Consider the following 87,892-nt stretch of genomic DNA (forward strand, 5'->3'; position numbering starts at 1 on the left):
GTCATGCCATTGAAGCTCGTATTTATGCAGAGGATCCGAAAACATTCTTCCCATCACCTGGGAAAATTACAGATTTAACACTACCGTCAAATGTACGGATTGATCACTTCTTAGAAAATCATGTAACGATTACACCTTTCTATGATCCAATGATTGCGAAAGTCATTGCACATGGCGAGACTCGTGAAGAAGCAATTTCAAAATTACATGATGCTCTAGAGGAATTAAAAGTAGAAGGTATTAAAACGAACACACCAATGCTACTGCAAGTTTTGGAAGACGAAGTGTTCAAAGAGGGTATTTATACAACAGGCTTTGTAACGAAACAACTCGTTAAAAAATAAGATTTAACAATATTAAGGGGGAAAAAATGATGACGAAAGTATACGCATCGATGGCAGGAAACGTTTGGAAGATTGTTGTAGGAGTAGGAGATACAGTAGAGGAAGAGCAGGATGTCGTCATTTTGGAATCTATGAAAATGGAAATTCCAATCATTTCAGAAGAAGCTGGCACAGTTATGAAAATTAATGTGCAAGAAGGCGATTTTGTAAATGAAGGAGATGTATTATTAGAAATTGAATAGGGAGATATAGGGGGAAGCGAATTGAAACTACCTAATTTTGCTGTCATTAAAGAAGTCGGGCCACGTGATGGCTTACAAAATGAAAAAAAGATTGTTGGCACAAAAGATAAAGTAAAATGGATTCAACTACTTACAGAAGCGGGATTGTCGTATGTTGAAGTTTCCTCATTCGTTCACCCAAAATGGGTCCCTGCATTAGCGGATGCAAATGATGTATTTTCTGAGCTGAAAAGGGATCCCAATGTTACATATGCTGCGCTTGTTCCGAATCAAAATGGTTTGGAACGAGCTTTTTTGCAAAATGTAGATGAGGTGAATGTTTTTTTATCAGCAAGTGAATCTCATAATAAAAGTAATATTAATAAATCGATCAAAGAAGCATTAGTCGTAATTGAAGATATAACAAAACAGGCATTATTCGAAGGGAAAAAGGTAAGAGGCTATGTTTCTACTGTATTTGGATGTCCTTATGAAGGGAATATAAGTCTCGCAGCAGTTGACGAATTATGTAATCAACTATTTTCATACGGTATTTATGAAGTTTCTCTAGGGGATACAATCGGTGTAGCGAATCCATTACAAGTAGAACAAGTATTAGAACACCTATTAAAGAAGTATGATGCTTCGCAGTTTGCAATGCATTTTCATAATACGTATGGAATGGCTCTAGCGAATGTAGTTAAATCATTAGAATACGGTATTACAACGTTTGATAGTTCTTGTGGTGGACTCGGGGGCTGCCCTTATGCACCAGGAGCATCAGGTAATGTTGCTACTGATGACCTAGTACATATGCTCCATAAATTAGGAGTCCAAACGAATATAGACGAAGAAAAGTTATTGAGAGCTAGTCAATTTATTCAAAGTAAGTTAAATATCCAATTACCGAGTCATGTGTATAGAGCGCTTCAACATAAAACGATAAGTAGGTGAGAAGATGCTACAATTACAAAACATTTCAGTTGATTATGTAACACCTCACGTTGTAAAGATTTCGTTATATCGTGAAAGACAAGCAAACTCATTATCTTTAGCGTTATTAGAAGAGTTACAAAACATATTAACTCAAATAAGTGAAGAGTCCAATACGCGTGTAGTTATTCTAACAGGTGCTGGTGAAAAAGCGTTTTGTGCTGGTGCAGATTTAAAAGAGCGTGCCGATATGAATGAAGAACAAGTTCGCCATGCTGTTAGTATGATTCGCACTACTATGGAGATGGTTGAACAATTACCACAGCCAGTTATTGCTGCTATAAATGGAATCGCACTTGGTGGTGGTACGGAATTAAGTTTAGCTTGTGATTTTAGAATTGCTGCTGAATCTGCAAGTCTTGGTCTTACTGAAACGACACTTGCAATTATACCAGGAGCGGGTGGTACACAGCGCTTACCGAGATTAATTGGTGTTGGTAGAGCGAAAGAATTAATTTATACAGGTAGACGTATTTCAGCGCAAGAAGCAAAAGAATATGGTTTAGTAGAATTTGTTGTACCAGCTAATTTACTTGAAGAGAAAGCGATTGAAATAGCAGAGAAAATTGCTAGTAATGGACCTATTGCTGTTCGATTAGCAAAAGAGGCAATTTCAAATGGTATTCAAGTTGATTTACATACCGGATTACAAATGGAAAAACAAGCGTATGAAGGTGTAATCCATACGAAAGATCGAATAGAAGGATTACAGGCATTCAAAGAAAAACGCAAACCGATGTATAAGGGGGAGTAAATATGTTAGACCAAAAACAACAATCTAATTCATTTGAAGAACGAGTTGAAACAATTAAACAAGGCGGGGCACCGAAATATCATGAGCAAAATAAAGCAAAAGGAAAATTATTCGTTCGAGACCGTTTAGCGCTTCTATTTGATAATGGCGAATATGTAGAAGATGCATTATTTGCTAACTGTGAACAAACAGGCTTACCTGCGGATGGCGTTGTAACGGCAACGGGTAAAATACATGGTCGTACTGCGTGTGTAATGGCCAATGATTCTACTGTAAAAGCTGGATCATGGGGATCACGCACAGTTGAAAAGATTTTACGTATTCAAGAAACAGCTGAAAAACTACGTGTTCCGTTATTTTATTTAGTTGACTCTGCTGGAGCGCGTATTACAGATCAAGTAGAAATGTTCCCAGGGCGCCGCGGTGCAGGAAGAATCTTCTATAATCAAGTGAAGTTATCAGGTAAAGTTCCTCAAGTATGCTTGTTATTTGGACCTTCTGCAGCTGGTGGTGCGTATATTCCAGCCTTTTGTGACGTTGTAATGATGGTAGAGGGAAATGCATCTATGTATTTAGGATCTCCTCGTATGGCTGAGATGGTTATCGGTGAGAAGGTAACTTTAGAAGAGATGGGCGGAGCTCGTATGCATTGCTCTGTATCAGGATGCGGAGATGTTTTATGTAAGACAGAAGAAGATGCGATTACACAAGCAAGACAATACATTTCATATTTTCCAAACAACTATTTAGAAAAGACTCCATTGGTTACACCTCAAGAACCGAAACAATTCGATAAAACGTTAGAACAAATCATTCCAGAAAATCAAAATGCTCCTTTCAATATGAAAGATCTCATTAATAGAGTTATTGATGAGGGTTCATTCTATGAAGTAAAAAAATTATTTGCTCAAGAGCTAATTACAGGCTTAGCACGTATTGATGGTAAGCCAGTTGGTATTATTGCAAATCAGCCGCGTATGAAGGGTGGCGTATTATTCCACGATTCAGCTGATAAAGCTGCTAAGTTTATTAATTTATGCGATGCATATCATATTCCATTATTATTCCTTGCGGATGTACCAGGATTTATGATCGGTACAAAAGTAGAGCGTGCCGGTATTATTCGCCACGGTGCAAAAATGATTTCTGCAATGAGTGAAGCAACTGTACCGAAGATTTCTATCGTTGTTCGTAAAGCATATGGTGCTGGTTTATATGCGATGGCAGGTCCGGCATTTGAACCAGATTGCTGCCTGGCATTACCGACAGCCTCTATTGCGGTAATGGGTCCAGAAGCTGCGGTTAATGCTGTATATGCAAATAAAATTGCAGCTTTACCAGAAGAAGAGCGTGCTAGCTTCATTGCTGAAAAACGTGAAGAGTATAAGAAAGATATTGATATTTATCATTTAGCATCAGAGATGGTGATTGATGGTATTGTTCATCCAAACAATTTACGTGAAGAGTTAAAAGGACGTTTCGAAATGTATATGAGTAAATATCAAGTATTCACGGATCGTAAACATCCTGTATATCCAGTTTAAAAGCCCTATTTAGGGCTTTCTTGCTCAAAAAGTTAAGGAGGGGAAAACATTGAAACAAGCAGTTTGGTTTCCAACAGAAGAGTACAAGGAAAAAACACGTTTATATGGTTGGATGAAATCATTGGGATATGAAGATTATGAAACTTTTTATAATAAATCTATTGAGGAAACAGCTTGGTTTTGGGGAGAGGCAGAAAAAGCAGTTGGCTATCAATGGATGAAACCTTATACAGAAGTATTAGATTTAGAAAATGGTACACCGTTTGCACAGTGGTATAATGGCGGAACATGTAACGTTGTAGAATCAGCTTTATCCCGCTGGCTTGCGGATGAAGAGACGAGAATACAGCCAGCACTTCAGTATGAAGGGGAAAATGGAACTTCAAAATCATTTACATATGAAGAGCTTGATAACTGGGTAAGCCGTGTTGCCAATGGTTTGAAACACGCGGGTATTGAAAAAGGTGACCGTGTAACAATTTATATGCCAATGATTCCAGAAACAGTTGTTGCGATGCTAGCTGTAATGAAAATTGGAGCAATTATTTCACCAATATTCTCAGGCTTTGCGTCTGATGCAGTTATGACACGTGTGCAAGCGGCAGGTTCAAAAATGATTATTACCGCAGATGGATTTTCACGCCGAGGTAAAATTGTTTCTTTAAAAGATGAAGTAGATAAAGCTTGTGAACATTGCCCAACTGTTGAAAAAGTGGTAATCGTTCGTCATGCAGGAAATGATTTTACACCACATAACTATGACTTTTCGTGGAGTACGCTAGAAAAAGAAAAACCATTCATACATGCCGAAGAAATGCAAAGCGATGATCCATTAATGCTCATTTATACATCAGGAACGACTGGTAAGCCGAAAGGAACAGTACACACGCATGCAGGATTTCCTTTGAAAGCAGCCTTTGATGCAGGATTTGGAATGAATATTAAACAAGGTGATCGTGTATTATGGGTAACTGATATGGGCTGGATGATGGGGCCATTTCTATTATTCGGTTCACTCATTAATGGAGCAACGATGGTTATGTACGAAGGTGTTCCAGACTTCCCAGAAGCAGACCGGTTATGGGAGACAGTTGATAAATATGAAATTACTCATCTAGGTATTTCGCCAACGTTAATCCGAGCATTAATGGCAAAAGGTGATGAGTATGTCAATAAACATTCTTTAAAGAGTTTGGAAGTATTCGCATCAACAGGAGAACCTTGGAATCCTGATCCATGGATGTGGCTGTTTGAAACAGTTGGAAAAGGAAATGTTCCAATCTGTAACTACTCAGGTGGAACTGAAATCTCTGGTGGGATTTTCGGTAATGTTCTTATTAAGCCAATCGCACCGATTAGTTTTAACGCATCTTTACCAGGAATGGCAGCTGTCGTACTGGATGATCAAGGTAAACCAATTCGAGATGAAGTCGGAGAATTATGCTTAGAGAAACCTTGGGTAGGTATGACGAAAAGCTTCTGGGAAGATGATGAACGTTACGTGAACACATATTGGTCACGTTTTGAAAATAAATGGGTCCACGGTGACTGGGTCATTTACGATGGTGAACAATATATCATCACAGGGCGTTCAGACGATACGTTAAATATTGCAGGTAAACGTATTGGACCTGCTGAATATGAATCTATTCTTGTGAAACATAACGATGTAATTGAAGCTGCTGCAATTGGTGTACCTGACGAAGTAAAAGGTGAAGTTTGTCATTGTTTTGTAGTATTAAGAGATCATGTAACATTCACAGGAGAATTAAAGAAAGAATTAATGAGTTTAGTAAACTCTCATATTGGAAAAGCGTTGTGTCCTAAAGACATCCACGTTGTAGAAGATTTACCGAAAACACGTAATTCTAAAGTAATGCGCCGTGTTATTAAAGCAGCTTACTTAGGAAAAGAATTAGGTGATTTGTCTTCACTTGTAAATCCTGAAGTAGTTCCGTTTATTCAGGGGTTACAGTCTAGTAAATTATAAAGTTAGAAAGGATCTCTGTATAAATAGAGATCCTTTTTTATGTTTATAAAAAGAAAAGAAGTGAATTTGATGAAGAAGAAAAATTCTACTATTAGTGTTAAGTATGTCTGTTTTATAGTTTTTATTAAAATACGATACTGTGGCATGTTTATTCATTGGAGTAATTAAATTTTGTTAAGGATGAAATTCAATAAAAGCGTTATTTTAATAGGCTGTTACGAAATTTAATTTGAAAGGCACATCCAAATGATAAAAAAAGAGCGCTATAAAATCAGTGCTCTTTTTATTAGAAATTGCTTAGTTCTTAAAAATAAAATCATTACGGACAATTCACAATGGTAATAATGACGCTAGCCATTGTTCCAGGAGAATCAAGAAGAGAAGCAGTAACGGTTACTGTTCCAGGCCCATTAGCGGCTAGAAATACAGCGGTAAAGTTACCTGAGGCATTGGTAATGACAGCAAGAGGAACCATGAAAGCAAGAGATGGGTTACTAAACGAAAAACTGACCACTACCCCTGGAGTAGGAATACCGTTTACTAATACTTGACCCGAAAAAAATAAAGTATTATTTCCTTGAGTGGATACACATGCTGTGGTTTCGTTAGAAGTCAAGGTAATAGATGCAGGTCCAGCAGGAAGATTAAATCCAGTTGGTCCAGTTGGTCCAGTTGGTCCAGTTGATCCAGTTGGTCCAGTTGATCCAGTTGGTCCAGTTGGTCCAGTTGGTCCAGTTGATCCAGTTGATCCAGTTGATCCGGTTGGTCCAGTTGATCCAGTTGATCCAGTTGATCCGGTTGGTCCGGTTGGCCCAGTCGGTCCAGTTGATCCGGTTAATCCAGTAGCTCCTGTAGAACCGGTGGGACCGGTAGGGAATTGAAAAGGTTGAACAGTTGGAAGTGTAGGTCCAATAGAACCGGGATTAAGTGCAGCAAAAGATAAAAACTCGTCCATTATTTATCACCTCTAAAAATCGTATTACTAATAGTAAATGTAATGATAGAGCAAAGTGAAACGGACAAGCGGTTTTATTTTAACAAATTAAACAAAGTAGTTATATGATAGAAAGAGAGATTAGTATGATTCCTTTAGAAATTAAATATAAAAAGGCGATTATCTTCAAATCGCCTTTTAGGTAATGCCGTGTAATTTTATTCAGTTATTTGAAATATAGTTTCATTCGGTTTGGAAAATCCATACAGTTTCCTTGCGAATTTTAAAATTTCTTCTTCACTACTTGTTAAAGCCTTGACATCCTTGTTAAGGGAATGACCATCCTTCTTTACAGAAGATAATTTTTGTTGTTCCGTATTAAGTGTGATTTGTTTTTCTTTAATCATTTCTTGTTGGTTATTCAGAGAATATTGAAGGACAAAAATTATAGGTAATATAAAAGCCAAAGTAGTTATAATACGGCGTCTTGTTTTTTTTATACTACCTTGTTGGTTATTAGGATTCACTTGCTGTGAGGGTATATTAGGATTTGATTGGTGTGATGATACTTTTGGGATGTTTCCCATTAAAATGCCTCCATTACTGATTGTCGAATTTAAACCGTTTAATAGTATTATAAATGTTCAATAAGGATTTTAGAAGATATTTTAATATAGGTGAGTTTTGTAAAGTTTAAACAAAATCTTTATTTAAATAAAAGAAACCCCGCTTGTCTCTGGGGTTTCTGAAGGCAATGAAAGTACTCGACTAATTAAAGATTCCATGAATTTTTTGCTGAAAATACTGGTGAATTCGTCTGAAGTAATGAGGGCATCTAAAGCTTTATACGTACGTGAAGTAATTAAAAATCGATTTATAAGAGTTAGCTTGTTTTTTCTTAATAGCCCACCTAATCAGTAAATACATATGTCTGTTGAAATCTTTACGTGTTCATTGATAAAAAGCTGATTATATTCAGTCAGCTTTTTGTATAATACATTCTAGTATTTATCGGTTCCAAAAGACATATTCTTTCCTTTAAGTTGGCATCGAAAATATTACCAATTTTTCCTTTTACAATGGCAACAAATAAAGAAACATTTACAACGACACTTATTTCGTTTAGAACTCCAATCATCATCACGATGACACTTTTCTTTAGATTTCCACCAATCATCATTACAATGTTTTTCCTGAGAACTCCAATCGTCATCACAATGACACTTTTCTTTAGATTTCCACCAATCATCACAACAATGCTTTTTCTGAGAACTCCAGCAATCATTTTTCCAGGACATTTATTTCTACCTCCTTTCAATAGTGTTCATATTATTCTATGTTTTAATAAAAAAATTGCTTGTTTATTAACCTACTATTTTATCTTTATATGATAGAGTGTCTTCTACTCGATATAGAATTCATACAAACTATGCTAATTTTTAAGAGAAAGTGGAGAGAACTACTACTAGTTATGGTATTTTTCAATAAACACTTGTTGAAGAAAATGTTCTGATTACAAATAATATCTTATTTTCGAGTACGCTTTTTAAATGTATATTTCACAATGAAAAATGGGAAATCCACAAATAAAGTCTATGTATATGTGAGTTAATGGGAAAATCTAGTGTGTTTTTAAGGGGCGTCTTATTTAAAAGAAGAAAGGTTTGTTTTAGAAAGTGGTGTCTAAACATTAAATGGAGTAGGACTAAATTCACGGCCGCTCATTAAAAAGCTTTTAATTAGGAGAAGTCTGTTTTTATAATGAATAATGAAAAGAAAGTTTGGTACAATTGTTTGTTTTTTTCTTTTTATGTGTTTGCCTCGTACCCTTTTAAGCTAGTGGACATACTTTACTAATAGAAAGGATTAGGGGGTGAGGTATTGGGTTCTCGATTTAATAATTGTAAAAAGAAGTGTACATGTAAACAAGATGATTGTTGGGAAGTATTCGAAGAGTGTAAAAAAGAACAGCATGAGAAATGTGATAATTCTTGTGTACAAGGAATTAGAGATGAACTTAAGAAATTAATTAATCGAACAGTTCAAATTAATACAGAGGGACGTACTTATGTAGGTACTGTTTCGTCTGTAAGTTGTGATGTAGTTAGGCTTGCGGCTATTCCTGGATCGGTTGGAGTAATTATTTCCATTTGCAAAATTGAAGCAATTTTCCCACCGGTTACAACGGTTACTGCTGACTTTGATTTTAATGGTATTGATGTAGCAAACAAAGCATAATTATGCTGCTTTTTTGTAAAGCCATTCACATGAATGGCTTTATTTTAATTTTATATAAAAGGAGAATATATTCTTTATATAGAAATAAGTTTGAGGTTATAAAACATGATGTACGAAAGGAGCAAGGAAGTGATTAAACTAGAAAGCTTTAAGAAATCTGATTTTAAACAATTAATAAATTGGATTAATTCCGAAGAATTTCTAATACAATGGTCAGGAAATGCATTCACATTTCCTTTAGACGAACAGCAATTAGAGAAGTATATAGAAAGTGCAAATACACTCGCTTTCAAAGTGGTAGATGAAGAGACTTCAGACGTTATTGGACATATTTCGCTTGGGCAAATAGATAATATTAATAAGTCCGCTAGAATTGGAAAAGTATTAGTTGGTAATACGAAGATGAGAGGACGTTCTATAGGAAAACATATGATGAAAGCAGTACTTCATATTGCTTTTGACGAATTAAAACTACATAGAGTAACTCTTGGTGTGTATGATTTTAATACATCGGCTATTTCATGTTACGAAAAAATAGGGTTTGTAAAAGAAGGCTTATTAAGAGAGTCAAAAAGAGTAGGAGAAACGTATTGGAATTTATGGGAAATGAGTATGTTAGAATATGAATGGAAGAAGTAGCAACGATAGTAATTTATAATTATATTATGTTAACAAAGGGGTTTGGTGGGTATAGTGGATAATAAAACAAAAATAATTTCAATTGCAGCTGTTTCGGGGGGAGGTAAAACTACAATTACAGAAAGATTAAAGCATAAGTTTAAAAACTCAAAAGCTCTATATTTTGATAGTTACACATTTGATAAATCTCCTGCTGATATTTGTAAATGGATTGATGATGGGGCGAATTACGACGAGTGGGTATTAACACCATTAATTCATGATATTGAGCAACTTATACAAAATAATACCTTAGACTATATTATTGTAGATTATCCTTTTGCATACTTAAATAGTGAGATGCGAAAATTCATTGATGTAACTATATTTATTGATACGCCTTTAGATATTGCGATGGCTAGAAGGATTTTGCGAGATTTTAAGGAAGGTACAATAGATGAAATACATAATGATTTGGAACATTACATGACATATGCGAGAAAAGCTTATTTAGAGGCAATTCATACTGTTAAGCCGAATTCAGATATCATATTGGATGGTTCTTTATCTGTAAGTGAAATAATTAATCACGCTGTAGAGGAACTTGGCCGAAGAGAAGTGATTGTCAATGGTTAAATGTATAACAGATGCTGTTAGGTGGATAATTGAAGTAAGGGAGAGATAAATGTGTACACTTTATTTCAATATAATTGGCAAGTAAGAGATGATTGGTTTAAGTGGTGTGAACAACTTTCAGAGGAAGATTTACTTTGCAAACTGGTGGTATTTTAGAAACATTATTTCATATTGTAGATGTAGAGTATAGTTGGATTAGTGCTCTTCAAGGATAAGAAGATAGAGAACAGCAATTTAAAGATTATCAATCGATTCGAAAAGTGAAAGCGTTATTTAATTTATATAAACGAGAACTTGAAGTTTTTTTGCAGTCATAATTATCTAGCCTAGAATGCTAGCACACTTAAAATAAGCCGTATAAAAAGTTAATCATTGTGTGCTTTGATTATATAATGTCGGCGAAATAAATAGTGTGAAGGACAGCTATCTTAACAAGTGTTTCATGTAACGTTCATATACTTTAATTTTTTATAATTAATTAAATTTGAATTTTGTTTGTTGTTAAGAAAAGGTGAGAAGAAAATAAAAAAAGAGGGCTAATGCCCTCTTTTTCTTTTAATTTGGTAATTAATCACAGATTGGTATCCCAAGCACTCTTAGAGCTAATGCTACTTGAAGGGAAATCTCTAATCTAGCAATTTCAATACCAGCTACTGAAAGAACTAAAAAAGGTTGTCCGTTTACAAATACAACGCAACTATCCATAGTTAAACCTCCTTTCTAGTAATTTACTATAGTATATGAGTAGAACTTTAAAATGTAATAGTTCAATTGTTGGATTTAATAGAATTAATAGATTAACCCATTTAAACTAAACAAACGAACACAACGAAAGGAAACAGAGATGGATGTATGCCTCAAAAAACATAGGTTTTAAGACATGTAATGGGATATGAAATTCATCATATTGGTCAGCTGTCTGTATGGGCGAGGAAGTTAAACTTGCAACCAGTTTCAGCAAATTTGAAGAGGATGATAGAATTAAAAACCGACTTGCATCTTAAGCGCAAGTCGGTTTTATATATATAAGAAGATTTCTTAATTGAAATCCTCGGATTTTTTCTGACGTATATGTAAAAACATTAAGGTGGTAATGATTAAAAAAATCATTATAGTTTGTATAATTAAATTTTTAAACTGAAGCAATATTGTCCAAGATGTAAGGGCGTCTTTAAAAGCTTGGAGTGCAGAGTACGAGGAAGGATCAAAACCATACTGTAGCAACTTTTTTGTTTCAATAAATGAAATGTTTTCTTCATCTGCATCTAATATTACTGAAATTAGTCTAGTATCTCCAAGTTTTGCTGTACTGACAAAACTATAATTACCGTTAGTTGAAAAACTAGTTTGTAAGCCATCAACACCTTGAAGTTTAATGTTTTCATTAAGGGAATATATCATTTTATTCGTATTGAAAACCTGGGAATCTTTGAAGGTAAATTGGTAAGAGGTTAGTTTCGTAATATTCAATACATCTGGAAAATCTTTTACTAATTTTGCTGCTAGTTTAGCTGCGTCTATCGCTGTTGTAGTTGATTGTTTATCTGTATCATTATTAATTCCAGTAGAGTTTAGAAATGGAGATGGTTGTAATAACTTTAGTTCTTTTGCTTTTTTATTCATTAATACTGTAAAGTTATCTTCATTTCCAGCAATGTGTTCTGCTAGAGCGAGTGCAGAACGATTATTCCCTGCCAGTAGCAATGCATGAAGTAAATCACGAACCGTTGTTTTATCATTCGATGTTACTTGTATAGGGCTTGTTTCTACTCGGAAAACTTCGTTACTTATTTGTACTAAGTCATCTAACTGTATTTTTCTATCATTTAGTTGCTCCAATACGATATATTCTGTCATTAATTTAGATAAAGCAGCTGATTGTACCGGAGTTTCTTCATTTTTTTTATAAACAATTTCACCTGAATTAGCATTTATTAAAATAGCTGATTTAGCTTGAATAATCGGACCATTTACATAAAGATAAAAATATAAAACGATAAGTGCGGTAATAAAAAAAGATAATAATAAAATAGCGAATTTCTTTAAGAATTGCATAAGCGATCCTCCTATTATGACATCAATACTAGTATTGTAAAAAGGAATGCTTAATTAGGAAGAAAGAAAAGGTAAAGAATTTCTAAAGAATTATAAAGGATTATTAAATTTTGGTTATTAATGGAAAAAGTTCAATTTCTTATATGATAAGAAATTGAACTTTTTATTTATAATATTAACATTTGTATGGGAGTAGTTTTACAGTGAATGTTGTTTTTTCATCATCACTATATACTTCAATTGTTCCTTTATGCAATTCGACTATACTTTTTGCAATAGCTAATCCAAGTCCAGATCCACCAGTGTTTGTAGAGCGAGATTTCTCAACGCGATAAAAACGTTCAAAAATATGAGGTAAATCCGTACTAGGAATAGGTTGCCCGTAATTTGTTATATCAATTGTAATCATATTATTGCTTTCATAAGCAGTAAGGTCAATATAGCGACCTTCGCTTCCATAAGCGATAGCGTTTATAATAAGATTTTCAAACACACGCACTAATTTTTCACCATCAGCTAATACCATGAGCTTTTGAGATGGGAAAGAAGGTCGACATTCTATATTTGCTTCTTGAAATTGTATATGGAATTGAACAGTTAATTGCCCAAGTAACTCTACTATGTCAATAGGGACAGAATACAAGCTTAACTCTTTATTTTGAACACGTGTATATTCGAACAAGTCATTCATTAATGCATTAAGACGAGTTACTTTATCGTAAATGACTTGAATATAGTATCGCAATTCTACTTCATCTCTATAATTATCATGATGGATTAAATTTACGTATCCAACTATAGAAGTAAGGGGAGTGCGTAAGTCATGTGATACATTTGTAATAAGTTCACTTTTTGCTTGTTCCGCTTGTCTTTCTTCATCAATGGAGACTTTTAATTGTTCAACAATTTCATTGACCCCGATTGCTAATTCTTCTAGATAATTATGATTTACAATAGAAACTTTATGATTGAAGTTTCCATTTGCAATATAACGAATTTCTTCTATCATTTTTTTAATACAAGTTTCATAGTAAAGTTTTTTCTCGTGACGATAAAAAATGTAAAGATAGGATGAAAAAATAGAAAATAAAAACAAATAAGATACAATCATCATCCATAACGATTCTTTAATCCCTTTATACTTTTCATAACCAAAAATTCGAATGAATTCTTTACCGAGTTCAGTTAGAGTAAGTGAACTCTCAATTACACTCGTAACGAGGCGATAAATAATTAATTCAGTAATAGGCGTGAGTGTGATAGCCAATAAGAGCCAAAAAATAAGTTTCCATTTAGGGATATCTTTTAATATATCAAATGCTTCATTTCTCAATTTTATAGCCAACTCCCCAAACAGTGTGAATAAATTTTTCTCCATTTATTACTGTTTCAAGTTTATCCCGTAAGTTGCTAATATGGACCATTACAGTCTTATTTGAACCGTAACCATCTTCATTCCAAACGCGTTCAAAAATTTCTTCTGAACTAAATACTCTTCCTGTATTACTTGCAAGCAAATATAAAATATCGAATTCAATAGAGGTTAGTTTAATATACTCTCCATTTACTTTAACAGTATGATTATGTTTGTGTATTTCAACAGAGCGAATACGAATAATACCATCTTCATTCTTTTGCGAAGTAGCGTTTTGGAAAGATGATCTTCGTAATAAAGCTTTCACTCTTGCTACTAATTCTAATGGATTGAATGGCTTGATCATATAATCATCGGCACCTGTCATAAGACCTAATATTTTATCCATATCTTCTGCTTTTGCACTAAGCATTAGAATTGGTACAGTATTATTTTCACGCACTTCCTGACAAACTTCTAAACCGTTTCGCTTTGGCATCATAATATCCAAAATCATAAGGTCAACTTCATATGTAGAAACCTTTTGCAATGCTTCATCACCATCATAAGCTTTATAAATGTTATAGCCTTCATTTCGCAAATAAACAGCAAGTAATTCAACAATTTCTTTATCATCATCAATAATTAATATGTTTTTATTCATTGTGTAGTTCCTTTCCTTACAAATCATCAACATTACTATAATATCAAACATTTATGTACTTGTAGCGATGATTCTGTATAAAATTTCATGTAACGTATTAAAAAGGAGTAAAAAGATTAATAACGAATATAAAATAACGAGGATATTTAGATTCTACATTATAATGAAAGTTAGTTATAAGGGGGATTTTCTATGTTATGTAATGATATATATTCATTTACTCCAACTGGAAAAATAGAAAATGATATTAAAGCTTTTCTACTAAAATATAATAAAGAGTTTACATATAAACATTCAATTCGTGTGGCAAATGAGGCAAAAAAGATTGCAGAAAAGTTTCACGTAGATAAAGAAAAAGCAGCAATTGCAGGATATTTACATGATATTAGTGGCATTTTTCCGAACGAGGAGCGGATTGCAGTTGCTGAAGAATTTGGTGTAGAAATAGTGGAAGCAGAAAGAAAGTTTCCTATGATCATTCATCAAAAACTATCGAGAGTAATCGCAAAAGAAATATTTAAAGTAGAAGATGAAGAGATTTTAAATGCAATTTGTTGCCACACAACGTTGCGTAAACATGCAACGAAGATGGATTTAGTATTATTTGTTGCAGATAAAATAGAATGGGATCAAAAAGGGACACCACCATATTTAATAGAAATAAAAAAAGGATTGGAAAAATCTTTGGAAAAAGCAGCTTTTGTATATATTTCATATTTGTGGGAAAGGAAAGATACATTGAAAGTTATACATCCATGGCTAGAACAAGCATACTGGGATTTAAAAGGAATTGTACAGTAGAAAGGACAAGGAAATGCAATTAAAAGAATATGTGAATCAAACATTTCCAGGAGTTACATTAGTACCCTACTTATATTCTTAGTGGGAAAATCATTTACATTTTGATTTTGGAAAAGATAAATATCAAATTGTAGAAGGAACCGACGATTTAAATATGGAATACTTTTCTCAACTATATACATATAATAAATTCTTATTTGAAGACATATTTTCAAAAGAAGATGTAGTGTTTGTAGTGACAAATGTTTATAGATTTAAAAAGGAAAATATAAAAACTCCACAGAAAATAAATGTATACAATAAATATATTAAGAAAAGAGATTTAAGATTTCATATAAGACAAGAAACGTTACCGTTTCTATTTGAAGATGAAGAAGCAGATTTATATTGTACATATCAATTTTCTTTAAAATGTCTTGCGGAAGATATTAAGTATAAATTGCTTATACAAGCTGCTAATTATGAGGATTTCTCTGCTCTGTATCCTCGATTTGGACGAAAAAAAGAAATTTCTTATCCAAATGTATTTCTCATAAATGCAACGAAAGATATTGTCATGTTTATGTATGATAATAGAGGAAGTGAAGTAATTGGGAAGAATAAAGAAATAATACGAGATTTATATAAGAAATATAAAGAATGGATTCTAGATTATGAATGAGAAAGTATAGATAACTCATTTAAATGACAATAGGGGAAGTGAAGCGTGTAATGAAACGTATTGCAATTGTCTCTGCATGGGAACCAGAACTGACGTATTTGCATCAACATTATCCAAGTGAACGTGTTGAAAAAAGAGCAGCTTGGGAATTTCATTTTCATACTATTAATGAGCTGGAAATTATATCAGTTGTTACTGGTGTCGGTAAAGTAAGCTGCGCTAGTTGTGTACAATTGTTAATTAGTGAGTTTCAGCCAGATGAGTTGTTTATGACAGGAATATGCGGAAGTTTATCAAACAAGGTGAAAAACGGTCATATTGTAGTCGCACTAAACGCAATACAACATGATGTTACTGCTGCTGGTTCAGGAGAAGATGTTTTTAATTTATATAACGGTAGAACAGCACCTATTGAAACAACAAAATCACTTGTAAGAAGAATAAAAAAAATACGATCGTATGATCCGATACATTTCGGTACATTTTTATCAGGAGATCAACGTATTCGTAGTTCAGAAATGAGATATTTACTCCATACCGTATATGGAGCATTGGCAGTTGATCAAGAAGTAGCAGCTTTCGCCTATGTATGCCAAATAAATAAAAAACCATTTCTCTGTTTAAAAGCTGCTTCAGATCAAGCAAATGATAAAACGAAAGAAGAACAAAAAATCTTTAAAATGCTAGCATGTGAAAGAGCATGTGAGCATTTAATTGCTTTTTTACGTGTTTATGAGGTTAATGTAGTAAATAATAGATAGTTTGTTATAAAACAAATCAATAGTGAGTTATATGTAGGGAAATGTCCGCTCATTTCAAATTAAGAGCTGAAATTTATAATAGATGGAATATATTATATGGGTACACGTTGAGTTTAATATAAGCAGTTGGAGGGCAATTTTATATGATTCAATATAAAAGGTGTAGTGAAGTAAATATTGATTTAGTATATGAAGCTTTTAAAGATGGATTTTCAGATTACATTATTAAGATGGAGGTTTCAAAAGAGGATTTTATACAACGTTTTTTGGGACCAGAAGGTAATTTGCTAGAACATTCTTTTCTTGCTTTAGAAGAAGGCAAATCTGTTGGCGTAATACTAGGTGGCATAAAGGATTATGAAAGTATAAAGACTATGCGCTGCGGAACATTAGCGGTTCATCCTAATTACCGCGGTATTGGTGTGAGTCAAAAATTATTTGAACTGCATAAAGAAGAGGCGATTCAACATGGATGTAAGCAACTTTTTCTCGAAGTCATTGTAGGAAACGACCGAGCGATTCATTTTTATAATAAGTTGGGCTATGAAAAAGTGTACGATCTTTCTTATTATAATTTAAATGATTTGACTAAAATAAAGAATAAAGTTTGTAAGGATATTGAAGTAAAACAATTAGAATTTCCAACTTTTAAAGATGAAATTCAGAAATGGTTAAACTTCCATATAAATTGGCAAAATGATATTGATTATATCAAAAAAACAAATAATGTATTTTATGGTGCATATGTTGATAATGACTTAAAAGGCTCTCTATGCGTAACTGAACAAGGTAAAATTAGTTTTATTTTCGTAGACAAAGGTTATAGAAATATTGGTGTTGGGATGAAATTATTACAAGTAGCAAGAGAAGAATTAAATTTATCAAGTTTATCAATTGGGTTTCCTAACAATAATTTATTAGAGGGTTTTTTTAAGAAATGTGGATTTGAAAAGAATTCTTTAGCGCAATATGAAATGTATTTATTACTCTAAGAGCGGAAAGATTTATTCTTTTCGTTTTTTATTTTGCTGTTATGTTGGTAAATGCTCCGCAATTATAATTTATAATGAGAGGGATTTTGTTTATCCTTAAGTTATTTTTTTAATTGTCAATTTCTTGCTAATAATTTTCTTTGTATAATATTCTAATTTTATGTAGAATAGATACGATGGGAGGGGATGAAAATGAATAATGGATTAAAGTTTAAGATTTTTGAATTGCATTGTCTCGTTCAAAAGACTTATTCTGATATTAAAATAGCATGTGATATTGCTATTTATCAAGAAAACACTTCTAAATATTTAATTTCATTAGGATTTTTAAATAAATCATATATGACTTATATAGAAGCAAAAAGATTCTATCGCGAAAATGAAGAGCTTGTAAGTGTAGAATTTGATAATTTTTTTGATATGTATGATAAATTAGAAAATGAATTAAAACAAGTTATTTCAACTGAAGATAAAAATCCTTCATCGCTACATAACAGATTTGATCAGTTTCAGCAGAAAGTTGAAAATATAAATGACCTAATAAAAGTATTGCAAAATGCTCGTTAACGAATGCTTTTTTCTTTTTTGTATAGAAATTATGTATTAAAAACATTTTAGGGATATTATATATTGAAGAGGTGGCTTTTGTAGATTACAAAAGTCATCTTTTTATGTTAGGAATAGATTGTATACATTTTAGCAGTTTCATATAAATAATAGAAATTTATACGAGGTAAATACCATGGGAAATAAAAAAGAAATAGCTATAGTTGCATTAACAACAGGATTTGTTTTAACAAGTGTAACACCATATGGAGTAGGTCATGCAGAGGAACCTGGTCAAATGCAAGTTGAAATTCAAGAGGATTCGTTCCGTACAGGTGATCTTACACAACCATCAAAAAAGGCGCCAGAGAATGTAGTGAAAGATGCACTTAAGGAAAATACGGAGCATGCTTTGTCTCCAAAACAAGTTAGTGCAGAAACAGGAGTAGATTACAAGGTTCTTCAAAAACGTGGTTCTTATGATGGAACTACACTTGTACGCATGCAACAAATATATGAAGGAAAAGAAGTGTATGGCCACCAGTTAACTGCTCACGTAGATAAAAAAGGTATTATTAAAAGCATTTCAGGAGCTAGCGCACAAAATTTAACACAAGAAGATTTAAAGAAACCTATTAATTTATCAAAAGAAGAAGCGAAACAATATATTTATAAAAAGTACGGAAACGACATTAAATTTATTTCTGAACCAGAAGTTAAGGCGGTTATTTTTGTTGATAAAAATCATGGGCAGGCTAGCAATGCATATCAAGTTACATTTGCTGCTACAACACCAAATTATGTATCTGGAACTTATTTAGTGAATGCTCATAATGGCGATATATTAAAAGATATGGTACAAGAATCAAGTTTGAAAATAAGTGAAGAGTATGTTGAATCCGTTAAGGAAAATAAAACTAGCAATTTCACATCATTAACTGGAACAGGAAAAGATGATTTAGGCGTAACTCGTACATTTGGTATTTCTAAACAGACTAGTGGGAATTATGCGCTTGCTGATTACACAAGAGGGCAAGGAATTGAGACATATGATGTAAATTATAGAGATATTACAAATGAAGAAAGTTATTATCCTGGCATACTAGCAACTAGCGCTTCAACAACATTTAATGATCCAAAGGCGGTAAGCGCTCATTTCTTAGCAACAAAGGTATATGATTTTTATAAAGAAAAATATAATCGTAATAGTTTTGATAATAAAGGAAAAAAAGTAGTTTCAGTTGTACATGCATGGGATTCTGGAGGAACAAATGATCCTGAAAATTGGGAGAATGCATTTAGTACTAATATTAATAACATCAGTATGCTTTTATATGGAGATCCTATGGTAAAAGCGTTCGATATAGCCGGTCATGAATTTACACACGCAGTTACATCAAGTGAATCTAACCTTGAATTCTCAGGAGAATCTGGGGCAATTAACGAGGCATTATCGGATATTATGGGAACGGCTATAGAGAAATACATAAATAATGGGGAATTTAACTGGACAATAGGAGAGCAAACTGGATCGACTTTTCGTAATATGAAAAATCCAACTGCAATTAATTTTTCAGAAGGACTACCGTATCCCGATGATTATAGTAAATATAATGATTTAAATGGAGAGGATTATGGAGGCGTTCATTTTAACTCAAGTATTATTAATAAAGTTGCGTATTTAATTGCACAAGGTGGTACTCATAACGGTGTAAATGTAAATGGTATTGGTGAAGATAAAATGTTTGATATTTTCTATTATGCAAATACTGATGAATTAAACATGACTTCTAATTTCTCTGAATTGAAATTGGCATGCCTTAAAGTGGCAACTAATAAATATGGAACGAGCTCAATTGAAGTTCAAGCAGTCCAAAATGCTTTTGATGCTGCAAAAATTACCGGAACAGTGAAAGAAAACGAAAAAACAGCAGAAAACCAAGCTCCAGAGTTAACTGTGCCGTTTACGATTACACTACGTGTAGGTGATACGTTTGATCCAATGAGAAATGTAAAAGCTGTTGATAAAGAAGCTGGTGATTTAACAAATAAAGTAAAGCATAAAGGCGATGTAGATACTTCAAAACCAGGTACATACATTGTGGAATACTTGGTCGTTGATTCCCAAGGGAGAACTACAACGGCTACACAGACTGTAATTGTAGAGGGAAATGGAGAAATATTAGATTTAGAACCTAAATTAACAGTGCCTGTTGGAGCGACAATTCATGTAGGAGATTCATTCGATCCAATGATAAAAGTAAAAGCTATTGATAAAGAAGACGGCGATCTTACTTCTAAAGTAAAAATTGCTGGTGGAGTAGATACATCTAAAGTCGGTACTTACGTATTAACGTACACGGTTACAGATTCTAAAGGTCATGAAGTAACGGCGAAACAAACTGTAACGGTTAAAGTTAGAGAAGAAGTTACAAATGAAAAACCAATACTAAAAGTACCTGCTACAACTTCAATTACTGAGGGTGATCAATTTGATCCGTTGGTAGGGGTATCAGCTACTGATAAAGAGGACGGTGACCTTACTTCTAAAATAGCGTATGAAGGAACTATAGATACAACTAAAGCTGGTACTTATGAAATAATATATAGTGTCAAAGATTCCATGGGTAATGACGTAAATACAATACAAAAAGTATTAGTGAAAGATAAGGAAACTAGCAAAGCTAATGGCCTTGCTAATAAGGCAAATAAGAGTAATATCTCTAACAACAGTAATAGCGATAAAAAAGAATATACATATAAGGAGCTTCCAAGGACGGGTGTAAGTACAACTAACAGTGCAGCAATCGGCATATTGATGATTATTACAGGCACAGTACTCACTTTTGTTCGCAAATTTAGAAAGATACAAAAATAATAGTAGGGATTATTCGTTTGAAGAAAAGAGTTCATTATTCAAAAGAAATAAAGTAGAAAGTAAGTAAAACAAAATATGGATTTTTTACTTAATAAGATTTTAGTAGTTAAGCGGTGCATTTGGCTTCTATAAAAATTTGTAGTTGGATCATGTTCTGTCTACAAAACTACATTACATAAAAAACACGTTACTATTCTCATTAAAATAAAAGAATAGTAACGTGTTTTTTGGTTTGGAAAAAGCATAAATCCTATAGTTCATGAATCTGGGAGTGCTTCTAATCTGCCATTGATGAGTTACTGAAAACATTTTGTTTTAATGGGAGTTTCACTCTAAATGACAACATGAGATTTTCGATATTTACCAGGTGTTTCATTGGTGAATTTTTTAAAAATTTTAGTGAAATAACTTTGATCGCTAAAATTAAGCGAAGCACATATGTCTGATAAAGGATAGGTGGTGAAAGTTAATAATTTCTTTGCTTCTTCGATTCGTTCACGTTGAATGTACTCAATTAATGAAATACCGACTTCTTTTTTAAATAATATAGATAAATAATCTGAATTCACATTTGCAAATTTAGCAAGTTGTTTAACAGATATTGGATTGTAAATATTTTTAAAAATGTAGTTTTTACAAATAGCAATAGTCTGTGAATATTGCTGCGTTTTTTGTGCCTTTACACGGTCTGCAAAGGTACAAAAAGCATTTTTTAATAAATCCCAAACAGATTCTTTGTCTTTTAAATCTTCTGTTCTTTGAATATGCAAATCATAAATTTTGTAAGCAATCCCAGATGGAAGTCCCCCTTTTATCGCATATCTAGTAGCGAGCGTGATGGATGAAATACAAATGTTTTTATGACGTCTTAATTGATGGAATGAAGATAAAGATGAAAGAGTCTCTTGTTGGAATTCGTAATAATATTTGAGTACGGTTTCTTTATCCCCGTCTTCTATAGAACTAAGTAGTTGCTGCTCTATATATAAATTATGATAAATGGATTCTTCTTTTTGCATTGAAATATATACATCTTCGTTTAAGATGCTGCTATGACTTATATGAAGTGAGTCACTGTTATTTGAAAAGGTGCTTACATCTGAATTTTTTTTATAGAGAATGTTATAGAACAATATCGCTATATTTACAAAGAAATTTTGATCTTTGACTGACAATGAAAAATAATGGTCTCTTGTTCTTTTATAATTTGGAATAAAATTAAGGTTACTATCCGCTTTACTTGTAGAAAAATTTACATGTGTCAAGGGCCCAATAATAACAGTACCGTTCACCATATAATCGCTCTTTATGTGAATTAAAATAAAGTGCCCTAGATATTCGTGAGTTCTGAAGATGGGGGAATTATATGTATCATTTCTCTGAAAAAGCATATGTAACTGTTCTATTTTTGATGTATATAACGAATGTGAATCATTTTTGGATTTAAATTCTAAAAGAATATTTTTGTTACAATCTAAAAAACAAACTGGAATTTCGAAAGATTGAAAAAACATATTGCAAATGTACTCTATCTCAACTAGACTGAGCTTTTTAGTCATATTCTTCCTCCTTACAGTTATGCGTAATAGTTAAATAAACATATATTCCTTTTTTCATAAGTAGAAACGGAAAACTTTTATTAATAAAAAAATATAAATAAAAGTTATAAACTTCTAAGAATAATACCATAATTTAACATGGATAGCACATATTATTTGAATATACAGGTAATAGTTTTGGACAGTAGCGTAAAATATGAATCGTCACACTTATTTGTTGGTTATTACTTATATGTATCAAAAAAGGATTAAGATTGGATTTTAAATAGGGATAGGAAGGGAGAAATGAATGGATTGACAGTAAGTGATTAGTCGAAATTAGCAGTGAAAGCTATTATGTAACAAATGTAATGATTCTTGAAATAGGGATATACGTGTAATTTAGGGGAGAAAATTACATATATCATGTGGAGAGACAACGTAATAATAGAAGATAAGAAAAGTGAATAAGTGATTGTAAACAATGGATTGTTGGACGGCTATGTTTTATGTTATTTGTTTAAATCTAATACTTGGCACACTATTGCTTTTAAGAAGGTAATAGTAATAAAGAAATTTTTAAAATGATAGAAGTGGTAAAGGGGATAAGAGAAATGAAAAAAATATTTAGTGTGCTTTTAGTGTTATTCTTAACATTTTCTACATGGTCTAGTGTATTAGTAAAGGCAGACTCACCATCTAAAGGTACTTTAACGATCCATAAGTATGAACAAGAAAAAGATGGAGCGCAGGGACTAGAAGGTAATGGTTCTGCAAATCAAGAGGTGCCAAAAGATGTGAAACCATTAAAAGGTGTAACGTTTGAAGTGAAAAGGGTTGCTTCTTTTGAAAAAATTTCAAACGATGGGAAAATCGTAAAAGAAGACGTGAAACCTGTAATGGGAGCCACTCCAAATCAAGTAGTAACAGATGATAACGGACAAGCTGTATTAAAAGATCTTCCGCTAGGACGTTATGAGGTGAAAGAAGTGGCAGGACCTCCACATGTTAATCTAAACCCCAATACGTATACAGTGGATATCCCATTAACGAATAAAGAGGGTAAGGTGCTAAACTATGATGTTCACATGTATCCCAAAAATGAGATTAAACGTGGTGCAGTGGATTTAGTAAAAACTGGTGTAAATGAAAAAGCATTAGCAGGTGCAGTATTCTCTTTATTTAAAAAAGATGGTACAGAAGTGAAAAAAGAGTTAGTAACAGATGCTAATGGTCATATTCGCGTACAAGGATTGGAGTATGGTGAATACTATTTCCAAGAAACAAAAGCTCCGAAAGGCTACGTAATAGATCCAACTAAACGTGAGTTTTTTGTTAAGAACTCCGGAACAATTAATGAAGATGGAACTATTACTTCTAGTACAGTAGTTAAAATAGAAGTGAAAAACAATGAAGAACCAACAATTGATAAAAAAATTAACGGAAAATTGGAAGCGTTACCGATAAATCCGTTAACTAATTATAATTATGATATTAAAACATTAATTCCAGAAGACATTAAGGAATACAAAAAATATGTGGTAACAGATACTTTGGATAATCGTTTAGTGATTCAAGGAAAGCCAATCGTGAAAATTGATGGAGCAGAAGTAAATGCAAACGTTGTTGAGGTAGCTATAGAAGGTCAAAAAGTAACAGCTACAGTAAAAGATTTCACAAAATTAGATGGTAAAAAAGAATTTCATTTGCAAATTAAATCCCAAGTAAAAGAAGGAGTACCATCTGGTTCGGAAATTTTAAATACAGCAAAAATACATTTTACAAATAAAAATGATGTAATTGGAGAAAAGGAATCTAAACCTGTAGTTGTTATTCCGACAACTGGAATAATTGAGTTAACAAAAATTGATAGTGCTAATAAGAATAAATTAAAAGGTGCAGAGTTTGTACTTAAAGATAATAATGGAAAAATAGTTGTCGTAGCAGGAAAAGAAGTAACAGGTGTATCAGATGAAAATGGTGTTATTAAATGGTCTAACATTCCATATGGAGACTATCAAATTTTTGAAACGAAAGCACCAACATATACAAAAGAAGATGGTACAAAAGCATCTTATCAATTATTAAAAGACCCCATTGATGTAAAGATTAGTGAAAATAATCAAACGGTTAAATTGACGATTGAAAATAATAAAAGTGGATGGATTCTTCCGGTAACGGGTGGCATAGGAACGACTCTTTTTACTGTAATAGGCCTTACGTTAATGCTTACAGCGGCATTTGTTTTCTTTAGAAAAAAGTTTGCTAGAAATTAAGATTTTAGGAACATGTAACTATGGGAAAAGGGGAGAAGCAAAATGCTTCCCTCTTTTCGATATTTAAGCATATACAGAGGTGGAAATATGAAACGAAATCTTGTTTTGGGGGGTATTTTTTTATTTGGATTAGGTATTTTTTTATATCCTACTATTAGTAATTGGTTGGCGACTCGTGCACATTATTCTGAGATTAGCTCTTACGATAAGAAGATTAAAGCATTACAAAAGAAAGAAGTCGAACGTAGGGAAAAAGAAGCAGCCGAATATAATAAACAAGTTCAAACTTCTGCGAAAACATTTACAGATCCATTTTCTGAAAAAAAAAGTAATCATCAAGCGTATGCTGATGTGTTAAATTTAGGAGATGTAATGGGGTATATTGAAATATCGAAAATTAATATAAAACTGCCAATCTATCAAGGGACCTCTGAGGAAGTATTGGGTCGCGGGATAGGTCATTTAGATTTTTCTTCGCTCCCGGTAGGTGGAGAAAGTACGCATACTATTTTAACAGGGCATCGTGGTTTACCATCAGCAAAATTATTTACAGATTTAGATAAGTTGAGCAAAGGAGATCTTTTTTATATTCATTCTTTAGACAAAGTTCTTGCTTATAAAGTAGATCAAATTAAAGTAGTGTTACCACATGAAACGGACGATCTACAAATTGTAGAAAATAAAGATTATACAACTTTAATTACGTGTACGCCTTATGGAGTAAACACCAATAGATTGCTAGTTCGAGGTGAGCGCGTGGAGTTAAACGAGAAAGAAAAACAAAAAGTGAGTACAGAGATATTTATATTTAATAAGTGGACTGTAATAGTTCCAATCCTATTGTTATGTGTGCTTCTAGTCGTAATTTATAAGAAAAAGTTAACTCGATAGAATGTATTTATCCTGCATTAATGGGAAGTGGGACCGGAAATTCAAAGATAAGTAAAGACGGTATATAGGGGATGAAGTAAATCATCATTAATAAAAATTCATTTTATTCGATTATAAAAAAATACGGTAAAGGTGGGAACAAAGGAATTGAGGCTACGATTAAAGCTGGTAAGTATTCATTTTATTGTTTTGTTAATGTTAAGTGTAAGTTTTGTCGTATATGTACCAAAAGAAGCATATGGATCCACGACTACCTTAGAAGGTCTAGGAGATATATCGCGTTATAATGCTGTTGTCTTTGGTAACCATAAAGCAATAGGTGGCGACATTGAAGGAGCAATTGCAGTTCAAGGTGATATGGATGCATCGGGGTATACGATTGTAGGTGCAGCAGCAGGAACATCTAATATAGTAGGTGAAAAATGGGTTGATGAGGGATATCCGTCCTTGTTATTGTCTGGAAAACTAAAAAAATCAAGAGAAGAATCTTTTATCATTCAAAACGGAATAGTCGTAATGACAAAAGAGAGTGATCCAGATCGCATCATACAATCTTCTTATGATCGTATCGTTTATAAAGAAAAACTAGAAATTGACGCGAAATTTAATGAATTTCGCAATATAGTGAACCAAGTTAGTAAAAATGCAGGTCAATATAAAACGAATACCCCAATTCCAAATATGAGTCATGGAATCGGAAAAGATATAAACAATCCTAATATTTATGTTTCATCAGAATTGACAGGGAAAATCAGTGTAGATATAAGAGATGTATTTTTGCCCAATGCTAAGGACAAAGATTTTATTGTAATGTATTCAGATGCAATAGAGGTTACATTTAAAAATGGGTCTATTCTATATGACACGAACAATATTGGAAAGGCTACAGATATAGTTCCTACATCACAACCATATTCGCCTAATTCCCCGTTTACTGAGCTATATGGGAAAATGATTTGGGTTTTTCCAAATGCGAAAAAAATTACAACAGAGGGATATGGTGTAGTTGGGAGTGTGTTTGCTCCCAATGCTGTATTAGAAACAAAAGGCGGTTCGATTAATGGACAAGCATTTGTTGGTGCGGTACAACAAACTGGTGGATTTGAGTTTCACAATTTCAAATTTAACTGGAAACATTGGAACAAGCCTAGTACAGGAAAAGTAAAAATAAAAAAGGTTGATAGTAATAATGATAATAAAAAATTGGTGGGAGCAAAGTTTAAAATTGAAGATTTAAATGGGAAAATAGTTGGAGAACTAGTAACAAATGAAGAAGGAGAAGCGATATCAAAAGACTTACCAATAGGAAACTATACTTTAGTGGAAAAAGAAGCACCTAAAGGTTACGAATTATCAAAAGATAAAATAGCTGTAAAAGTAGAGAAAGATGCAGAAGTAGAAATTAAAATAGGAAATAAGAAATTGCCAGATCCAATGGGAAAAATGAAGCTTGTGAAAGTAGACATAAGTGATAAAAATAAAAAGCTAGCAGGAGCAAAGTTTAAAATTGAAGATTTAAATGGGAAAATAGTTGGAGAACTAGTAACAAATGAAGAAGGAGAAGTAATATCAAAAGACTTACCAATAGGAAACTATACCTTAGTGGAAGTAGAAGCACCTAAAGGTTACGAATTATTAAAAGATAAAATAACTGTAAAAATAGAAAAAGATGCAGAAGTAGAAATTAAAATAGGAAATAAGAAATTGCCAGATCCAATGGGAAAAATGAAGCTTGTGAAAGTAGACATAAGTGATAAAAATAAAAAACTAGCAGGGGCAAAGTTTCATATAGAAGATGCAAAAGGAAAAGTAGTTGGAGAGTTAATAACAGATGAAAAAGGAGAAATGATATCAAAGGACTTACCAATAGGAAACTATACCCTAGTGGAAATAGAGGCACCTAAAGGTTATGAATTATTAAAAGATAAAATAGCTGTAAAAATAGAAAAAGATACAGTAGTAGAAATTAAAATAGAAAATAAGAAATTGCCAGATCCGACTGGGCAATTTGAAATTGAAAAAGTTGATGATAAGGATAGTGAATTAAAGCTAAAAGGCGCTGTATTTCAAGTGTTAGATAAAGAAGGGAAAGAACTTAGTAGATTAATAACGGATGAAAAAGGAAAGGTAATTTCCACCCAATTAGCAATTGGAAAGTATACGATTAAAGAAATAAAAGCACCGAACGGATACATGTTACTTAGAGATCCAATAGAAATAGAAATTACAGAAGCAGTAAAGACACAAAAAATAACAGTGAAAAATGCGAAGAATAATTGGGTAATTCCTAATACTGGTGGGAGCGGAACAACAATTTTTTACGTAATTGGTATTATGCTAATGTTTGGTGTGCTATATTTCTGTAAGAAAAATCGTATATTATGAACTAATTTTATAGAGTTAGACAGATTGTTGCGTTAGAGAGTTTTTAGGGCATGAGTTCGGTATTGTACTGGACTCATGTTACTACATTTGTTGAAGGAGGAAGGATAATAGTAAACATAGAATATATTAATGAATTAAAATGTTTAAGAGGTGAACATGGTGGCAATAAAACAAGACGAAATTAAAGTAGTTGTCGGAGCTGGAGTGTTTAATAATAATCCAGGCTGGATTCAAACGCAAGAAGATGAACTTAACTTACTAGATAAAGCTACGTGGGAAGAAAGATTTGAATACAACTCTATTTCAGCTATTTTGGCTGAGCATGTATGGGAACACCTTACTTTTGAAGAAGGTGTAAGAGCAGCTGAAATCTGTTATGAATTTTTAAAACCATCTGGTCATATTCGGTGCGGAGTCCCTGATGCATTCTTTCAGGATGAGGTATATCAAAATATAGTTCAAATAGGGGGACCCGGTCCGAAAGATCATCCAGCAACAAGTCATAAAATCGTTCATAATTATAAAACATTAACGAAAATGTTTGAAACTGCTGGATTCGAGGTAGTTTTACTTGAATATTGTGATGAAAATGGTCAGTTTTATTACAACGAATGGGATGCAAACGACGGTGTTATTTTCCGTTCGAAAAGGTATGATTCTAGAAATAAAGGCGATAAACTTGGTTTTCCATCGCTAATTGTCGATGCGATTAAGCGCTAATCATTTAACCAAAAAAGGAGTTAATCCCATGATTTCATAAGTCGCAAATGCGGCTTTTTTATTTGTACGTAAATCTATATTTAATTTTCAATACTATATAACTCGATTTAGAAAATATTTAAGTTTTTCTCAGCGTCATTCACTTTAAATTAACACTTCGTAGACATAAATATTTATTTTATATTTATATTCTTGTAAAATAAATGAGAACATATATTCTATATGAGGAGGCAATCAAAATGATAGCTGAAATTGGGAAACTAACTGGTGGATATATAGTAAAATTTGAACGCGAATTTCCATATACGGTAGAGGAAGTTTGGTCTGTATTAACAGAAAACAGTAAGCTGAAAAAATGGATGTCCAATTTACAGATTGAAAGCCTTAAAACTGGTGGAATAATAAAGTTCGACATGATGGACGGTTCATTCATAAACATTGATATTTTAGAGTGTCAACTAAACTCAGTACTTGAATTTACTTGGGATAAAGACCGTGTCCGATTTGAAATACATAAAGAGGAAAATAGTACTCTTTTATTCCTTAAAGAGTACATTAATGAATTAACAGATCATACACCGAGAGATATAGCTGGTTGGCATATTTGTTTAAATCTTTTTTCTTACGTTTTAGAAGGAGAAGAGAAAGAATTTTCTAAAGATGAATGGCAACAGTGGTTTGAAATATACAAGGATAAGATTCATGAAGTGAGAGGATAATTGCATAATAGGTAATATTCATTATGTAATTATTATATTGCAAATATGTTTTTAATGAGAAATAAGAATAGAGGTTCATATGAAGGTAAATCAATTGATTGCTAGTCGCGATCGAATCAATTAGTGAATTTTTATAACCTAAAGAAGGAAGAGGATATAAAAGTAAATAAAGAAATATAATTCAAACGTTATAAACAGTTGACTCTCACACAATGTCATTGTTTAAGATAAAGTTGAGCTTCAAAGTAGATGTAACTTATAGGAGGAAATCATGTTTAAAATAGGGGATTTTTCAAAACTATCTTCCATTAGTATACGAATGTTGAGACACTACGATAAAGTGGAATTACTACAACCAGTAAAAGTCGATGAGCAGAGTGGATATCGATTTTATTCAGCAGACCAATTAAAAAAAGTAAATCAAATTCAAACGTTAAAAGCTATGGGGTTTAATATTGCTACCATCAAAGAAATAATAGAATGCGATAATATAGATACCATAAAAGAGCAATTTTTAAATCGTAGTGCTCAAATTAAAGAAGACATGAATAACCTCCAAAAACAATTACGTTTCCTCGAAGACTCAATGAAAACGATGAGAGAGGATGTTGTTGAGATGAATTATCATGTTTCAATAAAAGAAATTCCAGAAAGAACTGTAGCTAGTGTTAGAAAGGTTATTCCATCGTATAATTGCGAAGGTGATTTATGGAGTGTATTAATGCAAGAAATTCAGATAGAAAATATTGGTATTTCCCAACCGAGTTATAGTATTGCGGTTTTCCATGATCGTGAATACAAAGAAAATGATGTAGATATAGAAATACAGCTAAGTATTCTAGGTAAGCACGAAAATACAAAAGACGTTACATTTAAAAATATGGAATCGACTAATGTAGCTTCTATAACAGTTAATGGAAGTTATGAACAGATGACAGCTGTAAATGAGGCTGCGGCAAAATGGATTGAGACAGAGGGTTACAAATTAGCAGGCCCGATGTTTAATATTTATCATGTGAGCCCAGCGATGGAATCCGATCCTAATAAGTGGGTTACAGAAGTTTGTTATCCAGTTAAATGAAGATAAAGAAAAAAGGCATTATTTATATGCCTTTTTTCTTTATAAACTTATCCATAAATATCAAGATAAATTACTTCTTGATTTGATTCGTCAACTACTAGCACAATTTTATTTGCAAATGTACAAAATGAGCGGATTATAATGGATTCCTTTAATGAATCTTCTAAAAACCAACCTGTTGGTAATAAAGAAACGCAACCATCTTTTTGGAAATTTCAGCAATGTTTACATTAGCAACAAAAGCCACCGTAATAAGGGGCTTTTGTCTTAAATAATTTAATGATATGTGTACCCTCCATCTGGAAATAATACATTACCCGTAGTAAAACTATTTTGCATTAAATATAGAACAGTATGTGCAATTTCATTATTATGGCCAGGCCTTTTTACAAGAGAAAGAGATTTATAAGATTCATAAGCAGCTAGTCTATTTTCGTTTTGTTCATTCTCTCTTTGTATCGTTCCAGGAGAAACAACATTAACTCTTATAGGAGCTAATTCAACAGCTAAAGCTTTCCCTAAGCTTTCAATAGCCCCATTACAAGCTCCGTAAGCAGGCGCACCTTTAATTGGTCTTTGACTAAAGGCACCGGACATTAACACGATCGATCCAGAGTTTGAAAGAAAAGGGATGGCATATTTTACGGCATAATATTGAGGCCAAAACTTTCCGATGAAGCTACTTTCAGCAATTTCCTCTGTAGAGGTAATTGGTCCAAGTGTGTAAGAGGCTCCGGGTGTGAATAAATGATCAAAGTTCCCAACTGTCTTGAAAAAATTTTGTAATTGCTCTTTATTTTGATTATCCAATACGTAAGTGTGGAGATGATTGCTATTTATTAATTTTTTAGCAATCCTTAATTTTTCTTCCGAACGCCCTGCAATAATAACATGTGCACCTTGTTTAATTGCTTGTGTTGCCGTTGCTAATCCAATACCAGAACTCCCGCCAATGATAACAATACGCTTATCTTTTAATGTAGTAATAGACATATTTTAGCCACTCCTTTAATAAAAAACTTTAGAATATAACTTATGCTTTTATTATTCGCTAAAAGGGATCAAGTGAAAAGTACGCACTTTGTATGTACATAGTCGCAAATTTCGTACTAATCGCTATTTACGCGGATAAGTAATAAGAAAAATTGCTAAATATGGTTTATCCCGCATTAACGGGCAGTAAAACTCTCACCTCAAAGTTAGGAAAATGCGAGGAAGTTAGGTGAGAGATCAACTGCCCGTAAACGCCCGATTGGTTCAACTAATAATCAGTGGGGGATGAATAAAACCCCCACTGATTAAAGTTTCACTTTATGATATCAGTGGAGAGGTGAGAAAAATGGATTTACAAGAACCGAAGTTAAAAGGGGTAATAGCGACATTACAAATAATCGGTGGGAAATGGAAGCCACTCATTTTGTTTATTTTGCTAACAGATGGGACGAAACGTTTTGGTGAATTAAAGAAATTAATACCAGATATATCTCAAGGAACGTTAGCAAAGCAATTACGTGAATTAGAGCAAGATCAACTAATAAAACGCGAAATTTATCAAGAAATACCACCTAAAGTAGAATATAGCTTAACTGAACATGGAAAAACAGTCAGTACTGTTTTGGATAGTATGTGTAGTTGGGGAAGAGGACATTTAGAACATATAGATAAAGGTGAACTATAAAATTGTTATGTAAACTTAGCGTCGTACGAAGTGGAATGGTGTTTTAATAATTTGTATTTTATAATATATAATTAAATAGTGTTGTAGGTTATTATACATATTTAATTCGTTTTTACAAAGGGGAGTTATAAGGTGAATGAATTAGAGTACAAAAGCTTTTATGATAAAGTAGGAAGATTAAATGGATGGGATTTTAGTAAAATAAAATGTGAAACTGTAGGAGAAATATGGGACTTTTATGGAGAAGTGAAAGAAAGATGTAAATCATCAGACATTCTACTTGATGTTGGTACAGGCGGAGGAGAAAATGTACTTAACATAGCATCATCAGCTAAATTGTTAATTGGAATTGATAATTCTAACGGCATGATTGAAACGGCACATTCTAATTTGAAAAAATCAGGTGTACAAAATGTTGAGTTTCTTCAAATGGGTTCTGGAGCTTTAACGTTTCCACATGCGCATTTTGATATCGCTTCAAGTTGTCATGCACCATTTGCAGCGACTGAATTATCAAAAGTAATGAAAAAGGGTGCTTTTTTCTTAACGCAACAAGTTAGCGAACATGATAAATTAAACCTAAAAGAGACATTTGGGAGAGGACAATGCTTAGGTGAAAGAGATGGAACTTTAAAAGAAAAGTATATGGGTGAACTTATATATGCAGGATTTGAACTCGTGCAAGTACGTGAATATGATGTTACTGATTATTACAGTACGCCTGAAGATCTCATTTTCTTATTAAAACATACGCCTATTATTCCTAGATTTGGAGAAGAGGAAGAGGATTTTACTATTTTACAAAAGTTCATTGAAACAAATAGTTCTGAAAAAGGGATTCGTACGAATTCAAAAAGATTTATGATTATTGCTGTAAAATCTTAATGTATTTTATTGTAAAAGCTGCTTTTCGTTTAAGGAAAGGCAGCTTTTTTATATGGAAATAATGCAGGGGAAACTTAAAAAAATAAAAATAAGTAAAGTGTTAATCAAAAAAATGAAATATGGAGCATAATTGTTTTGAAACATTACTGTACTAGCAATGAAAGAAGCTAACATATTCATACTAAAGTTGTAGTTTCTATATAAAAAATCCATTCTTCCGTTTGATTTTATCTATTTATAAGTGTAATACAATACGAATAGATAATAAGAAATGAGGGGGAATGTAAAGTGATTACACATATATCAGATATAAAATTACAAACGGTTTCCATAGAAGGGGTAAAACAAGTGTATAAGGACATATTATCTTTTCCAATAAAAAAAGAAACAGCATCCTTCATTCAATTTGAAGTAACACCTTATACAACAATTAGTTTTCAAGAAGTGTATGAACCAATTGCACCTGCACATTTTGCTTTTGAAATCCCATATTCAAAATTTCATGAAACAGCAAGATGGCTTGAGGAGTCTGGATTACTCATTGCGAAATGGAAAGATGGTCATACAATTGATGAAGAGGATGGTCGATTCAATTTATACTTTAAAGACGGAGATGGAAATCTACTCGAAATTATCGCGCATAGTTATGTTAAAGAAGATGTATTAGTACCGCAGTCACCTTTAAACATTTTATATGTAAGGGAAATTGGTCTTCCTGTTAAAAGTGTACCTATTTTTAGGGAATGGCTGAAATCAAATCTAAATATGAAAACGATGGAAGACGGGGATATTTTTAACTTTGTAGTTGGTGGCACTGCTTATGTCGTCGCAACTTGGTGGCAGCGACCTTGGATTCCAATCGCGATGAAAGCTTTACCACCGAAAGTTCATGTTTCTTTCGGAACAGCGGATCTCGCATTTTTACAGCGAATCCAAATTAACTTTAAGAAAAATAATGTGCCATTTGAATGTAAACATAATGAAGTGTCATTTATTGTGCAGGGATATTCATTTTCTATTGTGTATACACCAGAGTTTCATTCCAATATTCCTAGCAAAATAAACTTACCGCTTTCTATATAGTTATAGAAAGCGGTAAGTTTATTTTGTTTTAAGGAAAATTAAAGTCTAGTTATTATGTTGATTTAACATTTGAGCTATTCCTTGACCAAATGACCAATTCTCCATAGGTGTCTCGTGTAGTGTAATGAAAACATCAGCAGTAGAGATTTGTAAAGTATTAGCTGTACTAGTGGCTATAGCTTTATATAAATCTTTTTTTTGATTAATTGTTCTCCCAGGTCCACATGTAATAGAAATATAAATCATATTATTGGATCGTTTTAATGAACCTTCTAAAAGATAAGATGAATTATAAAAAAGTTGATGAGAAGGATAAGGTAAAAACATTTGAAAATAATCATTTTCAGGAATATTGAAATGTTCAATTAACGAATGGTGAATTTGATTGCTTACATTTTTTAATAACTTATTATCGGATAATTTTTCAGGATGATAAACAGTGACAAATGGCATAATAGAGGACTCCTTTCCTTTTGATTTTATTTTACTTCCAATATTTCCATTTGTATAATTGAAAATATATTAACGAATTATCAATAAAATCGATGAAGGTGGTGTATGAAATGGAAATGAAAGAGTTACTTACATTTAAAAAAATTATTGAAGAAGGAACGTTTTCACAAGCTGCTAAACAATTAAACTATGCACAATCAACAGTAACAACACATATAAAAAAGCTGGAAAATGAAATTGGTTTTCTGTTATTTGAAAGAGGATGGGATGCAAGATTAACAGAAGAAGGAAAACTTTTTGCAGAAGAAGTAGAAAACTTAGTAACACATTGGGAATATTCTATAACTCAAGCACAACGTATTAGTAATGAAGAAAAAGGGAGTTTGAGAATAGGCCTATTAGAATCCGTTGCTAAAAGGTTAATACCAATAATATTAGAGTTTTTAAATGCTGAAAAACCATATATACATTGTGATTTTGTAGTGGGAAATACAGCACTTTTATCAGAAATGATAGAACATAATAAGATTGATTTTGCGGTGTGCGGAAATAATGAAAATAAATCAAAGGTAAAATTCATCCCAATATGTGATGAACAGATTGAATTTATAGTGAATAATCCCGAGCATCCTTTGTTACAAAAAGAATCCGTTGAAGCATTTGATATTATAGATTATCCAGTTATTGTAGGAGAAAGTAATTGTTATTCGTATCAATCTGTAAGTTCTCTCCTAGCGAAAAATAATTTATCTTTTAAAAGAGTTTATAATTGTAGTGCTTTAAACCTCATTCCAGAAATGCTTTTTGAAAATGCCATAGGAATTATCCCGAAAGGTACAATTTTGAATGAAGAAATACTATCTTTTAAGATTAAGTACTTTAATTCTAAAATCCCGATTGGTATATTAATTTCTACTAAAAATAACAATTATTTAAGTCAAACGAAACAAAAAATTATCAACATCATTAAAGTCGCCCTATAATTATGCTAAAAAATTATAGGGCTGTTTTCGATACGTACTTTTCTTTTAGCATTTCAGAGATTTTTGTAATAATAGGATTTATGTGAGTAGAAGGATTTCCTAACATTGCAGTGAATTTAAAATAGGGGTGTAGAATACTACATGGTTTAAGGAGGGTGAAACTTGAACTTAGGTGAGCCAATGGCTAAAGGAAATACAGCGGAAATTTATCTGTATGATAATAAGATTGTGAAGTTATTTAAAGAATATCTTCCAGGTACAGAGTCTATGAATGAAGCAAAAAAAACAAAAATATGCTTATTCATGCGGGCTGCCAGTTCCAAACGTATTTGAAGTGACAAAGATACACGATAGACAGGCAATTATTATGGAATACGTAAAAGATGTCAGCTAATAACAATGAATTGCTAAATAAATTAATGCTTCAGTATTGTAATTAAATGAGTAAAATTATTGGATTTTGTTTACAAAGAATATAGTAGTAAAAAAGGAGTCTGTTTTATGAAAACTGATGAATCGATTTCATTGAATACCGAATTTGAGAAATCCGCTCCTGCGCTACAACTTTCGAAATTACATAAGCGATTCGGTGAATTTATTGCAGTAAATTGTATTGATTTAACTATTCCAAGTGGTTCTTTTTATGGAGTTGTTGGACCTAACGGAGCAGGAAAAACTACATCTTTATCAATGGCTGTTGGTTTGTTACGACCGGATGGCGGAAACGCTAAAGTTTTTGGGATTGATGTTTGGAGTAATCCAAAACAAGCTAAAACGTTGATTGGAGTATTACCAGATGGATTGGCTTTACCAGAAAGACTTACTGGTCGCGAATTATTAACATATATGGGGTTGTTAAGAGGAATAGATGCCAATGAAGTTGCTCAGCGGGCAGAAGAATTACTTGCAGTATTAGAGTTGAATAATACTGAGGGGACTTTAGTTATTAATTATTCTACTGGTATGCGTAAAAAACTCGGCCTTGCACTTGCACTTCTTCATGCGCCAAAATTACTCGTTCTCGATGAACCGTTTGAGGCGGTAGATCCCATTTCTGCAACTACTATTAAAAAGATTTTACAGAAATTTGTTAGTTCAGGTGGTTCTGTAGTATTTTCTAGTCACGTCATGGCATTAGTTGAACAACTTTGTGACCACGTTGCAATTATTTCGAAAGGGGGAGTACTTTCATCTGGAAAGATGGAAGATGTTTGTGGTGAAGAAAAACTAGAGGATATTTTCATTCGATTAGTAGGTAAACCCGCCGCTAAAGGAGGGGAATTGTCTTGGTTAATGTTTTAATTCAAATGAAGTTATCAATACTTAAACATTCAATGAATCGTGGCAGGGCAGTTCTATTTATTATGACAGGATTAGTTGGTTTGTTGCTAGCAATTGGAACTATTCTACTTTTTTCTTTTTATCCAACAGAACAAAATATATCAAAAAGCATTCTATATGTAACATTCGCCATTTGGACAGTAGGATGGATTATAGGTCCGATGCTTACTGGAGGAGACGAAATATTACGCCCTGAATATTTTGTGTTGCTTCCGCTCAATTCTTATAAACTAGCTAGGATGCTTCTCGGTGTAACTTTTATAGGAGTAGGACCACTGGTTAGTTTTTTAGCTTTTATAGGATTATTAATTTATGCAGCTAGAATTAGCATATATGCGATTATAGTAGCAGTTCCAGCAATTATTTTGCAGTTAGTTTTTGTAGTATTGTTATCCAAAGTAATAGTTAGTATTATGGGTGAGGTGATGAAATCAAGAGTCGGTATGGAAATGGGAGCGATGTTCATTGGTTTCATCATTGCATTTCTAAATGTCGGCTGGTATGCACTTCCTGTAATCAATAGAATCGTATTTAGTGATACTACGCTATTTTACATGATTCCATCTAGTTGGACGATACTTGCTGTAGAGTACGCTAGTCAATCTAATTGGTTATTAGCTTTTATTTTCTTAGGTAAAATAACAATATTTTGTGGGTTTCTTTTATTTATATGGACTATATTATTGACTAGACGTAAAGAGATAGATTCAAAAAAAGTTCAAGTGAAGATTATTAATAAGCATTATAGAAAGGCTTTTAAAATCTTTTTTGAAACTAAAATAGGAGCTGTTATAACTAAGGAACTTAAAAGTTGGAGAAGAGATCCACAACGAGGCCGTTTCCTGCGAATGGGCATATGGATAGGTGTATTTTATGGGATTTTAGTTACGATTGCTAATATACCTTACTTAATGCCTTGGGCGGGGGGAATTATGGTTGTATTTACAGGTATGTTTGCTTGTAATTTATATGGTTTCGATGGAAGCGCGTTATGGTTAACGTTGGTGACACCTGGCGCAGAAAGGATTGACGTGCGTGGCCGCCAATTAGCTTGGTTGATAGCTATTGGTCCTGTGGCAATTTTAACTACAATAATTTTCACTTTTTCTAGCGGACTTACTTTCGTTTATCCATGGGTATTTGCAGTAGTCCCAGCTTTACTTGGTGGGGCAGTCGGCCTTATTGTCTTATTTTCTGTAGTTAATTTAATTCCAATTACTGATCCACATTGCCGTGGAAGAGGAACGATAATATCTGGTGACGATATGAATGCGAGTAAAATGTTTATAACCACGTGGCTCATGCTGTTGATGGTGCTAGTAACAACGATACCTTCGTTACTAGTTATATGGTTGGGGACATCATTACATATACAATTCATACAATGGTTAGGTGTACCGACTGGGGCTTGTACGGGAGTGTTTTTAGCATGGCTATTTGGGCGTATCGCTTACAAAAAACTTGAAAGAAATGGCCCTGAGTTGCTATTTGAAATGAAAAGTGGGATGAAAATTAACAGTGATAATTACAAAAAGAAAATTCGTAATAAAGAAATGGAATTACCGAAGAAAAAACTTGCCGTTGTTATTCTTCTTGTGTTTATGGGAATCTTTTTCTTGGTGCACCAAAGTATAGTGCCGATTGTCTTTGAAATATTTGATGTGGATGAAAGAGTCCGTCTATTTTTTCTTCCGCGCTACCTTCCTCATATTGCCCGCATTCCTGTAAGTATCATTTTCGCTGTACTAGGTATAGTGTTTTTGTATAAAGCCATATTGATTAAGAAACAGCACGTAAAAGAATCACAACTAATAAAAGATGATATGTAAAACATTACCAATCGGTCAAGTTTTTAGCGGATGTTGTTCAACTATAGTTACGTAGTTAAACAACATTCGCTTTACATATTTATTAAAGAATAATTATTTTCAAGTTTTAACCTATAAAGATTTATTATCCGTACTTGTTCCTCCGTTAATTCTTCTTTATCCCAATACATATGCATTAAGCTATATTCAAAAATCTCCTTTAATTTAATAAATAATGGAAACTTGTCTATCATCTCTTTTGGTAGTTCATTTTCCTCTTGGTAGCCTTCAAATAGTGCTTTTGTAATAGAATGTTCATAGTCAATGATATTCCCATTTCCAGCAAATGAATATTCTATCGCACTATAAATAGGAACGGCTAAATTGAATATGTAAAAATATTTTTGGAATGAATCCAAGAGAATACCAACGAACAACATGCCTATTCAATCATTTGTTAAACTCAATATAAATAAAGAAGGGGAGTTCAAAATGAATATTTCTAGAAAATTAGAGGTTGAACAGTTACGTAATAAGAATAGTGAGCTATTTGATAAAGATGTACTTAACATATTGAATGGTCAAATGATGTATGAAGAATTTAAAACGGAGGAGCTAATGGGTGAGTCTGATTATGCCCCATTTAACGAGGCCATGTGTGTAAATAGCGTTACTGCACAAGTTTTTGATGAAGAGTTTATTAAAATAAGAGCAGAAGGTCATAACAGTTCAGTCGAAAATTATGCAAAAAAAGTTATAGATCCGTTAGAAAATCTATTTGCGAAAAAGTATAAATGTATTGTTTTATGGTTCGGTGAAGATATGTTTTGCCAAATGAATCTACTTACTTTACTTTCATACCTTGAGCAGTCGTGCTATGAAGGGAAAGTATACTTAAATAGTTTCAGGGAGGATGAATTTAAAGTAAATCAAATTGAACTTGAATTGGGGGATTATTCTACTATATACAATGAAGTATTAGTAAACCATAAAAAGACTTATCATAAAGTACCACCTGTAATGTATCAAGCTATAGATTTATATTTAGAAATGCTAAAAGAAGATAATATCGTAATGAAATTTATCTCTAAAAATCAAGGTTTATCAAATCAAGAATTATTAATAAAGTTGTTTCAACTTTTTCCAAAAATCGGATATGGTGATTCTCAGTACATAGAATTAATAAATAAAATAAAGAAGAAAGCTGAACCTAAAATATAGGAACAGCTACCTTCTTACAATTGTTCAAGTAACGCTAATTCGCCCTCTACAAATAACATTAGTTCTTTAATTGTTTCGCCAGAAAAATCAAAACGAATTCCAGCTGCTTTATATACTTCCGGTAAAGATTTAGAGCTACCTAATGATAAGGCTTTTTTATAATTTTCTAGTGCTTGTTTAGGATTTTCTTTATATTGCTTATACATTTGTAGCGAACCAAGTTGTGCAATTGCATATTCAATGTAATAGAATGGTATCTCGAATATGTGTAGTACAGGTAACCAGCCAGTTGCGATCCAATTTTCATAACCCTCAATATTTACGATGTTCGATTGGTAAGCGTTATGTAATTCTAAATATTTTTCATTTCTTTCTTTAGCGGTATGATTAGGGTTTTCATACATCCAATGCTGAAATTGATCAACGATAAGCATTTGTGGTAAATACTTAACAATATTTTTAAAGAAATCTAATTTTGCTTCTATAAATTCTTCTTTATTTTCATAAAAAATATCCCAATACTCCATCGAAAACAATTCCATTGTCATGCTAGCAAGTTCTGCTGATTCTGAAGGGATTTCTAAATATTTATGAAGCTCTAACTGCTTCATACAATCATTATGAATACTATGACCCATTTCATGGAGGAAAGTAGTAACATCATAATGTGTATGATTGAGATTCATAAAAATAAAAGATAATTGAGAAGCAGGCAAATATTCGCAAAATCCTCCTGGTCCTTTTCCTTTACGACTTTCTAAATCTAAGCAATTATTTTTATGCATACGGTCCAGTAATGTAGAAAATTCAGGATCTACTTTGTGTAAAATAAGAGAACTTTTTTCGATTAAATCACTCGCGTCTTCGATAGGTTTTAATGCTTTTTGATTTGGTGCGGTTGCTTTTAAATCCCATGGAAGAAGGGTATCTACTTGAAGTTCACATTTTTTCTCATTAAATATTTTATCAATAAGTGGTACTACGTATTTACGAATAGATTCAGCAAGCTCATAGCAGTCATCAGGCGTATAATCAAAACGTTCATGTTTTTTAAACATATAATCACGATAATTATCTAACTGAATGTTTTTTGCTTTTTGGTGACGAATTACGATTAATTCATTTAATATATGTTGTAATTTATCTTCAACAGATAAGAACTTTTCGGAAATAAGCGTTTTTGCTTTTTTTCGTATATCACGATCTGAATCTTGTAAGTAAGACTGTAGTTCAGTAATTGTTTTTTCTTCACCGTCCCATAGTGCAGTTAAACCACCTGTAATTTCGAAGTACTCTGTTACTAGTTTGTCTTCAGTTATCTCTAAATCAATGTTCTTTTCACAAAATAATGTTTGCGCATTCTTTATTTTTTTATTTAGTAAGCTATTCGTATTTAGATCAAGTTCCATTCGAAAAGGTGACTCTAAATATTTATTATCAAATGAATTTTGATAACGTTTCAAAAGAGGTCGTACATATTGTTGATCATATTCGTAAGTATCTTTAATTTTTTTATTATCTGTATTACATTGGAAAGCGATATAGTGCGATTTTAATTGTTCTTCAATTTCCCAAATGAAAGTAGATTGTTTTTTTAACCAGTTTTCAAGTTCTAGCTTGGAAGAAATCACTTCATTTAATAAAGTAGAAAGAGTATTTTCTAATTCTAGTACATTACTAATATCAATCGTATTTACACGTTGCAATATATATCCCTCACTTTTTATTTACTTAAGGAAGTATTCTTCTTCTTTACTACAATCCCTTTTTTTCCTAAGAAGTTTGTGCCCACTACTCCAAGAACAATCAAGATTGTTCCGATGATGTGATAGTATGCGATTTGTTCATGTAAGAATACAACACCCGCGATAATTGTAATAAGTGTAGATAAGTTGCTGAAAACACTTATTTTAGCTGCTTCAATATAAGATAACGAATAGTTTAATAACAATGCGGTTAGTAAAGAAGATAGCAAACCTAAATATAAAATGGAAATAAGAAATGTTCCGTTCATAAATGGTTTAAAGTATATAGTTAATGTCCCTTTGTTTATATGGCTGACGATAGCAATTAAATTAAAACTAATAAAGCCAATCGCTGTCATTGTGTAGGTTAAATCCATTAGCTTGAAATTATTCGCCATTTTTCGTGCTAATACATTATAGAAAGCAGATGATAATGCCGATAACAAAATAAGAATAACGCCGATGACGCTAGTTTCATAAGCCCCTAGACCATTCATTATAAATATATAAATGACACCGATGACGGAGATGAGTACAGAGATTTTTTGTGATGTATTCGTATACTCTTTCAAAAAATAGGAAGCTAACATCATCGTAAATATAGGGATCGCCGCTTGTATAATTCCCGCCTCAGATGAACTTGTATACACTAAGCCAAAAGCTTGAAAAGCAAAAAAAAGTGCTGGATAAAATATCGCAATTGGTAAAAGGGAAAGTATGTTTTTTAATGATATATTTAACTTTACGAATCCAAAAATAACCGGAATATTTGCTGCTATGAAAGCAACTGTAAAACGATGAGCCAGAGTATCAAGAGGGCTTGTAATGGTTAGTGTTAGTTTCACGAATAAAAAGGAAAATCCAATAATAAATGAATAGAGTAATGCTGATATATATGCTTTTGTTGTATTTTTCATAATTTCACCTCATAGTAGTTAATTTCTTACTGGCCAGTATACGTACATAGTAATCTTTTTGATCTAGTGCTACAATGTGAACAAATACAAACTGTACCGGTACAAAATAAACGTAAGAGGTGTCATAATGTATAAGTATTTACATGTTTTAAATGATATAGAAAACATGATTCAACATGGAGTGATAAAAGAAGGAAAGAAATTACCGTCTATACGGTCACTCGTTACACAATATGAATGTAATAAAGCAACAGTTATACGAGCACTTCACGAATTAGAAAAGCGTCATATTATTTATTCCGTGCCTCAAAGTGGGTACTACGTTGTTAAAAAATCTGGAAATACCATAGAAAATAACGTGATAATTGATTTCGCTTCTTCAGCACCAGATCCAGATGTTTTCCCATATTTAGATTTTCAACATTGTATTAATAAGGCTATTGATACGTATAAAAATGATTTGTTTGTATATGGAACGCCGAAAGGGTTACCATCTTTAATACCAGTTATTCAAAAACAACTAGCAAATTATCAAGTCTTTACAAAAGAAGAAAATATTTTTATAACGTCAGGTGTTCAGCAGGCACTTGCTATATTAACTTCTATACCATTTCCGAATGGAAATGAAACTGTATTAATTGAACAGCCAACATATCATCTATATATTGATTATCTAGAAATAAATAAAGTTCCTGTAATCGGTATTAAACGTACGAATGAAGGTATCAATTTGAATGAATTGGAGCAAATATTTCAAACTGGAAAAATAAAATTCTTCTATACGATACCGAGATATCATCATCCGCTTGGAACGTCTTATTCTAAAGATGAGAAAGAAAAAATCACACTATTGGCTAAGAAATACAATGTATTTATAGTGGAAGATGATTATTTAGCAGATTTAGAAACTGATTCAAAAGCAGATCCGTTATATAGCTTGGATAATTGTAGTCATGTCATATATTTGAAAAGTTATTCGAAGATTATTTTTCCAGGTTTACGGGTTGGAGTTGCGGTCATCCCACGATCCATTGCAAATGCTTTCTATACATACAAAAAAATACTAGATATTGATAGTCCGATGATTTCTCAAGCGGCTTTAGAAATTTATATAAAGAGTGGTATGTTTGAACGTCATAAAAATAAAATTAAATCTTCCTATCACAATAGATCTAAAAAATTAGCAGAAACACTAGAAAGAACTCATAGTGAAAACCCACTTTTATTCACATATAAAAAGCATAATACAATTGGAATTCATACTTGTTTAAAATTACATAAAACGAGTATTTCAGAAATGTTTTTCCAAAGACTAAGTGAAAAACAAATAAGTATTGATACAATTGATAAAAATTATGTGAGAGGTTTTCCGAAAGAAAGACTATTAAAGTTAAACGTATCGAATGTAAAGGAAGATAGGATTGAAGAAGGAATTCGTAAAATAATAGAGGAAATCAAACAATTGGAACATATATCCTTCCAATTTAAAAAAGAAAAAAATGAATAAGTAGCTTTGTTGTGAGACGCAAAATAATTCTTTTGTTTGTGTGTATCGCTATAATAATTGAAGCTATTGTTGTAACTGAATATTATAATAAGGATGATAATTATAATCCTTCAAAGATACATGGATCGATTTATTAGAAGATAATTCCTAAAGCCAATGCTTAATTAAGGTTATGGCGGGTGTAAACCAATTAGAACGTGATCTGATCCGTAGGTGGAAACATAAAGGGATTGAACTGAATAAGAAAGAAGGGAAATTTAAAGGTTGGTTAAAGAAATACCATAAAAATCATGCAGGAATGAATTATGCAGTAAAGCTTTATGAAGAGGTAGATATGAATGTAAATCAAATTTGTGAAATTACAAATGTGTCTAGGGCCTCATTATTTAGAAAGCTATCGGAAAGGAACAGTTGATGAGTTATACTAAAAATCAGAAATATATAATAAGGGATAAATTCCATAGAGAGGTGGAATTACATGCCTAAAATTGATAATATGTTAGCGATTCTATGGATGCTTCGCTCAGGTAAAAAAATTACTGCAAAACAAATTTCAGAAAAGTTAGAGATGAATATAAGGACTGTGTATCGTTATATTGATACAATTTCAACAAGTGGTGTACCTATAATTTCAGAACCAGGACATAACGGTGGATACACGTTATTAAACAATTTTATTGAGGCTCCTCTTTTTTTTGATTTTGAAGAGCAAACTTCACTATTTCACGCTGCTGTTTTTGCAGAAGAAGCCGGATATTATGGAGGTGAAGCATTAAATAGGGCCATTTCAAAACTAAGTAAATACTCAAATCAAGAGCAGGAAGCAAAGATAAACCGACATTTAAGTAGTCTAGAAGTAATAAGTCGATTTAGTTCATCCTCTATGGAACATTTTTTGAAGGAGTTGGAGGAGGCCGTAACTGATGGGTATTCAGTAAAAATTCTTTATTATAAAAGTGGGAAAAAGCAATTAAATTATAGATTGGTCGATCCGTACAGAATTATCTATTGGAATAATAGGTGGTATGTGATTGGATTTTGTCATCTTAGGAATGATATCCGTAGTTTTAGGGTAGATCGAATTGAAAATTTAATGCTAACCGAAAATAAGTTTAACCGGCCAGAAAATTTTTCAGCACGTGACTTTTTTATAAAAAATCTTCTTCCAACTATAGAAGATAAGGAAGGGATTATTTCTTTGGTTATTAGTGGGGATAAAAGTGTATTGGATGATATTTGCCGACATTGGTTTTTAGGACATTATTTACAAGTGCGAACTTCAAATCAAGCAGTTTTTCTTCTTGAAAAAGATATGATACATACATATGTACCTTATTTACTTTTACCGTACAATAAATCTATTAAAGTTATTGAGCCAATAAGTCTTAAGAAAAGACTTATTGAAGTTCTGTCGGAATTAATAAAATTTCATGAAGTATGATAACTTCCCTGACGTTAACTGTCAGGGAAGTTATATTATAATATCCATATCAATTGTGATTGGAGTGATATGGGATGCAAACAAAAAAAGTTTTTCTATATGTATTTAATACAATGTCGGACTGGGAATATGGATATTTAATTACCGAACTAAATTCAGGAAGATATTTTAAAAAAGATTTAGTACCTTTAAAAGTAATTACAGTAGGAGCTAATAAAGAAATGATTACTACTATGGGGGGACTGAGCATAAAACCAGATATTTCCCTTGATGAATGTACTTTTGAGAGTAAAGATCTTTTAATTTTACCAGGAGGGACTACTTGGAGTGAAGAGATTCATCAACCTATCTTGGAAAGAGTTGGCCAAGCTTTAAAGTTTGGTACTATTGTTGCTGCAATTTGTGGTGCAACTGAGGCCCTTGCAAATATGGCATACTTAGATACTAGAAAGCATACAACTAATAATTTAGAATACACTAAAATGGTATGTCCTAACTATAAAGGAGAAAAGTTCTATGAGTTGGGATCTGCGGTATCTGATGCGAATTTAGTTACTGCATCAGGAATAGCTCCTCTGGAATTTGCGATGGAAGTACTGAAAAAATTAGATGTATTTGCACCAGATACATTACATTCATGGTATAATCTAAATAAAACTCACAAACCTGAATACTTCTTCCAGTTAATGAATTCAATAAATTGCTGAACTAAAAAATCAACTAAGCAGATTTATATTTATTTAAAAAATAACCATGCTCTAGACAATGTCAAAGCATGGTTATTGAATATAACTTAAAAATGGTTATAAAGTAATGAAAATTCCTTAACGTTGTATATTCGTATTTTCCTGACGTTACCTCTATAAAAGGAAATATGATAACAATCATACACCGGAAGTGATAGAACTGAGTTATAAAAAGTAGAAGAAAAGTGTTACGATAATACTTTTTAGAGCACTCAATTGTTGAGTGCTCTTTTTGTTTATATAAAAACAAAATGGAAATAAACTACCAATAGGTGATATCCTTAAAGTATAGCATTTACTTTGAATAGGAGGGTGATGGAGTCTATGGGGGTACGTATAGTCGATGATTTACAGCAATTATCGTTATTACTAATGTTTTTAAGTACATTTATATTTTACAGATATTTAAAAAGGGTTAGACGAGAGAGAAAATTGACTGGTTTTGAATGGACAATGTATTTTGTCACTCAATTTGCGACATTAATTTGGGCATTCACTTATGTTATTAAACACTTAGCTGAATCATAATTTCTATTCATTTAATCTAGTGTATTGTTATCTATTAGGGATATAAATATAGTCTGTATCTAAATCAATGACAACATCGCTTAGGACTTCTTCTTGTAGTAATTTGGGGAGTTTTTCATAGTGATACCGTACACAAAATAAGCTTAGAAGATCTTCGTTAGATAACTCTTCACTTTTAACATTTAAATACATTGTTTGTATTTCGTGTAGAGAACAGTTAAAGCCAATAACATACTCATTAATTCCATATCTATCAAATTCAATTATCATATTATCACTGTTGGGTGCTAGCCAACGTTATAGCTTAAATTTTAGATGAATTTATTATACATTGTTTGAAATGTAGTGAGAATATTTTTTTATAAAATGAGAGGGTTATAAATGGAATAAAATAAATTAGTTTTAGAAGGACCAAAACGGCTTAAGTGGGAAACGCGCGAAATTAAATCTATACAGGATGATGAAATTATCGTAAAAACAATCGCAGGTGCAATAAGTATTGGAGCAGAGTTACCACAGTATAAAGAATGGGATGTTTCAGATACAAATCCTATCTATCCTAGAAAAACTGGATATGAAAGTTATGGTGAAGTTATTCAAGTTGGTAATAAAGTAACAAATTTAAACGTAGGTGATAAAGTAGTTTCTTTTTATGGGCATGAAACGATAGGAATAGTAAAGGGAGATAAAGTAATTCGAGTGCCTAGTTATATAAAACCTAAAGTTGCTTTATTATCTATTCTTTCGTGTGATGCTGCTAAAGGGGTATTGAAGCTAGACCTACGACAGGATGAAAAAGTTCTTATTACTGGAATGGGAGTTATCGGTTTACTCGCTTGTTATTTCTTAAAATACTATATAGGTGTTGAGCATGTGGATGTTGTTGAGCCTAATAAAAATAGAAGAGAATTTGCAAAGAAGTTTGGTGCGAAAAACCTCTTTGATTCAGAAAAACAAATAATAGAAACATATAATTACGGTTTGGAATGTTTTGCTACAAATAGAGGGTTTCACACATTACAAAAGGCTATTAATAGTAATAGAGCGATATGTATTCTTTCTGATGGTAATATAGAAGACTTAACATTAACCGCCGACTTTTATCGAAAAGAATTGAAAATCATTGGTTCAAGTGATGGATATGGTTACCAAAAACATGCAGATTGGTGTTTTAGTCAAATAGAACAGACGCCATGGATAGAAGAGATTTTTCAACATGAAATTCATTATACTGCACTTGAAAAATGTTTTGAGGAATTAAGTCAAGGAATAATTACTCCTTTAAAAGTATTTGTCTCATATGAATAAAATGACAACGTACTTGTCACGTAGCTCACATATATTTTGTCATTAATATGATAATAAAACGAGGAGTAGCATGTACTTGTTAATTTTTAATAGGCACAACGGGTTGTTGCTCTTTCATTATGTACAAATCGTATATTATCTTTCTCAATGTACATATTAAGTAAAGTATTTAATATCACGTACATAAAAGGCGGGGTAATATGGATGGAAATAAGAAAAATGAAGAATTGAGTAAATTTAAGAAACAATGGTTTAATGAAGATAATCAACCAGTAGCTGGTATAGAGCTAGCTTTACCGCCTGATATAGGCAGCATGTTAGACTCGAAATCAGTTGATGATCAAAGTGGAGAAAGTAATAATGAATAAGTTTAATCTATACGCATCCATTTGGGTGCTTTTGTTTTTTTGACAATAGAAAATAGATCATCAAATTCTTATTGAAAAAAGATGGATCTAAATAGATCCATTTTCTATATATGTAAGTTTTAATCTTCACCAAAAAGTTTAAAGTGCATCTAGAATGCTAATAACATTTACCATTAAAGGATTGGGCTATTATGCATATTATTGTTGAAAGCATTATTTTAATTCTCACTGGGATTCTTGCATTAAAAATGACAGGTAGTAAATCTGTTAGCCAAATGACAAGAGCTGAAATCATTATAGTAGTATCAATTGCGCGTATTATTGTAGAGCCTGTATTAAGTAGGAAAGTAGTCCCATCTATATTTGCAGCTGTAATATTTGCAAGCGTACTTCTTATCATTCATTTCTTTGAACTGAAATCAAGGAAGGCGGAACAATTCCTAAATGGCAGTAGCTTTGTAATTGTTGAAAATGGAGAGATTATTAAAGCGAACTTGATGAAGGCAAAAATGTCTGAACAACAACTTTATATGCAATTAAGAGAAAAAGGAATACATGATTTAAAGATTTTGCAGCAAGTTACAGCTGAGCCGAATGGGCGTATTGGTTATCAATTAATAGAGAAAGCTCAACCGATAACTTTAGAAATGTTAGAAAAAACATTAGATCAGCACAAAATAAAAAGATAATTTCTTATGTGAAATGCCAATATACAATTGAATTATTGGCATTTTTTATTTTTTCTAAATGTAAAAGTTAATATTTAGAATAGATATTCAGCCAATCTTTAAATTAGATATAGGCTTATTAATATGCTATATTCAATGGAGCTATAGTGACTGTGGTGAAAAAAGCAACGTTAAAATAAATAGGTCTTTCATGTGATATTAAACATGAGATAAGAATAAGGAGATAAAAATAAAATGGAATTTTGGGAATCAAGTTTTATTGAGAAACAAACAATGTGGGGATTTGAACCTACAGAATCTGCAATTTTAACAAAAGATTTTTTTCTAGAAAAGAACATTAAGGACATATTAGTTCCCGGTATTGGATATGGTAGAAACGCAAAGGTATTTATCGAAAATAGTATAAATGTAACAGGTATTGAAATTTCGAAAACAGCGATCGATTTAGCAAGAGAAAACGGACTAGAAGATGTTAGTATGTATCACGGTTCAGTAAACAAAATGCCTTTTGATAATAAACTGTATGATGGGATATTTAGTCATGCACTTCTTCATTTGTTGAATGGACACGAAAGAGAGAAATTTATTGAAGATTGTTATAATCAGTTAAAACCAGGAGGATATATGGTTTTTACAACTGTTTCTAAAAAAGCTCCCATGTACGGAAAAGGAAAACAGTTGGATAAAGATTATTATGAGATAATGGAAGGTGTAAAAATGTTCTTCTATGATTCTGAATCTATAAAAAAAGATTTTAATCAATATGGATTAGTACAAGTTTCGGAAATTGATGAACCAAATAAGAACATAGTAAATAAACCTTCAATCAATTTCTTAATGATAAAATGTATGAAAGAACGATAACTAAAAGTTATTAAGAATGATTAAAGATGTTTATATATTGATTATGCACAAATAAAAAGGACAAGCATATAATATAAATACCTTTTAACTTTAAGTAACCTTAACTTTCGTTAATAGGGTATCTCAAAATCCCCAAAAGAGCACTTGCGGAAACAAGTGCTCTTTTATTTTTTTGTTTCATAAATATTTATACTTGCAAATTTCGTGCAATAAAAATAAATCTGAGAGAAATAACCATATCTTTATTATACGATTATTTCTGAACTACAAACGTTATAGCATTTGTTTTTAATTGAATGTGTCTTTCATTACGAACCATATTATAAGCTAATTCTTTTATTTCAACTTTTACTTCTTTCCATCCTTTATAAATACTTTTTAATAGATGTATCATTTCATCAGTTGGGAGATTAATTTCAATTAAAGCTTCTAATTCTTCATTCGTTTTTAAAACAATTTCTTGTATGTTAGAGTTAATAATTAAACAATTAATACCGCCGTTTTTTGTCCCTTGTTTCATAGAATGGAGCACTTTTTTAAAATCTTCTTTTGATTTAACATGCTCTAAACTTGATACTGCAACGATATAATCATAAGCGTTAGAGTCAATATGATAGTTTTCAATTTCTGCTTGTTCTGTTTTTATAACCTCGAATACATCATGTTCTTTACTATAAATTTTTAGCTTTGTTAAAGCGGAATCAAGTAAATCAACACATGTAACAGTGCCATTATAATTTTTTATTATTTGTGCAATTGGAATGCTATTTCTACCGATGCCAGAGCCAAGATCAAGTACTTGCAAGTTGTTTTGTCCTTCAAAGTGATCCATCAAGTCCATAACTGTTTTAACCGGTTTGTACAGCCAAGAGCCAATTTCAAATAGTTTATATTGTTCATAGCAAAGGCCGTGATATTTCTTTTCTTCTTGTCTTATGTAATCGATACGGTTCACATTGTTTCAGCTCCAATATTTTTATTGCAAAATGAATAGGTGGGACAGCCTTTAACATTTGTTTGAATTCGAAAAATACCACCAGCATGTGGATACTCTTTTAATTCGTCATCAGTCATTCTTGTTCTGGCTGTTGTAACATATAAATCTGTTAAATTAGGTCCTCCAAATGTACATGATGTTACATATAAAGCTGGAATTGGAATATTTAATATTTGTTCTCCAGTAGATGGATTCCATCTAGTTATTTTTGAACCTCCCCAATGTGCAATCCATAAACAGCCGTCTTCGTCAATTGTCATACCATCAGGTAGACCATCATTTTCAGAGAAAATGATTACATCAATTGGATTATGAATGTCTCCAGTACGTATATTATATTGATAGCGAACCACTTTTTTAGTAGGTGTATCTATAAAGTAAAAGTATGTATGATCAGGTGACCAAGCAATTCCATTTGATGTATTTACATGTGAAACTTTTTTCTCTACACTTAAATTATGATGTAAACAATACAAGGAACCTGCAGCATTCATACCGTATGTATCTGTAGAACCTGCCCAGAAACGACCAGCTGGATCACATTTTCCATCATTGAAACGATTTTCTATTAAATGTGGTTCAGGGTCAAAAATATGTGTCAGTTTTTCGGTATTTATATTAATAGAATAAAAGCCTTTTTCCATAGCTAAGAGTAGTACATCCTCTAAATATGGAACAACACAGCCGATTTGTTGATTGAGTGCAATTACTCGGTTCGTATTAGCGGTAGGATTGTATATGCATAATTTTCTCTCCATAATATCAACCCAATATAAAAGTTGCTTTTTTTCATTCCAACATGGTCCTTCAGCTAAACTTGCTTTAGCATCTAAAACTAATTCTATATTACTGAACAAGATGTTCACCTCGCGTTATAAGATATTAATATAATTCGATAAGAATAGAGGTAAACCTTTTAGTCAAAGGATATTAAAATTTATGCTGTAGAAAAATGACCTTCTCACAAGTGATTAAAAAAGTGTATAAACAAGGAGAGGAAAATGCATATGATGTTTTATGAGATTGTTTGCTTTTCTTGTAAGAATATATTTCGTGTTTACGAAGGCAGTGAAAAATATAAGCGATTTAAAGAAAAACCAAACGGGGCATATTGTTGTGATGAGTGTAGTCATAAAATTCAATTAGAAGCGATAAAGAATTTTTTTAGGTAATTATATGTTTTTGATTCGGAAAAGTTTGACAATAAAAGTGTTATAAATTATCATATTAAAAAACTAATATTTAAAATGGCATGGAAGAGAAGAGTAGTTAAGAAAGAATACGTACAGAGAGCTCTGGTAGCTGAGAAAGAGCGGTATACATCTTAACGAAAAAAGACTTGGAGCTGCGCAAGGAACTAATTTATTTAGGGATGGTGCGACGGGTTCTCCCGTTATAGAGATAGGGTATAAGCATATTTTGCCGTACCTGAAGAGGTTAATATGGTGACATATTAACAAACTGAGGTGGTACCGCGAAGCTAACAACTCTCGTCCTCAAGATGAATAATCTTGGGGGTGGGAGTTTTTTTATTGCATAAAACTGAGAATACGAAAACAAAAAATAATTGAGGTGAGCAATAAATGCATTGGGCGTATGAAGTAGCACATGAATTAATTAGGAAACATCCAAATAAAGAAACGTTTGTTTGTGCATCTGGAATTAGTCCTTCAGGTTCTGTTCATATTGGGAACTTTCGTGAAATCGTAACGACTTATTTCGTAGTAAGAGCACTTCAAGGTTTAGGGAAAAAGACTCGTTTTATATTTTCGTGGGATGATTATGATCGATTTAGAAAAGTTCCAAAAAATATTGATCCATCTTTTGCAAAGTATATTGGTATGCCATACTGTGATATTCCAGATCCGTCTGGATGTCATAACTCGTATGCGGAGCATTTTGAAAAAGAGTTTGAAAAATCGCTTCAAGCATTTGGAATTGAAGTAGAATTTATTTATCAATATGATGAATATAGAAGCGGAAGGTATAACAAAAATATTTTAGAGGCTTTGTATAAACGAAAAGAAATATATGATATTTTAATGGATTTTAAAACTGGAGAGTCTAGTGAAGAAGAGCGAAACGATTTTTATCCAGCTACATTATATTGTGAGAGGTGTGGAAAAGATACAACAACTATTACACATTTTGATGAAGTATTAAAAACAGTCCGGTATGAATGTGAATGCGGAAATGAAAAAGAGTTATCCGTATTAAATACAAATAAAATGAAACTAAACTGGAAAATCGATTGGCCGATGAGATGGATGATAGAGGATGTTATTTTTGAACCGGGTGGAAGAGATCATTCATCAGAAACAGGCAGTTATAATGTATCGAAAGAAATTGCAAGGAAAATATTCAATCGTGAAGCGCCTCATTACGTTGCTTACGATTTCATTGGTATTAAAGGGAATCATGAAAAAATGTCTAGTTCTTCAGGGAATAGCATTACACCAAGCGATTTATTGAAAGTGTATATACCAGAAGTAATTCTCTTTATGTTTGCCAAATACAAACCAGGCGCTGCTTTTCATATTGGGTTGGATGAAGATGTGATTCGTAATTATACAGAGTATGAACGATTGAAAGATAGCTATGAAAATAAAACGCTCAAAAATGAAGATTTATTTGATGCAATTAAACTCTCTAAAGTTGATAGCGAGTTTAAAGAATATCCGAAATTTAATCAAGTAGCAGGAACGTTACCATTATTAAATTTTGATTCTACGATTTTACAGGGGATATTAAAGAAAATAGATAGGAGCTATGCATTAGATGAAATGAGAGCGATAAGTAATCGCGCAGAGTATTGGATAAGAAACTTTCAATCTGAAAAATTAATTGCGGTAAATCAGGAGAAAAATAAAGAGTTTTACTATACATTAGATGAAAGGCAGAAAGAATGGCTAGTAGAAGTTTGTAAAATACTTCGTTCTAATAAAGATTACTCTAACTTAATGGAGCAATTATATGCGATTTGTCATCATGAAAATAAAAAAATAATGAAAGAAAATCAAAAACAATTATTCACTATTATATATAAGCTCATTATGAATCAATCAAATGGTCCTCGTATACCATTATTAATACATGTAGTAGGCATAGAAAAATTCATCACACTATTAGATTTCTAAAACACAGTTAAAAGCAACGCAAGTACCAAAATTTCTAAGTACTTGCGTTGCAAATTTTACTATCGTGAATACATTTTCGGACATTCATCACCACTTGGTTCATAAAAACAATGGCTTTTAAACTGTCCTACAAATGGCTGATTATACCATTCAGGTGGACAAGCTCCAACTGGACGGAAATACCAAAGAGCCCATCGTGCAGGCCAGCGCCATTGACCTTGTAAAACTTTTCGTGCGATTTCTTTTTCTGATTCACGAGCGCGTTGATAAAAATATCCATATTGTACTGCTTCAAATCCGCCGGGGCTTTGATATACAGCATCTCGTACGGTACGGAGTTGTTTAAAATCTAAGCAATCACAAAATACACGGTTTACTACAACGCATCCAACTAACTCCTCACCTTGGCGACCTTCGCCTTCAGCTTCAGCACGAATTAAACGAGCTAGTAAATCAACATCACTTTCGTTGTATGGAATAAGGGGCATAGTGATACCACCTTTCTGTTATAGTAAAGAGTGTATGTTATAAAACAATCTGCGTGCTTTTTTACATAAAAATAACATTTAATTTTAAGAGGAGCTTGTATAAAAAGAGCTAATTAGTAATAGTAGATAAATATAAAAGGAAGAGGTATTATGTATCGAATTCATAAAGACCATATCATTTACTCAATGTCACCAGAAAATAAGCCTTGTATGGAAGTGGAAATTGGGAGCAGTCTTGTATTTGAAACATATGATTGCTTTGAAAATCAAATCGATTCTGAAGATGTTGTGTTTCAAGAATTAGATTGGAACCGAATTAATCCAGCGACTGGACCTGTATATGTTAAAGGAGCAGAACCTGGCGATATATTAGCCGTAACGATTGAAAAGATTAAAATTGCAGAGCAGGGCGTTTTAACTACAGGTGCAAACCTTGGTGTAATGGGTGATGAGTTAAATGAAAATACAGTGAAAATTGTCCCAATACATAATGAACATGTTTTGTTTTCAAGTGAACTACAAATCCCGATTAATCCAATGATTGGGGTAATTGGTACTGCACCGAAAGAAGAGAGCATTTCATGTGGCACACCGCATGATCACGGCGGGAATATGGACTGTAAAGAGATTAAAGAAGGAACAACATTACTACTACCAGTTAATGTCCCAGGAGCACTATTAGCGTTAGGTGATTTACACGCAGCGATGGGTGATGGTGAAATTGGTGTTAGTGGTGTAGAGGTTGCTGGTGAGGTAACTGTAACAGTTCAAATTATAAAAGGGAAAAAATGGCCACTACCAATGGCTATTCAAAAAGAAAAAGTAATGACGATTGCTTCAGAAAAATTGCTAGATGATGCAGCAAATCGTGCTGTACGTAATATGGTGACATTTTTACATGAAGAATTAGCAATGTCTAAAGCTGATGCAACGCTTTTATTATCGGCAGCAGGTAATTTAAAAGTTTGCCAAGTTGTAGATCCGCTGAAAACAGCGCGTATGGAACTAGGAATGGATTATGTGGAGAAACTAGGATTTACTTTTAGTAAATTTCATATTAAATAGATAAGGGACGAAAAAGGATACTTTTGTATAAAAGCATCCTTTTTTAATTTACGGATTTTGTGAAAAGAGGTAGTATTTATTTTATATAAGTATATTTGAGAATGTGGATTAAAAAGGAGTTCAATAATGGTCAAAATTATGATTGTAGAAGACGATATGAAAATTGCAGAACTATTATCAACACATGTTGGGAAATATGGTTATCAAGGAGTTATTGTATCGGACTTTCAAAATGTATTAGACATTTTTTTAGATGAACAACCAGAGTTAGTTTTATTAGATATTAATTTACCGAGTTTTGATGGGTACTTTTGGTGTCGTCAAATTCGCGGTGTTTCTACATGTCCGATACTATTCATTTCGGCTCGTGAAGGAACGATGGATCAAGTTATGGCGTTAGAAAATGGTGGCGATGATTTTATTCCGAAGCCTTTTCATTATGAAGTTGTAGTGGCGAAAATTCGTAGTCATTTAAGACGTGCATATGGAGATTATGCACCGAAACTAGAAGAGCGAATGATTGAGCAACAAGGCCTTTGTTTATATCCTGAAAGACTTGTATTGAAACTTAGAAACGAAGAGATTGATATAACGAGAAACGAAGCTATTTTATTAGAGACATTAATGAAAAATTATCCGCGTGTTGTGAGTAGGGAAGTGTTGTTAAATAAATTATGGGATAGCGAATCTTATGTTGATGATAATACATTAAGTGTAAATACAACACGTGTGCGTAAAAAGTTACAAACGTTACATATAGAAGGTGCGATTGAAACGATTCGTAGTGTTGGATATAGATTGCATATTACTTGGGATACTGGTATAGAAAAATGATAAGGTTGTTTATACGTGATCATATACCACTTATTTGCTTTACTATAATTCAACTACTAGCTATATTTCTCGTATATTGGTTTGATGGGCATAATCATATTACAACGGCGTTATATGCAATGTTTCTAGGGGCTTTCTTTATGGGAAGTTATTTAGTGTTTCGTTATTTTACACATCGTTCTTTTTATGAGCGCTTAGCAAACCCGATGCAATCTTTGGATGAATCTGTTCAAAAATCTGATTTTGCAGCTGTATCGGCTGCTCTTCAAGAACTACTTGAGGTGCAATATCGACATTATCAAAATCAGCTGCAAATGCAAGAGAGAAAAAATAATGACCATTTAACCTTTATGAATCAGTGGATTCATCAAATGAAAACACCTTTATCTGTAATAGAATTAATTACACAGGATGAAGTAGATTCACGTTTTGAAAGTATAAATGAGGAAACTGATCGATTAAAAAAGGGATTAGAAATGGCTCTGTATGTCGCACGTTTAGAAGCATTTACACAAGATTTTTATGTAGAAAGAGTACAACTACATAAAATAGTGAATGATTCGGTACATGAGCATAAACGGTTCTTTATCCGGAATTTTGTATATCCAGAGCTTGAAATTGATAAGGACATTACTGTAGAAAGTGATGCGAAATGGTTACAATTTTTAATTGGGCAAATACTATCGAATGCGATTAAATATTCATCAGGTAGTAGAGAAAAGATTAAAGTGAAAGCTTGTAAGGAAGGTAATACCGTTATACTTGAAATTGCTGATAATGGCGTAGGTATACCGAAGCAAGATTTACCAAGAGTCTTCAAACCTTTCTTTACAGGAGAAAACGGTAGAGATTTTAAAGAATCAACAGGAATGGGGCTATATCTCGTATATGAAATTACGAAGCAATTAGGACATAGTGTAGAAATCCATTCAGAAGTTGATAAAGGTACGGTAGTACGAGTAATATTTTTTAATGTGTAAAAAGTGATCAAGGCTAAAGAACGTTGGAGATAAGTTTTTTAGCCTTGTTTTGTATTTTTTAAAAAGTTTTCATATGAATAAATGATACAAATTAGTAAAAATTAAAGATATGAGCACATGAAATTGTAAAAATAAACTTGAAGAAAAATAATTGCTTTTGAAGTACAAATAATAATATTTACGCATACAGTATTATCATGGTACAATATGGTTATTAATGACAGAAAGGAATGATGGGTGGACGATGATTAACTAATCTTATTTTTAAATGTTGAAATTCAATAAATTTCAATTTCTAAAAAATAGGATTAGTCTGCCCAATTTCCATAGAACGGTATTGCTATTTATGTTACGTAATAGCTTATTTGGGTGTAAATATTTTAACGACTAATCCTGCCAAATTTATTTGGGAGGATTTTTTTATTCTCCCTTAATGAAAGGGATCGGTATTATGAAAGAACTATTAAAATTAAATGATGTTTATGTTGAAATAAAAGAAAATATGTTGTTAGAGAAAATGAATGTGACAGTAAAACAAGGGGATGTTATCGGATTAATTGGTAAAAACGGTGCTGGTAAATCAACGTTACTTCAATTAATAAATGGAAAGATTGAGCCTTCAAAAGGGATTGTTGAATGGCAGCAAATGAATATGACAACCGCATATGTTGAGCAAGAAATAGAATCTTTTATTAGTAATGATGTAATTGCAAAAGAAGCAGAACTTCTTGCGAAATGGGGCGTGCCAACGAACGATTTTCATACTTTAAGTGGTGGTGAAAAGCTGAAAATTCGATTAGCAAAAGGATTTGCTGAAAATCCTAATGTCTTAATATTAGACGAACCGACAAATCATTTAGATGAGATCAGTACGGGATTTCTCATTAAACAAATAAAAAACATGAAAGGTACAGTTATCGTTGTATCACATGATCGATATTTTTTAGATGTTGTCGCAACAAAAATATGGTCAATTGAGGACAAAAAATTAATTGAGCATAGTGGTAATTATACGAGCTACATGAAAGCACGTGAGCAAAAAAGAAAGTCGCAGCAGCGTGAATATGAAAAGCAGCAAAAAAAGATAGAACAAGTAGAAACACATATAAAAGAATTGAGTTCATGGTCACAAAAGGCACACGCGCAGTCTACAAAACAAGAAGGTGTGAAAGAATTCTATCGTGTAAAAGCGAAGCGAATGGATGCACAAGTGAAGTCAAAACGAAAACGACTTGAAAAAGAGCTGGAGAAAGTGAAAGTAGAACGTGTGAAAGAAGAGTATTCAGTTGAGTTTTCTATTCAAGCGAACAAAAAAGTAGGAAAACGTTTTTTAGAAGTGAAGCAATTAAAAAAAGATTTTCATGGGAAAGTATTATTTGAAAACGTTAATTTTACAATTCAGCACGGTGAGAAAGTTGCGATTGTTGGACCAAACGGTAGTGGGAAAACAACATTACTGAAGATGATTATGGGAACGGAAACTGCTGAAGGAGAAATATGGATTTCACCATCTGCAAACATCGGCTATTTAACACAAGAAGTTTTTGATTTACCGCTTGATAAAACACCAGAAAATTTATTTTTTAAAAAGACGTTTGAAGAAAGAGGAAAAGTCCAAAATTTAATGAAACATTTAGGGTTCCAAGCTTTTCAATGGAAAGAGCCGATTGAGCATATGAGTATGGGAGAAAGAGTAAAATGTAAGCTAATGGCTTATATTTTAGATGAAAAAGATGTACTCATTTTAGACGAACCGACGAATCACTTGGATCTACCTTCACGTGAACAACTTGAAAATACATTAGCTGAGTATAACGGAACATTAGTAATTGTATCTCACGATCGATATTTTCTGGAGAAAACAACTAACACAAAACTCGTGTTTTCAAACAATACGATACAAAAGCAGCTAGAAGAACCTACTAAAACAAGAGATGATATTGAAGAGCTACGTTTAACGTTAGAAACAGAGAGACAAGAAGTATTAGGGAAATTAAGCTTTTTAACTTCTAAAGACAAAGAATATAAAGCACTGGATGAACGGTTTATGGAACTTACGAAGCAGATTAAAGAGCTATAACGTAAGTAAGGGGGATTAACATGGGAGAAGAGAGATTCACTAAGTTATTTAAAATAGATTGTGGAGATATATACTTGCAAGAATTTACGGTCAAAGATGCAGAGAGTATTTATAAAATAGCAAATCAACCGGAAATAGCAAAATTTTTACCAGACTGGAAATCAACGAAAGAACAAAGGGTGGATTGGATTGCAGATTATGAAATACCAGCAAACAAAGCATTTCTTGATGCAGTGAAAACTACGAATAACATAGATAATCATACGTTAAAGCTAGGAATATTTAAGAAAGCTACAAATGAACTCATTGGATGGTGCTGCACAGGTATGAAAGAAGAACTCCCTTCACTAAACAGAGAGATAATGTATGCTATCTCAAATGAATATCAAAATCATGGCTATGCTACAAAAGCGACTAAAGGTTTAATTGACTATTTGTTTAAAGAAACAAATTTAAATGTCCTTAACGCAATTGCTTTAATTAACAATGTAGCATCAAATAAAGTTATTGAAAAATGCGGGTTTATTTATAAGAGCCAACAGAGGATAGAAAATCAAATATATAATCATTATATATTGAGAAAATCTGAGTGGATAAAAATATAACGTTTGGTAGTAAAAGACCGATAGCAATCGGTCTTTTCTCATTTATATAATAAAGATTTATTTTACATTATATTTCCTACTACTATACAATTATTATAAGATAGTTATGCGTTAATTTTAGTTTGAAATAATTATGTTGTCAGTTTTTTTAGAAATCTTACAAGCGTGTAAGGTAAATGAAAGATGAATCAATATGAGCTGTAAGATAATTCATTTACACTCTATAGTGAGCAGTGGAAATGAAGGGAGAATATACATGGAAATTTTACATGCAAAAAGTATTAGTAAAGTATATAAAGGGAAAGTACCTTATAAAGCATTAGTAGATATTGATTTATCAATTCAAGAAGGTGAATTTGTAGGAATTATGGGTCCATCAGGTAGCGGAAAAACAACGTTATTAAATATGGTATCTACTATTGATTCTCCATCATCGGGAGAAATATTTATTAATGGCACAAATCCTTTTCAATTATCATCAGAAGAATTAGCGTTATTCCGCAGAAAACAATTAGGATTTGTTTTTCAATCATTTAATCTTCTTAGCACACTTACTGTAAAAGAAAACATCGTATTGCCGATGACTTTAGATGGTGTTTCTGTGCAAGAAATGAACAAGCGATTGGAAGAGATTGCAGAGAAGTTAAATATTACAGATATATTGAATAAAAGAACGTTTGAAATATCAGGGGGACAAGCTCAAAGAACAGCAATCGCTCGTGCAATTGTTCATAAGCCGCAATTATTACTTGCAGATGAACCAACAGGGAACTTGGACTCTAAATCTTCAAATGATGTAATGGAGATGCTGGATACTCTAAATAAAGAAGAAAAAGCAACGATGATGTTAGTTACACATGATCCGTATGCAGCGAGCTTTTGCAGCCGAGTAATCTTTATTAAAGATGGTCAACTATATAACGAAATTTATTGTGGTGAAAGTAGGCAAACTTTTTATCAAAAGATTATGGATGTCCTTTCTTTGTTAGGAGGGAAAAGGCATGACTTTTCGTCAGTTCGCATTTAATAATATTTTTCGCAATAAGCGTACATATGCTGCCCATTTTTTAAGTAGTGCATTTTCTATTATGATTTTCTTTACGTATGCTCTTTTATTATTTCATCCCGATTTACAAGGTGAGTTGAAATCGACAAGTGCAACAATAAGTGCATTTGGTACATTGGGATTTTCAGTTTCGCAAGGATTGATTTTTGTATTTTCATTTTTCTTCATTTTATATTCAGTTAGTTCGTTTTTAAAAACGCGTAAGAAAGAATTTGGCATTTTAATGATGCAAGGTATGTCAATGAGACAGCTTAAGAAATTATTATTAATTGAAAATATGTTGATTGGACTTGGTTCAATTTGTATAGGGATTTTCATTGGACTCATATTTTCTAAACTAGTCTTATTGATAAGTGCAAGTGTATTAATGATTAATAATGGTTTACCTTTTTATATACCAGTGCGGGCTGTATTATTAACTGTTATCACATTTCTTTTCTTGTTTTTAATTGTTTCATTATTTACATTTAAAATGATAAAAGTAACGGAACTTGTGGAACTTATTCGAGCAGAGGAAAAGCCAAAACCTGAACCGAAATCTTCAGTTTTATTATCGCTACTTTCTTTAATTAGTATAGGGTATGGATATTTTTCAGTATTTCGCTTCATACCAAGTACCAATTTTATTACGCTTGGAATAGGTGTGCTCCTAGTAATTATAGGAACGTACTTTTTATATACACAGTGTAGCGTGTATATATTGCGCCTTGCTAAAAGGAGAGAATCTTTCTTTTTAAAGAGAACAAATATATTAACATTTTCTGAATTAATTTACCGTATGAAAGATAATGCAACGATGTTTTTTATAGTATCTATTGTTTCAGCAGTTGCATTTACAGCAATTGGTACAACAGCCGCAATTGGAAATAGGGATTTAGTAAGGATGACAAATCCCTATACATTTTTGTATGGAAGTCTTGAAAATGACAAAGTATTGAATAAAAATCTTTCTATTATAAAAAAGCACCTTTCTGATGCTAATATTCCGTATCGAATGGCTTCATCTTCATATATATACACAGAAAATGGCGTAAATGTAATGAAGTTAAGTGAATACAACGATCTTGCTAAAGCACTAGGCTATCAACAAGAAAAAATTGAAAAAGAAGATGAAATTTTATTAATTCCTGGAGTCGTATCACAAAAACAAGAATTTAAAAATGGCGAGTATAAAAAGAATATAGAAGTCATTCAAGGTGACTGGACAAAGACATTTCATGTGAAAAAAGCTGTAGAAAATTTAGTTTTACCACACGATTCTAGAACTATTTATATCGCTGTTCAAGATCAGGTATATGATGGAATGCCTCTTACTAGTGACCCAGTTAATAAAGAAATTCCATATCGTACTTACGGATTTGTTGTAGATGATTGGATAAAAACGAAAGAGATTTCCAATCAATTAAAGAGTATATTCGATAAAGATCTTAGGGACAGAGATTTCTACTTTGAAGCTTTAACATTAAACTTGTTGGAAGCAAAGCAAAAGAATGGTTTATTACTTATGGTAAGTATTTTAGTCGGAATCGTCTTCTTTACATTCGCTGCTAGTTTTATTTATTTCCGATTATATACAGATTTGGATCGCGATCAGCAGCAATATAAAATGATTTCGAAAATGGGATTAAGTAAAGGTGAGTTAAAAAAAATTGTAACGAGACAGTTATTATTAATGTTCTTTTTACCAATTGTCGTTGCAGTGATTCATACTGTAGTCGCTTATATAGCATTACAGCAATTAGTCGATTTTTCTATCATAAATAGCTCTATCGTTATTTTAATTTCATTTATATGTATACAAGTTTTATATTTCTTTATAACCCGTTGGCGTTATCTGCAAAAGCTTTATAAGGTTATGGAGCAATAGAATTTATTAGCTTGTAAGACTACAATAAAGTATGTAGAAAAATGAACTGTATGATGAAAGGAAACGAGATGAAAAGAACTTTAACTATTTTTATGTTAACGATACTATTATTAATAAGTTTTAGTGCATGTTCTAAAAAGGAAAATCCATTTCCTGCAAACGGTGTATTAATTATTGGAGATGAAAATAATATTTCACCAATTATTAATCGTTATCAGGAAATTACGGAAGAAAATGAAGTGTTTTCTGTGAAAAAAGGGGAAGTTGGAAATGGAAATGTCTTAATTTTAAATGAATCTACAGCACAAGCATTGATTAAAGAAAAACTTTTTCGAAAACAAGATAATGGCTCCAATTATATTATAGATACGTTACCGAAATTCCCCAAAGAAGGGGCGCTATTATTTACAAGTGAAGACAATAAGACTATGAAAAGTATTAAAATAGGAGAGGAAGAGATTCCTGTTACATACGATAGTGATGCTTGGATAGGTAACAATCGTAAATATTCAACGGAATGGTATATGATTGTAGCAAAAAATAGTGTTTATAAAGAAATAAAGGCAAATGAAATGAAAATGCATCTTCTTCATTTGAAAAAATCACTAGGTGACGAAAAACCTAAAATGTCGACAGATAATACATTGGTTAATGAAAATGTCAAAGTAAAAAAGTTAATTAAAGGTTTGGAAGGAGAAGTATCTTTTCACTTTGTAACGATTGGCGAAAAACCTTAAAAAAGAGTTCGAAGTTGATAAAAATTTCATCAGCTTCGAACTCTTTTTAGTTTATAGACAAATCAATTATTATGCTTTACATTACTTCATTTAATCGAGTCTCACTCGTTTCTTCAATCGCATTTGAATTTTGAACTGAATTATTTTGTGCTTCTTTTTCTTTACGAGCCTTTTGTAGCATTTCAAGTATAATCCATAAAGGAACACCTTTATCCTTTAACATCTTCCATAAATCTAATTCATTAAATTTATGCTCAGGCTGTTTCATTTCTTTTTCAGATGAACGAATATCAAACTTGATAGGATCATTTATTTTCTTACTTTCAAGTTTAGTAGAAGAGATAGTATTATGCTCAAGAGTAGATGGAGTTATTTTAGTAGGTTGAGATAATGTATGAATATTTGATCCGATTTGCATGCTTTTTCCTCCTTTTCAAGCAATGAGATTAGTTTTCTTATGGTTTTTAAATCTTTTTAACATGAGGCAACTATATCTAATTATAAATTCAAATAAACAGATTTACAAGTTGTATTGTAAAAAGCAAATATTTACTTGAATTAATATTTATCAACATTTGTATATGTTTTCTATATATACAACGTATATAAAATACTTTACATTATGTTTAAGTTGTTAAAGTATTCTGTTAATTTTTTAAAAAAGAAAAATGTAAACGTTTTATTAGGGGGAGAAAGTATGGGGAAGTTATTTTTAAAAATATGTTTTTTCGCATTAGTGACCGTATGTTCATTCGCAGCGAAAATATCATACGCTGAAGAGAGGCAACAAAATAATTATCCAATCATATTGGTGAATGGATTTGCTGGATGGGGTAGAGAAGAAATGCTTGGCGTAAAATATTGGGGTGGTGTTCATGATATACAGGAAGATTTGAAACGCAATGGTTATACGGTACATACCGCAGCTGTTGGACCTGTTTCTAGTAACTGGGATCGTGCATGTGAATTGTATGCACAAATTAGCGGTGGGACAGTAGACTATGGTGCCGTACATGCTGAGAAACATGGACATAATCGTTTTGGCAGAACTTATAGTGGTTTTGCGCCGAATTGGAGTGAAACAAATAAAGTTCATTTAGTTGGACATAGCATGGGTGGACAAACGATTAGAACATTAGTACAGCTATTAAAAGAAGGTAGTTTTGAAGAAAAGAATTATGTGAAAAATCACCCAGACATCAAAATATCACCACTATTTGAAGGCGGAAAATCATATGTTCATAGTGTTACAACATTAGCAACCCCTCACAACGGTACAACACTTGCGGATGGTAGTCTTCTGCTACCGTTCGTTAAAGATTTACTCATTACAGCTGCAAGCTTTGGAGGAAACAATAATTTATCATTATATGATTTTAAATTGGATCAATGGGGTATAAAGAAAAATGCTGGAGAGTCCTTTTTCCAATATAGTAATCGTATTCTAAATAGTTCACTTTGGAAAAATACAAAAGATATAAGTCAATGGGATTTAAGTACAGATGGTGCAAAGGAGTTAAATAATTGGGTAAAGACGCAACCAGATGTGTATTATTTATCCTATAGTGGACATGCATCACAAGCAGCACCTATAACAGGTTTACATTTACCGCATATTACGATGAATAAAGTGTTGATGGGGAATGCATTTTTCTTAGGTTCTTATGCGAGATATGAAGAAAACCGTCCGTTAGTTGATACTTCTTGGTGGCAAAATGATGGTGTAGTAAATACGAATTCTATGATTGCACCATCTTCTAATGTTGCTGTAAATAATAATGGGTCATTACAGATTGGAAAATGGAATCATATCGAAACGAAAGCGAATTGGGATCATCTCGATATGGTAGGATTAAGTGTTTCAGACTCATTAGGTTTTTCTAGCATTCAAGAGTTTTATAGAACAATTGCTGAAAAGCTATCACGTTTACCGAAATAGGTAATAATAAAGCGCTCTCGATGGAATTCGAGAGCGCTTTATATTATATTGAAAGAGGGATTTGGTAGAAAAATATGGGGGGATATTATGAAAATTCAAGTTGTATTATCAGGATACGGAACAGTAGGCAGAGAGTTTATAAAATTATTAAATGAAAAATATTCATATATATATGAAACATATGGGATTCAATTAGTTGTAAGTGGCGTATTAGGGAGAAATATTGCAATACATAATGAAGACGGCTTATCACTTCATCATTTATTGATGTATGGTGGCGGTACCGCTGCAATTGAAAAATATTTAGAGTATCATCCGAAGGAACGTGCAACAACTAGCATAAGTGGTACTGTATTGGTAGAATCAACAGTTACAAATCTTAAAGATGGAAATCCAGGGAAACAATATATGAAACAAGCGATTGAGAAACAGATGGATATAGTAGCAATTTCTAAAGGGGCGCTCGTTACAAACTGGAGAGAAATAAATGAAGCAGCAAGAGGCGCCAATGTACGAATTCGATATAGCGGTGCAACAGCCGCTGCATTACCGACCCTAGATATCGGACAATTTAGTTTAGCCGGTTGCAGTATTGAAAAAATAGAAGGAATATTAAATGGAACAACTAATTATATTCTTACGAAAATGTATGAGGAAGATATGACATTTGAAGAAGCATTGAAAGAAGCACAAGATAAAGGAATTACTGAGACAAACCCTATATTAGATATAAGTGGTTCAGATAGTGCGTGTAAATTGTTACTTTTGACAAACAGCTTAATGGAAACAGAGAAAACACTTACTGATATACATATAAAAGGAATCGAGCACGTTACAAAACAGCAAATTAGAAATGCTAAGGAACAACATAAAATTATTAAATTAATAGCATCAACATATAAGGATGAGGGTGGCAATGTCAATTTAAATGTTGAACCGTGCGAAATAGAGAAAGATCATCCGTTAGCAAAAGTAAATGGGACCGAAAAAGGAATTACGTTCTTTACAGATACGATGGGACAAGTTACTACAATTGGTGGGGCTTCTAATCCACGAGGCGCTGCAGCTGCAGCTTTAAAAGATGTAATTAACTTATATCGAAAAGATTTGTAAGACCGTACCGCCCTTTATAAAAAATACATATGTCGTGGACCTTTTGAGAATGAAATAAATATGCAAAAATGATTGCAGGGGGTAAGGAATTGTTTAAGGATTTTAAAGTTGTTAAAGATCGTCCTGTTTATATTCAATTGAAAGATTATTTGAAGAAGATGATTATGAAAGGGCATTTGCTCGGGGATCAAAAAATCCCATCAACAAGGGAACTAAGTGAATTACTAAGTGTGAGTAGAAACACTGTACTCGCTGCTTATGCAGATTTAGAGCAAGAAGGACTCATTTATGCAGTTAAAGGAAAAGGGAACTTTGTTGCGAAGGTGGATATATCTAACACTTCATCTGTTGAAATAGATTGGAAAAATAAACTTAATACAGTGACCGCATTAGCGGATGAATTAGATTTAATGAAACATGGTGTTCGTTGGGAAAAGGGAATGATTGTTTTTAATAGTATAGCCCCAGATGAGAAGCTATTTGATGTTGAAAATTTCAAAAGAGCTTTTCTTACTCGTATGTCCATTGAAGGAGACATCGTATTGAACTACGGATATGCAAAGGGATATAGACCGTTAATGAATTATTTACTTCATTACATGGAAATGAAAGGTGTAGACATTTCGAATAAAGATATTCTAATTACAAATGGATTTACAGAAGGATTGGATATTGTACTCTCTTCTTTATCAAAAAAATCCGGTCGTGTCATTTGTGAGAATCCAACTCACCACGCTGCACTTAAGCTTTTCCGTTTACATGGACTTGAAGTTCATGGGATTGATATGCATGAGGATGGTATTGATACGAATGAAGTTGAAAAAAGTTTGCGTGAAAAAGATTTTGATTTTGCTTATTTAATTCCTTCTTATCATAATCCAACCGGTATTGTTACGAGTTCAGAGAAAAGAACGGAATTGATGAGGTTATTCTCAAAATACAACGTTCCTATTATAGAGGACGGATTTAATGAAGAATTACGTTATTCAGGTTCACATTTAGCTCCATTATTAACTTTTGCGGGAGCTGGCAATAATGTGATTTATATTAGTAGCTTTTCAAAGGTACTTTTCCCTGGTTTACGTGTAGGCTGGATTATTGCAGATAAAGAGCTGATTCATTATTTAGAAAGCGTAAAAAGAGCAAGAACGATTCACACATCTACGCTAGATCAAGCTGTTCTGTTTCAATATTTACATGAGGGATATTTTGAGAAATATTTAAAAAAGGCAAGATCTGTTTATAAGAAAAAATATGAGTTAGCTGTCGGGGCATGTAACCAGTACATTCATTTCAAAAGAATGACTGGAGATGGTGGACTTCATTTATTTATAGAACTAGAAGAGCATATGAATGCCCGCACACTTTTACAAAAGTGTTATGAGAAAGGCGTTACGTTTTCACCTGGAGATGTTTTTTACTCTGATGGAGAAGGAGCGAACACTTTCCGATTAGGGTTTTCGCGCTTGAAAGAAGAAGAAATAGTTCGGGGAATTAAAATAATTGGTGATACATTAAAAAATGAAATTTGGAGTTGAGAAAATGAAAATCGGCGTTATTATGGGCGGGGTATCGTCTGAAAAACAAGTTTCAATTATGACGGGGAATGAAATGATTGCTCATTTAGATAAAAATAAGTATGAAATAGTTCCAATTACATTAAATGAAAAAGTGGATTTAATTGAAAAAGCGAAAGACATTGACTTTGCGTTGCTCGCGTTACATGGAAAATACGGAGAAGATGGGACAGTTCAAGGAACACTGGAGAGTTTAGGGATTCCTTATAGCGGAAGTAATATGTTATCTAGCAGTATATGTATGGATAAAAATATTTCGAAAAAGATTTTACGTTATGAAGGTGTAGAAACACCAGATTGGATTGAACTTACAAAAATGGAGGATCTAAATCTTGATGAGTTAGATAAGTTAGGATTTCCATTAGTAGTAAAACCAAACTCTGGCGGATCGAGTGTCGGAGTGAAAATCGTTTATAATAAAAATGAATTGATCTCAATGCTAGAAACTGTATTCGAATGGGATTCTGAAGTAGTAATTGAGAAGTATATAAAAGGTGATGAAATTACATGTTCAATTCTGGATGGAAAACAGTTACCTATAGTTTCAATTCGACATGCAGCCGAGTTCTTTGACTACAATGCAAAATATGATGATACTAGTACAGTTGAGGAAGTTATCGAACTTCCAGCAGAAATTAATGAACGTGTAAATAAAGCGTCACTTGCTTGTTATAAAGCATTAAAATGTAGTGTTTATGCAAGAGTTGATATGATGGTGAAGGACGGAATTCCATATGTAATGGAAATTAATACATTACCAGGGATGACACAATCAAGTTTATTGCCAAAAAGTGCAGAAGCGGCGGGAATTAGTTATAGCGAACTATTAGATATGATTATTGAAACATCATTAAAAGTTAGAAAAGAAGAAGGGTTTTAAGGGAATTATATAACTAATTTTTTGACAGTTTCACGAAGTATGCTATGATGAATACATTATAAAAACAAAATATTTATCCACTAGGGGGGCCTTTTATAGGCTGAGATCAAATGTGATTTTGAGACTCTTAGTACCTGATCTGGTTAATGCCAGCGTAGGGAAGTGGGAAAGACGTTGCTATTTAATGAGTAAATAAATACTGTCGATTTCACTTTCTTTACGCCTGTAAAGAAAGTTTTTTTATTTTACAGCTTTAATAATTGTGGATAAATACTTATATTTTATACATTATTGGAGGGATTTAAATGACTTTTTCACAATCATTACGTAAAGAAGTAGATTCAATTTGGGAAGCGAGTTTTAACCATCCTTTTGTAAAAAAACTTGGTGAAGGAACGTTAGATTTAGCTAGTTTTCGCTATTATGTTCTTCAAGATTCATATTATTTGAGTCATTTTGCTAGAGTACAAACATTAGGAGCTGCAAAAGCTCTTGAATTAGAAACGACAGCTCGTATGGCACACCATGCCCAAAATACATATGAGGCGGAATTATCATTACATGAGAATTTTGCGAAGAAATTAGGGATAACAAAAGAAGAAAAAGATAATTTTATCCCTGCTCCAACTGCATACGCATATACTTCACATATGTATCGTGCTGCGTACGAAGGACATTTAGGCGATATCATTGCAGCAATTTTACCTTGCTATTGGTTGTATTATGAAATTGGCGAACGCTTAAAAGAGTGCCAGCCGGAAGAGCAAATTTATAACGAATGGATTTCTGCTTATGGATCTGATTGGTTCCGTACGCTAGTTGAAGAGCAAATTACACGTTTAGATACTATCGCTGAAAAAGTAACAGAGACAGACCGCAAGCGTATGAAACAGCATTTTATTATTAGCAGTCAATATGAATATTCATTTTGGGAAATGGCTTATACATTAGAAAAGTGGCCAGTGGATACAGACGTAAAAGACGTAATTGGATAAAGAATAGAAGTAATGTTATAGCTAGGTATGGATCATACCTAGCTATATATTTTTTCTTGTCAAATTTGCGTAAAGTCATTAGTGCTACGGATATGGCGAAATAGAATATCGATAATTTAGCTCATTTACTTGTCTACGCATTAACTGGATAAACTTCTGTCACATTTATTTTACAATCAAAGAACGTAAATGTTGGTGGTATGAAGTTAAATAAGAAAAGAAACCCGAGCTGTTAGCTGTAACGGAGTTGTTTTTTCTTTGCAGGAATTTCTAAATTATCATGGAGTGTTGTTAATACGATATGCAAATATGCATATCGTATTTTTTTGAGTTCTTTATGTGTTAAAATTAGATATAGAGATATGGAAATATAAAGAAGCAAAAGCAGGAATATCCAATGAATTTTGAGAGGTGTTATATGTTTACAAATAAGAAATTAATTCGATTTGGTTTATCGTTGTTTGTATTTTTAGGGATAATTAATTTTACAATCAGCTATTTCCAAACATATCTTGAAACAGCAGCAGATATTAAATGGGTAATTCCAGAAATTTGGAAAACTATTTTGCTAGATGTTCCTCAAGGGATACTTGTTCTTTTAGGCGCAATTGCTTTATATGATTTCACAAAAGAGGCATCAAAAAAAGACGCATCAATCTAAATGTGTCTTTTTTCAATTAGCAATTTCATATAGAGATTTGCTGGAGAAATAGAATGAAAAGCCCTAATTAGGGCTTTTTTTTGTTGGAATTTCTTAACCGTCATAGAAACCGGTCACTTGGAGGTGTTATAGCGAAAGCCATTTACAGTACAGAAAAATCTAAGCAGCAGACGGAAATATATAGGATATGGCATCATAATTGTTGAGAAATTAATTGAACTTAGTAAGTATGAAGATATGACGCTAGAATTCATATTTTTTAATTTTTATTTATCCCGCTATTTGCCGGGCAGTAAGCCCCCCACCTCAAAATTCAGCGGAAGCAAAGAAGTTAGGTAGGGGATGAACAAAACACCACTGATTAAAGTTTCACTTTATAAAAATGAGCCCATAGTAAAAATAGGTATATGAACAAGGTGCATCATCTAGTGATAAGTCATACTTTGTTGGTGTACGTATTGAACTTAGTTTATAGCGCTATTTCTACTTAGATGTAACGAACAGGAATATAGGGAAGTATCGATGAGGTTGTATTTTATAAACGGAGGTTATGAAAATGAATCAGTTTCAACAAGAACTACAAGCGTTAAGCCTTAATGATTACCGGTCTGGAAATATTGTCTATTGGGACCAGCAAAACCAATATCCATATTACTATATTGAAGATGCTGCTCGTCGCTGTGGCGGTTGTGGTCGTTGTGGCGGTTGTGGTGGAGGTCGTTGTGGCGGCTTCCGTTGTGGTGGCTTCCGTTGTATTGGTTGCTTCGGTTGTTTTGGTTGCGGAGGCTGTGGCGGTTGTGGCGGTTGTGGCGGCTGTGGTGGTTGCTCTAACTGTTTTGATGGTTTTACTGATACTACCGGTACTATTGTAACGTATGAATATTGATAACATCTATCTTGCTAGTTGCGGGCAGTAACATCCCCAAAAAAATTCAGCGAGAGCAAAGAGAAGTTAGGTGGCGGACTGCCCATAAAAGCCCGATTGGTGAGAGCTGATTAAAGTTTCACTTTATCAATTAAAAAACATTAGTTATATGTACGTGCCGACAAAGAATATAGCCATTATTAATGGATATATTCAATGATTCAAGTGAAAGAGTAACAATAAGATATATAGATGTAATCAAGATGTGATGGATAAAGCAATGACTAGATTTAAAATCTAATCATTGTTTTTTTCTTATGGTTTTATCATTAAATATCTGTCTAGTTTGGGCATTGCTTCCTTCTAGCTAATGATTTTATTACAACCGTGTAAGGTTAATGTAATGTTAATCGATAGTAAAATAAGTTGCTTAAGTGTATTTTAAATAAGATTAAAAAGTACTGTTTATCTACAAAATAATAGGGTAAATACTATGTAATTAGGAAGTGTATGAATATGGTTGAACTAAAATCTATTTTCCATTCGTATAAACTAAAGAGAAAAATAGCTAAAGATTTATACGGAAAAAGAGATGAATTATCACTGTTATTAAATGAATTTAATAATATGAAATGTACAGTAACATCTGAAAAGAAGAAAAATAATATATTATCTCGTTTGCAACTAATTTATCAAAATATGAAATCGGATAAGCAGTACCCTCTAGCAGTTGCTTTTGATAGTAAATTATTGGAGCGATTAGAAAAAGAATCTGTACATACTATTGAGGATGGTGTAACATGTCTACATTTAATGTTAGATATGAATTATGAGAAGATAAAACAATATGGTTCGGGTACAAGTAGGTCATTCGTTCCATTATCGCAGTCTTCTATTTGTCTTGCTGATTGTATTTGTTTAACAGGATTTGTAGTAGGTTTACTAGGAACAATTTCATTTGGAGGATTACTGTTATCTATATGTTCAATTACATAACGCTTAATATTTGTAAAGAGAGCGCCGATTTAAGGTGTTCTTTTTTAGTTTTTTGTAAATTTTTTGTAAATGATAAGTACAATACATTATATAAATTGTATAATTTAAATGTATTAAAATATAAATATAATGAGGTGCTGTATATGATAATTACTTTTAATTGTTAAAAGAGTCGATTTGATAATGTTTTATTCAGATAAATAGTTTTTACTTTTCTTTTAAATACTTGATTTAAATGGATTGGATTAAGTAACTATTGTTCTAGCTTTTTGATAATCAAGACAACTGAAGAAAGGAAGGAATCATTTTATGAAAAAATTAAGGCTGCTAACATTTGAAAATATAGTAGAACCCCTTTTAAATGAAAAGGTATCATTTATATACTTTCCTATTGAATGGCTGGACATCGTAGAGATACATTATAAGACATTTTTATTAACGAGTAAGTTGAAACGTTTGAATGAAAGATTGTATGATATGTTTTCAGATATATTGTTTATTCAGCATAATCCGTACGTATTAAATGAAAATACACCATGGATTGTATCAAAAGAACCTATTAAACAAGAGCAGCTCGATTATATTTTTCAAAGTTGGTATGAGATTATTCATGATTGGAAGCCAAATAGATTAGTAGAACCACCAAAATATGAATGGCAATCCGATTTGATTTCTAATTTGCCAGTACTACATGATAATGAAACGTATTCTAAGTGGATACCCGCTTTAATCTCACATATTTTTTGTGAGCGTCCTATATATTTAGAAAATACAAATGAAGAAGAATTCTATTTTTCTCCTCTTAGATCACAAAATATTTGTGAGGCGATGTCAGAGCCGATAAAAGATGAAAAAACACAAGATTTTTTCTCCTATGTATATCGATTTCAATGCATAACCCGCGGTGGTGAGAACGCTCCATTATTAAATATTTCAATAGGGATTCGGAGATTTTATCAAGAATATAAGATGATAGGTCAAACAAACCTTGATATGACAAGGTTTGTTTGACTTTTTTTGATGAAATGCAAACATTTTGCAAACATAGGTTATCCAAAGATACTTTTACCGAAGTTTTTAACTGCTTCTTCCTGCATATTCGGTAAAACATGAGAATAGACACTTAATGTCATTGAAATATCTGTATGACCTAATCGCTCACTGATGATTTTAGGGTTAACTCCTTGTTTCAATAGTAGAGTTGCGTGTGTATGTCTTAAATCATGGAATTTAATTTCTTTTATACCTACTTTGTGTGTCATCCTAATGAAACTTTTTCTGAAATGTGCTCTTTTTATGATTCTTCCAAACTCATTACAATTTATTAAATCTTGATCTAGATAAGCAGAACCAAACCTTAATTTCTCTTTATTGATTAAAATTTTATGTTTTTTTAAGGCTGCTATTGTTTCGTTAGGTACAGGAATTGTACGTTTTGATGAATTTGTTTTTGCGGTTTGTTTGATTTTATTGTCATGACCAGATGTTTGATTTATTGTAACGGTATGTTTTTCAAAATCAATGTCCTGCCATCGTAACCCTAGAACTTCTCCCAGACGCATACCTGTAGTTATTGCAAGTAGATACCCAATGTGATATCGTGATTCTTGTGAATGAGCTAAAAACTTTTTTACTTCTTCCTCTGTCCAAGTCTGGATAGGGGTTTTTTCTTTTTTAGGTATCTCAGCAAAATCTGCTGGATTTCGAGAAATAATATTTTGTTTTACGGCAAGGTTTAAAGCGCTCTTTAAAATTCTATGCATAAGCAGAATAGAATTATTTGCAATCCCTTTATCTATCGCAGTCTTATAACATTTTTGAATGTGTATAACATTTAATTTATGGAGCGCAACCATTCCTATACTAGGTATAACATGTTGGTTGATAAATGCCTTATAGCCAGCAAAGGTACTCTTTTCTATGCTCATACTTTTAATTTCTAGCCAATGATTTAGATAATCCTTTAACGTAACTTTAGATGGTTCTATAAAAGTTCCTTCATTCAACTCTGTAATCTTCTTTGCCACATCGGCTTGTGCTTCCTTTTTTGTCTTATATCCAGAAAACCACTTCTGTCTTCTTTTTCCTGTCTCTGGATCAGGGCCGATATCTATAACGATGCAATATTTATTTCCTCTTTTTCGAATATGTCCTTTCACTTAAAACACTCCTTCATTTGTTTTGAGTCATGTTGTATAAGTCTAGTTGTAATTTTGCTGCTATGAAAATTACATGTTTGGACATATCAGCGATGGGTATATTTTACCATATTTAGATTGTTATTAAGGAATAAAAAAAGAGCCATAGGGCCTCTTTTTTTGCTGTATTCATGGAAATAAAATTAAAAGTTTTTGATAAATAGCTGCAATAGTACATGTGATGTAGTTGTTAAAATACAAGCTAACCATTATATATTATATTAAGTTTAATGAGTGGAAGAGATGTTATTGTTATCCAATATAAAAGAATACTTTGTTATATTAATTATTAAACTTTCTCAATAATTTTCAGATTAGCAAATAAATAAAATTCCTAATTTTTGTGATATTATGAAAATAACTAAAAAATGGACATAAAAAAGACCCATGACTGTGTAAGTGGTGCTGCAACACCCCTACACCGTCTCCCTAACCACAGTAGGGAAAACAACTGTCATAAGTCTTCGTACATTAGTATAACACACAACTTAGATATAATGACACGTTTCTCTGTAAATGTAAAAACTAGGGATGACGTGTCTTTTGTCCATAAGGAGGACAAAGATTGTGCAAGTTTCATTGGATTTTAACGATATGCAAGAAAGTCTAAAATCATCCGGTTATACAAATAGGAAGTTAGCAATGCGTTTTAAAGTAACGCACACAACTGTAAATAGTTATTTTAATAAAAAGGGTAAATTTGATTTTATGCACTTTGTGGATGCACTTAGGTTATATAAGCCTAAAGATATTAAGTTTAGAAGAAACTGCATCAAAGAGTGCATACCAACACTTTCACACAAAAATTTAAAATTGGCATTAGAAGTGTTAGATATGTTTGGAGAATATGAACTTCAAGATATGATTATGCAACAGATAAATAAATTTAAGAGCAACCAAACAGAGACTGAAAAAGAAAGGAAAAAAGGTATTTCGAAAACAGTACGAATAAACTTAAACTTGGTTCCTTTATACCAAACATTGCGAGAAAGAAGTGAAAATACGATTACACCCAAGGTATTCTTTGAGAAAGTTGATAAAATGAGAAAAATTCAAAAATATACTGATAATGAACTTGTAATAATGTTGATTCTAAACACAATATATTCTTTTTTTGATTTAGGTAATTACAAGATGGTGAATGAATATATTCAACAATTATTACCTGATATTATAAAAATTAAATGTCGCTCTTTAAGAGATTCATTTTTGTTAAGAATAAAAGAAATGGAGATTTTTGTGAATCTTCATGAAAATAAGTTAAGAGAATCTCGTCAACAATGTTTTGATATAATAAACGACGAGACAAATTGTTATGTCAGTACTAAGGCGGTAGCGTATTGTAAAATTGGAGAAAGTTATGTTTTCTCCGATTATCAGAAAGCTAAAGAGTACATGGAAAAGTCACTAAAAGTTATTGGTGATCCACCTAATAAGAAACTAGAATTAAGAAGAGAAAAAGTATTTAATACACTTTTGTTTTTAAGGATATACCATAAGAGAGATTTACATACTATTAACTTTGATGATTTAGATGAAGCCGAGAGAGCCTTTTTATATGTAAGGTTAGGTGAGAATGAAAAAGCAATTAGAATTTTACAGACCTTAAAAAGTAACAACGGGTATCTTAGTAGTTTTCAATTGTATTATTTGGGGCTCGCGGTTGGAGGCAAAGAAGGGAAGAGATACTTAGAACTATCACTTGAAAGTTTTTCTAAATCAGGTGATTTCTTCTATATGTTTCTACCAAAAGAAGCATTGAAATGTTATAATTAAACTATACATAAAAGGTGGTGAAGCACTTGAAAAACAAGTTTGTAAAAGTAGTGTTATCTATTGTAGTTGTAGCTTGTCTTTCTATCACAACTTTTCAAGTGACAGAAAAAGATAAAGTACAAAGCGCTAAAGAACAAAAAACAATTCTATACATGATTGATCCAGGTCCCGGAGGCGGATAATTATATAAATACAAGAAATGACACTATCTAATAGATAGTGTCATTTCTGCTTTAAAGGGAATGGAAACATTTTGACTGGAACGACAAAAACTTTCCACTTTTAGAAAGTTTACGTATAAATAACAGGATGCAAGGGGGAACTAGTAGTGACAAAAGAAGAAATTGTAATGCTATTCTTAGATACAGTAAAGGAATTCGCTCCTGAAAAATTAGAGGAATATATTGCAGAGATTAAAAAAAATAGCCTATCCTAATTCGAGAGGCTATTTTTCCATTTTCTTATGATGTTTATTCAGGGCTTGAGCGATAGCTAACATCTGGTCTAATGCCATATCTTCTTTATCTTTTGGAAGGGGTTCTAGCCACGCCATAATTTCTTTAAATTTCTCGTATTTATTATCATCCTGGTTTGCTTCGTTATTTTCTCCATATAAGTAGTTCACAGGAACGGCAAATCTTTTCGCTATTTTTTCTATTGTCTCACGACTCGGGAAGGCTTTTCCATTTTCGAATTTTGAAACGGTACCCTTAGTAAGATCTACTTCTTTACCAAATTGTTCTTGGTTCATTTTATGTTCTAAACGAATTTGTTTTATTCTATCTTTCATATCCATAAAAAAACTCCCCTTATTAAGACTTTTCGATAATCCTAAATCCTATTAAGTTTATTATAAAGTTTCCTGACAAGAAACGTAAAGAACAAAAAAGTTTCCTATTCTGAAATTTTTTATAAAAAACACTTGAAGTTTCATACAATGAAACATATAATGGATTTGTAAGCATCAGAAGGGAGTGATCAGATGCAAACCGATACACCTAAAACAGAACTTCAAAAAGCCTTTGAAGAATCTGGACTTAAATATCATGAACTAGCTAAAAGAGTAGGGATATCGAAGTCATACTGTTATAAAATAATCAATTGGAATTTAAGGGTTTACTATGATGTAGCAGTTAATATATCTAAAGTATTGGGAAAAGAAACAACTATATTATTTAAGGAACAAGAAAAAAAATTTAAACAATAAGTTTCATTGTGTGAAACTTATTTTAAAAGGAGTGAAAGAAAATGGGTTTAGAACAATTTATTAAAGAATCTATTCGTGAAATTGTAAGAGAGGAAATCAGATCAGCAATAGCTGACTTACAACAACAATCACAACCAAATAAGGTTATGCGAGTGAAAGAAGCCGCAGCTTATCTCAACATTGCGGTTTGCAGAATGTATGAATTAGCAAATCACCCTAGGTTTCCAGTAATAAGAGAAGGGCGTAAACTACTTTTTCTGCAAAAGGATTTAGAAGCCTGGCTTGAGGCACAAAAGGAGGTGATTTAGTGGAAGATACAACATCATTAGTTATATTCGCAATGTTTATCGTATGTAGTGCATGGTTGCTTTACATTACTTACGAACCAATAAAGCAATGGGCTTGGAGTGACGTAGAACAAAATAAAAAGACCCACGGCAATGGGTCCTTTTCTAAAAAATAAGTTGTTCTAAGTATACCACGGAAAGTAGGGAAATAGTACATGGATTTAATCGAATATCAAGTGCTATTACCTAATAAGTTTTGGGACTTAGCAAAAAGCAAAGATGAATTAAAACAGATGATACAGCAATATTTTAGTGTTTGTTATCCGTATTATAGAATTCAACGAATTATCAAAAGTGGACAAGCATATATTGCAATTTGTACTAGGAGGTAAAAAGATGGCGATATTTAGACAAGTACACACTTCATTTTGGAATGATGTGAAAGTGCAAGAAGATTTCACACCAGAAGATAAGTACTTTTTCTTATATTTATTAACTAATCCACAAACTAAACAAATTGGTGTGTATCAAATAACAAAAAAACAAATGGCTTTTGAAACAGGTTATTCACATGAAACTATAAAGGCTTTGATGCAACGTTTCGAAGACTATCACAAGATAATAAAATACGATAATGAAACCAGAGAATTAGTCATTTTTAATTGGGGGAAATACAACCTAAAAAAAGCTGGAAAACCAGTTGAAGATTTAATTAAGAAAGAATTAAAAGAAGTGAAAAATACATCTTTGTTGATTCCAATTTGCAAACATATAGAGCAAAAGTCCATAAAAAAGCTAATTGAAGCGTTTATTCACGACTCGTATAACGATACGTTAACGAACCGTGGCACGATTGGGGGACAAGAAGAAGAAAAAGAAAAAGAAGAAGAAAAAGAAGAAAAAAAAGGACCTTTAGTAGTAGAAAATCTTGCAATCGATTTTTATATGAAAAATTTCGGACATATCTCTCCATTCATGGGAGAAGAAATTAATCAATGGATAGATGAACTTAATCAATCTTTAGTAGTTGAAGCAATGAAAATTACTTTAGAAAACAATAAGCGTAATTGGTCTTATACAAAAGGAATTTTAAAAGATTGGCATCAACAAGGCTTTAAAACAATTCAAGATGTAGAAGTAGCACAAGCATCATTTCGAAGACAACAACAAAGCAAAAAACGTACTGGTAAAGGTTATTCCAAACGAACGGAAGTTGTACCGGATTGGTTACGCAAACAAGAAGAACAAGAGCCAATACAGCAGCCACAGCAAACTCAAAGCGATGATTTTGAAAATAATAAGAAACGTTTGGATGAGATTCTAAATAAATATAAAAATACTAAAGGGGAGTAAGATATGAAAAAAACAGGTGTTGCAAGAAAAGTGGACGAGCTAGGTCGTGTAGTAATTCCAGTAGAGTTACGCAGAACTTTAGGTATTACCGAAGGAACGGCACTAGATTTTCATGTGGATGGTGAAAACATCGTTTTAAGAAGACATGAAAAGTCATGCTTTGTAACGGGTGAAGTTTCTGAAAACAACATAGAGTTGCTAGGTGGCCGAATGTTTTTAAGCAAGGAAGGTGCAATTGAATTACTGGATCTTATTCAGAAGAGTGGGATGGCACATGCCTAAGCAACTAAACATTTTCGATGTAGAGCCAGCAATTTGTGAGTTCGATGTAGTGAAGGCAAATGTGAAGAGAGGAACTGGACGCACTAAATACGCTGATGTACGCGTCCGAGTTCCAACGAATGCAAAGTGTACGGATGAATTACCACGCACAACTAAACAAGATGATCGTTATGACATCTTTGAACAATATGTAATGGCCATTTGGAGATTTCAAAGAGCTGTAGATAAGTTTTTTAATTGGGATACAGCTGAAGAATTGTGTAAGGCAGCAAGGGATAAAAAAGAAATAATTCCGGTAAGGGTTTATTTAGGAAGTGGATTTAAACCTGATGTTGTCGAGTACATGCGGTAGTAAAAGGGAGATGGACATATGAAAAAAATAGAAATTGATGTTAGTAGCAACAAACTTTTAATAGTGAAGGACGGAAATGTAACAGCAGTAAATCCGCCAATGAGTGGATTCGGTGAGCAAGTGGCGGTTTGGGTAAACGGTAAAGTTGATCGTGTAGATACTAAGTTTACTGAAAAGATAAAATAATCGATTTTAGAAAGTAGGTTCGCTTATGAGTGTAGCGAGAAATCATGAAGCGATGAAGGAATCACGGTTGAAGGTATACATCGCTTTAGAAGAAGCTAACTTCATTTGGGATGAAAGAGATGTAGTACGTTTTCGTGAAATGTGGAGTCAAGGTATGAGCTTACCAAAGATGGCAAAAGCGTTAAGGAGACACCAAGCGGAAGTTGCACTTCTTGTAATAGATCAAGCTGATAAGTATTTAATTGAAAATCGTCCGATAGGATTAGGGATTTGCTAAATAGGAAGGGGAAATCAAAATGAACATTATGGAAAATGGTGTATTAGAAGCAACTAAATTAATGAGTGAAGCAAAAAATGGGGAAGAAGTTATAAATGAAGCTACAGTTTTACAGATTGCAAGTATCTTATCGATTGATGAATTAAATGATTATCAGGAAGCAACTTTACGAACTTGGAATAACAAAACTGATTTTGGAGGACGAGTTTCAAATGCAGCTTTAGGACTTACAGGCGAAGCTGGTGAAGTTGCCGATATTGTAAAAAAAGCAATTTATCATGGACATGGTTTCCAACCGTCGCATTGTCCAGGAGAAGAGGACGGAAACACTTATAAATTAGCCTTAGAGCTTGGAGATATTCTATATTATTTATCAATTATGGCCCACGAACTGGGATATACGTTACAAGATATTGCTGAAATGAATATTGCAAAATTATCTAAAAGATATCCGAATGGCTTTAGTGGAGAAGCAAGTCAAGCGCGTGTCGATGTGAAGTAAGACCAAATATAAATTTCTAAATAAAGGATGATCAGAAATGGAAAAAACGAAAATGATTGAAGTATTTCGAGCGAAAACATTAGATGGTCAAGTTCCACAAATGAACGATTACTATAGAAACATATATTCCAATGTTCAATATAAAAATGAGTCTGAAGGCTCTGTATCTGTACTTGTACCAGAAGATGAGGTACAGGCAAGAAATGAATTCAATAATAAATGCATTGATTTATTGAAGGGATTAGAAAAAGAAAATAGCGTGCTAGCCCATAAGCTAGCACGCTGGCACAATATTAGACTACGCTGATAGATTTAACAGCTGATGTAAGATATAAAGTTGCATCACTGCCTTCACCAATTGAAAACATATCATGGGAAAGAAGGAATCCGCCAATTCCTAATCTTTCGTCTGAGGTAGCAATCGCAGAGCCTTCTTTTTCGAAATCACCTTGCAAATTACCTATGTACATTTGCTGAAGATAAAATAATCGTTCATTGGGTTTATCGGTACGTGGAGCATTATCGATTCCAACTAAGATAGTATCTTTATGGATTTCAATTTTTTCACCATCAAGCATATTGATAATTATCATATATTCCACCTCCTTCCAATAATAGATTTTACAGCAATATTGGAAGGAGGGCATTAAGAAAATAATCAAATTTGAATTTTATTAAGAAAGTTTAAATTAAAGATTTCATTTGAAAGGAATATCCCAGTAATAAAATAGAGCACTGATTTACAGTGCCTATCTTATCAGAGATTGCTTATTCCATAAAAATAAAGCTATTACGGACAATTCACAATGGTAATAGTGACGTTAGCCATTGTTCCAGGAGAATCAAGGGGTGAAGCAGTAACGATTACTGTTCCAGGTCCATTTGCGGCTAAAAATACAGCAGTAAAGTTACCAGAAGCATTGGTGATGGTAGCAAGAGGAACCATGAAAGCTAGAGAAGGATTACTAAATGAAAAGCTGACTACTACCCCTGCAGCAGGGATACCATTTACTAATACTTGACCTGAAAAAAATAAAGTATTATTTCCTTGGGTGGATACACATGCTGTGTTGGCGTTAGAAGTTAAGGAAATAGATGCAAGTCCAGCAGGAAGATTAAATCCAGTTGGTCCGGTTGGTCCAGTAGCCCCAGTTGATCCAGTTGGTCCAGTTGGTCCGATTGGTCCAGTAGCCCCAGTTGATCCAGTTGGTCCAGTTGGTCCAGTAGCCCCAGTTGATCCAGTTGGTCCAGTTGGTCCAGTTGGTCCAGTAGCCCCAGTTGACCCAGTTGGTCCGGTTGACCCAGTAGCCCCAGTAGGGCCAGTTGGGGATTGAAAAGGTAGAACAGGTGGAAGTGTGGGACCAATTGCATCTGGATTTAGTGCAGCAGAAGATAAAAACTCATCCATTATATATCACTTCTGAATATTTGTATTACTAATAGTAAATGCGAGAGTTAAGTAGAGTGAAACGGACAAGCAATTGTATTTATGAAATTTAACAAAATAGTTATTTGAATTTAAAAGAGCACTTTTAAAAGTGCTCTCTGACTAAAAATAAGGTTGAAAAAGAACACCCAAGATATTATATGTATGTTTTTTTGATAGGTGTAATTTAAAAATGAAATCTTTATTTAAATAAAAAGAGCGCTAATCGAGAGCGCTCCTTATGCCTCATTATAACGACAGTGACGAACTCACATTATATAGAAAGGCACTATTATTGTATGTCAAAGTCTGAGATTAGTGAATGGATTTAGATAAAATCGTTATTTGAAAAAATACCAGCTTAAATATTGCTTACATATATTTAAGCTGGAACAAAGAAATAAAGTTATTGTTTGTGTTTCTCCTCTTTATCAAGGAAAAATACGACGAATATTGCTAGGAGTATAGGAAACCAAACTTCGTGCGGCATGTTAAAACCTCCTTAGAATATACTATTACTATATTTTACCATATATAAGAGTTTCAATGTAGGGCAACGAAAAATATGAGTTTATAACAAAAACGCTATTTTAGTAGAAAACATTAAAAAGGACCCGATTAGGGGTGCGGGTCCTTTTAATGGAACGATAGAACTTTATGGGATTACCAATACGTTACCATAAAAGGAAATGCACTTCCAGTATGCGAGTGTTGAGAAAACTTTATATAAATACTTCATTTTAGAGCAAAGGGGCGTTGAACAGTGAACGTAAAGGAGTACGTCGTTTATAAAGGTGAATCATTGTTATGTATCGGAACTATACAGGAATGCGCTGATTATATGGGCGTACTTCCTGCGACAGTTCGTTTTTATACAAGGCCAGCGTATCAAAGAAGAATAGCAAGTCGGAAGAATGCTAGAAATTATATAACTGTTACAGAACTTGAGGAAGATTAGTATAAAAATTTCATTTTGTCACAAATAAAAGAGCAGTTAGCCCAGTCTAACTGCTCGATACAAAGGTAATAATCTAGATGCATAGATATTATATGCTGAATTATTGATTTTATTCAAGGAGGAATAAAGTAAAGATTTTTTAGGAAATAGGAGTAGGAACAAAATAGAAGAGCAGCTAGCAAAAGCTAACTGTTTGTTGAAAAAAGAATCCATCCCAGGTTATTTACTGGCAGAGTTTCAAGAAATAAATGATTAAATTAATTTAATTTTTCAATTACAATCGAAGCATTTATATTTGTTTGTGTTCCACCCGCCAAAGTCTGCAAAGTAACCGCAGCAGCGGAAGTATGATTATTAAGGGTAATAATATCACCTGCTGCTAAAGTGAGAATTGTTTGCCCATTGTTTTGTTGAGTACCTGCACCTGATCCATAAATGGAGTTGGTAACGGGAGCCCCATTTAAAAAGAGGGCAAATTGATTAGGTTCAACTCCTGATACAGAAAAAGAAATTTTATAATCTCCAGCATTAATAACTGTCATTTGAGAAGTTCCGAGCGTATGAGTAAAACCGGATGTGATTCTACCGTGTGAATTAAAAAGAATAGGTGCTTCTAAGGCAACAACTTGAGCTGCTGTATTGAAAACATAAGCATACTGGGATAAGCCAGATACTGTAAGACCGGCAGGCCCAGTAGGTCCGGTAGCTCCAGCGGTTCCTGGTAATCCAGTAGGCCCAGGAATGCCTTGGATGCCTTGGATACCTTGAAGCCCAGTTGGGCCAGTCGGGCCGATGGGTCCAATAAGTCCTGGATTACCTTGAATACCTTGGATACCCTGAATTCCAGTTGCCCCAGTTATTCCAGTGGGTCCAATAGGACCAATAGGCCCTGGATCACCTTGAATCCCCTGAATCCCTTGACTTCCTTGAGGTCCAGTGGGGCCAGGAATGCCTTGGATACCTTGGATACCTTGAAGTCCGGTTGGTCCTGGTGACCCAGTTGGTCCAGTGGGGCCAGTCACTCCGGTTGGTCCTGGTGGTCCCCCGGAAGGTCCAGTCGGGCCCGTTGGTCCTGGCGGTCCCCCGGAAGGGCCGGTAGGTCCAACAGCTCCAGAAGGTCCAGTTGGACCTTCAGAACCAGGAATGCCAGGAATCCCTTGAGGTCCGGTCGGGCCAGGAATCCCTTGAATGCCTTGAATGCCAGGAATCCCTTGAATACCAGGAATCCCTTGAATTCCAGTGACCCCCGTTATTCCAGTGGGTCCAATAGGGCCTTGAATGCCAGGAATGCCTTGGATGCCTTGGATACCTTGAATTCCAGAAGGTCCAGTTGGACCAATAGATCCAGAAATCCCAGGAATCCCTTGAGGTCCAGAAATACCTTGAGGTCCAGTAGGTCCCAGGTTACCTTGAATTCCAGTAGGTCCGGTAGGTCCCCGAGGTCCACCTGAAGGTCCGGTAGCTCCAGTAGGTCCCGAAGGTCCAGTAGCACCGGTTAATCCAGTAGGCCCTATTTGAGGTAAAGGAAAGGGTATGTGACAACAATGCTTTTTAAATTTACTCATTTTTACACCTCCCTTATAAATTAACTATCAATTTATATTTATACTTTAACAACTTATGAGTAAACAGACACAGGGGTGTAAGGAAAAAACCTATGAAAATTACATAATAGGTTTTAAGAGCAAGCCTCTATTTTAAATTCCATACCAAAAAGAGCACCATATATAAGTGCTCTTCTGACCGAGACTTATTGTAAACCTATGACTTGTGAGTGTTCTCGAAATTAAGATATAATTCAAAAATTATTTAGTGCAGGGGATATTAAAAAAGAGCGCTTCGGAAAGCGCCCTTCTGTAACGACTATCCATTCTAAAAAGAAATGATGCAATATATCATATGAAATTATGTGAATTTAGTTGTGTGTATTTTGTATAAAAATTTCATTTTGTAGAAATAAAAAAGGCGATTGTCGCCAAATCGCCTTTTGATAAAACAGAGCACTTTCAAACATAAGGTATTCGGTGTTTAATGATATGTGCAAATAAAAGAGCAGCTAGCAAAAGCTAACTGCTCTCCGAAAAAAACGTTAAGAAGGAAGTTCAGAATACAAGTGTATTTATAGTATGGACAAAGCTTATGGAATTATTCAAGGAGGAATGGATATGAGGAAGGTTAAAGAGTTTACAGGAAAAGTCGGTGCGGAATTTATGAGTTTTCTTCTTGAAGACGATACATTGCACAGTGCTTATTATTCGCATGTTGAGGTTGTTATGGATAATGGCAAGAAAAAGATGTTGTGCATGAAGGATGACGCTGGATTAAAAGGCATAGCTGAAGGTCAAACAAGGGCAGAGGCTATTAAGAAAGCGAAAAATTTCCTAAAGAGACAGGAAGAAAAACAAAAAGCAGTTAGCAAAAGCTAACTGCCTGGCCCCAATATTAAAAAATGATGCTAAGTGTAAGGTTGATTCGTGACGAATGGAGCCTATGTCTATTATTAACGAAACACTAAATTTTATTCAAGGAGGAACGGATATGAAATACTTTGAGTTTAATAAGCATGAATATTATGCGTTAATTGCAGTGGATGGAGATGCAGATAAAGCAATTGAAGTATATGTAGAAAATGTTGCAGGTGATAGTGTAGAACAAGTTAAAGAAGAAGGAATTCCTTCAGAGATCGCTAGAGAACAAGCTCTTGAGATATTTATAAACACACTAAATGCAATATGTTCAATTGAGAAAAAACATAAATGGGAAGAAGAATTTAATGAATATAAAGATGCTCCGATTATAATTGACGGTTCATTAATGTAAAAGAGCAGCTAGCAAAAGCTAACTGCTCACCCAAGAAAAACAGAGGAAAGATAACCATGTGTCTATAGTATTTACGGAATATTGAGTTTTATTCAGGGGGTGGAGAGGAATGAGTAATTTTAGTTTGATACTATTTGATCTTGATCTGCAACATCAGCATCGAATGTGTTTGTTGCACTAACGCCGTTAAACGTATTAGCAATAAATGAAACATTGGATGCACCTGAACCGTTATAAGATTTTGTGTTTTCCTTTGGAGAAACGTTATAAAAATCACCTAAGTTGAAAGAACCGTTACTGGTTTGTACGACAAGGTTTCCAAGAATAGCTGGCATAGTTTTCACCTACTTTTTAGGAAGTATTTAAATTAGTATATGGTGTATGTGTCTAGAGGTTCATTAGAACCAGAAAATTTAAAAATGAAGTTTGTTAGAACACCAAACAAAATAATCCTTTTAAAGCAAAGCAAACAGAATATAGTCCGGCTAGAAAACTAGAGGACACCAATTCATTAAAGCAGCAATTAAAGCTGTTTTAGGAAGAGGTGTCCTTTTTATTTTGAAAAGGGAGATGAGGAAATATGAAGGCACTAAAAGCCCAATTACGCGAATGGAAAAAGCAATCCAAGCAAGGAAAGAAGAAAAACAAGAAAAAACAAAAAGAGAAATTAAGTACTCGTGAAATTGAGGATTTAATGGGGATGCATAGACCTTGTTATGAACGAAGACGCGGAGCAATAAGACAAAAGTAATTTAAAAATAAAAAGGAGGGGTCTTACATGAATAAACAATTATCTTTCTTACCAAAAATTGATAGAGTAGCAACGCAGAAAAAATTAGAAGGTGTTCTCGAAAATGTACGTTTATATAGACAGTTTGGAATGATGCGTGAAGAAATGAAAGTCACTCCTTCTTATGAAATTAGATATCACGGGCCTACAAATGATGTAGGGAAGCCACTAGAAGATATAGCGATGGCTAATATTCAACAAAGTAAAAGAGAAGAGTGGATTAAGCAAACATCATTTCGTATTAACCAGTTTCTTAGTCGTTTGGGTAATGGACGTGCAGGAAAGGATCAAAGAGACATCATCATTAAGCGTTATTTAGAAGATGAAGATGTATGTGATTATATGGTATATAACGAAATCGGCATGAGCGAGCGTACTTATCGACGTGTTAAGGCTAGAGTATTTTATAAACTTGCTTTTGCTCTTAGATTAGAAGT

At 32.8% G+C, this 87,892-nt stretch carries 97 protein-coding genes, 7 pseudogenes, 1 riboswitch and 1 other annotated feature (1 of these 106 running past the window's edge); of the genes and pseudogenes, 80 read left to right on the forward strand and 24 right to left on the reverse strand.

Annotated features, from left to right (window positions below):
- From HFD78_RS20255 to HFD78_RS29585, 8 genes are all read left to right on the forward strand, one after another.
- Window positions 1–344: the 3' portion of an acetyl-CoA carboxylase biotin carboxylase subunit gene (locus HFD78_RS20255; RefSeq protein WP_000486742.1), read on the forward strand. Its footprint begins 994 nt before the window's first position; 344 of the gene's 1,338 nt are visible here — the last part of the coding sequence; the start codon falls outside the window, past its left edge; its stop codon occupies window positions 342–344.
- Between the two features lie 26 nt (window positions 345–370).
- Window positions 371–586 carry an acetyl-CoA carboxylase biotin carboxyl carrier protein subunit gene (locus tag HFD78_RS20260; protein WP_001987345.1) on the forward strand — a complete coding sequence of 72 codons (216 nt, stop codon included), beginning with the start codon at window positions 371–373 and terminating at the stop codon, window positions 584–586.
- A 21-nt stretch (window positions 587–607) separates the two neighbouring features.
- On the forward strand, window positions 608–1,519 hold the full coding sequence (gene mvaB, locus HFD78_RS20265) for a hydroxymethylglutaryl-CoA lyase (protein ID WP_000775437.1): 912 nt from the start codon (window positions 608–610) through the stop codon (window positions 1,517–1,519).
- A gap of 4 nt (window positions 1,520–1,523) precedes the next feature.
- A complete protein-coding gene (locus tag HFD78_RS20270) occupies window positions 1,524–2,312 on the forward strand; it encodes an enoyl-CoA hydratase (RefSeq protein ID WP_000939816.1) in 789 nt (262 codons plus the stop codon).
- Between the two features lie 2 nt (window positions 2,313–2,314).
- Window positions 2,315–3,856 carry an acyl-CoA carboxylase subunit beta gene (locus HFD78_RS20275; RefSeq protein ID WP_000886744.1) on the forward strand — a complete coding sequence of 514 codons (1,542 nt, stop codon included), beginning with the start codon at window positions 2,315–2,317 and terminating at the stop codon, window positions 3,854–3,856.
- 49 nt (window positions 3,857–3,905) lie between these two features.
- Complete coding sequence (locus tag HFD78_RS20280) at window positions 3,906–5,846, forward strand: AMP-binding protein (protein ID WP_000806481.1); 1,941 nt, start codon at window positions 3,906–3,908, stop codon at window positions 5,844–5,846.
- Window positions 5,847–6,181: 335 nt separating this feature from the next.
- Entirely contained in the window at window positions 6,182–6,397 is a 216-nt protein-coding gene (locus tag HFD78_RS29580) for a hypothetical protein (protein ID WP_000236249.1), read from the forward strand.
- A 45-nt stretch (window positions 6,398–6,442) separates the two neighbouring features.
- Window positions 6,443–6,727, forward strand: a complete 285-nt coding sequence (locus tag HFD78_RS29585; protein WP_238797739.1) for a hypothetical protein — start codon at window positions 6,443–6,445, stop codon at window positions 6,725–6,727.
- A gap of 17 nt (window positions 6,728–6,744) precedes the next feature.
- On the opposite strand, the pseudogene HFD78_RS29980 reads toward HFD78_RS29585, so the two are convergent.
- The 3 genes and pseudogenes from HFD78_RS29980 to HFD78_RS20295 all read right to left on the reverse strand — a co-directional run.
- Window positions 6,745–6,801 (reverse strand): annotated as a pseudogene (locus HFD78_RS29980) (exosporium leader peptide-containing protein); the annotation flags it as partial.
- 197 nt (window positions 6,802–6,998) lie between these two features.
- A complete protein-coding gene (locus HFD78_RS20290) occupies window positions 6,999–7,367 on the reverse strand; it encodes an FtsB family cell division protein (protein ID WP_000526883.1) in 369 nt (122 codons plus the stop codon).
- A gap of 392 nt (window positions 7,368–7,759) precedes the next feature.
- Window positions 7,760–8,098, reverse strand: coding sequence for a hypothetical protein (locus tag HFD78_RS20295; protein WP_080002009.1), 339 nt, complete (start codon window positions 8,096–8,098; stop codon window positions 7,760–7,762).
- 563 nt (window positions 8,099–8,661) lie between these two features.
- On the opposite strand from HFD78_RS20295, the gene HFD78_RS20300 reads away from it, so the two are divergent.
- The 4 genes and pseudogenes from HFD78_RS20300 to HFD78_RS20315 form a co-directional block, all read left to right on the forward strand.
- Window positions 8,662–9,018, forward strand: a complete 357-nt coding sequence (locus HFD78_RS20300) for a hypothetical protein (protein WP_000535577.1) — start codon at window positions 8,662–8,664, stop codon at window positions 9,016–9,018.
- A gap of 105 nt (window positions 9,019–9,123) precedes the next feature.
- Window positions 9,124–9,657 (forward strand): GNAT family N-acetyltransferase, encoded by a 534-nt coding sequence (locus tag HFD78_RS20305; RefSeq protein ID WP_000990082.1) that lies wholly within the window; start codon window positions 9,124–9,126, stop codon window positions 9,655–9,657.
- Between the two features lie 45 nt (window positions 9,658–9,702).
- On the forward strand, window positions 9,703–10,272 hold the full coding sequence (locus HFD78_RS20310; protein ID WP_000513265.1) for a nucleoside/nucleotide kinase family protein: 570 nt from the start codon (window positions 9,703–9,705) through the stop codon (window positions 10,270–10,272).
- A gap of 51 nt (window positions 10,273–10,323) precedes the next feature.
- Window positions 10,324–10,583, forward strand: a pseudogene (locus tag HFD78_RS20315) (DinB family protein); the annotation flags it as partial.
- Between the two features lie 256 nt (window positions 10,584–10,839).
- Here the strand turns inward: HFD78_RS20315 and HFD78_RS20320 are convergent.
- Window positions 10,840–10,977, reverse strand: a complete 138-nt coding sequence (locus tag HFD78_RS20320) for a DUF3956 domain-containing protein (RefSeq protein ID WP_000376554.1) — start codon at window positions 10,975–10,977, stop codon at window positions 10,840–10,842.
- 165 nt (window positions 10,978–11,142) lie between these two features.
- Between HFD78_RS20320 and HFD78_RS20325 the strand changes: the two are divergent.
- Window positions 11,143–11,301 (forward strand): annotated as a pseudogene (locus HFD78_RS20325) (DinB family protein); the annotation flags it as partial.
- Between the two features lie 9 nt (window positions 11,302–11,310).
- On the opposite strand, the gene HFD78_RS20330 reads toward HFD78_RS20325, so the two are convergent.
- The 3 genes from HFD78_RS20330 to HFD78_RS20340 form a co-directional block, all read right to left on the reverse strand.
- The gene (locus tag HFD78_RS20330; protein WP_001160052.1) at window positions 11,311–12,327 is read right to left on the reverse strand and encodes a D-alanyl-D-alanine carboxypeptidase family protein; all 1,017 of its coding nucleotides are present in this window, start codon (window positions 12,325–12,327) and stop codon (window positions 11,311–11,313) included.
- A gap of 175 nt (window positions 12,328–12,502) precedes the next feature.
- Window positions 12,503–13,660 (reverse strand): sensor histidine kinase, encoded by a 1,158-nt coding sequence (locus tag HFD78_RS20335; protein WP_001243306.1) that lies wholly within the window; start codon window positions 13,658–13,660, stop codon window positions 12,503–12,505.
- The gene (locus HFD78_RS20340) at window positions 13,650–14,345 is read right to left on the reverse strand and encodes a response regulator transcription factor (RefSeq protein WP_001038807.1); all 696 of its coding nucleotides are present in this window, start codon (window positions 14,343–14,345) and stop codon (window positions 13,650–13,652) included. Before HFD78_RS20340 ends, HFD78_RS20335 begins: the two co-directional genes overlap by 11 nt.
- 192 nt (window positions 14,346–14,537) lie before the next feature.
- Here HFD78_RS20340 and yqeK point away from each other — a divergent pair, with 192 nt between their 5' ends.
- The 6 genes and pseudogenes from yqeK to HFD78_RS20370 all read left to right on the forward strand — a co-directional run bounded on the left by yqeK (window position 14,538) and on the right by HFD78_RS20370 (window position 20,984).
- Window positions 14,538–15,146 carry a bis(5'-nucleosyl)-tetraphosphatase (symmetrical) YqeK gene (yqeK, locus tag HFD78_RS20345; protein ID WP_000882444.1) on the forward strand — a complete coding sequence of 203 codons (609 nt, stop codon included), beginning with the start codon at window positions 14,538–14,540 and terminating at the stop codon, window positions 15,144–15,146.
- 13 nt (window positions 15,147–15,159) lie between these two features.
- Window positions 15,160–15,807: pseudogene (locus HFD78_RS20350) on the forward strand (DUF3885 domain-containing protein).
- Window positions 15,808–15,830: 23 nt separating this feature from the next.
- Window positions 15,831–16,568: a 5'-methylthioadenosine/S-adenosylhomocysteine nucleosidase gene (gene mtnN / locus HFD78_RS20355; protein ID WP_001987381.1), complete on the forward strand. Its 738-nt coding sequence runs from the start codon at window positions 15,831–15,833 to the stop codon at window positions 16,566–16,568.
- A 143-nt stretch (window positions 16,569–16,711) separates the two neighbouring features.
- Window positions 16,712–17,560: a GNAT family N-acetyltransferase gene (locus tag HFD78_RS20360; protein WP_000617062.1), complete on the forward strand. Its 849-nt coding sequence runs from the start codon at window positions 16,712–16,714 to the stop codon at window positions 17,558–17,560.
- A 192-nt stretch (window positions 17,561–17,752) separates the two neighbouring features.
- Window positions 17,753–18,127: a hypothetical protein gene (locus tag HFD78_RS20365; protein ID WP_001059023.1), complete on the forward strand. Its 375-nt coding sequence runs from the start codon at window positions 17,753–17,755 to the stop codon at window positions 18,125–18,127.
- A gap of 175 nt (window positions 18,128–18,302) precedes the next feature.
- Entirely contained in the window at window positions 18,303–20,984 is a 2,682-nt protein-coding gene (locus HFD78_RS20370) for a M4 family metallopeptidase (protein WP_000527062.1), read from the forward strand.
- Between the two features lie 332 nt (window positions 20,985–21,316).
- Here HFD78_RS20370 and HFD78_RS20375 read toward each other — a convergent pair whose 3' ends face one another.
- Window positions 21,317–22,543, reverse strand: coding sequence for an AraC family transcriptional regulator (locus tag HFD78_RS20375; protein ID WP_000162836.1), 1,227 nt, complete (start codon window positions 22,541–22,543; stop codon window positions 21,317–21,319).
- 593 nt (window positions 22,544–23,136) lie between these two features.
- On the opposite strand from HFD78_RS20375, the gene HFD78_RS20380 reads away from it, so the two are divergent.
- The 6 genes from HFD78_RS20380 (at window position 23,137) to HFD78_RS20405 (ending at window position 30,594) form a co-directional block, all read left to right on the forward strand.
- On the forward strand, window positions 23,137–24,798 hold the full coding sequence (locus tag HFD78_RS20380) for an LPXTG cell wall anchor domain-containing protein (protein ID WP_087965950.1): 1,662 nt from the start codon (window positions 23,137–23,139) through the stop codon (window positions 24,796–24,798).
- Between the two features lie 87 nt (window positions 24,799–24,885).
- Window positions 24,886–25,689, forward strand: coding sequence for a class C sortase (locus HFD78_RS20385; RefSeq protein WP_087965955.1), 804 nt, complete (start codon window positions 24,886–24,888; stop codon window positions 25,687–25,689).
- A gap of 147 nt (window positions 25,690–25,836) precedes the next feature.
- Window positions 25,837–28,074 carry an MSCRAMM family protein gene (locus tag HFD78_RS20390; protein WP_097862811.1) on the forward strand — a complete coding sequence of 746 codons (2,238 nt, stop codon included), beginning with the start codon at window positions 25,837–25,839 and terminating at the stop codon, window positions 28,072–28,074.
- 156 nt (window positions 28,075–28,230) lie between these two features.
- On the forward strand, window positions 28,231–28,794 hold the full coding sequence (locus tag HFD78_RS20395) for a class I SAM-dependent methyltransferase (protein ID WP_114160162.1): 564 nt from the start codon (window positions 28,231–28,233) through the stop codon (window positions 28,792–28,794).
- A 239-nt stretch (window positions 28,795–29,033) separates the two neighbouring features.
- Entirely contained in the window at window positions 29,034–29,513 is a 480-nt protein-coding gene (locus HFD78_RS20400; RefSeq protein WP_000559852.1) for an SRPBCC family protein, read from the forward strand.
- A 271-nt stretch (window positions 29,514–29,784) separates the two neighbouring features.
- On the forward strand, window positions 29,785–30,594 hold the full coding sequence (locus HFD78_RS20405) for a MerR family transcriptional regulator (RefSeq protein ID WP_087965858.1): 810 nt from the start codon (window positions 29,785–29,787) through the stop codon (window positions 30,592–30,594).
- 276 nt (window positions 30,595–30,870) lie between these two features.
- Here the strand turns inward: HFD78_RS20405 and HFD78_RS20410 are convergent, their stop codons facing one another.
- Complete coding sequence (locus HFD78_RS20410; protein ID WP_087965860.1) at window positions 30,871–31,587, reverse strand: SDR family oxidoreductase; 717 nt, start codon at window positions 31,585–31,587, stop codon at window positions 30,871–30,873.
- 346 nt (window positions 31,588–31,933) lie between these two features.
- Between HFD78_RS20410 and HFD78_RS20415 the strand changes: the two genes are divergently transcribed.
- The 3 genes from HFD78_RS20415 (at window position 31,934) to HFD78_RS20425 (ending at window position 34,240) form a co-directional block, all read left to right on the forward strand.
- Complete coding sequence (locus tag HFD78_RS20415; RefSeq protein WP_016110039.1) at window positions 31,934–32,272, forward strand: winged helix-turn-helix transcriptional regulator; 339 nt, start codon at window positions 31,934–31,936, stop codon at window positions 32,270–32,272.
- Window positions 32,273–32,404: 132 nt separating this feature from the next.
- The gene (locus tag HFD78_RS20420) at window positions 32,405–33,157 is read left to right on the forward strand and encodes a class I SAM-dependent methyltransferase (protein WP_087965862.1); all 753 of its coding nucleotides are present in this window, start codon (window positions 32,405–32,407) and stop codon (window positions 33,155–33,157) included.
- Between the two features lie 288 nt (window positions 33,158–33,445).
- Entirely contained in the window at window positions 33,446–34,240 is a 795-nt protein-coding gene (locus tag HFD78_RS20425) for a VOC family protein (protein ID WP_000627926.1), read from the forward strand.
- A 45-nt stretch (window positions 34,241–34,285) separates the two neighbouring features.
- Here HFD78_RS20425 and HFD78_RS20430 read toward each other — a convergent pair whose 3' ends face one another.
- Window positions 34,286–34,693 (reverse strand): tautomerase family protein, encoded by a 408-nt coding sequence (locus HFD78_RS20430; protein ID WP_001117408.1) that lies wholly within the window; start codon window positions 34,691–34,693, stop codon window positions 34,286–34,288.
- A 110-nt stretch (window positions 34,694–34,803) separates the two neighbouring features.
- Between HFD78_RS20430 and HFD78_RS20435 the strand changes: the two genes are divergently transcribed.
- The 4 genes and pseudogenes from HFD78_RS20435 to HFD78_RS20450 all read left to right on the forward strand — a co-directional run bounded on the left by HFD78_RS20435 (window position 34,804) and on the right by HFD78_RS20450 (window position 38,846).
- Complete coding sequence (locus HFD78_RS20435) at window positions 34,804–35,676, forward strand: LysR family transcriptional regulator (protein WP_000425262.1); 873 nt, start codon at window positions 34,804–34,806, stop codon at window positions 35,674–35,676.
- A 162-nt stretch (window positions 35,677–35,838) separates the two neighbouring features.
- A pseudogene (locus HFD78_RS20440) lies at window positions 35,839–36,058 on the forward strand (aminoglycoside phosphotransferase family protein); the annotation flags it as partial.
- Between the two features lie 119 nt (window positions 36,059–36,177).
- Window positions 36,178–36,978, forward strand: a complete 801-nt coding sequence (locus HFD78_RS20445) for an ABC transporter ATP-binding protein (protein ID WP_000845232.1) — start codon at window positions 36,178–36,180, stop codon at window positions 36,976–36,978.
- The gene (locus HFD78_RS20450) at window positions 36,963–38,846 is read left to right on the forward strand and encodes a hypothetical protein (protein ID WP_000248568.1); all 1,884 of its coding nucleotides are present in this window, start codon (window positions 36,963–36,965) and stop codon (window positions 38,844–38,846) included. Before HFD78_RS20445 ends, HFD78_RS20450 begins: the two co-directional genes overlap by 16 nt.
- A gap of 71 nt (window positions 38,847–38,917) precedes the next feature.
- Here HFD78_RS20450 and HFD78_RS20455 read toward each other — a convergent pair whose 3' ends face one another.
- Window positions 38,918–39,265 carry a hypothetical protein gene (locus HFD78_RS20455; protein ID WP_000899730.1) on the reverse strand — a complete coding sequence of 116 codons (348 nt, stop codon included), beginning with the start codon at window positions 39,263–39,265 and terminating at the stop codon, window positions 38,918–38,920.
- Window positions 39,266–39,317: 52 nt separating this feature from the next.
- Between HFD78_RS20455 and HFD78_RS20460 the strand changes: the two genes are divergently transcribed.
- Entirely contained in the window at window positions 39,318–40,046 is a 729-nt protein-coding gene (locus HFD78_RS20460) for a hypothetical protein (RefSeq protein ID WP_033667971.1), read from the forward strand.
- Between the two features lie 14 nt (window positions 40,047–40,060).
- Here HFD78_RS20460 and HFD78_RS20465 read toward each other — a convergent pair whose 3' ends face one another.
- Window positions 40,061–41,752, reverse strand: coding sequence for a M3 family oligoendopeptidase (locus HFD78_RS20465; protein WP_001190009.1), 1,692 nt, complete (start codon window positions 41,750–41,752; stop codon window positions 40,061–40,063).
- A gap of 17 nt (window positions 41,753–41,769) precedes the next feature.
- Window positions 41,770–42,708 (reverse strand): DMT family transporter, encoded by a 939-nt coding sequence (locus tag HFD78_RS20470; RefSeq protein ID WP_000799577.1) that lies wholly within the window; start codon window positions 42,706–42,708, stop codon window positions 41,770–41,772.
- A gap of 127 nt (window positions 42,709–42,835) precedes the next feature.
- Here HFD78_RS20470 and HFD78_RS20475 point away from each other — a divergent pair, with 127 nt between their 5' ends.
- The 5 genes and pseudogenes from HFD78_RS20475 (at window position 42,836) to HFD78_RS20495 (ending at window position 46,930) form a co-directional block, all read left to right on the forward strand.
- Window positions 42,836–44,215: an aminotransferase-like domain-containing protein gene (locus tag HFD78_RS20475; protein ID WP_000280133.1), complete on the forward strand. Its 1,380-nt coding sequence runs from the start codon at window positions 42,836–42,838 to the stop codon at window positions 44,213–44,215.
- A gap of 106 nt (window positions 44,216–44,321) precedes the next feature.
- A pseudogene (locus tag HFD78_RS20480) lies at window positions 44,322–44,630 on the forward strand (helix-turn-helix domain-containing protein); the annotation flags it as partial.
- Window positions 44,631–44,693: 63 nt separating this feature from the next.
- Window positions 44,694–45,656: a helix-turn-helix transcriptional regulator gene (locus HFD78_RS20485; protein ID WP_001124139.1), complete on the forward strand. Its 963-nt coding sequence runs from the start codon at window positions 44,694–44,696 to the stop codon at window positions 45,654–45,656.
- A 74-nt stretch (window positions 45,657–45,730) separates the two neighbouring features.
- Window positions 45,731–46,363, forward strand: coding sequence for a type 1 glutamine amidotransferase family protein (locus HFD78_RS20490; RefSeq protein WP_001193605.1), 633 nt, complete (start codon window positions 45,731–45,733; stop codon window positions 46,361–46,363).
- 363 nt (window positions 46,364–46,726) lie between these two features.
- Window positions 46,727–46,930 carry a hypothetical protein gene (locus HFD78_RS20495; protein ID WP_000538968.1) on the forward strand — a complete coding sequence of 68 codons (204 nt, stop codon included), beginning with the start codon at window positions 46,727–46,729 and terminating at the stop codon, window positions 46,928–46,930.
- A 27-nt stretch (window positions 46,931–46,957) separates the two neighbouring features.
- Here HFD78_RS20495 and HFD78_RS20500 read toward each other — a convergent pair whose 3' ends face one another.
- Complete coding sequence (locus tag HFD78_RS20500) at window positions 46,958–47,200, reverse strand: hypothetical protein (RefSeq protein ID WP_033667972.1); 243 nt, start codon at window positions 47,198–47,200, stop codon at window positions 46,958–46,960.
- Window positions 47,201–47,371: 171 nt separating this feature from the next.
- On the opposite strand from HFD78_RS20500, the gene HFD78_RS20505 reads away from it, so the two are divergent.
- From HFD78_RS20505 to HFD78_RS20520, 4 genes are all read left to right on the forward strand, one after another.
- Complete coding sequence (locus HFD78_RS20505; protein ID WP_227751904.1) at window positions 47,372–48,238, forward strand: alcohol dehydrogenase catalytic domain-containing protein; 867 nt, start codon at window positions 47,372–47,374, stop codon at window positions 48,236–48,238.
- Window positions 48,239–48,438: 200 nt separating this feature from the next.
- Window positions 48,439–48,606: a hypothetical protein gene (locus tag HFD78_RS20510; protein ID WP_000348947.1), complete on the forward strand. Its 168-nt coding sequence runs from the start codon at window positions 48,439–48,441 to the stop codon at window positions 48,604–48,606.
- A 191-nt stretch (window positions 48,607–48,797) separates the two neighbouring features.
- Window positions 48,798–49,295 (forward strand): DUF421 domain-containing protein, encoded by a 498-nt coding sequence (locus tag HFD78_RS20515; protein ID WP_000547583.1) that lies wholly within the window; start codon window positions 48,798–48,800, stop codon window positions 49,293–49,295.
- Window positions 49,296–49,529: 234 nt separating this feature from the next.
- Window positions 49,530–50,159: a class I SAM-dependent methyltransferase gene (locus tag HFD78_RS20520; protein WP_000397591.1), complete on the forward strand. Its 630-nt coding sequence runs from the start codon at window positions 49,530–49,532 to the stop codon at window positions 50,157–50,159.
- A 253-nt stretch (window positions 50,160–50,412) separates the two neighbouring features.
- On the opposite strand, the gene HFD78_RS20525 is transcribed toward HFD78_RS20520, so the two are convergent.
- The gene (locus tag HFD78_RS20525; RefSeq protein ID WP_001079476.1) at window positions 50,413–51,114 is read right to left on the reverse strand and encodes a class I SAM-dependent methyltransferase; all 702 of its coding nucleotides are present in this window, start codon (window positions 51,112–51,114) and stop codon (window positions 50,413–50,415) included.
- Entirely contained in the window at window positions 51,111–52,013 is a 903-nt protein-coding gene (locus HFD78_RS20530) for an SMP-30/gluconolactonase/LRE family protein (protein WP_000492419.1), read from the reverse strand. Before HFD78_RS20530 ends, HFD78_RS20525 begins: the two co-directional genes overlap by 4 nt.
- A gap of 144 nt (window positions 52,014–52,157) precedes the next feature.
- On the opposite strand from HFD78_RS20530, the gene HFD78_RS20535 reads away from it, so the two are divergent.
- On the forward strand, window positions 52,158–52,328 hold the full coding sequence (locus HFD78_RS20535; RefSeq protein WP_000551047.1) for a DUF2197 domain-containing protein: 171 nt from the start codon (window positions 52,158–52,160) through the stop codon (window positions 52,326–52,328).
- Between the two features lie 72 nt (window positions 52,329–52,400).
- Window positions 52,401–52,657, forward strand: a binding site (T-box leader).
- 82 nt (window positions 52,658–52,739) lie between these two features.
- Window positions 52,740–54,293, forward strand: coding sequence for a lysine--tRNA ligase (gene lysS, locus HFD78_RS20540; protein WP_000558624.1), 1,554 nt, complete (start codon window positions 52,740–52,742; stop codon window positions 54,291–54,293).
- Between the two features lie 59 nt (window positions 54,294–54,352).
- Here lysS and HFD78_RS20545 read toward each other — a convergent pair whose 3' ends face one another.
- A complete protein-coding gene (locus tag HFD78_RS20545; protein WP_001128402.1) occupies window positions 54,353–54,781 on the reverse strand; it encodes a cell wall hydrolase in 429 nt (142 codons plus the stop codon).
- Between the two features lie 150 nt (window positions 54,782–54,931).
- Here HFD78_RS20545 and HFD78_RS20550 point away from each other — a divergent pair, with 150 nt between their 5' ends.
- From HFD78_RS20550 to HFD78_RS20585, 8 genes are all read left to right on the forward strand, one after another.
- Window positions 54,932–55,846 (forward strand): acetamidase/formamidase family protein, encoded by a 915-nt coding sequence (locus HFD78_RS20550; RefSeq protein ID WP_000285666.1) that lies wholly within the window; start codon window positions 54,932–54,934, stop codon window positions 55,844–55,846.
- Window positions 55,847–55,972: 126 nt separating this feature from the next.
- Window positions 55,973–56,680: a response regulator transcription factor gene (locus tag HFD78_RS20555; protein ID WP_000238999.1), complete on the forward strand. Its 708-nt coding sequence runs from the start codon at window positions 55,973–55,975 to the stop codon at window positions 56,678–56,680.
- Window positions 56,677–57,660, forward strand: a complete 984-nt coding sequence (locus HFD78_RS20560; RefSeq protein ID WP_002103134.1) for a sensor histidine kinase — start codon at window positions 56,677–56,679, stop codon at window positions 57,658–57,660. The genes HFD78_RS20555 and HFD78_RS20560 overlap by 4 nt, the downstream gene beginning before the upstream one ends.
- A gap of 451 nt (window positions 57,661–58,111) precedes the next feature.
- The gene (abc-f, locus tag HFD78_RS20565) at window positions 58,112–59,740 is read left to right on the forward strand and encodes a ribosomal protection-like ABC-F family protein (protein ID WP_033667554.1); all 1,629 of its coding nucleotides are present in this window, start codon (window positions 58,112–58,114) and stop codon (window positions 59,738–59,740) included.
- Between the two features lie 20 nt (window positions 59,741–59,760).
- A complete protein-coding gene (locus HFD78_RS20570) occupies window positions 59,761–60,345 on the forward strand; it encodes a GNAT family N-acetyltransferase (protein ID WP_000503528.1) in 585 nt (194 codons plus the stop codon).
- A 256-nt stretch (window positions 60,346–60,601) separates the two neighbouring features.
- A complete protein-coding gene (locus tag HFD78_RS20575; RefSeq protein ID WP_000404276.1) occupies window positions 60,602–61,372 on the forward strand; it encodes an ABC transporter ATP-binding protein in 771 nt (256 codons plus the stop codon).
- The gene (locus tag HFD78_RS20580; protein WP_000144152.1) at window positions 61,347–63,278 is read left to right on the forward strand and encodes an ABC transporter permease; all 1,932 of its coding nucleotides are present in this window, start codon (window positions 61,347–61,349) and stop codon (window positions 63,276–63,278) included. Before HFD78_RS20575 ends, HFD78_RS20580 begins: the two co-directional genes overlap by 26 nt.
- Before the next feature lie 50 nt (window positions 63,279–63,328).
- Entirely contained in the window at window positions 63,329–64,015 is a 687-nt protein-coding gene (locus HFD78_RS20585) for a lipoprotein BA_5634 family protein (RefSeq protein ID WP_000975419.1), read from the forward strand.
- Window positions 64,016–64,091: 76 nt separating this feature from the next.
- On the opposite strand, the gene HFD78_RS20590 is transcribed toward HFD78_RS20585, so the two are convergent.
- Window positions 64,092–64,433, reverse strand: coding sequence for a DUF3914 domain-containing protein (locus HFD78_RS20590; RefSeq protein ID WP_001165515.1), 342 nt, complete (start codon window positions 64,431–64,433; stop codon window positions 64,092–64,094).
- Window positions 64,434–64,712: 279 nt separating this feature from the next.
- Here HFD78_RS20590 and HFD78_RS20595 point away from each other — a divergent pair, with 279 nt between their 5' ends.
- From HFD78_RS20595 to HFD78_RS20635, 9 genes are all read left to right on the forward strand, one after another.
- Window positions 64,713–65,954, forward strand: a complete 1,242-nt coding sequence (locus HFD78_RS20595) for an esterase/lipase family protein (RefSeq protein ID WP_000517066.1) — start codon at window positions 64,713–64,715, stop codon at window positions 65,952–65,954.
- A gap of 87 nt (window positions 65,955–66,041) precedes the next feature.
- Window positions 66,042–67,067: a homoserine dehydrogenase gene (locus tag HFD78_RS20600; RefSeq protein WP_000701764.1), complete on the forward strand. Its 1,026-nt coding sequence runs from the start codon at window positions 66,042–66,044 to the stop codon at window positions 67,065–67,067.
- 89 nt (window positions 67,068–67,156) lie between these two features.
- A complete protein-coding gene (gene pdxR / locus HFD78_RS20605; RefSeq protein WP_000471610.1) occupies window positions 67,157–68,605 on the forward strand; it encodes a MocR-like pyridoxine biosynthesis transcription factor PdxR in 1,449 nt (482 codons plus the stop codon).
- A gap of 4 nt (window positions 68,606–68,609) precedes the next feature.
- A complete protein-coding gene (locus tag HFD78_RS20610) occupies window positions 68,610–69,524 on the forward strand; it encodes a D-alanine--D-alanine ligase (protein ID WP_002063153.1) in 915 nt (304 codons plus the stop codon).
- A gap of 72 nt (window positions 69,525–69,596) precedes the next feature.
- Window positions 69,597–69,702: riboswitch (TPP riboswitch) on the forward strand.
- 127 nt (window positions 69,703–69,829) lie between these two features.
- Window positions 69,830–70,519, forward strand: a complete 690-nt coding sequence (tenA, locus tag HFD78_RS20615; protein ID WP_000144514.1) for a thiaminase II — start codon at window positions 69,830–69,832, stop codon at window positions 70,517–70,519.
- Between the two features lie 397 nt (window positions 70,520–70,916).
- Complete coding sequence (locus HFD78_RS20620) at window positions 70,917–71,180, forward strand: DUF3937 family protein (RefSeq protein ID WP_002101034.1); 264 nt, start codon at window positions 70,917–70,919, stop codon at window positions 71,178–71,180.
- 556 nt (window positions 71,181–71,736) lie between these two features.
- Entirely contained in the window at window positions 71,737–72,066 is a 330-nt protein-coding gene (locus tag HFD78_RS20625; RefSeq protein WP_113710692.1) for a heterocycloanthracin/sonorensin family bacteriocin, read from the forward strand.
- A 489-nt stretch (window positions 72,067–72,555) separates the two neighbouring features.
- Window positions 72,556–73,041 carry a hypothetical protein gene (locus HFD78_RS20630; RefSeq protein ID WP_002063155.1) on the forward strand — a complete coding sequence of 162 codons (486 nt, stop codon included), beginning with the start codon at window positions 72,556–72,558 and terminating at the stop codon, window positions 73,039–73,041.
- A gap of 309 nt (window positions 73,042–73,350) precedes the next feature.
- Complete coding sequence (locus HFD78_RS20635; protein ID WP_000736194.1) at window positions 73,351–74,052, forward strand: pPIWI_RE module domain-containing protein; 702 nt, start codon at window positions 73,351–73,353, stop codon at window positions 74,050–74,052.
- Between the two features lie 38 nt (window positions 74,053–74,090).
- Here HFD78_RS20635 and HFD78_RS20640 read toward each other — a convergent pair whose 3' ends face one another.
- Complete coding sequence (locus tag HFD78_RS20640) at window positions 74,091–75,200, reverse strand: site-specific integrase (RefSeq protein WP_000675853.1); 1,110 nt, start codon at window positions 75,198–75,200, stop codon at window positions 74,091–74,093.
- 606 nt (window positions 75,201–75,806) lie between these two features.
- On the opposite strand from HFD78_RS20640, the gene HFD78_RS20645 reads away from it, so the two are divergent.
- Window positions 75,807–77,015 carry an AimR family lysis-lysogeny pheromone receptor gene (locus HFD78_RS20645; protein WP_097862813.1) on the forward strand — a complete coding sequence of 403 codons (1,209 nt, stop codon included), beginning with the start codon at window positions 75,807–75,809 and terminating at the stop codon, window positions 77,013–77,015.
- A gap of 26 nt (window positions 77,016–77,041) precedes the next feature.
- Complete coding sequence (locus HFD78_RS20650; RefSeq protein ID WP_000790841.1) at window positions 77,042–77,197, forward strand: hypothetical protein; 156 nt, start codon at window positions 77,042–77,044, stop codon at window positions 77,195–77,197.
- A 263-nt stretch (window positions 77,198–77,460) separates the two neighbouring features.
- Here the strand turns inward: HFD78_RS20650 and HFD78_RS20655 are convergent, their stop codons facing one another.
- Window positions 77,461–77,811 carry a helix-turn-helix transcriptional regulator gene (locus HFD78_RS20655; RefSeq protein WP_000367269.1) on the reverse strand — a complete coding sequence of 117 codons (351 nt, stop codon included), beginning with the start codon at window positions 77,809–77,811 and terminating at the stop codon, window positions 77,461–77,463.
- A gap of 186 nt (window positions 77,812–77,997) precedes the next feature.
- Between HFD78_RS20655 and HFD78_RS20660 the strand changes: the two genes are divergently transcribed.
- The 10 genes from HFD78_RS20660 to HFD78_RS20705 all read left to right on the forward strand — a co-directional run bounded on the left by HFD78_RS20660 (window position 77,998) and on the right by HFD78_RS20705 (window position 81,768).
- Entirely contained in the window at window positions 77,998–78,222 is a 225-nt protein-coding gene (locus HFD78_RS20660; protein ID WP_001192730.1) for a helix-turn-helix domain-containing protein, read from the forward strand.
- A 41-nt stretch (window positions 78,223–78,263) separates the two neighbouring features.
- Entirely contained in the window at window positions 78,264–78,530 is a 267-nt protein-coding gene (locus tag HFD78_RS20665; RefSeq protein WP_000522182.1) for a helix-turn-helix domain-containing protein, read from the forward strand.
- Window positions 78,530–78,685, forward strand: a complete 156-nt coding sequence (locus tag HFD78_RS20670) for a hypothetical protein (RefSeq protein ID WP_000390303.1) — start codon at window positions 78,530–78,532, stop codon at window positions 78,683–78,685. Before HFD78_RS20665 ends, HFD78_RS20670 begins: the two co-directional genes overlap by 1 nt.
- 220 nt (window positions 78,686–78,905) lie before the next feature.
- On the forward strand, window positions 78,906–79,862 hold the full coding sequence (locus HFD78_RS20675) for a DnaD domain-containing protein (RefSeq protein ID WP_098349172.1): 957 nt from the start codon (window positions 78,906–78,908) through the stop codon (window positions 79,860–79,862).
- Window positions 79,863–79,865: 3 nt separating this feature from the next.
- On the forward strand, window positions 79,866–80,144 hold the full coding sequence (locus HFD78_RS20680) for an AbrB/MazE/SpoVT family DNA-binding domain-containing protein (RefSeq protein WP_000750749.1): 279 nt from the start codon (window positions 79,866–79,868) through the stop codon (window positions 80,142–80,144).
- Window positions 80,137–80,496: a hypothetical protein gene (locus HFD78_RS20685; protein WP_001125970.1), complete on the forward strand. Its 360-nt coding sequence runs from the start codon at window positions 80,137–80,139 to the stop codon at window positions 80,494–80,496. Before HFD78_RS20680 ends, HFD78_RS20685 begins: the two co-directional genes overlap by 8 nt.
- 18 nt (window positions 80,497–80,514) lie before the next feature.
- Window positions 80,515–80,682 (forward strand): DUF3954 domain-containing protein, encoded by a 168-nt coding sequence (locus tag HFD78_RS20690; protein WP_000717826.1) that lies wholly within the window; start codon window positions 80,515–80,517, stop codon window positions 80,680–80,682.
- 25 nt (window positions 80,683–80,707) lie between these two features.
- On the forward strand, window positions 80,708–80,959 hold the full coding sequence (locus tag HFD78_RS20695) for a hypothetical protein (protein ID WP_000109496.1): 252 nt from the start codon (window positions 80,708–80,710) through the stop codon (window positions 80,957–80,959).
- A gap of 19 nt (window positions 80,960–80,978) precedes the next feature.
- A complete protein-coding gene (locus tag HFD78_RS20700; RefSeq protein ID WP_001024295.1) occupies window positions 80,979–81,461 on the forward strand; it encodes a nucleoside triphosphate pyrophosphohydrolase family protein in 483 nt (160 codons plus the stop codon).
- Between the two features lie 37 nt (window positions 81,462–81,498).
- Window positions 81,499–81,768, forward strand: coding sequence for a hypothetical protein (locus HFD78_RS20705; RefSeq protein WP_000416042.1), 270 nt, complete (start codon window positions 81,499–81,501; stop codon window positions 81,766–81,768).
- Here the strand turns inward: HFD78_RS20705 and HFD78_RS20710 are convergent.
- Window positions 81,755–82,054 carry a hypothetical protein gene (locus HFD78_RS20710; protein ID WP_000583966.1) on the reverse strand — a complete coding sequence of 100 codons (300 nt, stop codon included), beginning with the start codon at window positions 82,052–82,054 and terminating at the stop codon, window positions 81,755–81,757. The two genes, HFD78_RS20705 and HFD78_RS20710, sit on opposite strands and share 14 nt — an antisense overlap.
- Window positions 82,055–82,267: 213 nt before the next feature.
- Here HFD78_RS20710 and HFD78_RS29590 point away from each other — a divergent pair, with 213 nt between their 5' ends.
- A complete protein-coding gene (locus tag HFD78_RS29590; RefSeq protein ID WP_000237379.1) occupies window positions 82,268–82,483 on the forward strand; it encodes a hypothetical protein in 216 nt (71 codons plus the stop codon).
- 45 nt (window positions 82,484–82,528) lie between these two features.
- Window positions 82,529–82,795 (forward strand): hypothetical protein, encoded by a 267-nt coding sequence (locus tag HFD78_RS30125; RefSeq protein ID WP_277680575.1) that lies wholly within the window; start codon window positions 82,529–82,531, stop codon window positions 82,793–82,795.
- Window positions 82,796–82,812: 17 nt separating this feature from the next.
- Here the strand turns inward: HFD78_RS30125 and HFD78_RS29985 are convergent.
- Window positions 82,813–82,869: pseudogene (locus tag HFD78_RS29985) on the reverse strand (exosporium leader peptide-containing protein); the annotation flags it as partial.
- 781 nt (window positions 82,870–83,650) lie between these two features.
- Here HFD78_RS29985 and HFD78_RS20720 point away from each other — a divergent pair.
- Window positions 83,651–83,845, forward strand: a complete 195-nt coding sequence (locus HFD78_RS20720) for a MerR family transcriptional regulator (protein WP_001101127.1) — start codon at window positions 83,651–83,653, stop codon at window positions 83,843–83,845.
- 257 nt (window positions 83,846–84,102) lie between these two features.
- Here the strand turns inward: HFD78_RS20720 and HFD78_RS20725 are convergent, their stop codons facing one another.
- Window positions 84,103–85,410, reverse strand: coding sequence for a BclA C-terminal domain-containing protein (locus HFD78_RS20725; protein WP_000032807.1), 1,308 nt, complete (start codon window positions 85,408–85,410; stop codon window positions 84,103–84,105).
- A gap of 594 nt (window positions 85,411–86,004) precedes the next feature.
- Here HFD78_RS20725 and HFD78_RS20730 point away from each other — a divergent pair.
- Together HFD78_RS20730 and HFD78_RS20735 are read left to right on the forward strand one after the other, a co-directional pair.
- The gene (locus HFD78_RS20730) at window positions 86,005–86,271 is read left to right on the forward strand and encodes a hypothetical protein (RefSeq protein WP_033668284.1); all 267 of its coding nucleotides are present in this window, start codon (window positions 86,005–86,007) and stop codon (window positions 86,269–86,271) included.
- Window positions 86,272–86,383: 112 nt separating this feature from the next.
- Complete coding sequence (locus HFD78_RS20735) at window positions 86,384–86,665, forward strand: hypothetical protein (protein WP_000873134.1); 282 nt, start codon at window positions 86,384–86,386, stop codon at window positions 86,663–86,665.
- A gap of 119 nt (window positions 86,666–86,784) precedes the next feature.
- Here the strand turns inward: HFD78_RS20735 and HFD78_RS20740 are convergent, their stop codons facing one another.
- The gene (locus HFD78_RS20740; RefSeq protein WP_001110935.1) at window positions 86,785–87,000 is read right to left on the reverse strand and encodes a spore germination protein; all 216 of its coding nucleotides are present in this window, start codon (window positions 86,998–87,000) and stop codon (window positions 86,785–86,787) included.
- Window positions 87,001–87,245: 245 nt separating this feature from the next.
- Between HFD78_RS20740 and HFD78_RS20745 the strand changes: the two genes are divergently transcribed.
- Together HFD78_RS20745 and HFD78_RS20750 are read left to right on the forward strand one after the other, a co-directional pair.
- Window positions 87,246–87,416: a hypothetical protein gene (locus HFD78_RS20745; protein WP_000645525.1), complete on the forward strand. Its 171-nt coding sequence runs from the start codon at window positions 87,246–87,248 to the stop codon at window positions 87,414–87,416.
- A 27-nt stretch (window positions 87,417–87,443) separates the two neighbouring features.
- A partial coding sequence (locus HFD78_RS20750; RefSeq protein ID WP_098488022.1) for an ArpU family phage packaging/lysis transcriptional regulator occupies window positions 87,444–87,892 on the forward strand: 449 nt, incomplete at its 3' end.

This window comes from Bacillus sp. EKM501B (genome assembly GCF_011800505.1).
Classification (GTDB): Bacteria; Bacillota; Bacilli; order Bacillales; family Bacillaceae_G; genus Bacillus_A; species Bacillus_A cereus.

Bases quoted from the DNA above. Each gene is read 5' to 3' on its own strand.
- HFD78_RS20260 (WP_001987345.1), top strand. From the start codon at position 371: ATGATGACGAAAGTATACGCATCGATGGCAGGAAACGTTTGGAAGATT.
- HFD78_RS20270 (WP_000939816.1), top strand. From the start codon at position 1,524: ATGCTACAATTACAAAACATTTCAGTTGATTATGTAACACCTCACGTT.
- HFD78_RS20275 (WP_000886744.1), top strand. From the start codon at position 2,315: ATGTTAGACCAAAAACAACAATCTAATTCATTTGAAGAACGAGTTGAA.
- HFD78_RS29580 (WP_000236249.1), top strand. From the start codon at position 6,182: ATGGTAATAATGACGCTAGCCATTGTTCCAGGAGAATCAAGAAGAGAA.
- HFD78_RS20290 (WP_000526883.1), bottom strand. From the start codon at position 7,367: ATGGGAAACATCCCAAAAGTATCATCACACCAATCAAATCCTAATATA.
- HFD78_RS20305 (WP_000990082.1), top strand. From the start codon at position 9,124: ATGATGTACGAAAGGAGCAAGGAAGTGATTAAACTAGAAAGCTTTAAG.
- HFD78_RS20320 (WP_000376554.1), bottom strand. From the start codon at position 10,977: ATGGATAGTTGCGTTGTATTTGTAAACGGACAACCTTTTTTAGTTCTT.
- HFD78_RS20330 (WP_001160052.1), bottom strand. From the start codon at position 12,327: ATGCAATTCTTAAAGAAATTCGCTATTTTATTATTATCTTTTTTTATT.
- HFD78_RS20340 (WP_001038807.1), bottom strand. From the start codon at position 14,345: ATGAATAAAAACATATTAATTATTGATGATGATAAAGAAATTGTTGAA.
- yqeK (WP_000882444.1), top strand. From the start codon at position 14,538: ATGTTATGTAATGATATATATTCATTTACTCCAACTGGAAAAATAGAA.
- mtnN (WP_001987381.1), top strand. From the start codon at position 15,831: ATGACAATAGGGGAAGTGAAGCGTGTAATGAAACGTATTGCAATTGTC.
- HFD78_RS20360 (WP_000617062.1), top strand. From the start codon at position 16,712: ATGATTCAATATAAAAGGTGTAGTGAAGTAAATATTGATTTAGTATAT.
- HFD78_RS20365 (WP_001059023.1), top strand. From the start codon at position 17,753: ATGAATAATGGATTAAAGTTTAAGATTTTTGAATTGCATTGTCTCGTT.
- HFD78_RS20370 (WP_000527062.1), top strand. From the start codon at position 18,303: ATGGGAAATAAAAAAGAAATAGCTATAGTTGCATTAACAACAGGATTT.
- HFD78_RS20375 (WP_000162836.1), bottom strand. From the start codon at position 22,543: ATGACTAAAAAGCTCAGTCTAGTTGAGATAGAGTACATTTGCAATATG.
- HFD78_RS20380 (WP_087965950.1), top strand. From the start codon at position 23,137: ATGAAAAAAATATTTAGTGTGCTTTTAGTGTTATTCTTAACATTTTCT.
- HFD78_RS20385 (WP_087965955.1), top strand. From the start codon at position 24,886: ATGAAACGAAATCTTGTTTTGGGGGGTATTTTTTTATTTGGATTAGGT.
- HFD78_RS20395 (WP_114160162.1), top strand. From the start codon at position 28,231: ATGGTGGCAATAAAACAAGACGAAATTAAAGTAGTTGTCGGAGCTGGA.
- HFD78_RS20400 (WP_000559852.1), top strand. From the start codon at position 29,034: ATGATAGCTGAAATTGGGAAACTAACTGGTGGATATATAGTAAAATTT.
- HFD78_RS20405 (WP_087965858.1), top strand. From the start codon at position 29,785: ATGTTTAAAATAGGGGATTTTTCAAAACTATCTTCCATTAGTATACGA.
- HFD78_RS20410 (WP_087965860.1), bottom strand. From the start codon at position 31,587: ATGTCTATTACTACATTAAAAGATAAGCGTATTGTTATCATTGGCGGG.
- HFD78_RS20415 (WP_016110039.1), top strand. From the start codon at position 31,934: ATGGATTTACAAGAACCGAAGTTAAAAGGGGTAATAGCGACATTACAA.
- HFD78_RS20430 (WP_001117408.1), bottom strand. From the start codon at position 34,693: ATGCCATTTGTCACTGTTTATCATCCTGAAAAATTATCCGATAATAAG.
- HFD78_RS20435 (WP_000425262.1), top strand. From the start codon at position 34,804: ATGGAAATGAAAGAGTTACTTACATTTAAAAAAATTATTGAAGAAGGA.
- HFD78_RS20445 (WP_000845232.1), top strand. From the start codon at position 36,178: ATGAAAACTGATGAATCGATTTCATTGAATACCGAATTTGAGAAATCC.
- HFD78_RS20455 (WP_000899730.1), bottom strand. From the start codon at position 39,265: ATGTTGTTCGTTGGTATTCTCTTGGATTCATTCCAAAAATATTTTTAC.
- HFD78_RS20460 (WP_033667971.1), top strand. From the start codon at position 39,318: ATGAATATTTCTAGAAAATTAGAGGTTGAACAGTTACGTAATAAGAAT.
- HFD78_RS20470 (WP_000799577.1), bottom strand. From the start codon at position 42,708: ATGAAAAATACAACAAAAGCATATATATCAGCATTACTCTATTCATTT.
- HFD78_RS20475 (WP_000280133.1), top strand. From the start codon at position 42,836: ATGTATAAGTATTTACATGTTTTAAATGATATAGAAAACATGATTCAA.
- HFD78_RS20485 (WP_001124139.1), top strand. From the start codon at position 44,694: ATGCCTAAAATTGATAATATGTTAGCGATTCTATGGATGCTTCGCTCA.
- HFD78_RS20490 (WP_001193605.1), top strand. From the start codon at position 45,731: ATGCAAACAAAAAAAGTTTTTCTATATGTATTTAATACAATGTCGGAC.
- HFD78_RS20495 (WP_000538968.1), top strand. From the start codon at position 46,727: ATGGGGGTACGTATAGTCGATGATTTACAGCAATTATCGTTATTACTA.
- HFD78_RS20500 (WP_033667972.1), bottom strand. From the start codon at position 47,200: ATGATAATTGAATTTGATAGATATGGAATTAATGAGTATGTTATTGGC.
- HFD78_RS20510 (WP_000348947.1), top strand. From the start codon at position 48,439: ATGGATGGAAATAAGAAAAATGAAGAATTGAGTAAATTTAAGAAACAA.
- HFD78_RS20515 (WP_000547583.1), top strand. From the start codon at position 48,798: ATGCATATTATTGTTGAAAGCATTATTTTAATTCTCACTGGGATTCTT.
- HFD78_RS20520 (WP_000397591.1), top strand. From the start codon at position 49,530: ATGGAATTTTGGGAATCAAGTTTTATTGAGAAACAAACAATGTGGGGA.
- HFD78_RS20535 (WP_000551047.1), top strand. From the start codon at position 52,158: ATGCATATGATGTTTTATGAGATTGTTTGCTTTTCTTGTAAGAATATA.
- lysS (WP_000558624.1), top strand. From the start codon at position 52,740: ATGCATTGGGCGTATGAAGTAGCACATGAATTAATTAGGAAACATCCA.
- HFD78_RS20545 (WP_001128402.1), bottom strand. From the start codon at position 54,781: ATGCCCCTTATTCCATACAACGAAAGTGATGTTGATTTACTAGCTCGT.
- HFD78_RS20550 (WP_000285666.1), top strand. From the start codon at position 54,932: ATGTATCGAATTCATAAAGACCATATCATTTACTCAATGTCACCAGAA.
- HFD78_RS20555 (WP_000238999.1), top strand. From the start codon at position 55,973: ATGGTCAAAATTATGATTGTAGAAGACGATATGAAAATTGCAGAACTA.
- HFD78_RS20560 (WP_002103134.1), top strand. From the start codon at position 56,677: ATGATAAGGTTGTTTATACGTGATCATATACCACTTATTTGCTTTACT.
- abc-f (WP_033667554.1), top strand. From the start codon at position 58,112: ATGAAAGAACTATTAAAATTAAATGATGTTTATGTTGAAATAAAAGAA.
- HFD78_RS20570 (WP_000503528.1), top strand. From the start codon at position 59,761: ATGGGAGAAGAGAGATTCACTAAGTTATTTAAAATAGATTGTGGAGAT.
- HFD78_RS20575 (WP_000404276.1), top strand. From the start codon at position 60,602: ATGGAAATTTTACATGCAAAAAGTATTAGTAAAGTATATAAAGGGAAA.
- HFD78_RS20580 (WP_000144152.1), top strand. From the start codon at position 61,347: ATGACTTTTCGTCAGTTCGCATTTAATAATATTTTTCGCAATAAGCGT.
- HFD78_RS20585 (WP_000975419.1), top strand. From the start codon at position 63,329: ATGATGAAAGGAAACGAGATGAAAAGAACTTTAACTATTTTTATGTTA.
- HFD78_RS20590 (WP_001165515.1), bottom strand. From the start codon at position 64,433: ATGCAAATCGGATCAAATATTCATACATTATCTCAACCTACTAAAATA.
- HFD78_RS20595 (WP_000517066.1), top strand. From the start codon at position 64,713: ATGGGGAAGTTATTTTTAAAAATATGTTTTTTCGCATTAGTGACCGTA.
- HFD78_RS20600 (WP_000701764.1), top strand. From the start codon at position 66,042: ATGAAAATTCAAGTTGTATTATCAGGATACGGAACAGTAGGCAGAGAG.
- HFD78_RS20610 (WP_002063153.1), top strand. From the start codon at position 68,610: ATGAAAATCGGCGTTATTATGGGCGGGGTATCGTCTGAAAAACAAGTT.
- tenA (WP_000144514.1), top strand. From the start codon at position 69,830: ATGACTTTTTCACAATCATTACGTAAAGAAGTAGATTCAATTTGGGAA.
- HFD78_RS20620 (WP_002101034.1), top strand. From the start codon at position 70,917: ATGAATTTTGAGAGGTGTTATATGTTTACAAATAAGAAATTAATTCGA.
- HFD78_RS20625 (WP_113710692.1), top strand. From the start codon at position 71,737: ATGAATCAGTTTCAACAAGAACTACAAGCGTTAAGCCTTAATGATTAC.
- HFD78_RS20630 (WP_002063155.1), top strand. From the start codon at position 72,556: ATGAATATGGTTGAACTAAAATCTATTTTCCATTCGTATAAACTAAAG.
- HFD78_RS20635 (WP_000736194.1), top strand. From the start codon at position 73,351: ATGAAAAAATTAAGGCTGCTAACATTTGAAAATATAGTAGAACCCCTT.
- HFD78_RS20655 (WP_000367269.1), bottom strand. From the start codon at position 77,811: ATGGATATGAAAGATAGAATAAAACAAATTCGTTTAGAACATAAAATG.
- HFD78_RS20660 (WP_001192730.1), top strand. From the start codon at position 77,998: ATGCAAACCGATACACCTAAAACAGAACTTCAAAAAGCCTTTGAAGAA.
- HFD78_RS20665 (WP_000522182.1), top strand. From the start codon at position 78,264: ATGGGTTTAGAACAATTTATTAAAGAATCTATTCGTGAAATTGTAAGA.
- HFD78_RS20675 (WP_098349172.1), top strand. From the start codon at position 78,906: ATGGCGATATTTAGACAAGTACACACTTCATTTTGGAATGATGTGAAA.
- HFD78_RS20680 (WP_000750749.1), top strand. From the start codon at position 79,866: ATGAAAAAAACAGGTGTTGCAAGAAAAGTGGACGAGCTAGGTCGTGTA.
- HFD78_RS20685 (WP_001125970.1), top strand. From the start codon at position 80,137: ATGCCTAAGCAACTAAACATTTTCGATGTAGAGCCAGCAATTTGTGAG.
- HFD78_RS20690 (WP_000717826.1), top strand. From the start codon at position 80,515: ATGAAAAAAATAGAAATTGATGTTAGTAGCAACAAACTTTTAATAGTG.
- HFD78_RS20695 (WP_000109496.1), top strand. From the start codon at position 80,708: ATGAGTGTAGCGAGAAATCATGAAGCGATGAAGGAATCACGGTTGAAG.
- HFD78_RS20700 (WP_001024295.1), top strand. From the start codon at position 80,979: ATGAACATTATGGAAAATGGTGTATTAGAAGCAACTAAATTAATGAGT.
- HFD78_RS20705 (WP_000416042.1), top strand. From the start codon at position 81,499: ATGGAAAAAACGAAAATGATTGAAGTATTTCGAGCGAAAACATTAGAT.
- HFD78_RS20710 (WP_000583966.1), bottom strand. From the start codon at position 82,054: ATGATAATTATCAATATGCTTGATGGTGAAAAAATTGAAATCCATAAA.
- HFD78_RS29590 (WP_000237379.1), top strand. From the start codon at position 82,268: ATGGTAATAGTGACGTTAGCCATTGTTCCAGGAGAATCAAGGGGTGAA.
- HFD78_RS20725 (WP_000032807.1), bottom strand. From the start codon at position 85,410: ATGAGTAAATTTAAAAAGCATTGTTGTCACATACCCTTTCCTTTACCT.
- HFD78_RS20730 (WP_033668284.1), top strand. From the start codon at position 86,005: ATGGATATGAGGAAGGTTAAAGAGTTTACAGGAAAAGTCGGTGCGGAA.
- HFD78_RS20735 (WP_000873134.1), top strand. From the start codon at position 86,384: ATGAAATACTTTGAGTTTAATAAGCATGAATATTATGCGTTAATTGCA.
- HFD78_RS20740 (WP_001110935.1), bottom strand. From the start codon at position 87,000: ATGCCAGCTATTCTTGGAAACCTTGTCGTACAAACCAGTAACGGTTCT.
- HFD78_RS20745 (WP_000645525.1), top strand. From the start codon at position 87,246: ATGAAGGCACTAAAAGCCCAATTACGCGAATGGAAAAAGCAATCCAAG.